Raw genomic sequence first — 115,343 nt, 5'->3', positions numbered from 1 at the left:
ACTAAAAAACCTGCTTTATCACGTGCTCCTATTAGTGCTTTTAGTTTTAGCTCATTTTTTATATCGTTTATTTTTGAGTAGTCATAGCTATCAATGTTGGTGCTTTGGATGCCTTTTGCATCAAGCTTGCTTAGTATTTGGTCAAATTTATTCAAATCGTGAAACTTGATATTATACTGTTTACTAGCCAAAAAGTCCGGATTTTTCTTTTTTTCGGTCTGATAGTTCCATGATGAGAGGCTATTAATAGTGAAGTCCCCCTTGGCAATACCGGCTTCGGCAATTGCTTTTTCTAACTGGCCTTCTAACTGGCTAATAGTAACCTTCTTTTTACCATTCAAATATTCTTTTAATGATATAGATACGTTGATAATATCTGGAGTAACCTCCTGCTCGGCAATGCCGGTAACTTCAATTTTACGGCGCAGATCTGTGGTTTGTGCAAACGCCCCAAATGTGGTGGCAACTAATGCGGCTAATAAAAATAATTTCTTCATAAGTATTAATATGTATGTATGGTGTAGAGTTAATTACGTGCCGATAGTTTAATTTGAAACATGTAATAAATATAAAATGCAACCCATAACAGGCTTGTGTGTTTTAACACGATGATAATAAAAGTAATAAGGAAATATTAAGCAGAGAAAATATTTTGATATTGGCGTTGCCTGCGGCCCGGGCTTTCCGCTCATACGCCCGCAGGCATTAGGCGCAGGCCGGTATCCCGCTGCACTCCCTAACGCGGGAATTCTCCCCCTTTGTCATGCTGAACCTCGTGAAGCATCTAATCTCCGACCTGCAATTTCGATAGGCAAAGTTTGCTAATAGATCCTTCGCTATCGCTCAGGATGACAAATTAAAAAGAAATGACGGGTGATCGACAGAATTTTTTCTTTCTCCCCTGTCGGCAAAACAGCTTCGGGCAAAAGCGGACAGAACGATGGTGGCCTTGTGCGTGGCAAGGGCATAGGAATTTTTGCAGAAGCGGGCAATGAGCGAACGCCAGTGGGGCAAAAGGTTCCAGCCCGTGGTTCCGACTGATTTGCAGGGCAAAGGCCCGGTGCGGCAAAGAAGCCTTTTTGCTGACTTGATTTTTGGTTACTTTGTATCAAGACAAAGTAACAGCCCTCCCGCGGCGATTGAGCGGGTCAATTAGTAGTCGCACACTAAGCATGAGAGATGCCGAAATAAATTCGGCATGACGGTTTGGTGGCTAAGCATATTTGCTACTTGTCCTAAAGAGATTGCTTCGTTCCTCGCAATGACGGTATGGTTGGTGGGAGGCATATAACAAAAAAAGCCCCGATAAACCGGGGCTTTGCATATTCTGTAAGAAGCATTTACTCCTCTACCATTTCACTATTAGGGCTGCTCACTTCAGGCTCTTCGTGTTTAAAGTAGCGCTTTTGATTTAGCAGTATCATTATAACACCTATTGATATAGCGGCATCGGCCAGGTTAAATACCGGGCGAAAGAAAATATATTCTTCACCACCCCATATCGGCACCCAGTTAGGAAATTGCCCTGTTAACAGCGGGAAGTAAAACATATCTACCACACGGCCATGAAATATACCGGCATAGTTGTAGATGATCCCATAAAAAGTAGAATCGATGATATTACCCAAGGCACCGGCCAGTATAAGGGCCACCATCATAACTAAACCACGGTGGTATTTGTGTTTTATAAGAAACACCAGCGCGTAGCCTATGCCACAAACAGCAACAATACGGAACAGCGTTAAGGCAAGCTTACCCAGCTCGCCACCAAGTTCCATGCCAAAGGCCATGCCATTGTTTTCGGTATAATGGAGCATGCCCCTATTGCCCAGGAAACGAATCTCTTCGCCCAGGAACATGTGTTTTCTTACCCAGAGCTTTATGATCTGGTCAACAAGGATAATAAATGCAGCAGTTAAAAAAGGTTTTGTATACGCCGCCTTCATTTATTGCTTTAATTTAGCTTCCATAGTTAACGTTGTGTGCGGTACTGCACGCAGGCGTTCTTTAGGGATCAGCTTACCGGTTTCGCGGCAAATACCGTAGGTTTTATTCTCGATACGTACCAAAGCGGCCTCTAACTGCTCAATAAATTTCTTTTGGCGGGCAGCTAACTGATTAATTTGTTCTTTCTCCAACGTCGCAGATCCGTCTTCCAGTGTTTTATAAGTACCGGCAGTATCATCTGTACCGTTCGCGTTTGGCGAACTTAATGAAGTAGCCAGTGCATTCAGCTCTTCTTTTGAGCTGCGTAATTTTTCTAATAATAGGTCCTTAAATTCTTTTAATTCTGAATCAGAATACCTTGTTTTTTCGTTTTCCATTTAACTTTTACTTATAGCAATCAAAATTTCATATTCGTCAATAACGACTTTTGCACCTTCAGTTGGCTGACTATCAAGCACAAGGGTATCGGCTAAAATTTCGGCGCAAATATAAGACAAATTGTTTTCCAATGCTTTCCATATCTCGGGGCCACAATTTACAATTACATTTATCCTGTCGGTTACTTCAAATTCTTTGTTCTTACGTTCAGTCTGAACTCGGTTTACAAACTCGCGGGCATAACCCTCCTCTTTCAGTTCGTTGGTTATCGTAACATCTAAAGCCACGGTTAGTTTTCCTAAATTTGCAACTTGCCATCCGGGAACGTCTTCCGCTATAATTTCAACATCAGAAAGCAGTATTTTGTACTTACCATCAAGCACGGGCACTTGCCCCTCGCTTTCCAGTTTTGTGATGTCTTCCTGGCCAAAACCATTAATAGCCGCTGCTACATCCTTCATATCCTTCCCAACTTTAGCACCCAGTGCTTTGAAGTTTGGTTTTATCTTTTTCTTGATAAAACCTGCGGCATCGGTAATATACTCAATGTCCTTGATATTAGTTTCAGATAGTATCAGTTCTTTAACTTTTTCAACCTGTAGTTTAAAATTTTTATCCAGTATAGGTAATAAAATTTTCCCCAACGGGCGGCGAACCGGGATCTCGATCTTTTTACGAAGCGATAATACCAGCGATGATATATCCTGTGCCATTTGCATGCGCTCTTCTAAAGCGGTATCCACTAAATCATTATGATACTCGGGATAGTAAGCCAGGTGTACCGATTCAAATTCCTCTTTACCGGTAACACTGTTCAGATCGGTATATAAACGCTCTGCAAAAAATGGTGCTATGGGCGACATTAATTTGCTGATAGTTATTAAACAAGTATAAAGCGTTTGGTAAGCCGATAGCTTATCGTCCGAATTATCTGATCGCCAGAAACGGCGGCGACTTAACCTGATATACCAGTTGCTAAAGTGCGCGTCAACAAACTCCTGTATAGCACGGGCAGCTTTGGTTGGTTCAAAATCGGCGTAATAGCCGTCAACCTCTTTGCTTAGGGTGTTTAACAGGGATATGATCCAACGGTCAAGCTCGGGGCGTTTATTAAGCGCAATCTCTGCTTCTTCGTACTTAAACTTATCTATATTGGCATAAAGCACAAAGAAAGAATAAGTGTTATACAACGTACCAAAGAACTTGCGGCGAACCTCGTCCAGGCCTTCAATATTAAATTTCAGGTTATCCCATGGCGATGCGTTGCTGATCATATACCAGCGGGCAGCATCGGCACCAAATTGCTCAATGGTTGCAAACGGATCGATACCGTTGCCTAATCGCTTAGACATTTTGTTACCGTTCTTATCCAGCACCAAACCGTTTGATACAACGTTTTTAAACGCCACACCTTTGTTGCCAACCAGTTGGTTTATCTCTTTTACTTCGTCGCTGGCTTCGCTTAGCATCACCGCTATGGCGTGCAGGGTAAAGAACCATCCACGGGTTTGGTCAACACCTTCGGCAATAAAATCTGCCGGGTAGGCAGCAGCAAATTCGTCCTTATTTTCGAAAGGGAAATGCCATTGCGCATAAGGCATGGCGCCGCTATCAAACCAAACGTCTATCAGGTCGGGCTCGCGCAGCATGCGTTTGCCGGTTGATGAGGTTAATATCACATCATCCACATATGGGCGGTGCATATCCTCCAGCTTAAAGCCTTGCGGCATTAAACCTGCATCAATAGATCTTTGGATCTCGGCATTCAGCTCTTCTATCGAGCCAATGCATTTTTCTTCGGTGCCATCTTCCTCGCGCCAGATAGGCAGCGGGGTACCCCAGTAACGTGAGCGCGAAAGGTTCCAGTCAACCAGGTTTTCTAGCCAGTTACCAAAACGGCCTGTACCGGTACTTTCGGGTTTCCAGTTGATGGTTTTATTTAGCGCAACCATTTTATCCTTAACTGCAGTGGTACGGATAAACCAGCTATCTAACGGGTAGTATAGTATCGGTTCATCTGAGCGCCACGAGTGCGGGTAGCTGTGCTCATATTTTTTAACATCGAAAGCTTTATTCTCTGTTTTTAGCTTGATAGAGATCAATACATCAGTTGGCTTAAAACCTTCTGCTGCGCGATCTGCATCAGTATAATATTCTTCTTTAACGTAACGGCTGGCAAAATCGGTAACCTCTTCTACAAAGCGGCCTTGCTTATCAACTAAAGGCACTTCTTTACCGTTCTCGTCCTTCACCATTACCGATGGCACGTTGTTTTCCTTACATGCCCTAAAGTCATCCGCACCAAAAACAGATGCGGTATGCACTATACCTGTACCATCTTCGGTGGTAACAAAATCGGCAGGGATAACACGGAAAGCATTTTTCTCCAGCTCGGCATTGGTTACGTACGGCATTAGCTGCTCGTAGTGTAGGCCAAGCAAATCGGTACCCTTAAACTCTCTTGTAAGCGTCCAGGGGATAATTTTATCGCCGCCTTTGTAATCTTCAAAAGAAGCGTTCTCGCCTTCGGCCTTAAAATATTTTTTTACCAGGTCCTTAGCCAGCACAACGCTGATTGGCTCGTAGGTATAAGGGTTAAATGTGCTCACCTGCACGTAGCTAATGCTTTCGCCAACGGCCAAAGCACAGTTTGATGGCAGGGTCCATGGGGTTGTCGTCCAGGCCAGGATAAATACATCGCTGCTTATGCCGTCAAATAAAAACGCCGAATCTTTATCGTTCTTTACTTTAAACTGGGCAACAATGGTGGTATCCTTCACCATTTTATAGGTACCCGGCTGGTTCAGCTCGTGCGAGCTAAGGCCGGTACCCGATTTTGGTGAATACGGTTGTACGGTATATCCTTTGTATAAAAGGTCTTTATTATAAAGCTGCTTCAGTATCCACCAAAGGCTTTCTATGTATTCGTTCTCGTAAGTAACATATGGGTTGTCCAGATCTACCCAATAACCCATTTTTAGGGTAAGGTCGTTCCAAACATCGGTATAGCGCATTACCTCTTTGCGGCATGCGTCGTTATATTCCTTAACGGTAATTTTTTTACCAATATCATCTTTCGTGATGCCTAAAGATTTTTCAACAGCCAGCTCAATAGGCAAGCCATGGGTATCCCAGCCGCCTTTACGTTTAACCTGATAACCTTTAAGGGTTTTATAACGGCAAAAAATATCTTTAATGCTCCGGCCCATAACATGGTGAATACCGGGCATGCCATTAGCGCTTGGCGGACCTTCATAAAAGGTGTACGGCTTGCTTGCCGGCCTGCTGCTGATACTTTTTTCAAATATGCCGTTCTGTTTCCAGAAATCGAGCACTTCTTTGCCTGTTTGCGATAGATTTAACTGCTTATATTCCTTGTACATCAATATGTTCCACCTCAATTTTTAGAGGTTGCAAAAATACGGAATTTATTATTAATTAAGTATAGTTGGGTGAATTATGACGGTATGATTTTGTTTAATTAACATGAGAGATAGTTAGATAATAGTTTTAATCTTGATTGGAAATTAAAGCATCTTTGTAAACAAACTAATAGCTAACTCAATGAAAGGACTGAATAGCTTTATTAATCTTCCAAACTTTTCAAGTGAAATTAACCGAAATCTCGGAATAACCTCATCTTTGGTGTCAATGATTAATGCCCAACAAAACTTTCAGAGACATTTACAGCCTTTTTACAATTTACAGAATCAACTCCCGAAAACATACGGGATACAAGATATGATTCGTGCCGGTGAAATGGCGGCCATTCAGGGCGTTGCAAAATCAGTTATATGGCAATCGCGATTTCAATTACCAACGGCAACCATATCAGCTTTAACTTTAATCCAAAAGCAACAAAAACAATTTTATAACCATTCTAAAAGTTTTATTCAGTTAACTCGATCACACATCGCTGCAGCCCAAATTAGCAACTTGCATATTGCCCTGAATGGAATTTCTAGTAGTATTGCTAGATCAGCCGCAACTCAACAAGATTGGGATTTAATTGATGAGTTTGAAGATATCAATCAAATTGCTATCGAATTAACAGACAATAGCAATTCTGATCAAGCATTAACTGAAGAAGAAAGCATTGCAATTGGCATGCTAATAGAAAGAATTTCAGCATTTGTAAATCGGAATAAAAAATTCGCAAAATATTCATGGAGTTTTATACAGATAATAATTGCTATCATGGCCCTGCATCAATATGCAGATTTTTTAAAACCCAAACCTCATTATGCAACAAATACAGATATAGCAAGGTTTGAACATAAAATCACTAAAGATATCCTTGATAGACTCAAAGCACAAAAAGAATTTCGAATAACAAATCATTTATGTGTAGTTAAGCTTAAACCAAAACATCAAAGTATATCCCTTGCCATTTTGCCTAAAAACTGCGACGTAGTAGTTTTGCAATTTAAGCATAAATGGGTGTATGTTAGTTTTGTCGATGCAACCGATAATAGTCCACAAACTGGTTGGGTTTTAAAAAAATATTTACGAAAGCCATAAGGAAAATAACAAAGCACACAGAGAATAAAAAACATCAAATTAAAACACCTCCGTGTTCTCTGTGTATAATAATCATTACAATCCCTATGCTCTCTGCAGTTAAAAAAACCTTTTCTATATTTGATTACAAACCCATCCATCATGAAGATCAATTCAGGATTTATAGCTATTGCCGCACTCACTACATTATTTGCCGGTTGCGCAGGTAACGAAAAAAAACAGACTACTGTAATTGCCGATACCGGCATCTCGGCAGATATTAAGCAACATATTGCCGTTTTAGCCAACGATTCGCTATTGGGCCGCAAGCCTTTTACTAAGGGTGAGGACAAAACCATTGCCTACATAGCCAGCGAGTTTAAAAAACTCGGGCTGGCCCCCGGCAACAATGGCAGTTATTTTCAGGAAGTGCCGTTGGTAGAGATCACTTCTGCTTCGCAGGATATGAATATAAGCGGCGCTGCAACGGTTGCCCTTAAACCCGGCGTTGATTTTGTTGCCGCTACCCGCCGCGAAGTAGATACTTTAAGCTTAAAGAATTCGCAGCTGGTTTTTGCAGGCTATGGTGTTGTAGCACCCGAATATAAATGGAACGATTACAAAGGCATTGATGTAAAAGGCAAAACCGTAGTTGTTTTAGTGAACGACCCGGGCTTTAAGGCCGGACAAAAACTGTTTAAAGGTGACACCATGAGCTATTACGGTCGGTGGACTTACAAATACGAAGAGGCTGCGCGACAAGGCGCCGCAGGTGTGATCATCATCCACCAAACCGAGCCTGCAAGTTATGGCTGGCAGGTAATCCAGAACAGCTTTACCGGTGCAAAATTATACCTGCAGCAAGCCGATAAACACATGAACCGCTGTATGGTGGAGGGCTGGATGAGCGAGGAAGCGGCTACTAAGCTGTTATCATCCGCAGGTATTACTGGTGATATCCGGGCGTATGCACGCAAGAAAGATTTTAAGGCTGTGGCGTTGAATAGTACTGTATCGTTAACCTTAAAGAATACGCTGAAATACTCCAAATCGCATAATGTGATAGCTATCTTAAAAGGTACTGCCCGGTCCGATGAAACTATTTTATATACCGCCCATTGGGACCACTTCGGTATAGGTAAACCCGATGCAAAAGGCGACAGCATTTATAATGGCGCGGTAGATAATGCCAGCGGCGTAGCTGCTGTTTTAGCAGTTGCCAAGAAGTTTACGCAGCAAAAAGATAAACCAAAACGTTCCATAGTTTTCCTTGCCGTAACCGCCGAGGAACAGGGTTTGTTAGGTTCGGAATATTATGCCACCCACCCTATTTACCCGTTAAATAAAACGGTTGCTAATTTAAACATCGATGCTTTATCTGACTTTGGCGAAACCAGCAACTTCTCTATCACAGGCAAAGGCCAGAACGACCTGGACGATTATGTTATCGCATTAACAAAACTTAAAGGCTGGGATGTTGTAGGCGACGAAACACCGGGCTCGGGCAGTTATTACCGATCAGACCATTTCAACTTCGCTAAGGTGGGTGTACCTGCACTTGATCTGCATAACGGTTCAAAAAGCATACAGCGTGGCGAAGAATACGGCAAGGAAAAAGCCAAAGAGTATAACGAGCAACGTTACCACCAACCATCTGACGAGTACAGCGAGGCCATGGATACTAAAGGCATGGCGCAAACAGCCAACCTGATGTACCAACTGGGCGTTAAGCTAAGCGGTGAAACTACCTTCCCCGGCTGGAAAAAAGGTTCGGAGTTTAAAGCAATAAGAGATAAAGCGATGGGGAAATAAATAATTCGATTTGCCGATGTTACCCTGACAATTTTAATAGATGACAGTAAGAGGTGTTCACGTTCACGGCCGTGAACACTCGTGAATACTATTAAAGCACTGATAATAAGGTATGTAAAAAACAGGGTACTGACAAAATATCGCCACCAAAAGTTCACCTCACAGAGTTTAAGTACCACCTCTGATATGTTAAAAGGTACGATGTCATGGTGAGCCTGTCGAACCATTTATGTGCCATGCATAGCGTTCCAGTCTTCAACAGGATCAGACTGACATACCCGTATCGGAGTGTTTATTTACACCTTATCTATCCTAACCCATTGCATACCGGCAGCTTCGGCGGCTTGTACACCGGGCTCGCCATCTTCAAACACCAGGCATTGGCTCGGGTCTACACCCAGCTGTTTGGCAGCAGCCAAAAAAGGATCGGCATAGGGTTTACCGTGAGCGGTTTCGCCGGCGCAGATTAGCACCTCAACCAAATCGCGGATGCCCAAAACCTGCAAAGTTTTTTCAACCGAGGTACGGCTCCCGCCGGATACCACCCCTATTTTAACCTTGTCAGCGTGGTTTATTAAGTGGTTCACTACGTAATCAATAGGTTGGGTTTGCTCAATATATTCGCTAAAAAACACCTTATGCTTACGGGCGGCAAAATCCACCGGGTCAAAGGTAGTATTGTAGCGTTTATTTATTTCGCCAACCACGTTCAGTATAGGTAATCCGGCAAATTCGTCTATAATGTCACCTTCTATTACATAACCATCGTCAGCCGCTACCCGGATGTAACTTTCCTTATGTGCGCCCATATTATCGGCAAGGGTGCCATCACAATCGTATAAAAACGCTTTAAAATTTCCTGATGAAAGCTTTGTTAGAGCTTTATATTTTTGAGTTGATAATTCGTAATCCATTATGGCTGCAAGTATAAATAAAGCTGCAAACATTTTTGTAATAGGCAAGTCAAACAGGTGGCTAACATTAACTTAACCTTTTTTAATATATTGCATAACCATTTATATACCCTCTTCATGAAAAAATCGATACTCTGCCTGTGCTTACTCCTGTTAGTTTTTGGCTGTAAAAAAGATAGTGTAAAACCACCGGTAATACCTCCGGTTGTAGTTACCGAGCCAGACGTTGACTTTAAAATAGAGGCGAAGAACAATACAGGAAAGGTAACTTCTGATGTAGCACTTATCCTCGATGGCACCAATTTAAAGGGTTATACCCCAACTACAGCTACCAACCATAGCTTTGTATTAACCTTTAAATTAAAGGATAATGCATCAGTTGTAAAAGTTAAAGATGTAATACAAGTTAGTGGTGTTACCGCAAATGATTTTAGCAAACCAATTACTTATAATATAACCGATAGTAAGGGCGCAAGTAAAGACTACATAGTAAGCATCTACAACTTTACCGGCATCCCTATATTTAATATTACAACATCGGGCCCGGTAGTATCAAAAGAGGATTATGTTACCGGCAGCATAAATATAAACACAAATGGCCTTTACGAACAGGAAACCAATGATATCGCCTTACAAATAAAAGGCCGTGGAAACTCAACCTGGGGCCTCCATCCCAAAAAACCTTATAGGTTAAAATTCAATTCAAAAGCTAAAGTTCTGGGATTAGCTTCGGCGAAGAACTGGGTGCTGCTGGCCAACTACTCAGATAAAACCTTAATGCGAAATTATATTGCTGACGGTATTGCGCAAAGCCTCAATGGCGATTTTACACCACACGGCATATTTGTAGAGGTAGTAATGAATGGCGAATACCTGGGCACTTACATGCTTACCGAACAGGTTGAGGTAAACGCAAATCGCGTTAATATTACCGAATTAAAACCCGGCGATAATAATGCGGCACAACTTACAGGCGGATATTTATTAGAGCTTGACCAGCGCCAGGAAGATCCGTACCGGTTTATAACAGCCGGCAAGCTGCCGTTTACCATAAAATCGCCGGAGGAACCAAGTACAGCTCAAATGGATTATATTACAGGTTACATACAGGATACCGAGAATGCCATTTTCGCGGCAAACTTTGCCGACCCTGCTAATGGTTATGCTAAGTATATTAATTCAGACTCGTTTATTAATTGGTTTTTGGTGAATGAGTTATTTAAAAACCAGGATGCCGCCAACTTTAGTAGTATGTTTTACTATAAAGACCGCGGTGGCAAACTGGGCATGGGGCCGGCCTGGGACTTTGACCTGGCCGCTGGTAATGTTAATTATAGCGATGCCGTAAACCCAACAGGCTGGTGGGTAAAAGACGGACCGTGGTTTAGTCGCCTGTTTCAGGACCCGGCTTTTGCTGCCAAGGTCAAAACCCGCTGGCAGTATCTTAAAGCAAACGGCATACCTGCCATGTATAAAAATATTGACGATACGCAGGCTTACCTAACCCTGCCTGCTAAACAGAATTTTACTAAATGGAGTATTCTTGATACTATGGTATGGCCAAACCCCAGAGCTTATGGCAGTTACCCTAACGAGGTAACACAGCTTAAAACCTGGCTTGCCCAACGGGTGGCGTGGTTAGACAGTAATTTGTAACTTTGCCGTATGAATCTTAAAATTTACGTGGTAATATTTGTTGGTGTGCTTATTATCCTGTTCGCGATATTTAGCCTGTTTGCTGTGGGTGCAGAAAATGAGCAATGGGGTAGCGTTTTAATAGGCGCTGTTGTTGGTTGCATACTCGCTATTGGTTTCCGCGCGATGAAAAAGAAAAGGCTGGCCAACAAAAAAGTTTAATAAATATTACGCCCGGCACCGCCATCAACCTGTATGGTTTGCCCGCTAATGTATGCAGCCTGCTCTGATGCCAGGAAAGTTACCAGCGCTGCCAGTTCTTCGGGTCTACCAATGCGCCCCAGTGGTATGCTTTTAGCCTTTTCCTTCATGGCTTCGTCTGTGTCAACATCTTTTGGCAGGGTGTGTTTAATTCTATCGGTAAGTATAAGGCCCGGTGCCACATTATTTACCGTGATGTTATAGGGGCCAAACTCATCGGCCATTAACTTTGCCATCCCTACTACGCCCATCCGCATAGCGGTAGATAGTACAGAATTAGCCAGCACCGATTTTACCGATCCGCTTATAATATTAATAATACGCCCACTACCCGTTTTCTGCAGATGTGGCAACACCAGTCTGCTGGTACGCGCCATGCTCAATAAGTTCAGATCAAAAGCCTTTTGCCATTGCTCGTCATCAAAATTTTCAAACTTATCAAAGGGTGGGCCGCCCGCGTTATTCAGTAAAATATCTACCCGGCCAAAGGCAGCGACAGCCTTATCTATAAATGCTGTAACCTGTGCCGCGTTGGATACATCAACCGGTATAGCTACAACATCATTACCTGTTAACTGCTTAATTTCGGCAGCGGTTTTGTTCAATGCCTCTTCATCGCGCGAGCCAATAATAACTTTCGCGCCTTCGGCAGATAATGCCACTGCGATAGCTTTGCCTAAGCCCTTGCTTGCTGCCAACACAATGGCCACCTTGTTAGTCAATTTCAGATCCATCTTAGTATAACGCTAATTTTTAATGCTTGTTGATTATATACTGTAAAGCATGTGTTACCCGTTGCTAACATAAATAAAATATCTTTGTACTAAGCTAAACAAGCTTTAGCTGCTCATTTATAATATAAACTTAAGCATGAAAAATCAGGTTGCCCGCACTTATTTATTATTGGGTATAGCTCTTATACTATTTGCATCGGCAGCACTGTTTGTACCCCCGGGTACGTATCAGGATATCTGTAATGGTGCATCGGCTGGTTTTGCGCTGGCGGGTTGTATCAGTTTTATAATGCTATTGATAGCGAACTTTAAAAAACGTTAAGCGTAATGAAAAAATTTATCCTGAGTGTTGGTTATGCGTTAAAGGGCCTTGGGTATGCCTTTACTACACAACTAAACTTTAGGATCCAGGTTTCTATCGCGCTGATAGCGATTGCGATGGGATGTTATTTTAACATAAGCACCAGCGAATGGCATTGGATAACTCTTTGCATTGCCATTGTATTGATGATGGAACTTTTTAACACAGGGATAGAAGCACTTGTAGATCTGGTATCGCCGGGCTACAATAAACTGGCAGGGCATGTAAAAGATATAAGCGCGGCAGCCGTACTAATAGTAGCCATATTTACATTGGTAACAGGTTTAATTATTTTCTTACCAAAAATTTTACTGTTATTCCATGCTGCATAAAACCCGTGGCATAGTATTTAAAACCACCGATTACAGCGAAAGCAGTGTTGTGGTACAGATTTTCACCGAGAAGTTTGGTTTGCAATCGTACATTATAAATGGGGCAAGAAAACCGAAAGCCAAAATAAGCCGTAACATGCTGCAGCCACTGCATTTGGTTGATATGGTTGTTTATCATAAAAGTAATGGGAATGTGCAGCGCATAACCGAGCTTAAGAACTCGCCCACACTGCAAACCATCCCTTATGATGTAATAAAAAGCTGCATTGCCATGTTCCTGAACGAGGTGCTGTACAAAGCCGTTAAGCAACAAACGCCTGATGAAGCCATATTTGATTTTATTTTTAATGCGATTGAGCTGCTTGACCATAAAACCCGTGGATTGGCAAACTTTCACTTGTTATTTTTAGTTCAGCTGACGCGATACCTGGGCTTTTACCCCCATGGGGGATTGATGGCAGAAGCTAATTTTTTTGATATGAAAGATGGCGTATTCAGTAATTACAAGCCTGATAGCCTCTCGTACCTGTCTCCTCCGCATACTAAGAACTTTTATACCCTGCTGCAAAGCAATTTCGGCAATATTGACGACGTTAAACTAAGCAACGATGAACGCCGCTACCTCATCAACAAACTGCTGGAATACTATGCTATGCATATTGAGGGTTTCGGTAACATCCGTTCGCACGAGGTGCTGGAAGAGGTTTTGGGGTAGGTTTAATACGCTCGTTTGGATAATATCAAACAATGCTCCCATACCAAAACATTACTATTGTTAACACAAGCCAGCCTTTGCAACTAAAACAATTTTTATATTTTAGCAACATGCCCGTTATCTATCAAAAAACACTAAAAACCAACATATTAGTAATTACATCTCTAATTTTCCTTACAGCTTGCGGCCCCAAAAAAAAGGAAAAATCTAAAATATCTTTTAAAAGCATAGAAGGCATCACCTTTTTAGAAGTGTCGCGCCTGCAAAAAAATGGACTATCGTACAACGAATATGGTTTCCATTTATCGCCAGATTGGAAGCTGCGTTTTGTATCTGACGATTCGGCTGCTTTGTATAGTCCGGTTAAAAAGCAGTATTTAAACTTTCCGCTTGCCCTGGGTACCGATTCGGTTTTTAATACCGCCCACGCTTTCTTAAAAGTGAAACACATGAGCAAGGATAGTCTGGTGTTTGAATTGCTGGAAGCCTCAGGTGACTCCATCAACCTGAATAAATCGCGCGTAACCATGCGCCTGTTTTCTGAAGATTACATCAAGAACAAATTACGTACAGATATTGCCACGCTGCAACGCCCAAGTCGTAAGGACAGTATTTATGTTAAAGGACTGGTAGATAAAGCCAATGCCGATATTAAAAAAGCGTTTGCAGCATCGCAACCAGTACAGCTGATAAGCAAAAGCCCGCAGGTTACTGTTGTAAAAAAGGTAACTAAACCCAGTTACATTGATAACAACTTTAGTACGGATGATGACTACCTTAACCCTAAATATTATATCACTATCAATAAAGCGTACAAGGACTTTGACTACATTTTTTCAGTTACTGTGGATAATAAAGGCGTAATGCATTATAACAAGCCACTGATAGGTTTTATGGGCGACCCCGATTTTGAGAAGCATTACATAAAAATGAGTACCGCTATAATGGAAAGTTACCTAAAACTTTATCTTACCACTATACCGGGGCAAACCTTAGGTATGCCGCATGCAAGTACTATATCTTTGAACGTTAAGGGTTTTGTGGCAGCCAAAAAATAAGTATACAAACCGTATTCAGATAGCCTGGGTTATTTATCTCTTTTAAACATGCGGGTAATAAAATTACCCTCTTCGCCTTTTTTCTCTTTTGGCGGGCCTATTAAAAAGGCATAATCTTTTAGCGGTTCGCAATGGTCGCAAACTATTTTAAACATGCCCAGCAAGGGCACGGCCAGTATCATACCCGGTATTCCCCAAACGGCCTCGCCTATTACAATAATAAGAATAGTAAACAGCGGGTTAATGTTGAGCCTATCGCCTACTACGAGTGGCTCCAGTACATAGGTTTGAATAAGCTGCACCAAACTATAGGTGATCAGTACACCTATCACCACTGTAATATCGCTGCTTTGCGCCAGGGCCATTAAAACGGTTATAGATGTCCCTGTAATGTTACCGGCAAAAGGTACCAGTTCCAATATGCCACACAACACCGCGAAGAACAAGGCATTGTTAACGCCAGCTATTGTAAAACCAATGCCATACATTATCCAAAGCATTACTATCATTAGGCCCAGCCCGCCCAGGTAGTTTTGGGTTACTTTGCCGGCATTATCCAAAACAGCTTCGGTTTCCTTACGGTTATCGGGCTTAAATAATTGCAGTATAAATTTTTTAAAGTGCGCCCTGTAAAAAATGAACAGGAAAGTATAAACCAAAACCAATATCGTATCAATCAAAATACCGGCCAATGAACCTATTAGCGTAGTAACCATACCCGCGGCCTTGCCCATACTGGTACCTTGCTGTTCTTTAATTATCTTTTGCTGCTCGCTATGTGATATGCCAAAATGTTGTTTTACATAATCTTTAAGGCCGGCAATTATATTATTTACCCGCTCTTCGATCTTTCCGAGATCATTTACCAGATCGCTTAATTGATACTGCAGCATAGTAACAAGCCCACCTATTACAATTAGTAAAACCACTACACTTAAAATAGAGGCAAAGCCATTACTCATGCCCTTGCTTTGCAGCCAATGGCATATTGGCAAAAGCAGCATGGATAATACAACGCCGAAAGTAAGTGGTATTAACACAGCCGAGGCTATATAAAGAATGCCAAAAACCAGTACAAAAAGCAGCAGGATACGAAGGGTTTGGTTAAGATAGGCTGTGTTCATTTAAATATCTGCTTTTTAAACCACAGAGGGGCACGGAGAGAAAAACACAAAGAGCACGGAGTTAATTTTAGCGGTATTAAACATTAACAGATATTTATAACGCTTAAAGCTCAGTGCTCTTTATGATTATCTTTATGATTTCTGTGGTAAAACTCTTATTCTGTTAGCCTAATATACGTTTCTTAATATAATCTATGGCAGAATCGGGCAATTCGTTACCGCCGGTTTGTACAACAGAGCCATCATCCTGAATAGTCAGCTCGGCTTCAATGTTATCTTCTATATGTACAATAAGCTTGTTTTGCTCTTTCTCTACCCGGCAGGATACTTCGCGGCCCGAGTAATGCATCTGAAACTCGTATTTGCCGTCTTTTTCGGCGGGGGTGGTATCTTTCTCTTCTATCATGGTTTAGTTTCTTTTTAGGTATAACACCAAAGAACGCACCAATGTTTTATAAACAAAAAAGAGAAAACTTGTGGTTTTCTCTTTTTATGTTTTTACTGACCTCATTATATTATAAAGAACAATTGGTTGGGTAGGATATATAACAATTAGTCAAATATAATATCTATATACTTAGTAGACAATATAAAAATGATATTTTTTTACTAACAACATTTATATAATTTGGCCAAATGTTAATAATTTCTACTTTTTCGACAAATATTTTGCCTTTAGTTGCTTAGCAAGGCGTAATCCACGCTGTAAAAAGCTGCCTTTCCTGTTCTTTAAGAAGTATTTTATGGCATGGTAAGCCTGTTCATTCTCTTTTAATACATCAGGATAAGATTTAATGGGTTGCTGCGCTACCTGTACGCCGTACATATGTTCGATATTGGAGTGCACGCCGGTACCATCATGCCCAATATTATGGATAAGCGAATGACTGGGATTAAGCGTAAGCCCATTTTTTAGAAAGACCGAGGCATACCAGCGTATGGCCCATGAGTTGTTTTTACGGGCTTTAAATTCCTGCATCTGCTTCCAGAAATTCATGGTGCCATCTATCGAGAAGCGTTGTATCTTTTCGGCGTCAAACTGCGCCATAAGCTTATCAATATCCGGTTCAAAGTTTTTCCAGGCGCGTGCCCAGGTTGCCCATCCCCAACTGGTGGCCGATCGGAAGAAGAATGTTTCGGGCAGGGTTTTATCCGGCAGATCAAACATATAGGCGCCAATATGCATTACCCGCTCCTCATCGGCATAACGCGTTAAAGCATCGTTAAAATATTGCAATGTATAGGGCGACGATACCAGGTCATCTTCAAATACAATTACATTGCCGTATTCGTTAACCAACCGCGTAACCCCGCTGATGATAGAATTGGCCAGGCCCATGTTTTGCTCGCGCTCAATAACTTCTACCGATTTAAAGCCTGATACCCCAGCGGCTATCTTCCTCACCTCATCAACACTTGCTTTATCTGCATCTGCTTTTGCCCCATCAGAGAAAATGAACAGGTGCGATTCGGCCGCCAGCAAATTTTTTTGCAAATAGCTAATGGTTTGGCTCGTATGCTCGGGCCGGTTATAAACAAAAAGCGCTATGGGTGCAGTAGACAATTTTGAATTATTGAATTAGTGAATTAGTGATTTATCTATCGTAGTGATAGGTTTGCAAATTTAGAATATATCTGCCTGTTTATCTGTTTTGGTGCAAAGTACCGTGTAGGCATTGGCCAGTTTCTCGTTAAACTTATCGCTTAACTTAACCAGTACGTTCTTTACAGCATATTCTGCCGCAATTTTTATTTCGGCAATAAAGCTTTTTGATTTTTTCTGATTAATAAAAGTGTTGAAGCGGGTAACCTCGGGCTCTATAATGGAAGTAAGATCTTTCTTTATTTCGAACCCTTCTGTCTGCAATAAATACCTTAAGGATGTTGGGGTATAAACATTGATATGGCCATAAGCCAGGAAATGCTTTATACGCTTATCAACGCCGGGCTTATAGTCAATGGGTACTTCTATCACAAAATTCTTGCTCACGCGCTTAATTTCGCGCAGTAGCAGGCGCTCGTGCTCTACATGTTCTAACACGTGCGACAAGATAATTAAATCGAAACTATCGTCCTCAAACGGCAGCTTATAACCATCAAACTCCTGTACCGATATTAGGTTCCTGATATCGCGCGATTTGATGTGCGCCACGCCGCTATCAGATATTTCAACAGCGTAATATTCGGGAGCGAAATTTTGGTCAGATAATAACTTTAATATACTACCATCGCCGGCCCCAACTTCAAGCACTTTTTTAAATGATTGCCCTTTGCAAACATCAATAATATGCTGCGCCTTATATTTGGCACCCAACATACGCCAGGCCTCGTCATGAGTCTTATAAAATTCGTTGTACGCGTTTTTTACGTTGCCGCTTATAATTTCTTTTGCCATATTAAATATCCAGGCAATTATCCGGTTTATAAAATACAGATGTTGATTTACGGTAGAAAAGCCCCGGCGATATACCGCTAAGCAATAAATGCTTAAAGCCTTTGCTCAGCAAAAAATCTACCCCCTCTTTATACACTTCACGTTCAGAATCATCCAGCACCACAACTCCATTAGGCGTTAAAGCTTCAACTGCCTGCTTACAGCAGTTAACCCTATCACGACCATCAACAATAATGATGTCAAATCTTTCATCCAATTTAACAGGCATACGGCAGTAATCACCATCGCGCTGCAGTTCGCAATATATCAGTTCAGAGTTATCGGGTTTATCTGTAGATTTTTCAATTTTATCAAACCATTGCTTATCATGCTCAACAGATACCACCACACCTGCATACTTGGCATAAAAGTAGGTGGAGTTGCCAGATCCAAACTCAAATACAGTATGTTCTTTGGTAAGCCTGGTTTTTATAAAGTCAATAAAAGAGTAGGTAACCCATGGTATCGGGCTGCCATTTTGATCTACGGGTGATCTGGTATCAAATGCCTTGAACCAGCCTATATCTTCCAGATACCCCTTTTTATTAAACGATAGCAATGCCCGCAAATGCGATGGGTTGGTTAGTACTTTTATGAGTGATGTAAATGTGCTCAACGCTTTATGATTTTTTGAAACAGTGAAATTAAAAATAATGATTTAAACATCATTAACCCCTGGTGCCTTGTCTTTGGTATCAATACTATAAAAAATGTAGCTACCGCATAAGCTATCAAGGTGGCGTATGCCGCACCAATAATACCGTATTTAGGTATAAAAAATATATTCAATACTATATTTACTATGGCGCCTACACCTGTACGCAGCATAGATAATTTAAAATAACCTTCGGCAATTAAATACTGCCCACTGGCACTTCCTAAAAATACGAATACCCCTGCCCAAACATGTACAGCCAATACCGGGGCGGCAGGCCAGTATGGTTTGGTATATAAAATATGATAGATAAAATTGGCCCCAAGGCTCATTATCAAAGCAATGCACACACTCAGTACTACCATTAGGTCATACATATTCTGCAATCGCTTATAATAACGCTCAATATCTGTTTTTCGGGCGTGCATTATGGCTGGAAACACAGATGTTACAATAGCCACAGGGATAAAATACCAGTTCTCGCTTAAGCTGGCCGCTGTCATATAAATACCCAGTTCGCTGGCTTTAACATACATGGGTATCATTACCTGGTCAATCTTCATATATATTGTAACCAATATTGCCGAGAAAGCAAGCGGCCACGAGTGTTTAAGCAGGTAACCTGTAATGCGCCCATCATACGTCCAGTTACGGATACGATTATCATTCTTTATGTAGAGAATAATGTATCCAGCTGCGAGTATAATAGCATCAAACAATAAGGAATAAACAAACCAGATAAGCGGCAGCTTTAAAATAATGAACACCAGCTTTACCAGGGCAGATATGACGTTGCCGGATACCTGCACATACATAATGCTTTTGCCCTGCACCTTCGACTGGAAAAAACTATCTATAATATTCACTGATTGCACCACTGAAGTAAATGCAACTATCAACACATAGCTAAAAGGGGTTTCCAGAGGTTTAGCTAACGAGAGCAGCATATAAGCCACAAAAACAATTGGGAGTGTTGTAAAACCTGCCATTAACCGCAACCAAAAAGCGGTTCCCAACAAAGTGTCTTTTCGTTCGGGATGGGTAAGCAGTTCGCGGGTAATAAACCCATCCAGCCCTAAAGCCGCTATAGCCATAGTAAAGGTAACTATTGCCATTGGATAGTTCAGTATCCCAAATTGTTCTGTACTAAGGTATCGAGATAGCAGAACACTATTAATCACAAATTTGACCACCATACTACCAACCCGGGCAATTAAAAGCCAACCCGTATTTTTAAAATACTTTTCTAAAGCCTGCTGATCAAATCCGGGGATGCTGGGTATGCGCATAGTTGTTTTGCAAATGTATCAAAAAAGAGAAAGCCCCGATAATAATCAGGGCTTTGCTAAATATTTAATATCAGGCTATGTGTTACTGATTGTGCAGCACGTTATCTTTATCCAGCCACCATGCTTTACCATCGGGCGTTACAGATATATTTGTACCGCCGGTAATATGTAAGTTATTCCAGTTGAAGGTGCCATCCCATTTATAAATATCAGGGTTACTGATGCCATCATTTTTACCTGTTATAAATACGCTGCCATCGGCGCCAATACCAATGTCTGATGCTAATATATTATCAAATGCAGACCAAAGGTAATTGCCGCCAAATACATAAATAAGGCCCGATTTATTCACCACCCATGGTGTACCATCTGGTGAAACAGCTATACGGATAGCGGCGCAATCCAACATATCTTCCCAGGCTGTACCTGTCCACCTCATAATATTATTGCCACCGGTTGGCGAAGTTTCAATCGTACCAATAGCAAACACAGCACCATTAGCGCCAATTGCAATATCAAACCCTTTACCGGGCATTTCATCCCAGCCGGAACCATTGTATTTTAATATTTTGTGAGCCTTAGTTACTACCCACGGCACGCCGGTCGGCGAAACAGCTACACGTACTGCACCACAATCCGGTAGTTTTGTAAGCGTGTTATCCACTAATTTTGAAATGCTGTAACCGCTGCTTGCAGATGTGCTATCGGTACCTATAATAAATACAGAACCATCTGCGCCAATACCAATATCTTTTCCTTCTATTACCATTGGCATAACTTTAACCAGGCAGATAGCAGTTATATTGTACTGTTTGCTTTTGGCCGTCATGGTGGTTTGGCCTTCCTTTAAAGCGACGATGATACCTTTATCGTTTATTGATGCAACGGTACTATCAGATGATGTCCAGATGATCTGCGAGGCATCATATCTCCTTGCCAATAGTTGTTTACCGCTGCCCACCTGCAGTTCCAGGTCGGTATAATTAAGTGTCATTGATTCCGGCTCCACCTCTACGTTTTTTACGCACGATGTGGCGGCAAGCATTACAAAAGAAACTAAGAGCAGTAAAATTCTTTTCATTGATTTAGGTTAATTGGTTAAATATAGTAATTATTGAACGGGTATTACCCATACAAAAAAGAGCCCCCTGTAATTAAACCGAGGGCCCCTTTTAATATTAGAAAGCTAATTGAAATTACTGGCTTTGGAATTTCTTAGCGTTAATCCTTCTTTCGTTTTCGTTAAGGAATATTTTACGCATACGGATACTTTGTGGTGTAACCTCAATGTATTCGTCGGCTTGTATGTACTCCATTGATTCTTCTAACGAGAATTTAATAGCAGGTGCAATACGCACGTTGGTATCGCTACCAGATGCACGCATGTTTGTTAACTGCTTACCTTTAGTTAAGTTAATAACCAAATCGTTATCGCGGATGTGCTCGCCTAAAACCTGTCCTTCGTAAACATCAGTTCCCGGATCAATGTGGAAACGACCACGATCCTGTAACTTATCAATTGCAAAAGCAGTGGTTTTACCGGTATCCATAGATACCAATACACCATTTAAACGGCCCGGGATTTGACCTTTCCATGGCTCGTATGCTTTAAAGCGGTGTGCCATAATAGCCTCGCCACCTGTTGCAGTTAATACGTTGTTACGTAAACCGATGATACCACGTGCAGGGATATCAAATTCTAAGTGTTGTAAATCGCCTTTAGGCTCCATTACTAACAGGTCGCCTTTGCGCTGTGTTACCAACTCAATTACTTTACCTGCAACTTCGCCCGGTACATCAACTATTAAAGTTTCAACCGGCTCACATTTAACACCATCAATTTCTTTAACAATAACCTGTGGCTGGCCTACCTGTAACTCGTATCCTTCGCGACGCATGGTCTCGATCAATACTGATAAATGGAGGATACCACGGCCGTATACTAAGTATGAATCTGGTGATTCGGTTTCAACAACCTTAAGCGCCAGGTTTTTTTCCATTTCTTTGTACAAACGGTCACGCAGGTGGCGTGATGTTACAAACTTGCCTTCTTTACCAAAAAACGGTGAAGTATTAATGGTGAAAAGCATGTTCATGGTAGGCTCGTCAATATGGATAACTTCCAATTGCTCTGGTTTTTCGAAATCGGCAATAGTATCACCAATATCAAAACCCTCGATACCTACAACCGCGCAAATATCACCGGCGCTTACAGATGTAGCTTTAACTTTGCCTAAACCTTCAAAAGTATAAAGTTCTTTTATACGTGATTTTTGAATAGTGCCATCGCGTTTTACCAACGATACCGGCATGTTTTCTTTGATAGTACCACGAGCCACACGGCCAATAGCAATACGGCCAACAAATGAAGAATAATCTAACGATGTGATCTGCATTTGTAAAGTACCTTCGTTAATAGGTGCCGGTGGAATGTTAGCTAAAATAGCATCCATCAACGGAAAAATATCTTCCGTTGGTTTTTTATAGTCGGTGCTCATCCAACCTTGTTTTGACGAACCGTAGATAACCGGGAAATCCAGTTGCTCTTCAGTAGCTTCAAGGTTAAAGAACAATTCAAAAATTTGTTCGTAAACTTCTTCCGGGCGGCAGTTTTCTTTATCTACCTTGTTTACAACCACAATTGGCTTTAAGCCTAAAGCCAAAGCTTTTTGGGTTACAAAGCGGGTTTGAGGCATAGCACCTTCAAACGCGTCACAAAGTAATAAAACGCCGTCAGCCATTTTCAATACGCGCTCTACCTCACCACCAAAATCGGCGTGACCAGGGGTATCAATAATGTTGATCTTAACATCTTTATACATTACCGAAACGTTTTTTGAAACGATGGTAATACCACGTTCACGTTCCAGGTCATTGTTATCCAGTATCAACTCACCAGTTTCCTGTCCTTCACGGAAGATAGCGCAACTGTGTAAAATTTTATCAACCAAAGTGGTTTTACCGTGGTCAACGTGTGCGATAATCGCAATATTTCTTATTTTTTGCATGCAATGCGGCCTTATAAATTTGGCGCAAAGATACGCTTAATATATGGCATTTAAAAGGGGAACCCGTATTTTACAATTAATTGATTATTACCTAATTGTTTGGTAATGTGGCAGGTGCTTAAATAAGCTGTCCTAACCGAGTATTGCTACGTATTGCCATTTTAAAGAAATGCCCCTGGCGCATCAATGCAAGCTAACCACACGCGTTATCTGCCATTTATCATTTTTTAACCGCCATATCACAATAAATTTATCGGGCTTTGATGGCGTTTCGCTTTCAGCATGGTTAATGAACTGGTGAAGGCCAATTTCCACCGCTCCGAATCCGGCTATGGGGTAAACTTCTACACTTCCCTTAACCAATACCCTGGTCACCTTACCGCAAATGTTCTTTTTAATGGCATCCAGTAGGGCTTGCTTTGAGGTCATCAGGCCACCCTTATCATGGTAAAACTCAATGCTATCGGCATAAATAGCCGCTTGCTTATCCATGTCGCAGGTGTTATAAGCGTTAAAATACACGCTATCCATATGCAGAATGGTGTTATACAACTCCACAGACTGCGGTTTGTAGGTATAAGCCTCCTTGTTTTGGGCTGATACCGTAGCCGAAACAACTATGATAACAAGTAGAGCAAAAAATGCTGATGAGATATACTTTTTCATGATCCTTATTTTAAGTACAAATTACAACACCAGTTCTGTGCCACATTACAACTGCCTAACAATCAATGTTTTGAAAAATATTCAAAACAATCATGTTCGTTAACGATACAAACTGTGTTCGCTTTCAGCACTAAGGATAGCATAATAATACTCTTACTTCCCAAACGCCCAGTTCAAAAACTTAGGCATAGCTTTACCCCATGTTTCGGTATCGTGGCTGCCGCCCAATACTTCCAGGTATTGGATATCGGCAGGGCGCTGGTAACCTTTGGCAAGCAGTTCTTTTATAACGTCGATAGTATCGTCAATAGAATCGATAATACCGTTTTTGTTACGGTCGGCGGTTTCATCTTTGGTACCGGTTTGCAGCCAAAACTTTAATTCGGGTTTGCCTATGGTATTCTTTATAACATTGTGCATTATGCGGTCGTCATTGGTATAACCCCTGGCCAGATCCTTACTCCTCCACCAAAAAGAGGCCGAGAAAGCGCCTACCTTATCAAACAACTCCGGATTGTTCCATGCAATATCCATTGCGGTTAAACCACCAAGTGAAAATCCCGCGAATGCGGTAGTTGCAAAATGTTCTATGCCGGTATGTTCAGTAATAAACGGCAATAGTTCAGTTTTAATAAACTGCGTGTAAAGGTCGGCTTTAGCGCCACGCTTTTTAAAATCGGGCTTACCGGCTACGCCGTATTCCTGTATGCGTTCTTCGCCTGCGTGTATAGCAACAACCAGTAGCGATTTCAGGCAATTACGTTCGTATAAATCCTCAAGGGTATCAACCAGTTTCAGGTTTTCCAGTTCCTGGCCGTCATTAAGCAATAGTAAATTAAAGGGCTCTGCTACTGCACCATCTTCGGGCATAAGCAAAGTGCAGACAACCTCACGTTCAAGTACCTTTGATGTAATAGTAAGTTCCTGTTCGGCTATCTTCATTTCTGTATCTGTACTGTAGTACATTGTAATAGTATTAATAAATAAAGCCGCAAAAATACCTTTATAGTTTTAGAAATTGCCTAAAACATAATTATTTGGCACGCTGTTGACATTTACATGCAAACCAGCTATCTTACCATCTTAAACACAACGTTTTGACTGAACAATATCACCGCTGGCACTCCCCTAACCTAAACCTTGATCTTGAAATGCTGGTGTTTGGCGACAGGGGGTTTCCTGTAATACTTTTCCCTACTACCAAAGGCCGCTATCACCAGAATAAAGATTTTGGGCTGATAGATAGCGTAAAATGGTTTGTGGATGAAGGCCTGGTGAAAATTTATTGTCCGGATACTATTGATGACCGTAGCTGGTATGATAAAGGCATTCAGCCTGCCGACCGTGCCCGCAATTATGCCTGGTATGATAAAATGCTGGTAGAAGAGCTTACCCCCTGGGCTATGCACGAAACCGGTGTGGGCAAAGTGGCCGTTGCAGGCTGCAGCTTTGGCGGTTACCATGCGGCAAACTTCGCGTTTAAACACCCTGAATTGGTGGCTCACCTGTTTACTATGGGCGGCGCTTTTGATATTCAAATGTTTACTGATGGGTTTTATAACGATGATATATTTTACAACAACCCGGTAGATTTTTTGCCCGGCAGTAACAAGCCCGAACTTTGGCAGATGAACATTATACTGGGTACATCAGAACATGATATGTGTAAGGACTATAATATTCGCATGTCAAACATTTTGAAGGAAAGGAACATTAACCATTGGCTGGATATCCGCCCTTTTGCTAACCACGACTGGCCTATCTGGAAGGAGATGTTCCCGCATTATTTAAGCACGATAAAATAGAATCAAGAAGTCAAGAGTCAGGAATCAAGACAAAAAAAAATAAACCCAACTACGCTATAAAACATACCATGAAAAAAATAGGCATCTTATTCGGGCAGGAAAACTCATTCCCGCAGGCATTTGTAGATAGGATCAACGAAAAGGCCGAAAAAAACATCTCTGCCGAGTTTGTACGCATTGACAAAATGATGCAGGGCCAGCCACTGGGCTACTCGGTAATTGTCGACCGCATCTCGCAGGATGTGCCCTTTTATCGCGCATCGTTAAAAAACGCGGCTATTACGGGCACAGCGGTTATCAATAACCCTTTTTGGTGGAGTGCCGACGAGAAATTTTTTAACAACGCATTAGCGGTTAAGCTGGGTGTACCGGTACCAAAAACGGCGCTGTTACCATCAAAAGATCACCCTGCAAGCACAACCGACCGATCATTCCGTAACCTCGCTTTCCCTTTAGATTGGGATGCGATATTTGATTACGTGGGTTTCCCCGCATATATGAAACCGTTTGATGGTGGCGGCTGGCGCGATGTTTACAAAATAAGCAACAAAGAAGACCTTTGGGAGAAATTCGCGGAAACCAAACAATTGGTAATGTTGCTGCAGGAAGAAATTATTTTTGACGATTACTTCCGTTGTTATTGCATCGGTGGCAAGCACGTGCGCATTATGCAGTACGAGCCACGCAACCCCCATCATTTGCGTTACGAGCATGGCAAAGCACCTGCATCTAAAAAAATGCTGGATACCATTACCAAATATGTGTTGCAACTGAACCAGTACCTGGGCTATGATTTTAACACCGTAGAGTTTGCTGTACGCGATGGTATACCTTATGCAATTGATTTTTGCAACCCCGCCCCGGATGCCGAAGTAACAAGCGTTGGCCAGGATAATTTTGAGTGGGTGGTAGAAACCGCTGCAAGTTATGCCATTGAGCGTGCCAAAGCACAAAAAGATAACAAAGACAACCTTACCTGGGGCGAATTTGTAAAAGCCGGCGCAGCAGGCAAGCCACTTATCGCCACAGCAGTAAAAGCTACTAAAGCAGATGTAAGTGCCGGCAAGGCTGACCATTCCATAACAGAAGAAGCAAAGCCTAAAAAGAAAGCGGCTACACCTAAAAAGGTGGCGAAGAATTAAAAACCAATTGTCATTTCGAACGACAGAGAGAAATCTTGTTCAAATATGTAAGTAACCGACTTTGCATTTCGAACAAGATTTCTCCTCGTACCTCGTTCGAAATGACATTTTACTTAAGGACCAATAACCCCTAACCAATTATGAACGAGTTCACCTTAGGTGTTGAAGAAGAGTTTATGGTGATTGACCCTGTTACCAGGGAACTGCAATCGCATGATCAAAAAATTGTTGACAGCGCGCAAAAGATCCATGAAGATCAGGTAAAGGCCGAAATGCATCAGGCTGTTGTGGAGGTGGGCACCCACATTTGCCGTAATACCGAAGAAGCACGTAAAGAGGTTGGCAAGCTACGCACTACAGTGGCACATTTGGCCGGTGATATTGGCTTGCGTATTGGCGCTGCCGGTACACACCCCTTCTCGCACTGGCAGCACCAACTGATAACCGACCATCCAAGATATTTTGAGATTGTAGATGAATTGCAGGAAGCCGCACGATCAAACCTTATTTTTGGTTTGCATGTACACGTGGGCATCCAGTCGCGGGATATGGCGATACACATTGCTAACCAGGCAAGGTATTTTTTACCGCACGTTTATGCGCTATCTACCAATTCACCATTTTGGGAGGGCAGAAATACGGGTTATAAATCGTTCCGGACCAAGGTATTTGATAAATTCCCGAGAACCGGGATTCCCGATTATTTTGACAGCATTGAAGATTACGACAGGTACATTAAACTGTTGGTAAAAACCAACTGTATTGATAACGCTAAAAAGATCTGGTGGGACCTACGGGTGCACCCATTCTTTGAAACCATCGAATTTCGTGTGTGCGATTGCCCTATGCTGATAGATGAAACCATGACCTTTGTGGCCCTGTTTCAATGTATTTGTGCTAAACTGTACAAATTGCGCCTAAGTAACATGAAATTCATCACCTATAATCGTGCGCTTATTAATGAAAATAAATGGCGTGCCGCACGGTATGGCATTGATGGCAAAATGATAGATTTTGGCAAGGAACTTGAAGTAAACACCCGCGCACTGATCCTGGAATTATTAGACTTTATTGACGATGTGGTGGATGACCTTGGCTGCCGCGACGATCTGCAGTATGTACACAAAATATTGGAGAACGGAACAGGCGCCGACAGGCAGCTGGCCATTTACAATCAAAACAATAACTTTGCAGATGTGGTGGATTACATTACATCGCAAACTTTAAAGGGAATATAAAGCCCCACCCAACCCCTCCCCGGAGGAGAGGGCTTTATTAAAAGAAATTTTTAACAATATAAAAAGTGAAGTCTCCCCTACCGGGGGAGATTTAGAGGGGGCTCAATGAACACAGATAAACCGGAAGTGAGAGTAGCCATATTAGACCTGTACGACGGGGTGGCTAACGAAGGGATGCGTGGTTTCCGGGATATACTGGACCGTTACAAGGTGCAACACAACCTTGATTTAAGTTACCAAGTGTTTGACGTGCGCCGCAAAGGCCAGGTACCTGATACCGGCTTTGACGTATATATATCAAGCGGTGGGCCGGGCAGTCCGCTGGATAGTGAGGGTACCGAATGGGAGAAGAAATACTTCCGCCTGATTGATAAGCTGGACGCACATAATAAGAGCGATGATCCGCAGAAAAAACATGTATTTTTTGTATGCCATTCGTTCCAGTTGATGTGCCGTAAATATGGGTTGGGCGATATTAATTTGAGGCGTTCGCCATCATTCGGGATATTACCAGTACACTTAACCGAAGCCGGCCGTAATGATGGAGTTTTTGAAAGCCTTGCTGACCCGTTTTACACTGTAGATTCGCGCAGCTGGCAGGTTATCAACCCGGATATGGATCATTTTAAAGAACTTGGTATGGAAATACTGGCATTGGAGAAAGAGCGCCCTTACGTTGACCTGCCCCGCGCTATAATGGCCATCAGGTTTAACGAATACTTTTTCGCGACGCAATTTCACCCCGAAGCAGATGCATACGGCATAAAAAACATGTTGCTGCGCGAGGATAAGAAAGACGAAGTAATAAACGAGCACGGCGAAAACAAATACAAAGAAATGCTGGAACGGCTGGATGACCCGGACAAGATAGCGCACACGCAAAAAACCATCATCCCTAATTTTTTGGATGAAGCGATTTTGAGGTATACCACTTTGTCATATTAAGAACGTTTGTCATGCTGAACGTAGTGAAGCATCTATTCGCCGCCCAGTAATGAACTTGATATATGAAACAACATAATTATTACACATATATCTTAACCAATTATAACAAAACAGTACTGTATACAGGTATCACCAATGATATTGAGAAACGCCTGTATGAATATTATTTCGGAATAAACCAGGAAAGCAGCTTTACATCCAAATACAAGTGCTTCTATTTACTGTGGTACGAAAGGCATCAATATGTTAATCATGCCATCGAACATGAAAAAGAAATTAAGGGTTGGACAAGGGCAAAAAAGATAATTTTAATAGAACAAGAAAACCCAAATTTGACTTTCTTAAATAGTGATATAATGGAATGGCCGCCAGTAAATTATCATACGGAGCAAGGTGGTACATTAATCGGCGAATAGATCCTTCGCTATCGCTCAGGATAACAAAAAGGGATGGTTAAAAAGTAAATTATGAACTCATCAGCCAGAAAAACATTTAATGAAAATTTCAGCGATGAAAAGTATGCTGATTTTTTAGTAGACCTTAACGCCGGGCTTAAAAACCCTATCGAGTTTCGCATTGCCGAAACACCTGTTTTTTTAACGGATGATTTTAGAGATAAGCTTTTACAGGCCGGCGAGGAAATAGTAGAAACTATACTTAAACCCGGGTTTAAAGAGCTAAGCGAACGTGCCATCCCCGAAAAATGGCGGGTTGCTAACGAGACCGGCCACTCGCATTTTATAGCATTGGACTTTGGGGTTTGCAAGGACAGTGCGGGTAATATTGTGCCGAAACTAATAGAGATGCAGGGCTTCCCCTCGTTATATGGATTTCAGGTACACCTGGCAGAAAACTACAGACATGCCTTCAATATTCCGGGCAACCAAACCATTTTTTTTAATGGGTTAAGCAAAAGCAGCTACTTAGAGCTGCTCAGAAAAACCATCATTGGCCCCTATCAGCCGGATGAAGTGGTGCTGATGGATGTTGATGCCCCGAATCAAAAAACCGCTGTCGATTTTTGTATAACTGAAGGTTATATCGGCATCCCCATTGTTTCACTTGCCGACCTGATACAGGAAGGCGACCAGCTGTTTTATAAAACTACCGCAGGCGAAAAGAAACGCATTCGCCGCATATACAACCGCTTAATATTTGACGAGATAGAAAGCGACCCTGAGATATTTAAAAAAGTGGTGGATATACGTCAGCCGCTTGATGTGGAATGGGTAACCCACCCAAATTGGTTCTATCGCATCAGTAAGTTTACCATGCCTTTCTTAAAAGGCGATCACATCCCTAAAACACAGTTTTTGGACGAGGTGAGCGAAATACCCGAAGACCTCCAAAACTATGTGCTTAAGCCCTTGTTCTCATTTGCCGGGCAGGGTGTAATCATTGATATTATGGATGGCGATATTGAGAAAATAACAGACCCCGAAAACTGGATACTGCAAGAAAAAGTTACTTACGAACCCGTATTGCAGTCCCCTGATGGCGGCGTGAAAATTGAGATCCGTTTGCTTTATTTATGGCCCGATGGCGATGCCAAACCGACGCTTGCCGTAAACCTTTCCAGGCTAAGCCGCGGTAAAATGATAGGTGTTAGGTATAATAAAGATTTTGACTGGGTAGGCGGTACCGTAGCATTTATGCATAAATAACTTATACTATTTTTGCACGCTGTACGTATATAAATAAAGTATTAATTTTGCGACATGAACATACAGGCAATTATTATCATTGTATTATTTATTGCAGCAGTTTTTTACGTTGGCCGTTTACTGTATAAAAGCTTGTTCTCTAAAAAAAGCTGCGGCAGCAATTGTAAATGCGGGGTTGATTTTTCTGCTATTGATGCGGTTAAACAACCCAAATAATTGCGCTGTATATTGTTGTTTATCTTGTCATTAATTTAATATTTTAAATCCCCTTCATGTCTTCTAATAAGCAGATATTTCAAGCCGATAACCCCGGCAGGTGGAACCGTTTTAAATGGCTTAGCCGATTTATATTAGTTATATTAATTGTTGGTGCTATTGCGGCTGTTATAACAGTTACCTCAACCGAGTACCCTATACTTCCTAACCTTGATCCGGCCCCAAAAAAAATATCAAAGAAAGAACTGGAGGAGCTCAAGAAATCAAAAAAATACAAAGATTTTAAAATAGAAAAGGCCGAAATAGAAGTACTGAATAAAGCAAGGCGCCTACATCAGCTTAAGCACCCCAATAATAATAACCGTATTAATGCGGGCTTTTACAAAGCCTGGGAACCGCAGGCCTATTACTCCCTTAAAGATTTTTTGCCCCGCTTGGACATGGTAGTGACCGAGGGTTTTTCCTTTTCGCCCAATGCCGATACAATTAAACTGACTATTGATACCGGCCTTATTAATCTTAACAAAAAATACAAAAAGCAGGTATTGGTAACGCTATCTAATTATGTTAATTATGATAACGTAAGGGGTGGGTATGATAGTAAAGATGTGGAACGGATCTTTAAAAGCAAAAAACTACGTACAGCATTCATTAACAGCCTTGCAGCAAAACTTCAGCATTATAACTTTAACGGCATAAATGTAGATCTGGAGGATATAAAAGATCGTAACAGCAAAGAGTATATCGCTTTCCAAAACGATCTTTACAGAATATTTCACGCCAAAAATTTACTGGTAACGCAAAACGTTCTTCCTAATGATGAGGACTACGACTTAAAGCGTTTACAACATGTTAACGACTTTTTGTTTGTAATGGCTATTGACCAGCATTACGATGGCAGTAACGCGGGCGATATATCGCACCAGCACTGGGTAGAAGAAATTCTTGACCAGGTGTGCACTACCATACCAAGCGAAAAAGTTATACTTACTGTTGCAGCGGGTGGTTATGATTGGCCCGAAGGCAGTGTGGGTACCGCTATTGGTTATCCGCAGGCTATTAGTACGGCGCAAGAAAAAGGCAGCAAAATAGTTTACGACCCGCAGTCTGCCAATTTGCATTATAATTACCTGGGAACCGATAGTCTTAACCACACGGTTTATTTTGCCGATGCTGCTACAAACTTCAATATTATCCGCATGGCAGATGATTGGGCTACGGGCGGTGTTGCCCTGTGGCGCCTTGGCGCAGAAGACCCTCGTCTATGGACATTTTTCCAAAAGAACCTTTCTATCGATTCATTAAGAAAAACTGGTATCGAATTAAAAAGACTGGATACTGTTGGTTTAAATAGCAAGATAGATTATGCCGGGGTAGGCGGCGAGGTATTGGATCTGGTAACCGTGCCACATACAGGGAAAATTAATGTGTCGCTTGATAAGTCGACCTATACAATTACCAATCAAAAATATATAGAGTTACCCACCAAGTACGTTATACGCCGTTACGGTTATAAACCCGGTAAAGTAGTTTTAACCTTTGATGACGGGCCCGACCCGGACTTTACCCCCCGGATCCTCGACATCCTTAAAAAAGAAAAGGTACCTGCTTCGTTTTTTGTAGTAGGTTCCATGGTTGAAAAAAACATCCCTCTTTTAAAAAGAATTTATGACGAGGGCTACGAAATAGGTAACCATACTTTCTTCCATCCGGATATATCTACCATTAGCCTGGATAGGGTTAATCTGGAGCTAAATTCTACCCGTAAACTCATAGAATCTATCACCGGCCGCAGTACCATATTATTCCGCCCGCCTTTTAATGCCGATGCCGAGCCGCAAACCCTGGCCGAGGTGATACCCGTGGCTGAAAGCCGCAAGCAAAGCTATATCACCATAGGCGAGTCGATTGACCCATGGGATTGGCAGCCTGGTGTAACAGCCGACAGTATTATTGCACGTACCATTCGCCAAAAAGATAACGGATCAATGATATTACTGCATGATGCCGGCGGTGATACGCGCGAAGAAACCGTTAAAGCTTTGCCGGCAATTATCCATTTCTTTAAAAAGAATGGCTACGAGTTTACCACCATTGCCGATATTTTAGATAAAACCAAAGATGACCTGATGCCCCCTGCCGAAAAAGAAAGCAATAGCTTTTGGGGTAAGTATTATGATATAGTTGTGGTAGGCTTTTTCCTGGGGAACAAGTTTATCTTCTACCTTTTCCTCTCGGCCATATTCCTGGCAATGGGGCGTATTATTTTAATTGGGATCCTGGCTTCAAGGCAATTTGCCTTAAATAAAAAGATCGACGCTGCCCCGCATCCGCAGCCTCCTGTAAGTATTATTGTGCCTGCTTATAACGAAGAAGTTACGGCTATAAAAACCATACAAAGTTTATTAAAAACCGAGTACCCCGATTTTAACATCATTTTTGTGGATGATGGGTCGAAGGATAAAACCTTCCAGGTTGTTTCTGAAGCTTATGGCCACCATCCGCTGGTAAGGGTGTTAACCAAGCCAAACGGCGGTAAAGCATCTGCCCTTAACTTTGGTATTACCCACGCCGAACACGATTATGTAGTTTGTATTGATGCCGATACCCAGCTTAAAACCGATGCCATTTATCACCTGATGGCCTACTTTACCGACGAGGAGATTGGCGCCGTTGCAGGTACAGTTAAGGTAGGTAACGAAACCAATATTATTACCAAGTGGCAGTCTATAGAGTATATCACCGCCCAAAATATGGACCGCCGCGCTTTTGATATTATCAACAGCATTACGGTGGTGCCGGGGGCTATTGGGGCTTTCCGCAAGTCGGCTATATTTAAGGCCGGGGGCTTTACCTATGATACCCTGGCCGAAGATTGCGACTTAACCATGCGCATTTTAAAGCAAGGCTACGTGATAAAGAACTGTGCGGAAGCAGTAGCTTATACAGAAGCGCCCGAATCTTTAAACATGCTGTTAAAGCAACGTTTCCGCTGGAGCTTTGGGGTTATCCAAAGTTTCTGGAAAAACCGCGACGCGCTGTTCAATAAAAAATTCAGCTATTTTGGCATGGTGGGTATGCCGAATATCCTCATCTTCCAGATCATTTTACCGCTATTTTCTCCCCTGGCAGATTTCATTATGCTGCTGGGCTTGTTTGGCGATAAGCCCGAGAAGATGCTCACCTATTATTTAGCCTTTGTAATGATCGATTTCCTGGTGGGTATACTGGCCTTCCGTATGGAGAAAGAAGATTACCGTAAGCTGGTCTATATCATTCCACAGCGTTTTATATGGCGCCAACTCATGTACTATATTCTGTTCAAATCTATCCGCAAAGCCCTAAAAGGCGAGCTGAACACCTGGGGCGTATTAAAACGGACCGGTAATGTAAAATTGAAGAGGGGTGAGTTGATTGGTGAAAGCAATGAGCCGCCTATGTAGTTTACCCATGTCATTTCGAGGGAAGCGCAGCGACGAGAAATCTTGTTCAAATGATAGGTAGCGATATTGCATAACGAACAAGATCTCTCCTCATAACTCGTTCAAGATGACAGGTCGCTTATTGGAGCCGCCGAAAGTGCAGCTACCAATCAACTAATGAACCAGTGAACTAACCAACCCGCTCTATCAAACAAACCGCATAAGCAACAACGCCTTCTTCGCGGCCAATAAAGCCCAACTGCTCGTTGGTGGTGGCTTTTATGGAGATATCCTCTTCGCTAATGCCGGCGGCTTTGGCAATGTTTATCTTCATTTCGGGGATGTGCGGGTTTATCTTGGGGGCTTCCAGGCAAATCATGGCATCAATATTACCTATCTGCCAGTTTTTCTCGGCCAGCAGGGCAACAACGTGTTGCAGCAACACCAGGCTGCTAATGCCTTTCCAGCGATCATCGGTATTAGAGAAATGGAACCCAATATCGCGCAGGTTAGCGGCACCTAAAAGGGCATCACATATAGCGTGCAGCAATACATCAGCATCTGAGTGGCCAAAGGCACCACTGGTATGTTCAAGGTTAACACCACCCAAAATAAAGGGGTGCTGTTGTTTTAACTGGTGTACATCAAAACCAAAACCTACTTTAATTTTAGCCATTATTTTTTAGAAGCATTGTTGGTACCGCCAAAGCTGGCAGACAAAGTAAAACGAAGCGTATTTGCCAAAGGGCTGTTTTGTTGACTGGCAATAAGATAGGAAAAATCAAAACCGAATATATCATACTTTAACCCAAAGCCCGCGGTTGCATAATGCCTGCCACCTTTAGCGGGGTTCTCGTAAAAATAACCTGCCCTTACCGCAAAACGATCGGCATATAAATATTCTACTCCCGGCGAAAAGCTTAATTCTTTTATTTCTTCGCTAAAGCCACCCGGTGCATCTCCAAATGAACGGAATATCCCGGCAGGTACAGATACATCATCATCACTCCCCTTTATTATGTTGCCGTCGTTATCCCTTATGGGTGGTGTTGGCACTAAAAGCTTATTAATATCAAATGCAACAGTAAACTTGCTCAGGTCATCAAGGGCCCAGGTATTGGCTACGCCAAATTTTAAATTAGCAGGTAAAAAGTAGCTTGGCCCTGTAGTGGTATAGCTTATTTTATTACCAATGTTAGATATATTGGCACCAAACGCAAATAAAGAATTATTGCCGTAAGGTTTCTTGTAATATAAAGATACACCTGCCGATACCGCATTACCGGCTTTATTTTGCTGCCCTGCACCAGATATAAATGCACCGTTGCTAAAATTTGAATAAATATAACGCATTGTTAACCCTAATGACAGGTTTTCGCCAAACTTACGGGCAAATGAAGCATCGATAGAAAACTCGGTTGGCTTATAAATGCCCTGATCGGTCTGGTTGGCATCTATCAGCTGGATAGACCCCAGGTTAAAATAACGTAACGATGCGCCAAAGGTATTCCGGTCATCTATTTTATGGGCGTAGCTTAAATATGCCAGGCTTACATCGGGCACTAAATGCCTTAACCACGGGCTGTATGATAAAGAAACGTCGTTATTATTTTCAAGGAAAGCCAGTTTTGCAGGGTTCCAGTAGTTGGCATTAACATCGGGCGATAAGGCAACGCCGGCATCCCCCATTGCTCCCGAGCGCGAGTCTGGCGAAATATTTAGAAAAGGCACAGCAGTTGGTATAGCATTTACACCGCTACCGCTAGTGGTAGTTGTGCTTTGCGCCGCAGCAAATGCAGGCAAAGCAAGTAGTAAATAGGTGTAAATGTTTTTAGTACTCAAAAACTTCATTGGTGCAATTTAGTCTTATTATTTAAAAATAATATAAATATCCAAATGATATTATCAACGTTAACATACAAGCAAGAGCATTAACATTTAAGCAATTAAGGTTTGAACCGTTAATAGTTCAGATAATTGTAACTCCACTAATGAAATGTACGTTTAAATGGGTTTAGGCTTAAACTTATTATTAAACACTTATAATTACACAATTTTATAATTGATTTTTTTTAAATTTACGTCCAAATATATTTTGCAAAATATGAAAGTACTTACTAATACTGCTTTAGCGTTGTTGGGATTAGGTGTTATGCTTAGCAGCTGTAGTAAAAAACAGCAATCGCAAAAAACAGGTTTAGCATATAACGACCGCACAAACGGTGGTTATTTACGCTTTAAACAAAGCCACCCTACCCCGGGGCCGGGCCTTGTTCCTATTGAAGGAGGTACCTTTGTTTTAGGCGGCAGTGCAGACCAGGATGTTACTTACGAATATAATAATCTGCGCCGCAGGGTAACTGTCCCTTCATTTTATATGGATGAGACCGAAGTATCAAACCAGGACTGGCTTGATTACCTGCACTGGATAAATATTACTTTCCCAACGGATAACGAATTATATTACAATGCCCTGCCGGATACACTGGTATGGCGTAAACCATTATCATACAACGAACCGTACGTAGACAACTACCTGCGCCACCCTGCATTTCAGGATTACCCGGTTGTTGGTGTTACCTGGGAACAGGCACAAGAGTACTGCTCATGGCGTACCGACCGTACCAACGAAAATATTTTACGTGAACGTGGCAACCTGGTAAGCTGGAAAGACCAGGCAAAGGGAGCTAATGGTGTCGCGGGCGCAAATAATGGCGCTATTGCAAATAATGGTGCTGCCGCCAACAACGGGGCTGCTGCTAACGGGACTGCCGCTAACGCACCTTATAATAACGACATGTACCTAAACGGCCAATACAAAGGCCCCGGAATTGACGGTAAAAAAATGATGCCGGATCTTAACCCGAATGCCGCTACTACCGGCACCGGTAAAAACGGGCGCGCGGTAAGGCCTGTACGTCTAGAGGATGGTATATTAAAACAAGGCTACCGCTTACCATCTGAAGCGGAATGGGAATATGCCGCTTTGGCACTTGCCGGTAATACCCAGTTCGAAAATATTAACGATGGCCGTGTATACCCATGGGATGGCCTTGGCGTACGTTCACCAAGCAAAAAAACACGTGGATTAATATTAGCCAACTTTAAACGTGGCGCCGGTGATAACGCGGGTGTGGCGGGTGGCTTAAATGATAAGGCTATTATTACTGCCCCTGTACGATCATACCAGCCAAATGATTTTGGTTTGTATAACATGGCGGGTAACGTTAATGAGTGGGTTGCTGATACTTATCGCCAAACATCGTTTGAAGAAGTTGATGATCTGAACCCTTTCCGTGGTAACGAGTTTACCAATAAACGCCTTGCCGACCCTACAAAGGGCCTATATGCAAAAGACAAGTATGGCCGCCCTATTAAAGACCCGGCCAGGTCTAACAAAAAATTAAAATACAGCGATATGATAGCCCAGCAACAGGCACAGGCCGCTGCTGGTAATACACAGCCGGCTGCACAACCGGCAGCTGTTAACAGCGCACAACCTGCAGCAACTACCGCAAGTGTGTTAAAAGACCCATTGGCAGGCAAAGCTTACACAAATGATTACAGGGATTACGGCGACTCGGTAAACACCAGCTTGTATGGCACCACAACTTTGGTTAATAACCACTCAAAGGTTTACAAAGGCGGTTCATGGAATGATATGTCTTACTGGTTAAACCCGGCAACCCGTCGTTTTATGGACCAGGAAGCTACAAGTGCCGAAGTTGGTTTCCGCTGCGCAATGACCATGGTTGGCGCGCCTGAAATACACCCCGAAGGTAAACCGCACCTGCCGGTTAAAAAGGCTAAAAATTTCAAAGCCAGATAAAGACCCAATCTTAACCCTATTATAAGCCGTTTCCTGAAAAGGAAGCGGCTTTTTTGTTTGCATCCGTATTGGACCCCACACGTCATTGCGAGGTACGAAGCAATCTCTTTAGGACAATTATACACCTCGCTAAAGGATTTGCTTAAAGAGATTGCTTCGTACCTCGCAATGACGCCTGTCGAGAATAAATTCACCTAACCTGTTAATATTCAGCAAAATGTTAACAAATAAATTACCACATATTAACGTTTATAAAATAGTTTATCGCTTACTTTTATAGACCTGTAAAAGCAGGTCAGATAAAATTAACCTAAAACAATTTTTATGACCTGGAGAAAATTTAGCGGTGAGGTTATCCAAACCCCCATACTTGAAGAGGTTGAAGCTGCCATTGAACGGGAAACAAACCTGGGCAATAAACTAAAAGTTTGTATTGGTACCGATTCGCAGGTGAAAGGCGCGGTTACCGATTTTGCTACTGTAATTGTTTTTATCCGCGAGCAGCGTGGGGCATTTATGTTCATTCATCAGGAACGCTCTTCGCAAAAAATGAGCATTAAAGAGCGTATGCTTTGCGAGGTGCAAAAATCAATTGATATTGCCTATAAACTTTGTGACCTGCTCGACCTGTACGATGTAGAGTTGGAAGTACATGCCGATATTAATACCAATCCCAATTTTAAAAGCAATGCCGCCCTGCACGAAGCTATGGGCTACATACTAAGCATGGGTTTCGTATTCAAAGCTAAACCCGAAGCTTTTGCAAGCTCGTGCTGTGCTAATAAAATGGTGCAGTAGTTGTTGATGAGTAGTGAATAGAGGGTGGTGAATGGTTGCCTACATTCCACAGGACGGCTGCCTGCTGCAAACTAAAAACTAAATAAGGGCGTTGCCTGCGGCCGGGCTATCCGCTCATACTGCGCAGGCCTTAACCACAGCTGTCACAGTAAGCCTGTCGAAGTGCTGGTATCCGCTCCTGTCCCTAACGTGGAAAGGCGTAAGGCTTTGTAGCCGTCAAACTTTACCAAAATCTTACTTTATATAGCCCGTACATTTATATATTTGCTTGTAAACATCACAAGCCTATGTCTCCGCTTATTGAAATTACCGACCCACGGGTATTTGATCCGTCAACCATAATAATTGATGTACGCGCCGGTGCTAACGCGCACGAGCGTTATCTGGCAGGCCATTTGCCTAATGCTATTTACGCTAATTTAGATGACGACCTGGCCGAGCACCCTGCCGACCCCGCTTTTGGCGGAAGGCACCCCTTACCATCATTACAAGATTTTGCCGCGACTTTATCACGTTGGGGCATAAAGCCCGATAGCCACATTGTAGTTTACGATGATAAAAATGGGGCGATGGGTGGTGCACGCCTTTGGTGGATGCTGCGATCGATAGGCCATACCAACGTACAGGTACTAAATGGCGGTTTAAAGGTCGCAACTGACGAAGGCCTGGAGTTAAGTACCGACGATTACAAACCAACCGCCACTGGGCCATATCCTATCCCCGAAGAATTTAGCCATACTGTAGATATTGAAGAAGTAGAAGCAGCAGCCAAAGCCGATAACAGGATAGTTATTGACGTGCGCGAAGGGCAGCGTTATCTGGGTTTTACGGAGCCGCTTGACCTGGTTGCAGGCCATATACCCGGCGCAGTAAACCTGTTTTACAGCACCAGCCTATCGCCCGAGGGTAAATTTCTTACCTCGCAGGCATTGGCAAGCCTGTATAACGAAACTATTGGCGATACAAATCCACAGGATGTGATCGTTCATTGCGGATCGGGTGTTACAGCATGCCACACCTTGCTGGGCATGGAGCATGCCGGTATTACAGGGCCAAAGCTGTATGTAGGTTCGTGGAGTGAATGGAGCAGAAGGGATTTGCCTATCGCTACAGAGGCTAACGGACTATAATTGTTGAATTGCGAGATTGTTTTATTGTTGAACTACGGCAGATAACGACTAACAATACAACCATCCAACAATATAACAATTACCAAAACAGCCTGTTACATTATCGTGAAAACATACTCTTTAAAGTTTAAGCAGAACATTCCCATTAGTTTAGATGAGGCCTGGGATTTTTTTTCTTCGCCGCTTAATTTGGCGAAGATAACCCCTGCGGATATGCGTTTTGTGGTAACATCTGATTATACCGCCGATACCAAAATGTATGCAGGGATGATCATTACCTACAAAATATCGCCCCTGCCCGGTATAAAAATGAACTGGATGACCGAGATAACCCACGTAGTGGCCAAACAGTATTTTGTGGATGAGCAGCGTTTTGGCCCATATGCATTATGGCACCATCAGCATCACTTTAAAGAGATCCCCCGCGGTGTAGAAATGACCGACATACTTCATTATGCTATCCCTTACAGTATTATAGGACGGTTAGCTAATAAGGTTTTTGTAGGTAAGAAACTTAAAGAAGTATTTGATTACAGGGTGAAGGCTATTGAGGGGTTGTTTGGGAGGATGTAGGGAACCTTTTCAATTCCCTCCCTCGGGAGGGCAGGGAGGGGTTTCGGCATAAAGCAGGGCGATTAAACCCCTCCCTGCCACTACACCTTTCCATCTCACCCCTCCCAAGGGAGGGAAATATTCTTCTACGAGTGTCCTAAGACCTACTTACAATATTTCTTCGCTTCTTCAACAGCGGCTTTAGAACCTAAAGACACGGCCTTTTTAAAATCGGCACAGGCACCTGTAACATCTTTTGTGTTGATGCGTGCTTGTCCGCGTAAATAGTAGATCTCGTCGTTATTTGGTTCCAGCTTTAGGGCGTAGTTAAAGTCGGCATTCATACGGTCGGTATTGGCCAGATAGCTTTGCGCCAGGCCACGATATGCGAAAACAACCGTGTTGTCAAGGTCAATAAATAAAACGCTGCTGTAATCGTCTACAGCGCCCTGGTAGTTCTTCATAGCCATACGTACTTTAGCTCGTATCAGATACGGCTCTTCATTGCCCTCGTTAGTCTTAATGGCTTTACTAATATCAGCTAATGCACCAGTATAATCTTTTAGATCAAGATTAGCACTGGCCCGGTTGCTGTAAGCGTCAACAGATGCGGTATCCAGCTTTAAAGCGGCATTATAATCTAAAATAGCACCATTGGCATCACCAAGGCTTTGTTTTGCCGCGCCACGCCCTACATAAAAAGTCGAGACCTTTGGATTCTTTGTGATCAGCGCATTTAGTATCGGTAAACTCTCACCATCGAAACGGGCCTTCATCATCGATCTTACCATCCGTATGTAAAAGCCGTCGTCGCTGGTGCCCGTATCTGCCATCTTTTTAAAATCGGCTAAGGCACCTACCCTATCACCGGCCTTTAAGCGGATATTGGCACGCCTTAAACGGGTCTCCACATTACCGGCCTGTATCTCTAACGATTGGGTATAGTTTTTAAGCGCTGTGGCGTAATCTTTACGATCAGTTGCTATATTGCCTAACACAACATACGAATAGTCGTTATAGGGGTTCATTTTAATGCCCAGGTTAAGGTCGGTTAATGCTGTTGCGGTATCTTTCAGTTCCAGTTTGGCCCTTGCACGGGTAATATAGGCATAGCTATTCTTAGCATCCAGCTCAATGGCTTTATCAGCGTCTTGTTTTGATTCGTCGTAATTTTTAGCGCTAAGCTTTAAATCGGCGCGATTCTGGTAGGCTTCCGAGCTTGGTTTTAAATCAATCGACTTATCAAAATCAGTCATTGCCCCTTCTCTATCATCCAGGTTATATCTCACAATGCCGTCAAACAGGTATAGTTCGGCATTATTAGGGTCTCGTTTTATAGCCTGGCCGAAATATTCCAGCGCACTTTTTTTGTCGTTATTATTGCTTAAAGCGTTGGCCAGATACCGGTACAGGTTTGGCATTTTAGGGTTAAGTGTAATCACCTTTTTATAATCGGCAATGGCCGCATTATAATTCTTTAAATTACCATATGCGTTACCGCGATAAAAGAAAGCTTCGGCATTTTTAGTGTTCATGTTGGTGGCAGCAGTATAATCTGCGATGGCACCTTTAAAATCACCTACGTTGCCCTTTGCATTGGCCCGATAAAATATCAAGTCGGCGTTTTTAGGGTCGAGGCCTGCTGCAATGTTGTAATCTTCAATAGCGCCTTCGTTATCTTTTAAATTGCTTTTGGCCACACCTCGATACTCGTAAAGCGATGGGTCTTTAGGATTCAAAGCAATAGCTTTGGTAAAATCTTCAACAGCTCCGGCGTGGTCGCCTAAACCTGCTTTTGCATTTGCCCGGTAGTGGTACATATCAGCATTTGGTGCCAGGGCAATTGCTTTGGTTATATCTGTTATGGCATCGGCAAATTTTTGCTGCGCGTTGTTTGCGTTACCGCGATAAAAATAAGCGAAGGGGTTTTTAGGGTCAAGCTCAATGGCGCGGTCATAATCCTGTATGGCCATTGGGTAATCTTTAATATCGTTATAAGCATTGGCCCGGTAAAAGTATGTCCGTCCGTTCTTGCTATCCAGCTGTATGGCTTTTGTAAAATCGGCAATGGCGGCATTATAGTTCTTTTGCCCTGCTTTTGCGTTGCCGCTTTGTATAAAAGTTTCGGCCGTTTGCGCAGCACAGCAAAAAGGTAAAAGAAAAAATATGATGAATAATCTGGCCATAAAATCTATCTGAAGGGCTTATACAAGAATGCTACGGATGCGGTGGTACCGTCGCCGGTATTGCGGCCATTTATAAAGTGCCCGCCTGTTAAGAAGGTTGAGAACCGCTTGTTAAAGGTATAGCCATAGGTTAACGAAGCCTGGTTAAACGCGAAGTTTTTATTAGTTGCCTGTATGGGCGAAAACTTCGTAAAGCTACTGGCCGAATAAAACCCGCCTACCGATACCGATACCTGGTGCCTGAATTTCCTATCCAGCGTTAAACCGAATGAGCCATTATACCTGTCCTGTATAGGCCCTTCGGAACCAAAATACTGGCGTACGCCATTCTCCAGCGTAAAATAGCAGTTTTTGCCCAACACCTTACCACTGCCTGCGAAGGCCAGTTTTAACTCGGCACCCTGCTCGCGATAACCTAAGCTTGGATTGGTGTATAGCGGGGTTACGTAGGTACCCTGTATGGTAAAATAATAGGTGTAGTTGATGTTGGCAAGGTAATAGCGTACCCCCACTTCCAGATCAGTAAGTCCCGAGCTTACGGTTTTGGAGTTATTATCCTCGTAGGTGTTTCTTACATAAGGCAGCAACCCAATCAGTGTAAACCGCCGGCTTAAGCCGTATTCGGCGTATAACGAAAACCCTAACGACTGGAACTGGCCGCCATTAGCAAACTGGTTTTTACGGCGTAAAGAGTCCCAGCTTCTATCAGCATAAAAATAACTGAATGAAGGTGAAAGCAACAACCTTTTTGGCCGTACAGGGAAGCCACCCGCATGGCTGCTGTTTGGCGCCAGCATCATAAAGCTGATGGCTATTAGTAAATACTTTAAGTAAGTTTTAATCATTCTATTTTGTTAAAATAATCCAAAATAATCGCGCATCCATCTACCCTCAAGATTTTTGTAAGCCTGTGATATCTCATGCCCAAGATCTTTAAATACCATTATACGTTTTTTGCCGGGTACAATGTTAAAGGTAGCATACTCATTTGCAGGTGGTGCATATGGGTCTAACAAACCTATCCCCATTATCATGGGGCATGTAATACCTGCTGCAAAATTCTTCCCGTCGTAATAGTTTAGGTTGCCTACCACTTTCCGGTAAGTAAGCCCGGGTTGGGTTGTAATGTATTTTTTAATATCGTTTATAGGCCAGGTTACCTCGCCATTCAGGTTATTCACATCGCACAGTATGGGGTTTTGTGCCGAGCACAGGTTCACCCTTTTATCTAAACCCGCCGTAGCCAGCGCTAAATAGCCACCCATACTCCCGCCCGATACCAATATATTATCGTGCTTAAGGTTTGGCTGCGAATAAACAAAATCTATCCCACGGATACAATCCATTATCACACCGCGCATAACATATTGGTCGCGGTCTTCTATATGGAAAAAAATAAACTCATCGCGGCGGGTATCTATTGGCCCACGACTGTTGCCCTGCCCCCGTACGTTTAAGGTTATAATGGCCAGGTCTTCATCTAAACCCGTTATAGGCATCAGGTTTACCTGGTAGCCGGGCAAACCCAGCAGCACCGAAAACTTATGATCCTTGTTTTTATTGATAGGCACCGTCATCCACCCTTTTATGGTGTAGTTATCCAGCGACTTCATTTCTATCAGGTACACCGTACGGTTATCGGTATTCATTTTTGGCATTGGGGTAACCTTAAACTGGGGTTTTACCTGCGCCAGCTCGTCTTTGGCTTTTTGCCAAAAGGCATCAAAATCTGCCGGTTTAGCATACTGCGAGCGGATCTCTTCGGGTTGGATACCAAAGGCACGGCGGGTGGTATCGTCATAATCAGATACGTTCACCATAAAATCTACCTTGTAAAAACCGGATTTAAGGGCAGGCAGGTCAAAATTGAACTTCTCGGAACCCTTCTTCCCTATTTTAGCGTTTTGCGTACCCGAACCCATCTTTTTGCCACGCTGGGTAATAATGTACGATACCGTACCTGTTTGTACAGCATCAGTAGGGTTTTTTACTTCGAAGGTATAGTTAGCCCTGCTATCGAATATGGCGTTTTTGTTGCCCGCAGTAAGTACGGTAGATATCGCCTCCTCATCATCCTGAAAGAAAGCTGCAGCCGATACCCGTTGCAGGCCTGCGGTAGTAATTAAGCAAAGTAGTATAAAAAGTATCTTAGTTGATCTGTTTAGCATAATTAGTAATTGCGGCTAAGCATTAATTGCTTCTGATTTATTTTGTGGGGTATGTACTTTGCTTTTGATCAAAAAATTCGACTTCCGGATATAATGGTTCAAAGGCTCCTCTATCAGCTTAAACAATAGGATAGATACCCCGTTGAGGATGATAAAAGCATACAACACGTTTAGGTTATCGTACTGAAATGGCGATACCCAGTCTACGCCCCATTTATCGTAAAGCGCAAAAATATCATCGTTCCATTTGTTAAAGTAGTAATGCAGAAAATCGTACATGTACCCCAGATGGATAAGGTAAAATATATACGAGCTTTTGCCCAGCAGCTCTACAAACGGGTTAGATAATATCTTTTTTAACATCGTAGTTTCCGTCAGCAATCCATAGAAAAACAATGCGATGGATGCCGCCAGCAGGTAGTTATTGGTAAAAATGCCAAACGGATGATGCAGGCCCGCAACCTCGCCTTTGGGGATGGGCAGTACGCTCATTATCCACACGCAAACAAATATGAGCCCGAAGCCCAGATAGGTAAACTTGGTTTTGTTCTGTCCGTCCAGTTTCTGCTTACGCACAATAAGCGCCAGTTGTATCCCCGCGAAAAACTCGAAACATCTGCCCAAAAAGGTGTACAGCATCAGGAAGGTAAAGTTGCCAAAGAAACCATACCAGTTAACGTGACTAAAAACCAATACCAACGTAACCCCCGCTAAGGTGATCACCACGGGCTGAATATAGAACTTGCGGTACTTTTGCGCGAAATAAAATATGAATGGTGCCGAAAAGTAAAAGCATTCCTCCACCGTTAAGCTCCAGCCCTGGGCAATGCCCGTAAACTTTAGCTGATCAAAAAAGCCCCTTACAAACGTGATATGCATCAAAAATAACCCTATGGGGTTGGCAAAGCCGTTGGTTACCTTTTGATCGTGCGTGAAATAGTAGGAAACAAATGCCCCAAGGGTAAGCAAAAAGTACATGGGGTAAATACGTGCCACCCTGTTTTTAAGGTACTGGCGAAACCAGTCGCCGGTTAACTTAAAGCTGTCAAAATATCTGAAGGCAATTAAAAAACCCGACAATACAAAGAAAATGGTAACCCCAATATGGAATTCGGTTAGAAAACGTTGCACAGCACGGGGAAAATTTTCATCAAACGCGTAGGCGTAATGCGATATAAATACCAGGAATGCCGCCAGGGCACGCACCCCTGTAAGCGCCGGAATATAATTTTGTAAAGGTTTCTGCACCGAAACTGATAGTTAATTTTTATTTCTACGGATAATTATACGCAATAGTTGTGCAAACCAAGTACCAAGAAGAAGCCCCCTCTAAATCTCCCCCGAAAGGGGAGACTTTCAAAATCTTAAAGCCCTCCCTTTCGGGGAGGGTTTGGGTGGGGCTATTAATTATAAAGCGCTTCCCTGCACTACACCGCGGCTAAGTATGCGTTGGTCAATGTAGTATTGGATCTCGCTTTTTTTGAGCCCCCAGTTTGGGGCTATGAGCAAGTCGCGGTCGCTTAGGCCGAAGAGGCGCTGGATGATGATATCCGGGCGAACCCTTGGCAGCAGCTCGCACAAAAAATCGGCGTACTCATCAATGCCGAACAGCTTGAAAGGTTCGCGTTTGTATTTAACCCCCATAACGCTGCCCTCTACAATGTGCAGGTGATGAAACTTTACAAATTTTATTTGCGCGTGGCGGTTTATCTCGTCGGCATATTTAAGCATCATATCGTGCGTTTCCCAGGGGAAACCAAATATGGTATGCACACAAACATCCAGTTTGGTATTTTCGGTAAGCTTAAGGGCTTTCAGTAACTCATCGTGACTACAGCCTCTATTGATCTGGTTCAGCGTATCGTCGTAAATGCTTTCCATGCCCATTTCCAGGTCAACGTCAAAGCGGTCGGTATAGCTTTCCAGCAGGGCAATTTTTTCGGCGTCGATGCAGTCGGGGCGGGTACCAACGCTAAGGCCCACAATATCCTCGGTGCCGTAGCTAAGGGCCTCGTCGTACATCATTTTTAGGTAATGCGTGGGCGCGTAAGTATTGGTATTGGGCTGAAAGTAAATAATAAACTTATCGGCCTTGTTACCCTTGCGGGCACGCTCCATACCCTCCATAACCTGTTGCTTAACGGTTGGCGCATTACGGCTAACGCTTGGCGTAAACGAATCTACATTGCAGTACGTACAGCCGCCATAGCCCTTGCTGCCATCACGGTTGGGGCAGGTAAAGCCACCATCAACAATCACCTTAAACACCCGGTGACCCTTGTATTTCTCTTTAAGCCAGGGCCCGTAGTTGTTATACCCCTTCTCCCACGGCGATTCTACCTGTTGTATTGTTGATTCCACTGATTGCATTGCCGCAAAGATACGGAATTTGTCCATAGTCGATAGTCCATGGTCCATGGTAGCTATTTGAATGTGTAATGACGCAATAGTTCCCCTCTTGACAGGGGTTAGGGGTGTGTTAATGAATGTGCAGATGTTTCTGTCATGGTGAGCCTGTCGAACCACATAGCCGATAGATCATTCGACCAACTACCCATGACAATTGTTAGTAAATGGCCGGAGAAGTGTTCACGTTCACGGCCGTGAACACCATCGTGAACGCATAAATAACTGATAATAAGCAGTTTTAAAAATAGGCTACTGACAAAACAACGCCACCATTAAATCCAAACCCGGCACAGGGAAACATGCAAATAATATAGTCGGTCGCGCTGCCTGACCCCGCAAAGATCTGTTATTGCACCTTCAAAGGCCACGGGATTTGATAACTCAGGATGACATTGGTGTCCTCGCTTTTTTCCACCATAAAAACGCCTTTTTTCGCCCTTTTTGGGGGCGGAGATGAGGTGGTTTCGTGGGGTGCGGCAGCACCTCTGTTAGCTACGGAAAACAGCGCCCTGTTCCACTTTTTGTAAAGTGGAACGGGAATGGAACACGCCTTTTTTCGCAATATAGGGAAAGGTACTGACGTGGATTTGTGGGTTGCGGTAGCCCCGCTATCCGCTCATACGCCCGCAGGCCTTACGCGCGGCTGTCACACTGAGCCCCGTCGAAGTGCCGGTATACGCTGCTATCGGGTTTAGGTACTTCCGTCATGCCGAATTATTTCGGCACCTCATATGCAACGTAGCCGACCTACCCCATAGGATCCTGAAACAAGTTCAGGTTGACGGCAGTTAAATAACCCACCCTGTCATTTCGAACGAGGTACGAGGAGAAATCTTTTACACGGGATAGGTAGTGGACTTGTTTAAACGCTTTTCATTAACATCCAACGTTTGCGTTGGCGGAGGTGCGTTAATAAGAAATATTACGAATCCTTGTTTGGTTTTTTAGTTTTATATTTTTCCATTAATTTCCCTTTATCTTCTTTTGAGTACCCTTTTGCTTTTATTAAGATATCACCAATCATATTCAAATATTTCAAATCTGAATCAGGGTCTTTTGAACGAATATTATAATAGTTCATAATCTTAATAAAGCTCATATCTAAAATATATTTTTTATTAGTACTCTTAATGTACTCATCTAAAACATCAAAATAATTTTGCCCCCTAACATCTGCATATAAAAAAACAGATAAAAACTTTTCGAATTCAGAAATGGTTTCATTTGATTTGTCTTCTTGAATTTTTCGGTAAAGTGTTTGGGATAATTTTTGTGTACCCATGTTATCATTCATGAGAGTTTCATGATACCAAGGTAAAAATTGCAAAATTTGAATTTGCTCTTCCTTTTCTTTTTCGGGTACAAGTTTTTTTTCAATCAATTGAGAAACAAAAATCTTATAAAATATAGCAAAATATACAGAATTATCTAAAATGTATTTTAATGAGTTAAGTTTAAGGTTTTGTTCTTCTACCTCTTCGCTATTTTTCAAGACCTTTAATGATAGTATAAAGCTTTTGGCTATTGCCTCTGGAGCTGAATCCTTGCCTTTTTTCTGAATGCCACTTTCCGCTTTTTGTGAAAGTAGTTTTGCGTCATCCATATCTATTAAATCCTCTTCCGTCGCTTTATAATCCGATACAAGACTTGTAACATCATTTTTAGGTATTTTAATTTGAGAGACAGATTGCTTAAAAAAATCATCAAGTGAATGACCTAATGCCTGAATTTTCTCTTTTGTCTCTTTAAACGCAATATTAGATCTATTCACAATTAATTTTAAAATATCTGCGTCATCACGATTTAAACCAGTAAAATAGTCGATTTCATTTATGTATTTAAGATAATTATTTTCATCCAAGACTTCTTCTTTAAATTTGGAATCGTACCCCATTTTTTTAACCAAAAAATATTCTAAGAAGCAGGTGAATCGAAAGCGAATAAAATTGTCGTCTTTAACGAAGATTCCACATTCAATTAATTCGTTTAAAATTTTCTCAACGTTATAAGAAAAATCTTTCTTTTTTAAATAGAAACTAATAAATTGAAAAACATTTGCATGTGTATCAGAATAATTTTCGCCGTCTTCTTTTAACATCTTATAGGCTATTTCTGAGAGAAGGCGAACTTTATTTTGATAGTCAAAGGTTTCTGAGAGGATTCCAGTTTTAGAGTGTTTATTTAATAATTTTTCTATAAAATTCTCAATTAATGTTGAATTGTTTATTGGTTTATAATTTTGTTGCTTCTCTATAATCCAAAGGAACATTGAAACAGTAAATGGAGTTCGAGGTAAAGAAAGAGATAAAAAGCCATTTATTAGAGTTTCAACTTTCTGGGGTTTATCGATAAGATTTTTATCTTTAAACCATTTTGTGGTGAGATCTCTTATTTGCTTAGATTGGAAATCTTTTATAGTAACTGTATTGAATTTAAATTTATCTAATGATGTATAATGCTCTGGGATTTCATTGCCATACAAAATGGTATATGTTGCAATAATTTTGAGGTTGGGAAACTCATCGGTTAAATCAAATAATTGTTTAATTTTTACTAAATCCACAAATTCATTTGAAGTCTTTAAATTATCAACCAATAATAATATAGGATGAGTTGATAATATAGCTTTAGTGGCTTCTTTTGAAACCAATAAATAATCTCGAATATTTGAAACTAAATCTGAAGCTATTTTAGAGAATTCGATATAGACGGGAATATAAGTTACATTGTTTAAAGGATTTAGACACTCGCAAATAAGTTTATCAAGCAAAATTGTTTTTCCTGATTCCTTTGTGCCAAACAATAAATAATTTTCTTTATTGTTTATAATACTAAGTATATCCTCAATTGTTTCTTCTTTATCACTATTTATAGAAGCCTTTAGTGTCAATTTTGGCTGAACAAATAATTCCATTAAACTTTTTGGAGCATCTGTATCCGTACTATATGTAAGCATATGCATATCCATTTTACAGACATGCTCTTCATTAATAGTCTTAATTAAATTTTGCCTTTCAATCTCCTTTTCAATTGCTTCTGATTTTGGTAGATCAATGGCCCAAATGCCTTCTTTCCCTAAAGATGTATTCAAATTAAATTCCGGATTTGGGAAATTATATGAGTAGAACTTTATTGACATTTTTGCGTCTAAAAAATTCAAATCAATTATTGAAAATCCATTTGAATATTTTTTAGAATCAGTATCAACATTTACAGATAATGTACCAGGCGCTATTAATGTCAATAGTTTACCTTGTGGCTCAATAACATATTTATTACTTGCGCTGTGTACATGTCCACATAGTAACATATCAAATTCGGATTGTAATAATTTTTCGCTGAGTAATTTATCAGTATCAGTTAGTTGATCGATAAAATGGTGAATAACAGCAATCTTGTAATCGCAATCTTTTATATACTTGATGCCATTAATTAATTGATCCTCGCCAATCAATAGGTTTCCTTTATCATTATCACCAAAGCATCTCCATGACGAATTAAAAGCAATTATTCCAATTTTTCTGTTATCAATTTTATATTTAAAGCCAGACTCAAAATACGAAACAACCAAGTTTTCGGAAGGTGTATATAATACATCTAAAAAGTCCTTATAAGGTACAATTCTTTTAACACCAGACATATCACCACCATTACGAATATCCCTAATGAAACTATTCACCTTGCTTGTAGATGTTAATGTGTTCAAACAGCCACTTTCTGTTATTTCCGAATCAAGGTTTCGGACAATGTCGTGGTTACCTGGACAAATAATAAATTTATCATCTCCAAGGTTTAGTTTATGACAAACCTTTCTTATAACATTATCATAAAAAGACATAAAGGCTTCTTCAGCTGATTTAAACGATCTTCCTCCTTGATCAATTAAATCACCAGAAAATACTACCAAATCAATTGGTTGATCATTGTTTAAAGTATTTAATGATTGTAAAAATGGCTCAATTGTGAATAATCCATCTTTTAATAATGTATTGTTATTAAGATGAAAGTCAGAAAAATGCAGTAATCTCATTTTAGATAATTAGCTTAGGTGGCAAGGCTATAAATATATTGTTATATTATAATTAACACAACCGTATAAATACCTGTTTTTCAATTAACTACCAGTTAACCCACACCCCTAAACCCGATAGCAGCGTATACCTCGTATAGCGGATAGCGGGGCTACCTCAACCCAAGCACCACTGCCTTTGCTTTTCTATGGTTCATTAGTTCAGTGGTTCATTAGTTTATTGGGATGCACGTCTGTGATACGGGCGAACCATTAGAGGCTTAACGGCTGCTGCCCGCTATTATAACCGGCCTCGGTGTGGGGCGGCGCAAAAGGTAACTGAAGGTGCTGCCATCTGCCTGGAAAGCGTTTACAAATACCCATCCCTGGTTGGCCATGTAGTTTAGGGCGTCGGCAAGGCTGTTAAATTTAATTTCTTTGCCGTCGGTATCGCGCAGTCGGTTGTCGCCGGTTGGGTCTTGTCCGTAATCAACTTCGAGGCTTATTTTGGTTGCGAAAAGGCCGCGTGAGGGGTTTACTACACAGTATTTTTCGGCAGGCACATAGCTGGTGTTATTGGTTAGCGCGGTGCTGTCGGTTTGTGCAAAGCTGAAGTAAGGCAGCGCAAACAGGGCGGTCAGCAAGATTAGTTTTCTCATGGTGATATGGTGTGTTTTTAGATATCGGTATGACGGGTTTGAGCCGGCAAGGTTTAATGGGGGTTTTGTAGTGATTTTGTTGCATTGTTGGGTGGTGAGGCCCTCGCTGCCTTTGCGAACGTTAGTGCCTTGTTAGGGAGTGGTTGTGCTTGCTGTTTGGCCTGTGGATGTTCATTTCTTTTCTCTCAAAAGAAACGAACCAAAGAAAAGTCGCGGCTGCGTCGTGTCGCTATTAAAGGTTCTGCTGTGGCAGGGTCTGTGCTACCGCAACACGCCAATGCCGCATCAGGTAACTAACGTTCCGTTTGTGGGGACTGGGGTGGTGGTGAAGTGGGGTGGTGAAACCCCTCCCTGCCTTCGCGCTCCTGGTTCGACAAGCTCACCATAACAGCCGCACCCCGCTAAACTTATCGAAGAGCGGGGGGCCGACAAAAAACCGGGGCCGATGGGTAAAGGCCTGTGCGGGGAAGGATTTTTTTGTCTTGATTTTTTGTTACTTTTTCATCAAGGAAAAAGTAAGAGCCTCCGCGGCTATGAGCAGACTAACGTTCATTAAAAGCACAAACCTTTTACAGTGCCCTGTTAGGAAGTGGTAGTACTTGCTGTTTGGCCTGTGGTTGTCACTTTCTTTTCTCCCAAAAGAAAGTAACCAAAGAAAAGTCGCGGCTGCGTCGTGTCGCTATTAAAGGTTGTGCTGTGGAAGGGCTTGTGCTACCCGCAACACGCCAATGCCGCATTTAGGTAGCTAACGTTCTGCTTGTGGGGGCTTGGAGTGGCGGTGAAGTTGGGCGGTGAAGTTGGGCGGTGAAACCCCTCCCTGCCTTTGTGCGCAGTGGCAGCCGCGCCCCTCCCGTGGGAGGGAATGGAACGCTAACCTTTTCGAAGAGCGCGGGGGTATTCTGAATGCGTTGGCCTGTCATAGCGGCGGGCCGGGTGTATGGCGGGAATGACGGTTTAGCTTTTTCGAGTGATGCGAGCGCAGCGAGACATCCAGAAAAAGCGTTAAGAACCGGCAGGGCGGGTGGAAGCATCGCTATGACTTGATTTTTTGCTTCTTTTGTATCAAGACAAAAGAAGGAGCCTCCGCGGCGACGAGCGGCGAAATTAATAGCGGTGCCGATACATTGCCTACTTACTGCTCGAACAAGATTTCTCCTCGTACCTCGTTCGAAATGACATGGTGGTGAGGCGGGCGACGAGCGGCGGAATTAATAGCGCACACTTAGCATGAGAGGTGCCGAAATAAATTCGGCATGACGGGTTGGTGGGAGGCATGGTGTAAAAGATTTCTCCTCGTACCCCGTTTGAAATGACATGGTGCGTATTAAAAAAATACTCCATCTTAGCTAAAAATACCCAATTGGTTACCCAGGCACTTATCTTACCATTTTTTTGGCTGTTGGCCTTCGTATTTATTACCGGCGTTGGTTTGGCCTGTATGCCTTTTGGCAAACAAAAGGGCGTGCTGGCCGGCAGCCTGTTCACCGGGTTTTGGTACGGACTTGGCATCACCATCCTGTTTTTACAAGTATGGAACTTGTTTTTACCCGTTAACAGCCTGGCGTGGTTATGCCTGTTGCCGGTGGCTGCTTATGGGGTTTGGGGCTTAAGGCATTGGCGGTCGGGCTTTGGCAAACCGGGGTTGCTTGCGGGCGTGTTGTGGGTGGTCATCTTCCTGTTCCTAATTTTAAGCAATTTGGATAACAGCTATATTTTTGATACGCTGGTTTACCATTTCTACACCATTAAGTGGCTGGGCAGTTACCCTGTAACACCGGGCATGGGCAATGTATTTACCTATTTGGGGCTTAACCAGTCGTACTTTTTATACCCAGCGTTTTTAGATGCCCTATGGGGACATTACCGCGGTGCCTGTGCTGCCAATGGCTTACTGGCTTTGGTTATATGCACCGAAATTGTGTACCGAAACGCCGCCTGCCTGCAGGGTAAACAAAAGCTGAGCTTTTATGCGCTGTTCCAACTGTTGTTTTTGCCGTTGTGTATCAACATCGGCGTGCAAAACCTAAGCAGCCCTACGCCCGATGTATTCATTAACCTACTCACCTTTAAACTCATCTCGGATATTATTGCCTGTATCGAAAGCAAAAAGATAACCTTCGGGGATATATTTTTGCTGGCCTTTTACTGCCTGCTGGGCATTGTAATGAAGTTTAGCTTTATTGGCGTTGCCCTGGGCGCCGCCGTGGTGCTGATATGGCTGCTGGTTGCAAACAAGCTTTACAAAGCGGGCAGCATATTAACAGCGCTTGCATTTGGCCTGTTTTTATTGGTGCCATGGGTGATAAGGGGCGGTATCTCCAGCGGATATATCGCTTTCCCCGTAACCATGTTCCCGCTACCGGTCGACTGGAAAATGCCCGCCAGAGAGTTGGAGCTTTTTATGGCCTATGTAAAAGGTTTTGCCCGTACCCACCTGCACGGGCAGCCAGGTATTGATGCCGCCTACACCTACACGTGGATACCCGGCTGGATAAAAAGGATGGCCACTACCTTTGGCTTTATGGTGCCGCTGCTGTTGGCGATAGGGGTTGGTATAATACTGCGCATTAAACGGATAAACGCCGCCAAACTATATTATGTACTGACACCGCTGTTTATCGCCATTGTTTTTTGGCTGGTAACCGCGCCCGATATCCGCTTCGCGGTGTTTACCTTTTGGGCGCTTGGGTTGGCGCCGCTGGCTTATCTTATTAGCAATACCAATGTTAAGTACACCAGGTTTTTCCCGGCCTTTATTTCGGTTTGCTGTTTACTTATCATCATTCGTAATTTTAATACAGATATTACCCCGCTGGGGGATGTGCGGCCTATAAAAAGCAACGTGTTTGTAACCAGATCGGGCTTAAAAATAAACGTGGTGGTAAACAGCGCCACATCTGATAACTGGGACATAGGCGACTGCACCATCCCTTGCTCGGTGCATCCCGATAGCTCGTTAACCCTGCGTGGCAGCACTATTAAGGATGGCTTTAAATTAGCGCATCCTGCTAAAAACAACGAGCCACCGGCACATTAAAAAACTATGCATGCATAGTTCTGCAAATTGATTAATTTTGTGCTTTATCAATTATCCGCCTGCATGGAAAGCATCGCTCCTTATAAATCTAAGTTCAAAATTCGCTTTGTTACCGCTGCCTCGTTATTTGACGGGCACGACGCTACCATCAACATTATGCGCCGCATTTTGCAGAGCACAGGTGCCGAGGTGATACACCTGGGCCATAACCGCAGTGTAGATGAAGTGGTGAATTGCGCTATACAGGAGGATGTGCAGGGCATTGCCCTTACCAGTTATCAGGGCGGCCACGTAGAGTATTTTAAATACATGCACGACCTGCTGGCCGAGCGTGGCGCGGGGCATATCAAGATCTTCGGCGGTGGCGGCGGGGTTTTCCTTCCGCAGGAAATTGCCGAGTTGCAGGCCTACGGCATCAGTAAGATCTACTCGCCCGATGACGGCCGCACCATGGGCTTGCAGGGTATGATAAACGACATGATGATGCAGTGCGATTTTTCGGTAGCGGAGTCGGAATTAGGTGCGGGTGCGGATAAGATAAAACAGATAGCCCGCCATATTTCGGCAGCAGAAGCAGGTAACCATACACCATTCCTCAACTCCAAATCCACGCTCCCCGATCCTCAATCCTCGCTCCACACACCCGTCCTCGGCATTACCGGCACAGGTGGCTCAGGTAAATCCAGCCTGGTAGATGAGATAGTTAGGCGCTTTTTGATGGAGACGGATAAAACCTTAGCCATTATCTCGGTTGACCCCAGTAAACGTAAAACAGGCGGTGCCTTATTGGGCGACAGGATCCGCATGAATGCCATTAATAATCCGCGGGTGTATATGCGTTCGCTGGCAACACGTCAGGCTAATTTAGCCTTAAGCGGTCACGTGCAGGAAGCTATTGATATTTGCAAAGCGGCTGGTTACGATATGGTGATCGTAGAAACATCAGGTATCGGTCAATCCGACACGATGATAACCGATTACTGCGACCTATCCCTCTACGTAATGACTCCCGAGTTTGGCGCGGCAACCCAGTTAGAGAAAATTGACATGCTGGATTTTGCCGACCTGGTAGCCCTTAATAAATTTGATAAACGAGGCGCTTTAGATGCCATACGCGATGTGCGCAAGCAATACAAGCGCAACCATATGCTTTTTGATGCCAAGGATGATGACCTGCCTGTTTACGGCACCATGGCATCGCAGTTTAACGACCCGGGCATGAACACCCTGTTTACCGCCCTCATGAAAACCGTTAAGGCGAAAACGGGGGTGGATCTGTTTGAGGGTGCGAAGAATGGGGTGCGAAGTGCGGGGGAACAAGGCGAATCGGAGAAGATCTATATTATACCTCCTGATAGGATAAGGTACCTGGCAGAGATCGCTGAAAGCAGCGTGGCCTATACCAATTGGGTGAACGAGCAGTGTAAGATTGCCCAGCAGATGTTTAATGTTAAGGGGACCATTGAAACCGTAGAGACGCAACCCCTTGCGTCTCCCGCCATGCAGGCCGCCGATGCACAGGAATTTAAGACGCGAAGTATCGCGTCTCTACAAGATATTTACACCCACCTGGAAGACCACCTGCATGCCGATTGCAAACGTCTGTTAAAGGAATGGCCCGAAACGGTTGCCAAATACAAAGCCGAAAACTTCATTTACAAAGTACGCGATAAAGAGATAAAACTGCCTTTGTACTATACCTCGCTTTCGCAACTGAAGGTGCCTAAGATCTCGTTGCCAAAATACGAGGCATGGGGCGATATTTTGCGTTGGCTGCTTACCGAAAATGTACCGGGCGAATTCCCATACGCTGCAGGTGTATTCCCGCTGAAGCGTGAGGGTGAAGATCCAACCCGCATGTTTGCCGGAGAGGGTGGTCCCGAACGGACGAACAAACGTTTCCATTATGTATCGCTTGGTCAGCCGGCGCACAGGTTGTCTACCGCGTTTGATTCGGTTACCCTTTACGGTGAAGACCCGCACGAAAGGCCGGATATCTACGGTAAAATAGGTAACTCGGGCGTAAGCATAGCCACGCTGGATGATGCCAAGAAACTGTATTCGGGGTTTGACCTTTGCCATGCCAGTACATCGGTATCCATGACCATTAACGGCCCTGCCCCTATGCTGCTGGGTTTCTTCATGAACGCCGCCATAGATCAGCAATGCGAAAAATACATCACCGAAAATAAGCTGGAACATTTGGTAGAGGCTAAGTATAAGGAGCTGTATGATGATAAGGGATTGGTGAGGCCGAGGTACCAGGGGGCCTCTCCCCAGCCCTCTCCGAAGGAGAGGGAGCAGGAAGCATTAGCGAAGGAGAAGTTTGAGACAGCTGATATTACTATCTGGGAGATTTTAAAAACTAATTCGCTTGAGCATCGCCAAAACCCCACCGAAGCAGAAAACATTCTTTGGCAATTTTTAAGAAATAAACAAACCGGTTACAAGATCAGAAGACAGCATGCCATTGACGGCTACATCGCTGATTTTGTATGTTTAAATAAAGGGTTGGTGATTGAAGTCGATGGAAAATATCACGACTTTAATAAAGAGCAGGATGAAGTAAGAACGACAGTGCTTAACTATTACGGTTTTGAAGTGATACGCTTTACAAACGAAGCAGTGATAGGCGATGTTTCGAGTGTAGTAAATAGTATTAAGTCGGTATTAGATAAGCAACCTGAAAGGAATGTGTACGCAAAGGCGTCATCAGAAAATGAACCAGAAAGGAAAGTCTCCCCTATCGGGGGAGATTTAGAGGGGGCTTCTTCACTGCCAATAGGCAACAACGGCCTCGGCTTAATGCTCCTCGGCTTAACCGGCGATCAGGTTTTACCTGCGGATGTTTACGAGAAGATCCGCACCTATGCTATTGCCACCGTGCGTGGTACCGTACAGGCCGATATTTTAAAGGAAGATCAGGCACAAAACACCTGCATCTTCAGCACCGAATTTGCCCTGCGGATGATGGGCGATATCCAGCAGTATTTTATTAATCAAAAGGTTAGGAATTTTTACTCGGTATCTATATCGGGCTACCATATTGCCGAAGCGGGCGCCAACCCTATTACGCAGTTGGCCTTTACCCTAAGCAATGGTTTTACTTATGTAGAGTATTACCTAAGCCGGGGCATGCATATCGACGATTTCGCGCCCAACCTTTCCTTCTTCTTTAGCAACGGCATCGACCCTGAATATAGCGTTATAGGCCGCGTAGCAAGGCGCATTTGGGCCAAAGCTATCAAGAACAAGTATAAGGGGAACGATCGCTCACAGAAGCTTAAATATCATATACAAACCAGCGGGCGCTCGTTGCACGCGCAGGAGATCGACTTTAACGATATCCGTACCACATTGCAGGCTTTGTATGCCATTTACGATAACTGTAATTCGTTGCACACCAACGCTTACGATGAGGCCATCACCACCCCAACCGAAGAATCGGTACGCAGGGCGATGGCTATACAGCTCATCATTAACCGTGAGCTTGGTTTGGCTAAAAACGAAAACCCTATACAAGGCGCTTTCATTATAGAAGAACTAACTGACCTGGTAGAGCAGGCTGTGCTAACCGAGTTTAAAGCTATAAACGACCGTGGCGGTGTACTGGGCGCTATGGAAACCATGTATCAGCGCAGCAAGATCCAGGAAGAATCGCTTTACTATGAAACTTTGAAACATACCGGCGAATACCCTATCATCGGCGTAAATACTTTTCTTAACAAAAAGGGGTCGCCTACCATTGTACCATCCGAAGTGATCCGTGCTACCGAGGAGGAAAAGCAGTTCCAGATAGCGGCCCTGCACCTGTTTCAGCAACGGAACGAAGAGCATGCACCTGAACTGTTGAAAGAATTGCAGCAGCGTGCCATAGCCGGCGATAACATCTTTGAGGCGCTGATGCAGGCCTGCAAGTATTGCAGCTTAGGGCAAATAAGCAACGCGCTGTATGCGGTTGGCGGGCAGTATAGAAGGAATATGTAGTAGAGACTTTTAGAGTCAAGAATCAAGAAAAACCGTCATCCTGAACTTGTTTCAGGATCTCTCGGGGCGAGTACCTGTGCATGTGAGATGCCGAAATAAATTCGGCATGACGTATTGCTAATGGCGTTACCTTCGGCCCGGGCTTTACGCTCATACTGCACAGGCATTAGCCACATGGCCGGTATCTGCTCCAACGCGAATTTGCTCTGTAGGAACATTTAATTACCTGTCCGCACTGTCCAAACTTTCCGTATACCTAAGCGGACGGACAACACTACTGTTCTCTCGGGCTTATTTCTGCCTCATCAATAAATATTTTAAACCGCGGAAACATATTACCTTCCACATTTATCGATTTTATACGGCCTATTACCTCATACACTTTGCCTTCATTGCTTTTAAATTCATCCAACGGAAAAGCTTTTTTAGGTAAAATATATTCAAAGCTGAATATCTGCGTAGCCTTTCTATTCGCGGCCGATACCATCAGGGTATCGGTTTTATCATTTACTAATTGTATGCTGTTAAATCCTTCTTTTGAAGTTATGGGGTGAGAAGCTAATACCACCCTGTGCCCAACATGAGCAGATACCTTTTTTTGTGCCTCTGCCTTTGTTACCTTTTGTTCATTCATTAGGCCGGCTTCCGAATAAATATACATATATCTTAAAACCGCCGCTTCATTCCCATCTTTATTGGCATCAGGTATCCTTTTTAAAAACTGCAATGACAGGCTGTTTGCCCCGTCCCATTGCTCAGCCGAAAGAAATCCTATTAATTTACCCCACTCTTCATCTGTTGTTATCGATTGTGCTTTCAACCCAAATGACATAGCAAACAGTAAAACAAGGGCGATAAGGTTTTTTTTCATGAGTGTAATATAGTGATGAAAAATTGCATCCCACTCTGCTTTTCCATAAATTTAAACACCAATTATGAAGAAACTGCTGCTGATATTCGCAATCGCGTTATTTACTATCCCCGCCTTTGCACAAGATGTAAAATCTATCTGTCAAAAAATAAACGAGCTTAATAACCGCGTACTTAACGGAACCATTAAACGGGCAGATGCGGCAAAGCAATTTAAAGCAGAACTGATTGAATTAAAGGCCGCCATATACAGCGCTTACTTCAACAGAAGCCAGTTAACTTTTGCAAATCAGCCCTGGGTATTCCCGCTTAAAGGTTATAAAACCAGCGCTATTGGCGGCACAAACGGCAATGGCTATAACGATAAAGGTTATAATTATTTAGATGGCAACAAACACAGCGCTCATCCCGCTCATGATATTTTCATCAATGATAAAAATCAGGACGGCATTGACGACCGCAGCCTTAAACCGGTTGATGTACTGGTCGTGTCAGATGGCATTGTGGTTTCCTGCAGCAACGATTGGGAACCTGCAAGCGCCTTAAGGGGCGGTAAATTCATTTGGGTGTACCATCCTTCGGCGGGCATATTTAGTTACTATGCCCACAATCGCGCCATATTTGTACAACCGGGCGATGAAGTAAAACAAGGCCAAAAAATTGCCGAAGTAGGTCGTACCGGGCTTAACGCCTACAAAAAACGCTCGCCAACGCATTTGCACTTTTCGGCATTCAGGATAGTAAACGGGCTGCCGGTACCTTTTAACCCTTACCAACAACTGGTTAAATCAACAAAAAAATGAAGAGTATTTTAGCATTTATATTGCTTGCATTAACGGCATTTACCCCTGCGGATAATGTACACACCCGCTTTAAACCATCAGCAGGCTATACGCATGTTGCCGTTGCACCGGGCAGCTTTGGGGCTTACCTGCAATCGTTAACGCTTAAGCCCGCGGGCACCCATACCAAAACTTACACAGGTAGTATTGCCCGCACTGATCTTTACACCGCCGCGGTTATTGATATGAGCATTGGCAGCCAGGACCTGCAACAATGTGCCGACGCCGTTATGCGCCTGCGTGCCGAGTACCTGTATCAGCAGAAAAACTATAAGGCCATAGCCTTTAACTTTACCAGCGGCTTTAAATGCGATTATATCCACTATGCCGATGGCTATCGCTACGCCAATGATCGTTGGGTGCTTAAAGGCAAAAAAGATTACAGCTACCCCAATTTTTTACGGTACATGAACCTTGTATTTTCCTACGCCGGTACGTTATCGCTCCAAAAAGAATTAAAACCGGTTACTAACCCTAACGATATTAAAGCCGGCGATGTATTTATTAAGGGCGGCTCGCCGGGCCATTGTTTTATAGTGATGGATGTTACCGAGAATAGCGCCCATAAAAAGCAGTTCCTTTTGGCGCAAAGCTTTATGCCCGCTCAAAACATACAGGTACTGGAAGATGGTTCCCCGTGGTTTAGCCTGGGTACAGTTGCCGAAGTACCCTACGGGGAACTGGTAGACGCGAAGTATCTGAAAAGATTTTAGAGTCAGGAATCAAGAGAAACCGTCATCCTGAACTTGTTTCAGGATCTCTCGGGACAAGCACCCCTGCATGTGAGGTGCCGAAATAAATTCGGCATGACGTTACGAGTTTGGTCATCCTAAACTTGTTTCAGGATCTCTCGGGACAAGTACCCTGCATGTGAAGTGCCGAAATAAATTTGCCATGATGGATTGTTAATGGCGTTACCTGCGGCCCGGGCTTTGCGCTCATACTGCGCAGGCATTAGCCACATGGCCGGTATCCGCTCCAATCCATAACGCAAAAGAGTCTTTGCTCCGCAGGAACATTTAATTACCTGTCCGCACTGTCCAAACTTCCCGTATACCTAAGCGGACGGACAAGCTAAATCCCTCCTAATTCTGCCATTAGGCCTTATTTCCTTTTTTGTGTAACATTGGTGGCGATATGCATGTCATAGCCACCATACAACCTCCACATGGCCTTAGAAATAACCAACCTTTCCAAACAATATAACGCACAAAAAACCGCCTTAAGCAATTACTCCATCACCATAAATAAGGGGATATTGGGTTTGCTTGGCCCAAACGGGGCTGGTAAATCAACCCTGATGAAGCTTATCGCCACTATCAGCAAGCCTACACAGGGTAGTTTGTTTTTAGATGGCACCGATATTGTGCAACACCCCGATGCCATACGCCGGGTATTGGGCTACCTGCCGCAGGATTTTGGTGTGTACCCCAACCTTAATGCTTACGAGTTTTTAGAATATATAGCCGCCATGAAAGGTGTCGGCGGCCCCGGCCTGCGCAAGCGTATCGATGTATTGCTGGAAGGTGTTAACCTTACCGCAGATGCCAAAAGGCCCATTGGTACCTACTCTGGTGGGATGAAACAACGCATAGGCATAGCCCAGGCCCTGCTTAACGACCCTAAAGTTTTAATTTTTGATGAACCCACTGTAGGCCTCGATCCCGAAGAGCGGATGCGGTTTAGGCAACTGATTGCCGACCTGGCGCAGGATTGCATCATCATCCTGTCATCACACATCGTATCAGATATTGAGACCATTGCCGATGAGGTTGCTATTATGCAGGGTGGCAAGCTGATCACCAAAGGTTATCAGCAGGATATTATAAAACAAGCCGATGGCCAGATCTTTGAGATATTTTTAGAGAATAACAACCTTACCGAATTTAAAAACCGGTACAAGGTAATTGACACAGCCCGCCAAAACGACCGGATAAAAACGCGCTACATTAGTAACGATGCGCATGCAGCCCCATCATCTGCCCCTGTTAAAGCTACGTTAGAGGATGCTTACTTGTTTTTAACCCAAAACAACGCCTAAGCATATGCCATACATCTACAATATTATTAAGGCAGATTACCTGCAGCGCACCCGCAGCTACTCGTTTTTAATAACGCTGGCGGTAACCGTTTACGCGGCTTACTCGTTTGTGCCGCCCGATAGCGCCGCTTATACTACTTTAAGCGCTTCGGGTTATAAGGGGGCCTATAATTCGGCCTGGGTGGGATATGTATCCGCCATCATGACTACCGTTATGTTATCCTTTTACGGCTTTTTACTGGTAAACAGCGGCATTAAAAAAGATATAGATACCGAGGTGGGATTGATCATCGCCACCACCCCTATCAGCAATTTTAAATATCTATTATGTAAACAGCTAAGTAATTACCTGGTATTGTTAACCATTGCCGGCTGTACATTCAGTATAAGTTTGATCTTGTTTTTTATCCGGGGTACGGGCTTTCCCTTTATCCTGTCAAACTTTGTTTTGCCCTATCTGTTCTTCGCGGTACCCGCGTTATTCGTAGTGGCATCGCTGGCAGTGGTAGCCGAGGTATTTTTGGGCAAACGCAGCATCCTGCAATTCATCATTTACTTTTTTTTATGCGGGATGACAATGTCCCTTATCAAAACAAAAGGCGGGGATAACCCCAGTGGTGTATTTGATCCGTTTGGGTTAAGCCTCATCACAAAAAGCATCACCAGCCAAATTAACTTGCAGTTTCACGAGAGCATTAAAGATGTATCGTTCGGCTTTATTTTTAACGGGCACCGCAAATACAAGCCCTTCGTTTGGGATGGTATCAGTTGGTCGGCAGTGTTTATATTTAGTCGTGTTTTATGGATAAGCCTTGGGTTAGCGCTTACCTATTTCTCTTCCCTGTTTTTTCACCGGTTTGATTTTAAGCAGGCCGCGGGTAAAAAGAAAATAAAGGTAATACAGCAACCGGATGCGGATAAATTAACCATCAACCCGGCAGGCATCACCCGCCAAACCATGCCGCCCCTTGTTTTTAACTACGGTATATTCCCGTTCATCAAAACAGAATTATTACTGCTGGTACGGCAAGGGAATAAATGGCTTTGGCTGCTTAATGCAGGTTTATGGATAGCCATGTTTATAGCACCCTTACCTATTGCCTATACTTATATGCTGCCTATACTGCTGTTTTTGCAGGTAACACGCTGGTCTGACCTGGTCACCAAAGAGAAAACCAATCGTGTGCATTACTTCGCTTACGCATCGTACAAACCTTTGCAACGTATGCTGCCAGCGCAAATTTTTGCCGGCATATTATTAGCTCTTGTATTAGCGCTGCCCGTACTATTGCGCAATGCCGCGGCCTTAAACGGTTATGCCATTATAAATATCGTTAACGGCTCTATCTTTATTGTTTCACTCGCTGCAACATTAGGGATATTAAGCGGTGGCAAAAAACTATTTGAGGTGATGTTTTTTATGCTCACCTACGCCATTATAAATAAGGTAGATGTGGCAGATTACCTGGGCAGTTTAACCCATAATAATGCGGGTTTATACATCCTTATTATCATTTGCATTAATGCATTTCTTTTATGCGCCGGCTTTTTAACCCGGAGTTACCAGGTAAAGCATCTTTAAAGAAAAATACAAACCGGCAGATGTGTGTAAATGTGTGGCGCATTTATACATTTTAATACCCAATTTATTGCATTAAATACTTATAAATAAGATAATTAGATAGTTTTATACTACTCTTTAATTATGAAAACTTATTATATAACGTTTTTAATGATTTTTATCGTAGCCGATACAAATGCCCAACGCCTTCAGATGATAAATTACGAGGAGCGGTCGGCACAAACACGGAGCGCCTTTTACTATTGGTCGATACCAGATTCTGTCTGTTTCACCGTTGTTAAGAATGAGCTTCAATTACTATCCGATTTTTTTTTCAAATCACCCGCATACTGGTATTTCGATAGCCTGGAAGTACTTCCAAAAGAAATGTCGCAATCCAATGTTGATATCGGCAGCATTTTCCTTGATCTTAATTCGCTAAAAGAACCGGGCGAAACAACCATCGATCATGTAAATATGGTTAATAAACTGGCTCATGAGTATGTGGAGTTAATAGTTCTTAAATACAATTTAAGCCTTACAACCGAGGAGGAGATAATTTTTACCGACTATCTGTCGGGTTATTACTTAAGCAGCAGGTTTCGTAACGCCGTCAAAAACAAAGAAAAGTGTGTATGGTTAACCACTTATTTCGATACTAATTATACAGCGGTCAATTGTAATTTACCGGCAAGCAGCAAATTAGCAATGATAAAGGGGGCCGATGACTTTTTAAGTAATTATAGAAAACGACAGCCTTTTACGCTTCATGATATTATTAGAGCGGGATTAAATGTAACAACAACTATAGATACACAATAAGGGTGTTCTTTTTTACCAAACAGTGTAATTTGTACACTTTTATGCACACAAAAGCCCTTTACTAATTTAATAAACATGCTTTGCACAAGTTTATTAAAACGGCTCCTGTAGCTAAGTATCCTATAGTTTATTACACTTTACTGTTAAAAAATATTGCACTAAGGCACGGCTATTGCCTTATATGGTTGAACTACTTGATTAATGATCATGATACACATACTTGAAAGCCTGCTCCATATATTCGTTATTTTCATGATGGTTATTTTTGTAGTAGGCTGTATTTTAGCAGTCACAGGCACGTTTGATCATTGGACAGAACGTTTCGATTTAAAACGAAGAAGGCGCCGCTTACTAAAGGCTAACAATAAAAAAGCCGACGATATAAATGCCGGCGATACTCAATATTATTCTACCGGGCCCGATGATGATTCAATAAGCCCATAATACTAAACATGCCCATAAGCACAAAGCCCTGCACACGCGGGGCTTTTTTATGCCCTAAACATCTCAATAATATTACGATATTTTTACAGCTGCCTATTACTACTATTTATATATTTAGAAAAAATAAACATATCATGAAGAAATTACTGTTTACAGTCGCCATAATTGCGCTGTCGGGTGCTGCAATAGCACAGCAAACCGCTAAACCGCCGGCATCCCCAAGTATCGCTGTAAAACCACAAGATACTTCAAAGCAACAAACGCCAAAATTATATAACCCCGCTGCCGATGCTAAGGCTGACATTGCAGCCGCTGTAAAAACGGCACAGGCACAGCATAAAAATGTTTTGCTGCAAATTGGCGGTAACTGGTGTGTTTGGTGCCTGCGCTTTAATGACCTGGTTACTAAGGATGCCGACCTTACCAAGTATCTTACCGATAACTACGTGGTATTACACGTAAACTGGAGCCCCGAGAATAAGAACGAGAAGGTACTGGCCGATCTGGGCTACCCGCAGCGTTTTGGTTTTCCAGTGTTTGTTGTGTTAGATGGCAAAGGTAACCGCCTGCATACACAAAACTCCGGCTACCTGGAAGAAGGCAAAGGCCACAGCAAAGCCAAAGTAATGGAGTTTTTTGAGGGCTGGTCGCCAAAAGCACTTGACCCTAAGACCTATGTTGAGAAGGAAAAAACGAAGTAGATTTCACCGTGCGTCATTGCGAGGTACGAAGCAATCTGCAATCTCCCGACTGGTAGGTTGTAACCATGCAAGACGGATCATAGTTCTGAGATTGCTTCGTACCTCGCAATGACGGGGCGGTAAAAAAACAAAAGAGGGCTACGCTGATGCATAACCCTCTTTTTATTTGGATCGGAAACTAATCTCCAATCACTAACCTCTAATCTCTATTACTCAATAACGCTTACTTTAAGCATATTTGTTTTACCTTTTTTAACAATTGGCACTGCTGCGGTATTAATTACCACATCGCCCGGGTTAAGCAATCCTTCAGATTTCAGGATGTTGTTTACATCGGCTATAGTTTGGTCGGTGCTTTCTGTTTTATCGTAATAGAAAGCCCTTACACCCCAAACAAGGCTTAATGCGTTTAACAGTTGCTTGCTTGATGTAAAGATGTAAGTACCTGCCTGAGGGCGGTAGCTTGATATTTCAAAAGCGGTGTAACCGGAAACGGTCATGCTTACAATACCCATTGCTTTTGTGTGCTCGGCCAGGTAAACGGCAGATCCGCAAAGCGCATCGCTTAAGTAATTTACAGAAGTAGTATCAGTGTTTTCTGCTTTTGAAGCATTGAACGGATAACCCAGGTCTTCTACGTTACGAACGATCTTAGCCATAGTTTCGATAACTATAACCGGGAACTCACCTACTGATGTTTCACCGCTTAGCATTACTGCATCGGCACCATCAAGCACAGAGTTGGCCACATCGTTCACCTCGGCACGTGTTGGGCGTGGGGTAGTTATCATTGATTCCAGCATCTGGGTAGCAACAATAACAGGTTTTGATGCATCACGGCATTTACGGGCGATCATTTTTTGCAGCAATGGCACTTCTTCCAATGGCATTTCAACACCAAGGTCGCCACGGGCAATCATCACACCATCAGTAGCGGCAATTATCTCATCAATATTATCAATAGCCTCTGGTTTTTCAACCTTGGCAATTACACGTGCAGATTTCCCACTTTCGCGGATGATGCGTTTAAGATCTATAATATCCTGACCAGTACGTACAAATGAAAGGCCTATCCAATCTACATCCCACTGTAAAGCGTATTGCAGGTTCACAAGGTCATCGGGCGTTAAGCTTGGGATAGATACTTTTGTGTTTGGCAGGTTAACACCTTTACGTGATGTTAGTATACCACCGTGCACTACCTCGCAAACTACAGTATCAAGGCGGTTGGTTTCAATAACTTTTAGCTGCAGCTTACCATCATCCAATAAAATGATCTCGTTTGCCTGTACATCCTGCGGGAAGGTTTCATAAGTAATGTAGATTTGGTTATCATCACCAATACACTCTTTTGTAGTTATATTAATACGGGTACCATTAATTAAATGGATACCGCCATCTTTTACTAAACCGATACGAATTTTAGGGCCTTGTAAATCGGCAAGGATACCTACATTGGTTTTATATTCTTCGTTTATCTCGCGAATAAGGTCAATAAATTTCTTGTGGTCTTCGGGTTTACCGTGCGAAAAATTTAAGCGGCACACATTTAAACCGGCTCTTATCATGGCTAATAAAACTTCTTTCTTAGCCGAGGCCGGGCCCATTGTGGCAACAATCTTAGTACGATTATAGTAAAATTTCATATTTTCAGGTTAAATTCAGGCAATATTAAGTATTGTGTATTATTTACACATCTAAATTTCCGCTAAAATAATAGATTTTCGCGTGATTTTATTTTTTTCGGGTCAATCTTTACCGCCGCGACAATTTCGGGGATCTTATTCAGGCCCGAAATCATGTTATCCAGGTCATCATCATCAATATAATTCTTGATCATAATAAAATAATCGGCCTCGCGCATTTCTGGCACCAAATAACCGTCAGAACCCTTATTTCCAATAAAATAAAAATCGGTTTCGGTACTTTCCCAAACGTAATGATACAGCGAAAACAGCAGCGGCGAGCCGTTTACATGGGTATCTAACGAAAGATCATCAATACGGGTAAAATTAAAATTTAAACATTTGTTTATATAGTAGCATATACGATAATCCTTTAACGATGTGGTAACCGCTATCAATATAAAATCAAGATCGATCTCAAACTTTAAAACTTTTCTGTTCAAAACCATTTTATTTAAGGCGGTAAAAATACAAAACGTAATCAGTATAATTCAAATGTGGATTATTTACATAATACTATTATAGTATAATACTGCGCTGCAAATTTGTCTATATAAACGCCGCAAGTTTATTTTTTTGCGCAAAGATGCAAAGGCGCTAAGCAGCCGGGGACACTTTTTGGCGTCTTCGCTGCTTAGCGTGACATCTCTTTAACCAAATAAATAATTACCCCTCTTTTATAAATCACCATACTTTGCTAATAATCAATTACATACATCCAATAAATGTAACTTTACTACTATAAATCCAAAATAGATATTAAACTTTAATACTTCTGTTCAAAATCATTACTTTTACGCCGGTTAAAAACCCAAATTCAAACCTTTTGTCACAATTCATTGTTCACTCAATATTGTCAAAGTTTTTAGATTTGATATTTAACATAATTTATTTTTCTTTGCACTGAATTTATTAATCATTAAACTATAAAGACTATGTCTGATATCGCTTCAAGAGTAAAAGCTATTATCGTGGAAAAACTGGGTGTTGACGAAAGTGAAGTTACACCAGAAGCAAGCTTCACCAACGATCTTGGTGCTGACTCTTTAGACACCGTGGAATTGATCATGGAGTTTGAAAAAGAATTTAACGTTGCAATTCCTGATGATCAGGCAGAAACCATTGGTACTGTTGGCCAGGCTGTTGCTTACTTAGAAAAAAACGTTAAGGCTTAATTTAAAGCTCCCTAAAACTGTTAAATGGAGTTTAAAAGAGTTGTAGTAACCGGGCTTGGAGCGCTTACTCCAATTGGTAACACTGTTCCGGAATATTGGAACAGCCTTATTAATGGGGTAAGCGGCGCTGCCTTTATCAAGAGTTTTGATGTTGAAAAATTCAAAACTAAATTTGCCTGTGAAGTAAAAGGCTTTGACGCGGATGGTTTTTTGGGCAGGAAAGATGCCCGCAAGCTCGATCCGTTTGTTCAATACGCCTTATTTTCAACAGAAGAAGCTGTTAAAGATGCCGGATTAGATTTCGAGAAACTGGATACCAGCCGCATTGGCGTTATCTGGGGATCGGGCATTGGTGGTTTAAAGACATTTTTAGACGAGGTTGTAAACTTTGCCAAAGGCGATGGTACACCTAAGTTTAATCCGTTCTTTATCCCTAAAATGATAGCTGATATTGCACCGGGCCATATATCTATTAAATATGGTTTACGCGGGCCAAACTTTACTACGGTATCCGCATGTGCTTCATCAAACAATTCGCTTATTGATGCTTTTAATTATCTGCGCCTTGGTAAAGCAAATATGTTTATCACAGGTGGATCTGAAGCTATTATAAACGAAGCAGGTATTGGCGGTTTCAACGCTATGCATGCCCTATCAACCCGTAACGATGATCCTGCAACTGCATCCCGCCCATTTGATTTGGACAGAGATGGTTTTGTAGCGGGCGAAGGCGCGGGTACAATTATTTTAGAAGAATTAGGCCACGCCATTAAACGCGGCGCCAAAATTTATGCTGAAATGGTTGGCGGTGGCATGAGTGCTGATGCTTACCACATGACTGCCCCTCACCCTGATGGTTTAGGTGCATCACTGGTAATGAAAGCTGCGTTGGAAGATGCAGGTTTAACCCCGGCCGATATCGATTACGTAAACGTTCATGGTACATCAACCCCAATTGGTGACCCGCAGGAAGTCAAAGCAATACAGGATGCCTTTGGTGAGCATGCTTATCGTATCAACATTAGTTCAACAAAATCAATGACAGGCCATTTACTTGGTGCTGCAGGTGCTGTTGAAGCTATTGCCTCTATTTTGGCATTGAAGAACGATATCATCCCACCAACGATCAACCATTTTACTGACGACCCGGCTTTTGACCCTAAAATTAACTTTACATTTAACACCGCCCAAAAACGCGTGGTAAACATAGCGCAAAGCAATGGCTTTGGTTTTGGTGGTCATAATGCTTCAGTTATATTTAAAAAGTACCAGCAATAATTTCGTTGGATGCCAATTAGCCGCTTTTATAAGCTATACCTTTCGCCAAATAGAAAATACGTTAAGGTTTTGAAAAATTTGCTCGGTTTTGTACCGGGCAATTTATCGTTATACCGGTTGGCATTTCGCCATAAATCGGTTGCGCAAAACATAAAAAAAGGCGTAAAAAACAGTAACGAACGCCTTGAGTTTTTGGGCGATGCCGTATTGGGTAGCGTAGTGGCCGAGGTGCTTTTTAAACTATACCCTTACGAGGATGAAGGCTTCTTAACCGAGCTGCGTTCAAAAATTGTGAGCAGGAACAACCTTAACCAGCTTGGCCGCAAGCTTGGTTTTGATAAACTGATAGAGTTTGATAACAAAGTATTAAATTCGGGCAGGCAGGGCTCCCTGCTTGGCGATGCCTTTGAGGCCCTTATAGGCGCCGTTTACCTGGATAAAGGTTACGATTTTACTCGTAACTTTTTGGTGAACCACATCATTAAATCGCATATTGATATCCACACGCTGGAGCAAACCGAAACAAACTTTAAGAGTAAATTAATTGAATGGTGCCAGCGCCATGGTAAAGACATTAGCTTTGATCTTATAACCAACGAAGAAGGCGAAAGCGCCAAGCTGTTTACCGTACAAGCCAGTGTTGATGGCGAAGTAATGGGCTCCGGAAAAGAATTCAGTAAAAAGAATGCCGAGAAGCTGGCTGCCGAAAAGGCCTGCGCTGCGTTGGGGATATAGGGTTTAGAGATCAGTTAACTTGTGATCAGTTATTAGTTTCTATCGTGCCAGCCTAATCACAAATTACTAACCACTAATCACTCCCCTTAATACAACTTCTGCAAAGTTGGGTGGTCGCCGTTCTTCTTAAAATATTGGTATTGAGTTTTTATTTTCTGGATCAGGTCATAATCACCCCAGGTTTTCAAGTCTTCAAAAGATGGGCGATAGTATTCCATAAACTTGCGTACTGTTGTGCTGTCATTTTCAGTTAAGCCGGTAACACGCATTATCAGGGGTTTATTGTAGCGCCTGTCAACCTCTGTTGCTTCTAACTCGCGTTTAGAGAAGGCAGCAAACCGCTTAGCTCTACCCGGCGTTTTGCCAAACAATTCATACAAGCCTGTTAAAGGAGAGGCCAGCGCAGCTAATACTGGCGGGTTACCATTGTAAAAAGTGCCTTGCTTGCGGTAATCGCCCATTATCTCGTTTAGTTCCTGTTTTTTTGTTTGGCCAACAATACGCACCTCTCCCAATTGTACTTCGGGCTGCATGTAAACTACCATGCCGTAATTACTGGCTTCCTGTTTTTGCGGTGTATAGCCCTTTTTGGTAAATAACAAAGTATCACCAACGGTAGCATTAATACTAAACCCACCCAAACCATCACTTATGGCAACGGCTTTAGTTTTCATATTGGTGATAAATACTTCTGTAAGTTTTACTGATGAGATCCTGCGGTAAATAGCCCCTTTTATAACCTTTTGCTGTGCAGAAACAAGGAAGGTAAAACAAAACAGATTAAGTAAACAGGCTATTAAAAACTTCAAGGGCATCATATTTAACGTAGCAAACTTATAAAATGTATATGGCTTAAAATGTGAAAAAATGTTAAATGCTGGTGATTAGAGTGTAGAGATTGGTGATTAGTTACGAACGTCGCAATCTCATATCTCAAATCTCACATCTCTAGTCTAAAAATATTATCTTTGCACCATGATAAAATCCATGACAGGGTATGGAATTGCCAGCTTTGACTCCGGCAAAACAAAATATACCGTTGAGATAAAATCCCTTAACAGTAAATTTCTTGAACTATCCCTGCGCTTACCAAAAATATTCTCCGAAAAAGAGTTTCAGTTACGTAACGATTGCAGTAAGCAGATAGACCGTGGTAAAGTAAACCTTTCTATTAATGTAGAACAGGCTAACTCCAACGTAAAAGCTGCCGGTATCGATCGGGAGTTACTTAAACATTACTATAATCAGCTAAAAAGCGTAAGCGATGAGCTGAACGAACCAGGTGGTAACCTGTTGCAGTTAGCCTTGGGTTTACCCGAAGTTGTTAAGTACGAAGAAGATACTGTATCTGACGATGAATGGAAACTGGTTGAAAAAACATTTCAGCAAGCTATGGCTGCGTTTCAGCAGTTCCGTAGCGATGAAGGGAACGTTTTAGAGCAGGATATTAAATACCGCATTGGCATTATCTTAAAAAACCTGGAACTGGTTGAGGTTGAAGAACCCAAACGCGTACCGGTTATCCGCGAACGGTTGAACCAGTTTTTAAGTGAAGCAGTAGGTGCCGAAAGCATTGACAAGAACCGTTTTGAGCAGGAACTGATCTATTATATAGATAAGCTTGACATTACGGAAGAAAAGATCCGCCTGAAAGCGCATTGCGAATATTTCATCGAGACATTGAAAAATGCCGATGCAAACGGTAAAAAACTCGGCTTTATTTCGCAGGAAATTGGCCGTGAAATAAACACCCTGGGCTCAAAAGCTAACGATGCCAATATGCAAAAACTGGTAGTAGGCATGAAAGAAGAGCTTGAAAAAATTAAAGAACAACTGTTAAACGTGCTATAATCATTGTGTCATTGAGTCATTAGGTCATTGTTAGGTTTGCACCACTTTGATTAATGACTCAATGACCTAATGACTCAATGATCAAATGAAAGAAGGTAAACTCATCATATTTTCGGCCCCGTCTGGAGCAGGTAAAACTACCATAGTACATCACCTGCTTAGCAAAATGCCCGAGCTGGAGTTTTCCATTTCGGCTACTACCAGGCCCGCCCGTGGCGATGAACAGCACGAAAAAGATTACTATTTCATCAGCAAAGAAGAGTTTCTTCACCGCATTGCCAAAAAGCAGTTTGTAGAGTTTGAAGAAGTTTACACAGGCACTTTCTACGGCACCTTGCGTACCGAAATTGAACGCATCTGGGCAAAAGGCAAAACCGTGATATTTGATATTGATGTGGAGGGTGGCATGCACCTTAAACGTAAGTATGAGGACCAGGCGCTTGCTATATTCGTTCAGCCACCATCATTAGAGGTTTTGATAGAAAGATTAACCGGCCGCGGTACCGATAGTGCCGAAAAACTACAGGAACGTTTTGCAAAAGCAGAAAAGGAGCTTAATTACGCCCCTCAGTTTGATATTATCCTTAAAAATTACGATCTTGAAACGGCTTGCAAAGAGGCGGAAGATTTAGTGAGAGGGTTTATCAATGCCGCCCAGCCCCCTGAAGGGGGAGTTTCAAATTCTCATTTGAAACAGGGGTACTAAACTTTTTTAACATGCCCCTTTTAGGGGTTAGGGAGTAACACATGAAGATAGGCTTACTATTCGGTTCATTTAATCCTATACACATTGGGCATTTAATAATTGCCAACTATATGGCTAACTACACCACACTTGATAAGGTGTGGCTGGTTGTATCGCCCCAAAACCCATTAAAAAAATACGGCGACCTCATAAATACATACGACAGGCTGGAGATGGCCAAGCTGGCTACAGACAACTCCACCAATATTGCCGTAAGCGATGTAGAATTAAAGCTGCCGCAGCCATCTTACACCATTGATACCCTTACCCATTTAAAAGAAAAATATTCCGAGCATGAGTTTGCCCTTATTATGGGGTCTGATAACCTGGTAACACTGCACAAATGGAAGAACTATAAGCTGATACTGCGCGATTACCAGATCTTTGTTTACCCACGCCCGGGCTATGAAAATGCCGAATTTGCATCGCACCCGTCCGTTACCATCACCATGACACCGCTGATGGAACTATCGGCAACCTTTATCCGTAAATCAATCGCCGAGAAAAAGAACGTACAATATTTTGTGCCCGATCCGGTTTTAAAGTTTATAGAGAGTAAAAGCCTTTACAGAGTTTAGCTCCCCCGCGCGTCATTGCGAGGTACGAAGCAATCTCTTTAGGATAATTATACACCTTGCATAAACGAATAGCTTAAAGAGATTGCTTCGTACCTCGCAATGACGGATGTAATTAAATCCTTTCGCCTTTTACCTATAACAACCTATCTTTGCTCCTGTGAGCGAGAAAACCATCCTTAAACTTCAGTTACCTACCGACCCGCTATGGGTTAAAAACGTGGTGGAAAGTAATATTGAAGAACTATTAACCGACCATGCTTATTGCGAGCAAAAGGCGGCTACCAATGCCATTACCCTGATCATCCAAAACCCAAACCTGAGTGATGTGGTACAGGAAATGATAGCCCTTGCCCAGGAGGAAATGGAGCACTTTAAACTGGTGCACCAGATAATGCTGAAGCGCGGTTTTGTACTTGGTAAAGAGCGCAGGGATAATTACGTGAACGAGCTTCGCAAGTTTATGATCGTTGGCGGCAGCCGCGAACAACAACTGATAGACCGGTTATTGCTTTCGGCCATGATTGAGGCCCGTAGCTGCGAGCGCTTTAAAGTACTGTCAGAAAATATTAATGATAAGGAGCTTTCTGTATTTTATCACGAGCTGATGATCAGCGAAGCTACCCATTACGCCATGTTTTTAAGGCTTGCCCGTAAACATGCAGCAGCTGTTGACGTTGATGCCCGCTGGACAGAGTTTTTAGCCTTTGAGGCGCAGGTGATACAAAATTACGGCAAAGGCGAAACCATACACGGGTAGCTCATCCATACAAAATACCCGGTTACCGATACATTGGTTATATTACAAGCTAAATAGTATTTACTTTGAAGATGCTACGCTTAAAAACCTTTTCGGTAATTATACATATTGCCTGCTGGCTGCTCTTTATGGCCTTGCCGCTGCTGTTTACAAACGGGCGCAACGGCACCTCGTCCAGCATATTTATTTTGCTTGCATCGCCTTATTACTGGTTATTCTGCTTAACCTATATCACGTTATTTTACCTGAATAGCTCCCTGCTGTTCCCCTTCTTCTTCCTGAAAAAGAGATATGTAGATTATGCTATCATTTGTATATGCTTATTGAGTGCCATATACTTTTTAAAACCGTTTGAAAACTTGTTACGCAACAGCGAAGGCTGGCGTAATAACATGGCTATGCAACAATCCCGGGGGCCGGGGCAGTTTGGCAATCCTACCAACACCCCACCCCCAAATAACGACAAACTGATGCCGCCGCGCGATAGTTTATTTAAAGGACGCAAACAGCCCCCTCCGTTTGGCCAGCGCTGGCCCGGTGGTAAACGAAAGCATTTTGATACCATCAGTCTGTTTCTTTTTTTAATGATAATGGCGCTTAGTACCGCCATAAAAACAGTACAACAATGGCAGCTTACCGAGCAACGCGCCATTAGCGCCGAAGCCGAAAAAGCAAACGCCGAGCTATCTTTTTTAAAGGCGCAGATAAATCCGCACTTTTTGTTTAACACCTTGAATAACATTTATACGCTGGCCATCACCAACAATGCCAACACCGCCGAAAGCATCATGAAATTATCAAATATTATGCGGTACGTTACCGATGATGTTACCGAAAATTTTGTAAGCCTGCAAAGCGAAGTAGATTGTGTTGTAGATTATATAGATCTGCAGCGTTTACGTTTAGGCAGTAAAACCAAAGTTAACTTTAATATTACAGGCACCATCGCGCAGCAAAAAATAGCACCCTTACTGTTCATGACCTTCGTAGAGAACGTGTTTAAATATGGCGTTAGTAAACAGCACGAAAGCGCTATAGATATTAACCTGAACATTGCAAACGATGCGATTACCTTTATGTGCATTAACCCAATATTCGATCGTAAAGAAAACATTGAACGTACCGGCATTGGCATTGCTAATACAAAAAAGCGCCTGCAGCATTTATACCCCGGCAAGCATATATTAAATATTGCTGATGATAACAATCAGTTTACCGTGGTGTTAACTTTACATACCTAATACTATGGTTTTAAAATGTGTTGCCATTGATGACGAGCCCCTGGCGTTGGAGCTGATGAGGAACTATATTGCACGCTTCTCTTTTTTGCAATTGCTGCAAACTTTTGAAGATGCCGTATCCGGTGCAGAATATTTGCGCAATAATCCGATAGACCTGCTATTTGTAGACATTAACATGCCCGATATTACCGGCATAGATCTGGTACGGTCGTTAGTTTCAAAACCAATGGTGATATTCACTACCGCTTACAAAAACTTTGCTTTTGAAGGCTTTGAGCTGGAAGCAATAGATTATCTGCTGAAACCTATCGACGTTAAACGTTTTGGCAAGGCGGTTGAAAAAGCTGTTGATTATTATCGGTACAAAACAGCTACCGCTGCCGAGAGTAAGGATGAAAGCTTGTATGTGCACTCCGAATACAGGATGGTTAAGATAAGCCTGAAGGATATTGAATACATTGAGAGCATGGAGGATTACATCAAGATCCATCTGCAATTTGACAAAACGGTACTTACGCTAATGCCCCTCAAAAGGGTGCTGGAAAAACTTCCGGAAGATAAATTTCAGCGCATCCACCGCAGCTATATAATACCGGTAAATAAGATAATCTCTATCCAAAACCGTAAAGTTAAACTGCCCGGCATTGAATTACCCATAAGCGATAGTTATATTGATTTTGCCCGCAGATGGATGAAAATGTGATGAAAAAAATCAGATAGTCGATACATCCATCCCATTTACCGATACTCCATTCCTTGCGCCCCTTCTTCCGCCTACATTTACATTAATTATTATATACCCCTACTAATTATTGCATAATGGAACGCAAAAACTTTCTCAGAACGTTTGTATTGGCTGCGGCAACAGGCCCCATGCTAATGGATGCTTGTAAAAAAGATTCGGTAAGCACCAGTTCATCAACAGGTGAAACAACAGCTGCTGATACTAATGCCAGCAGCAGCGCCTGCCGTGTAACCCCTATCGAAGTAGAAGGCCCTTATCCGTACCCCGGCGGCGAAATTAAAAACCCGCTAAACAGAATAGACATTACCAGTGGGCAAACCGGCGTACCATTAACACTTAACTTATTAGTGGTAAACACCAACGACAATTGTAATGTGGTTGCAAACGCCCGTGTTGATATCTGGCATTGCAATAAAGATGGCTACTACTCGGGCTATTCGGGTCAGCAAGGGCAGTTGGGCAGCAAAAGCTATATTGGCGAAACCTGGCTGCGCGGCTATCAAACTACCGATGCACAAGGTGCTTTAACATTTAACACTATTTACCCGGGCTGGTATGGCGGCAGGGCAACTCACATACACTTTGAGGTTTTTGTAAATAATGCACTAAAAAAACCGCCCAATTTGGTTTTCCTGAAACCATATCAGATGCAGTGCATAATAACTATGGTGTAGGGCCAAATACAACCCGAAATGCCCAAGACGGTATTTTAGGAAACTCGGCTACCGATCTGGCTAACGAAACACCGTCTTTAACCGGCAGCATAGCAGCTGGTTATATTGGCACATATACTTTTGGTATCGCATTATAATATTATGGGCCGGTTAACGCCGGCTTTTTGCTTATTCATTACCCCCCTATCATTATGTCAAAGGCAATTATAAAACTTACTTACAAACAGGTTATCGATGCTTCATCAACCACCGATTTTGAAAAGAACGTACTGTTTGCTTCCTACCAGGAGTTCTTGCTAAAATCGCAGGCATACAACCCCGGCAACAGGTTAAAAACGTTCAGCGAAATGAAAAATAATGACGGCCGGTCAAACTCGCTGCATTATAAACTGAGCTTTGCTATTGGGTATTTTATAGAAACATTAAAAAACAAGATCCCTGTTTTAACTGATAACCTTGGTAACAGCATCACTTTTGAAGCGCCAAAATTTGAACTGATAGAATCGGATACAACAACAATAGCCGAGCATAAGGTAGCCCTTAATTACATTACCGGCGAACTTACGCTGCTAAATACAATAGGCGAATATTTAGTTTTGACAGCCGGTAATGGCGAAGAAACTTTCACCGTGAAAATGCAGGATGGCTTATCTATCAGCAGTTACCAGGAAATAAATAGCGTTACGGCACTAAACAATCATGACGTTTTTAGTCAGCTAAAAGTAGCTAAGTAATTACTTATTAAACCCCACAACATTGCGCATGTAATTGTTCATCATTTCAATATCCACAGTATCATTAATGTAACCGATGTGCATATCCGGGCGTATGATGAGGGCTTTGCGCATACCTGGTTTTACCTCAAAAGCGTCAAAAACATCCCAGTTGGTGTTTGATGGCGGCAGGTGGAAAAAATTGATGGCGCCCTGGTAATCCTGCGTTATCCACTTGGCCAGGGTAAACAGGTAATCTTCTTTAATATCGCCAAGGGTAATAAGCGTAAAACCGGGCTTGCTGCACCAGGTTTGTATGTCTGTTTTTGTCTTTTTCTTCTCGTCAAATATCTCCATGTATGGCAGGCGGTCGCCGACTTTTATATGGGTGGCATGAGCATGACCTAATTGCAGGTTAATTTTGCTATCGCGATAGTTGATACTTGTTTGCGATACGCGTTTAAAGAAGAATCTGCGCAGCTTCTCGTTCTTCCACACCAAATTTAACGCCTTAGGCATAATATAACGTTTCAACAGCCCGCTAAACCAATTGCGTGAAGTGATCAGGTTAAAAATGCGGTCGGTAGTGTTAAGCAAGTCTTTAGCCACCGGCATGCGTTCTGCGGCATAACTGGTAAGGATGGTTTCTTTTATTTGTCGGTTTATTACCGCGGCCAGTTTCCAGCCCAGGTTATAAGCATCCTGTAAACCGGTGTTCATGCCCTGTCCGCCAACCGGCGAATGGATGTGCGCGGCATCGCCAATTAAAAAACAGCGGCCGTCGCTAAACTTTTCGGCCATGCGGTGGTGCAGTTTATAAATAGTGAACCAGTTAACCTGTTCAATATCTAAGGCTGATGCAGTTGTGGCCTGCAGATCGGGCAGTACATCTTCAATATTCAAGTCTTCCTTGTTTTCCAGCCCATCGGGCAAACTGGCAACAATACGGAATGATCGCTCCTCGGGCATGGGAAAAAAACCTGCGAAGCCATTTTTTGCCATGAACAGGTTTACCACCTCACCGTTCATACTGCTGGCCAGCTTCACATCCGCCAGGAAAAATTTATGCTGATAGGTATCGCCCGAAAACGGGATAGCAGATTGCTTACGTACCACGCTATGCGCTCCATCGGCACCAACAACATAATTACAGGTAAGGTTATGGGTGGTATCGCCGTTTTGCAGGGTAACTTCAACATTATCCTTATTTTGCTTAAGGCTGATGAGCGAAGTTCCCCAATATACGGGGCAACAAGCCTGGGTCAGGTAGTCGAGTAATAGGCGCTCGTTTTTGCTTTGCTGATACAGGAGGATAAAAGGGAACAGCGTTTCGGTATCGCCTATGTCCTTTAAAGAGAGGGTGGCCAATTCTTCGCCGCCCATATTAAAAGATAAGCCCCCTGCCTGCTTACCCTCGTTAATAATTTTATCAATAACCCCCAGTTGCCGGTAAATCTCGAGCGAGCGGGCCTGTACGGCCAATGCTTTTGATTGATTGGTTGGCCCAGGCTTAATATCAATAATAATAGGTTGCACCCCATTTCGCAGTAGTTGCGCGGCCATCATTAAACCGGATGGCCCGGCGCCAACTATCAGTACGCTGGTATGTTGCGGCGGGGTTATCATCTAAAAACAATTATTGATTTAGTGAATTATTGATTTTTATGCCTTTGTCTGTCCCATTGGATTATTTATGAATGAAATATAAGAAATATAGCCGGGCGCTTACGCAGATCTGGCACTTGTTTTAACCATTCTCCTATAGTCATTGTTTTAATAAATTCTGTAGGTGCGGTAATATCACAGGCAATGCATAGCCGGGTGTTTGGTTTGCAACTTCTCAAAATCTCCTGTAGCATGCTATCATTACGGAAAGGTGTTTCGATGAATAGCTGCGTTTGCTTGTTCTTCTCGGCCAGGCTTTCCAGTTCTTTGATGCTTTTGCTGCGTTCCAGTTTATCAATAGGCAGGTAACCATGAAAGGTAAAGCTTTGTCCATTAAACCCCGATGCCATCAGCGCCAGCAAAATAGAGCTCGGGCCAACCAGGGGCACAACCTTTATACCTTTACGGTGCGCCTCTGCTACGATATCCGCGCCGGGGTCTGCAATGCCGGGGCAGCCTGCTTCGCTCATCAGGCCAACATCTTTCCCTACAACCAATCCTTTAAAAAACTCTTTAAGGCCGGCATCGCGGTTATGTTTGCCATAATCGTGTATCACCAGCTCGCTTTGCGGGGTTTTTAAACCAGCCAACTTTAAAAAACGGCGGGCGGTTTTTTCGTTCTCTACAATGTATTCTTTTACGCTGTTAATGGTATCTACCAAATAGGGCGTAAAAGATTGGGCCGCGGCCTCGTCTGCAAGGGGTACAGGTATTAAAAAGAGGGTTCCGTAAGCCATGGTAATGTTTTATGTATTATACAAAAAGAGACGCGAGGTATTGCGTCTCTACAGTTTTAATTACTTCAGTTTTGCAAGCGCTTCGCGGATGCGTGGTATCATTTGTTGGATATCTTCCAGTGTACTTGCCCCTACCGATGCCCTGAACCAGGTAATTTCTTCGCCGGTACCAAAAGCAGAGAACGGCACAAAGGCTACACCCGCTTCTTTTATCAGAAAGAAGTTTACATCTGCCGAGTCATTCAGCACCTTACCGTCTGGTGTGGTTTTGCCAATGTAATCAACCTTAACAGTTAAGTAAATAGCGCCCATTGGTTCAATGGAATCAACGCTGAAACCTTCGGCTTTTAAAGCCTGAAAGCCCTCGTGCAGGGTGCTTAGGCTGGCTTGTATATTGCCCTTTAGTTTATCAAGGTAAGCGTTAACATAGCCATCGTTTTTCAGGTATTCGGCCATGGCAACCTGCTCTGCCTTTGGCGACCATGCGCCCATGTGGCCAACAATGGCTTTCATGTTATTGATGATGAATGCCGGACCAAAACCCCAGCCCACACGTACGCCTGTAGCGGCAAAACATTTAGAGCCGCCATCAATAAACACAGTGTAATCTTTTAGCTCGGGGCGTAAAGTTACCGGGTCAAAGTGCCTATGTTCGCCAAAGGTTAATTGCGAATAAATTTGATCGTACAGTAAGTACAATGGTTTTTCGCCGGCACTGCGGCTTTTGTTTTCAGCAATAACCAGGTCGCAAATTTCTTCCAGGTCTTTTTTATCGAACATGGTGCCGGTTGGGTTCAATGGCGAGCATAATGCCAGCATGGTAGCACCCTTTAAATGCGGGCGGATCTCATCTGCCGTAGGCATAAAGTTGTGTTCGGCGCTGGTTTCTACCAAAATGGCTTCGGCGCTTGTTAAATCACAATAGTGATTATTGTTCCATGACGGTGTAGGGAAAACCACCTTATCGCCCGGATCAACCAGTGCCAGGTAAGCAGAATATATCAGCGGGCGCGAACCACCGGAAATTAAGATCTGGTTGGAAGCATACTCTAAACCCATCCTGCTTTTCAGAAAAGCCGATACACTTTCGCGCAGGCTAAGCATACCATCGGCAGGCGGATAATTTGTTTGGTTATGGTTATAGGCATCAATAATGCCCTCTTTAAGTTCAGTTGGGATGGGATAAATATCAGCATCAAAATCACCAATGGTTAAGTTAGCTATGTTTTGTCCCTGTTTCTTTAATTCGTTTATTTCGCCGGCTATTTTGATAATTTCTGAACCGTGCAAATTTTGCGCTAATACTGATACTTTCATTTATAGATTAATTACAGGGGGCAAAGATAGGGTTATTGAGGGGAAAGAAGAAGAGCCTAACCTAAATCCTCTCCAAAGGAGAGGACTTTGAAACAAGCAAGACATTCTCCTTCCTCTCCTTTGGAGAGGGCCGGGGGTGAGGCCAACAAAAAGGCGAAAGATCTTACAACCCTTCGCCTTTTATATTTGTCCTTTAGTATTTATTACAAGTATGCTTTTCTTAGCCTGATGATACGGGCCCAGTGCATCATTTTCATGATAGGATAAACCGGATCGATCTCGAACCATTTAGCACCAAAATTGGCGCTGTTTGGGCGTTTGTGGTGATTGTTCTGGAACAATTCGCCAAGCATAAAAAAATCGAAAGGGGTTGTATTTTTTGATTTATCGTTATTATCAAAATTGGAGTAACCATACTTGTGGCCGCACCAGTTTACAATGGCGCCATGTAAGGGGCCCATAATAAAATGAATAGGGATAAGTAGGTACATCCACCATTCTGTAGCAAATTCTACATAAAAAGCGATGTATAACAAACCGAAGATGATACGTGATACGATAGAAGAACCTACATAATCTAAAAACTTCCACTCGGGATAGTTGCCTTTAAAGCGTTCTTCGGGTTCTTTCAGTTTTTTCTCATGTTTGCGATAGCTAATAGCGGTATAATACATCATCTGAAACACATCTGTAAAGAAGTGCGGAGAGTGAGGATCTTTTTCGGTATCGCTGTAGGCATGGTGCTCGCGGTGCATTATTGCATAAGCACGCGGGTTTAAATATGATGAACCTTGAAATACATAGGTCATGATATGAAAAGTACGTTCAAAAAATTTATTGGTGGTAAACATTTTATGAGAAGCGTATCTGTGCAGAAAGAAAGTTTGGAAGAACAAGGACAAAAACCAATGCCCAAGGAAGAAAATTAATATGATCACAAAATTGAATTTAACGTGGATGTATTATTTATAATGATTACAAATATACGATTAAAACGCCACACAGGATTTAAAATTACTGTTAACAAATGTCATTATTACTAAAAAGCCGCTTTAGTTTACACTGAGCGGCTTTTAAAAAAGAAATTATTTCAGGCTTATACCTGGCTATCTCGTAAGGCTTTGATCGTATCATGCCCTTCGATAATAACTTGTTGCTGTTGTGCAATAAGCTGACTATGTTGGGCAGTTAAGCCATTAATGTCAGACAAAGCCGACTGGTATGCCTTTTTAATAGCATCCTCGCCGCGTTCGCATTCTTCTAAAATACTTTCCCTGTCGTGGCCACTAAAAGTAGCTTTAACATCCAGCCATGCGCGGTGTATGGTACCACTTGCAGTATTACCTGTTTCAACCTCGCCACCTGATTGGGCAACTGCTGCACTTAGTTCCTGTACATTGCGGCGGCTATCGTTTGCAAATTTGTCAAACACAGCTACAAGGTCGCTATCGCTTTCACCTAATTCTTTCGACGCCCTGTCAAAGCCATCTATCCTGTCGTTGTTAATTTCAATCAGGTCATTTAAAACTTCAATTGATTTTTCTGTGGTAGTTTCCATAGTAGTTTTTATTAGAATTTTATTTACTACTACCAATGCAACCACCATGCCAGTATTAATTTTTAATTAAAAAAATTACAGAATATTATTAACAAGCGGGGATAGCTTTAACTGTATAGCAGCATCTACTTTAATAGTTAGCCACTACTTTTAAACATAAACAAGCCCATTACGCAAATGCGTAATGGGCTTGCCATGTAAGTATCCAATAAAAGGTATTTCTTATACAGTAATTTATTTTATGTCAGCACTTATCAACTCTGATTTATTAAGCTGGATACCATTAAAGCTTGTATATAGAGCAATTAAACCAACACCTTTTGCTATGTAAAACTCTACGGAAGCTATGGTTTTAAATCCGCCGTTTTCTTTAGCCTGGGTTTCTATCTTGGTATGAATAACATTGCTATAAGCTTTACCAAGTATGGTTTTGTTTATGCCTTTTTCTACAACTGTAGTTTTTAATTGTGCTTCGGCATCCTCTACTTCAACCGGAGTAACTGATGAGTAACCTGCCGCTTTTGTTTCATCCAGGTAATCAAACTCAACAAATTCGCCTTCCTGCATACCGCGGCTAGTGTAAATACCATTGTTAAAGCCTATATAACCCTCTTCGGCTTCGCCGCTTGTAACAGAATTTAACAAATGGAAGGTTTTGCCACCTAATACTTTTACTGTGGCTGTCATGGTGTTAACTGTAGTATCAACTACACCATGTACGCCCGGTATACCTATATCTACGGTTGTTTCGTTGCGATATGACCATGTAGAATTTGCAGTGAATGGCTGGTAATCGCCCGAGCCGCCTGGTGCGCCTTTCTCTTTTGTACAGGCACTAAAAATTGAAATAATCGCGATTAAGGTTAAGATGTTCTTTTTCATTCTATAAGGTTTAGCAGGCTTTACGCCTTTTTTAATTGTGATGACAGTAATGTTTAACTCGTAATATACCTATACTTTCAAACATTACACTCATTGACGGCTATATTGTTACAGGTGTTACACTATGAAGTAGATTTTTTTTAAGAAAACAAAAAAAGACCGCCTTTTGGGGCGGTCCTTCTTAGTTAAAGTTAGTTAGTTGTTGCTATGCTTTTTCGTTTTTAGCAGATTGGTTGATAGTACCTTCGGCAACCTGGGTAAGCAATTCATCAGTTTGTTTTTCTTCCTGCAATGTTGCATCCAGTAACTCAACAGCTTCGGTGTAGCCTAATACACCTGCCAAGGTTTTAAGGGTGCCGTATGATGCAATTTCATAATGCTCTACTTTTTGGCAGGCAGAAATGATACCGGCATCGCGGGTAATACTGCCATCTTCGGTGCTTTCAACAATCTCTTCCGATTCTTTGATCAACCCAGCCATAGCTTCACATTTTTTTGCAACAGCTTTTTCGCCTATCGATTCAAAAACCGACTCCAAACGGGTAATTTGATTTTCGGTTTGCCCGATGTGTGTTTCAATCGCGCCCCGTAATTCTTCCGTGGTGGCTTTTTTAGACAGTTTAGCCAAAGCTTTGGTCAAATGTTTTTCGGCCCAGTAAATGTCCTTTAGTTCGTCGATAAATAATTCGTTTAATGCAGATTCCTCAGCAACCTCTGTGGTTTCGGGTGCTTTTTTCGTTTTAGTAGTTGCCATAGTAATAGATATTTAATTTTTGTGTATAGTAAACAACACCACTAAGGGTTACAAGTTTTACATATTTAGAAATATATTTACCTATAAAAATATTATGCACCTTTTTTAGTCTTTAAACTTTCCATTAACTGGTCATAAAGATCATTGCTTTTGGTTTTATGTGGTTTAAGCTTTTTAATAGTAGGCCGTTTGCCTTTCGCTTTCGCTTTAATGATCTTTAGCAGTTCATCATTGTACTCGTCTTTAAATTTCGAAACATCAAAATCTTCGGCGTATTGGTTTATCAGGGCAAGGCCTACGTCCAACTCCTTTTTGCTAATGTTTACATCATCAGCAATATTTAATTCGCTGGTATCGCGTATCTCCTGCCCAAAACGTATGCGGGTTACCACCAGCACATTATCAACCGGGTGCACAATACACAAGCTTTCGGTACTGCGCAATACAAAACGGGCAAGCCCCGCCTTCCCTGATTTTTTAAGGGCCTGCAGCAATAGCGCGTAGGCCTTATTGTTTTTGGTATCGGGCTCGGTATAATAGGATGTTTCGTAAAACATGGGGTTAACGTCGCCAATATCTACAAAGCTTTCAATCTCTATCACCTTGCTTTTTTCTGGAGCGGCGGCTTCAAAATCGGCTTCCTCAACTATTATGTAGTCGTCATCCATTTTATAGCCTTTTACAATTTTATCGTAAGGCACCTCTTTGTGTGTTTTCTCGTTTACACGCTGGTAGCGTATCCGTTCGTGGTCGCGGGCATCCAGCATATCCAAATCAAGTGTGCTGGTTTGTACTGCCGAATATAATTTAACAGGTATACTTACCAACCCAAAACCAAGCGAGCCTTTCCAGATAGATCTCATAACAAAACAATTTAATCAGATTATTATAACCCTTAAAAAAGCGAACGGTTTTAAAATGAGAATATTAACTGTTTTTGAGATGTGGTTTTCTCCAGATGATAAGCCGCCAGGCAAGTTCGGCAGTTAACAAAGTGCAAATAGCGAATATTGCGGCTTGTATAGATTTTGGTGTGGATGAAAACGCCCCTGCTAACGCGATGAAATAAACACCAAACGGCAGTATCATTATTGCGCATAAACCGGCTACATTCAGCGGGATCTTGAAAGGCCGTTTTACATTGGGCGAGGTAATGCGGAGTTTTATAAGTGATATATACTCTAACGATAAGCCTGCACCATAAACGGTAACATCAATAATAAGCAGCTCGGCAAATGGCCATAATATCATAAAGCTTACTACTATTGAGCAAATAATGATAGATACATAAGGCGTTTGAAAACGCGAATGCAGTACATTTAACTTTTTTGGTAACAGCCCATCCCCTGCCATGGCTTTTGGCACACGTGATACAGACAACAGTACCGCCGCATAGATCCCCAATGAACTTGCCATACCGCCCATAGCTAATATAGCACCCAGCCAATGGCCGCCCACTAATTCGCCCAGCGCAGGGAAACCACTTTCCAGAAACGTATTATGATCAATGCCCGATTGCTGCGCTACCATTATGCCAAAAAAGTAAATTACCATTACCAAAGCAAAAGCGGTAAAGGTAGATACTAAATAAGAGCGTGTGGGTTTTTCTACCTCTTCGGCATAGGTGGTAATGTTATCCCAGCCCAGGCAGTTCCACATAACGGTATACAACGCCATGCCGATGGAAGAGAACGGCAGTCCATGTAAGGTTTGTGATGGGACGCTGATAATGCCGCTATGCTGATAAATAACCAGCACTATTAATATAACAAGGGGCGATAGTACCGCCGCGCCTAAAAACAAAGCCGTGCGCCCCACCGGCACAATACCCAAAATGTTTAACCCTGCCGATAGCCATACAATAACCAGGCAAACGGGTATGCGGTAGTCCTCTATCCCCGGAAAAAAGAACGAGGCATAGGTAACAAACAGTACGGGGTAAATAGCCAGATCAACAAAAGTATATATCCACGTCCACCAGCCTTCATAGAAACCCCAGCGGGTACCCAGTGCGTGCTTTACCCATTTGTAATAACCGCCGGTTACGGGCATCATACTGTTCAGTTCCAACACCGTAAAAATGGCGGGTACATCCCACAGCAGCGGGGTTACAAGTAATATTAAAAATGCAGCATGCTCGCCAGCATAGCTAAGCAAAGGCTCCAGTCCGTAGGGGCCACCCGAAACCGTAAAAAAAACGAGTGCAATAAGCTGGAAGGATTTAATCTTTCGGGTTAAAACGGGTTGAGGCATGGGGCATAAAAATATTATTTTTTATGTTTTAATTCCTCCCGGTCACCGCATATATTTTACAATTTACCCGTATTGTTTAATGGCTATACTAAAACCGCACCGCCATCAACAATAATACTTTGCCCTGTACCATACTGTTGTTTTATCAGATAAGTAAAGGCCAGTGCAATATCATCAGCCTCACCCACGCGTTTCAGCAATAAGGCATCGCCTGTGTTTTTATAAAGGGCTTCCCTATCAGCATCGCTCAAACTATCCCATAGGTTGGTTTTTACTACACCCGGCACTACGCAGTTAACGCGGATGGGTGCCAGTTCAACAGCCATTGCCCTTACAAAACCTTCCATAGCGCTGCAAATGCTGGTAGCCACACTCCAGCCACTGCCCGGCCTTGCCCCCGCTACACCACTGGTTAACGAAATTGAACCACCTTTATTAATATGAGTTGCCGCGTATTTAACGGCCGCGAAAGCGCTCCAAAAACGCAGGTTAAAAAACTGACGGGCCTTCTCTATATCAGTTTCGGCAATAACATTTAGATTAAGGTTTTCACCTGCGGTATATACCAAATGGTCGAAACTGCCGGTCTTCTCAAAAAAGTTTTTGATGTTATGTTCCCGGTTCAGGTCTACCGCGAAACCTGTGCTGCCTTGTGGCAGTTCTTCTAACGCTTTATTTATACGTTGCTGATTGCTTGATACAATAACAATATCGGCACCTTCTGCTCCTGCTAACTTTGCTGTTGCTAAACCAAGGCCTGCGCTACCACCTAATATAATTACCCTTTTGCCTGCTAAAGGCTTTGATTGATTGTCCATAATATTAAATATCTTATGGTACAAATTTCGGGCGTGCGGCTCCGCATCCACTTACCAAATGGTAAAAACGAAAATGGGCAGCTAAAATATTTTACTTAGTGTTTTTACGGATACGGCTTAACGATTGCGGTGTAATGCCCAGGTAACCAGCAATATCTTTCAGCGGGACACGCCGTACGATATCCGGCTGCTGTTGCATAAAAAGATGGTAGCGGGTTTCAGAGTCCTCGCCCAGGTAGGCATTCCTGATCTTTATCTTATCCATCAGCTTTTGTTGGGTAATTTGATCTATCAGTTCTTTTAGTCCGGGTATTTGCTGGTATAGCGCCAGTAGTTTGGTTTTGGTGATGACCAGCACTTCTGTATCGCAGGCAGCCTGGATGCCTTCATCGGCAGGCATTTCATTATTAAAGCTGTACAGGATCGTACAAAACGAATCTTCTTTTAGAAAGAAATGGGTTAGCTCCACACCTTTTTTGTTGGTTACCATAATACGCAATACCCCGTTGCAAATGAAGAAGAGTTCGCGACAGATATGACCGTCTTTGAATAGTGGGTCTCCCTCTTTATAAAACCGCGGTTCAAAGGCATCATTGATCAGTTCCTGTTCCTGCTGATTAAGAAACCTGTGTTGCTGCAAGAAAGTGATTAACCTGTTGGGCATGATAGCAAAGATAGGGGAATGTTATCGAATAGATTAGTCTGAGGTTGCAATGTAATGAACGAGCGGTGGCCTGACAGAAAAGCGGGCCAAAAGGTAAAGGCCTGTGGGGAGAAGCTTTTTTCTGTCTTGATTTTTTGCTTCTTTTGTATCAAGACAAAAGAAGGAGCCCCCGCGGCGGCGAGCGGGCTAACGTTCGTTTAAAACACTAACCTATCGCCTACGTACTGCTCGAACAAGATTTCTCCTCGTACCTCATTCGAAATGACATGATGGCAACGCATCGTCAGGAGATTGCTTCGTACCCCGCAAAGACGTCAGAGAGGATAAGGCTAATCAAAAGTGTTCTTATTACACATCCGTTTCCACACATCCGTAAAATTTTTGCACATTTGCAACTCAGCATTTTACATCCCAAAATGGATCAGTATTTTATAATAGATTTCGACAGCACCTTTACACAGGTAGAAGCTTTAGACGAGTTAGCACGCATCTCATTAAAAAATCACCCTGACAGGGAAGCTATCTATAAACAGATAGAAGACCTTACTAATGCTTCAATGGAGGGCCGGTTGTCGTTCACTGATAGTCTGGAGCAACGTGTAAAACTGCTTTGCGCTAACCGCGACCACTTGAAAATGCTGATCACCCATTTAAAGAAAAAGGTGTCTACATCGTTTTCCCGCAATACCATATTTTTTAAGAACCATCAGGATAAGGTGCTTATTGTGTCAGGTGGCTTCAAGGAATTCATCACTCCGGTTGTAACCGAATATCACATAAAAAAGGAAAATATCTACGCCAATACTTTTGTGTTTGACGAAGAGGGCAACATTATAGGTTACGATCGCGAAAACCCGTTATCGCAAGAGGGTGGCAAAGTGAAACTTTTAAAAGAGCTAAACCTGCCGGGCGAGATTTTTGGTATTGGCGATGGTTACTCCGATTTCCAATTGAAGGAATCGGGCATGATCAAAAAATTCTTTGCTTTTACTGAAAACATTGAGCGTAAATCTGTAGCCGAAAAGGCCGACCATATTACGCCCAGCTTTGACGAGTTTTTGTACATCAATAAACTGCCAAGAGCAATATCATACCCTAAAAACCGCATAAAATGCCTTATTGTAGGTAATATAGACGATGAAGCTTTGGCACAGATGAAACGCGAGGGCTATAACCTGCGCCATCGCGATAGCATAGAAAAAGAATATTTAGACGAGGCCGGTGTGTTGTTTTGCGATGAGGCAAACCTGCCAAAACCCGAGCAACTGGAAAACGCCGGGCGCCTAAAAGTAATAGGTTGTTTCGGCCGCGTGAGCCGTAAACTGGCCGAGGCTGCCTGCGAAAAGGGTATCATTATTTTTGACGACCCTAAGGCAAACCCCCGCAATAATGATTTTATCCCCCGCAGGGTAATTGCTTTTATGAACGAGGGAAAAACGCATATGAGCTGTAACTTCCCCGATCTGCAGCCACCACGTATTAATAATGCGCACCGCCTGATCCATATCCACAAAAATGTACCCGGTATACTGGCTCAAATAAACGAGGTATTTGCTGAGCACAATATTAATATTGTTGGAGAGTTTTTGGTGACCAACCCACAAATTGGTTACGTAATTACCGATGTTAATACCGGTTATGATACCCAGGTACTAAACCAGCTAAAAGCTATTGAGCAAACCATAAAATTTAGGTTGCTTTACTAAAAAGCTTGTTGCTATAGTGCTTTTACATTGTAGCCTTCACCACAATGTAGGGTGATAGTGCTTTGCTATCAACAGGAATAACTTTAGTGAATACTTTTCCGGCAACCCAAATAGCTTTAACAATGGCTTTTGACAATGCTTTTTGTTCTGATTTATTTTCCAGCCATACGGTGAATTTGCCGTGGTAGTAGGCTTCAATATCTTTTAATCCAAGCGCTTTACAACTATCTTTTAGCAGGTCGAGATCCATACTACTGATGTTGTGCTTGTCGTAGTTCTCTTTATCAAAATTCTTTTGTACCCAACCATTAACGCTTTTAAAATTGGGCAGAGTAATAAACAGGGTACCGCCCGGTTTTAAAAATTTAAGGTGTTCGTTGATGATGAATTTAGTATCGTTAAAATGCTCTATCAGCCCAAAAGAAAGTACCATATCAAACTTCTCGGCAGGCTCATAAGTGAATAGGTCAGCTTCAATGATGTTGATGTCGCCGGGTTGCAGGTCGTTTGCGGCAAGCAGTTTGTTTACCAGTTCGGGGTGAATAAAATAATCGAGCAGGGTAGTTTTTAGGTGCTGATACTTTTTAAGATAAATAGAATAATACCCGGGGAAGCCACCCAGCTCAATAGCGTTCTTCACGCCTTTATCGGCAATTATTTTAGCCAGTATATCACCAAAAACATAATTGGGCTTCAGTTTAAATATAAGCCCCTTACGCGATTCCCAAAACGATTTCCAGAAGGAACGGTCGGTTAAATTATTCTCCATTAAATATTTTCAATACGGGTTACCGCTTCAGTTTTATTATCCAGTACGCGTGCCGGGTTGCCCACCGCAATACTATTATCAGGTATATCTTTTATTACCACCGCGCCTGCACCAATAATTACGTTATTGCCAATAGTTACATCGCCAATAATGCAAACGTTAGCACCAACATCAACATTATTACCCAAACGCGGGCATTTGGTAAATGTACCATCTGCCAGTTTTTTATGACCAATGGTAACGCTGTTGCGCAGCACGCAATTTTCGCCTATGATAGCCCCCTGGTTTACCACCAATGCCTGTCCATGATAGATAATAAGACCTTTGCCGGCGGTAAGTTTGCGGGGAAGCTCGATACCTAAATTCCATTCCACAAAAAGGCGGTAAAATACCAGGTGCCAGCAAAAAAGTATCTTTAACAGCATGTGCCGGTTAACAATTTGTACCGACCGGAATAAAAACAGAACCAATCGCCCTTTTATATTGCCCTGGTTGGCGCTCCAATCCTGGAATAAATAAGCGAAAAAGTTCATCTTGTGCTGTGTGGTTTTGCTGTTAAACTTCATTTTGATATTAATGAAGTATTCAAAAGTAAAATTTTTAATTTTAGTATCATTATACTTGCTGATAAATGATCTTTGCAGAATGAAGGTTGCACTCATAAACACATCCGACTCGGGCGGTGGCGCTGCCGAAGCCTGCATGCGCCTGTTAAAAGCACTGCAACTACAAGCTGTAGATGTAACCATGCTGGTGCAGCATAAAAAACGGTCCGAAGACGCTGTTTATAGTATAGAACAAAACATTTTCGGTAAGCTGCGGTCAAAGATCAATTTTCTTTGGGAACGATTGACCTTTATGTTTTTTTATGAGCGGGATAAATCTGTACGGTTCGCTTTTTCAACAGCAAACGCGGGTACCGATATCAGCAGATCAAAAGTAATTAAGGAGGCAGATATCATTCATCTGCATTGGACCAATTCGGGATTCTTATCTATCCATGATCTTAAGAAGCTGATGGCCCTTAACAAACCCATTGTTTGGACCTTGCACGATATGTGGGCTTTTACGGGTGGCTGCCATTACGCGGGACCATGTAATCACTTTAAAAACCAGTGCGGCAACTGCTATTTTCTGCACGCCCCCGAAGATGATGACCTATCGCATGACGGTTGGTTACGTAAAAAGGATATGCTTTCTATAGCTAAAAACTTATCTATTGTAACCTGCAGCCATTGGCTGGGCGAGGTTGCCATGAAAAGCACCTTGCTTAAAGGCTTTATTATTCAGGCTATCCCCAACCCTATTGATACGCAATTATTTTCTCCGAAGGATAAAGCAGCGGCAAGGGCAAAATGGAAGATCAATCCATCAGCAAAAATTATTTTATTTGGTGCTGCTAATATCAACGACAGGCGCAAAGGCATTAGCTTTTTGGTGGAAGCCCTACAGTTTCTAAAAAATGAGCCCACACCAGATATACCTATAGAAATAGTAATATTTGGTAAGAATAAACACTTTAATACCTCGGCATTGCCTTATCCGGTGCATCAGTTAAATACCATTAGTTCGCCAGCTGACTTAGCCGAAATATACAGCATGGCTGATGTTTTTGTATCGCCATCAATTGAGGATAATCTACCCAATATGATCATGGAAGCCATGAGCTGCGGAACACCTGTAGTAGCTTTTGATACCGGCGGCATCCCCGATCTGATAGACCATCAGGTGAACGGTTACCTGGCCGAATTTAAGTCGGCTGTTGATTTGGCGGCAGGTATTAATGATGTTTTAAACCTTGGCCATGGGGATAAATATTCTTCCGCTGCGCGATACAAGGTTAAGCGAATGTTTAATAACGAGAAGGTAGCCGGGCAATACATTTCCCTGTACCAGTCCATTTTAACCTCTGCCGGCGCATGAAACCCGTTCTGTCTGTAATAACCATCGTATATAACAATGCCCGGGATATTGAACGCACGCTGCTTTCGGTATTGAATCAAACTTACGATGCTATTGAATACATTGTGGTAGATGGTGCATCAAACGATGGTACGCTGGAAATTATTAAGCGATATGAAAGTCGCATAGCAAAACTCATCAGCGAAAAAGATAAAGGCATATACGATGCCATGAACAAAGGCCTGGCCCTTGCAACCGGCGATTATGTAATATTCATGAACTCGGGAGATGAGTTTTACGCGCCTGATACGGTTGCCAAAGTTTTTGCTACCGCACCCGATGCCGATATTTATTACGGCGAAACCGAGATGGTGAACGACGAACGCGAAAGCCTTGGCCAGCGCCGCCACATAGCGCCTGCAAAATTTAATTGGCGCAGCTTTAAATACGGTATGAGCGTAAGCCACCAGGCTATCTATATCAAACGATCGCTCGTTGAACCTTACGACCCCAAATACCAGCTTAGTGCAGATATCGACTGGATCATCCGCGCAGCAAAAAAAGCTAAAAAGATTGTTAAAGTGGATGGGTATTTGGCCAAATACCTGGTTGGCGGTATGTCTAAGGCCAAGCATAAACAGAGTTTGTTAGAACGCTTTGATATTATGAAACGCCATTATGGGTTGATACCAACGATACTAAACCATGCGGTAATAGCTTTTAACCTGGGCTGGTACTGGTTGTTGAATAAAAGGACGAACGATTAGATGCTGAGGAAGCGCCTCCCCGCGCGTCATTGCGAGGTACGAAGCAATCTCTTTAGGACATTTATACACCTTGCATAAGGGAATAGCTTAAAGAGATTGCTTCGTACCTCGCAATGACGGGATCGGCATAAAAAAAGAGCGATAAGTATTAACCCATCGCTCTTTTCATATCAAGATAAATCCTTAAGCTTTTTTAGCTTCAGGTTTTTTCCTTTTAAACTCGGCATAGCCTGCACCGCCTAAGGCCAGCACAAGCAATATCGAACCTGCTAACGAGATACTCTCGCCGGCGTAGTATGATGTTGGGTGGAATATAAACTCAACCTTGTGGTTACCTAATGGTATGGTTGCCGCACGCAATAAATAATCGGCACGATAGTAGGGTTGTTCAACGCCATCTATGTACATTTTCCAGCCTTTATCATAATAGATCTCAGAGAACACGGCTACCTGGTTTGATGTTGAACCGGTTTGGTAAGTCAGGTGATCGGGCTGATAACTGGTTAGCTCAATTGTACCATTTACAGTAGCGCCTAAAGGTTTTGCCTCTACAATACTTTTGTACTTCTGGTCTATCATCACTTCGTCCTTAGGCGAAAAGCTGCTGATAGCCTGCATTTCCTGATCGGCATCTTTTACATACTTAATGCTTTGCACAAACCATGCATGGCCGCATGCTGTTGAATTTGCATGCATACTTGCAGTTCCTGTTTTTGGATCGGCAGTGATAATGTATTTGGTATTTAGCATATCCAATACATCCTGGTTTGTGCTTTTGGTAAACTGATTTTCTACCAATTCATCAAAACGCCTTAACCTGGCCGAATGGAAACCGCCTACCGTTTTAAAGAAGTAAGAAGAGCGTGAATCATGGAAAGGATCAGGAAGGCTCATATCCATTACCCTAAAATCAGGGTCTTTATCACGCATAATAAATTCATCTACCTCACGTGGTGTGTAAGCACGGCCCATGTCTTCTTTCGGGATAAAATTCTCATCCTTCAAGTAACGTTTGTCAATGCTCCACATATCAACCAATATGATGCCCATAAATGCAAGCGCGGCAAAGGTTGTGCTTATTTTTTGTTTGATAACTATCCATAACAAACCAAAGGCTAACGCTATAAATATCAGCGTGCGTATGGCGTCCGCTCTTTCTAACGACTCGCGATCCTGTACCAAAGCATTGGCAACTGAATTTGCCATCCCGCTATCTCCCCTAAACGCTTGTGTAAGGCCTGATATTAAGGTTTGATGCTCGGTTGATTTAAAGGTAAGGAACAGGCCTGGCAAGGCAATCATTACCAGTGTTATGCCACCTGTAATGTAAAACGCCAGTTTAGCCTTGTTAAAAATATATGGTTTATCGCGGTTAATAAACACTTCGTTAAGTGCCAGGAAACCCAGTATAGGGAAACACAACGATGCAATTACTAACGTAGATTCAACCGCGCGGAACTTGTTGTATAGCGGGAAATAGTTAAAGAACAGATCGGAAAGGAAAGGCAGGTTCTTGCCAAATGACAGGAACACACTTAGCAATACTGCTGAAAGTAACCACCATTTAATCCTGTTCTTAACAATGAATAAGCCTAAAACAAAAAGGAAAAACACAATGGCACCAAAATACCACGGGCCGGATGTGCTTGGTTTATTACCCCAATAAGTAGGCAGCTGGCTGGCAAACTGTTGTGCCTGCGCAGCGTCTATCCCTTTGTCTGTTAATATTTTTGCAACCTTTGAATCTTCAGCTGCCTGGCCGCCACTGGCACCGCCGTAAGCATTAGGGATAAAGAAGGTAAAACATTCGGTTACGCTTTGGCTCCAGTTGTAAGCATATTCCTTATCAAGGCCGGTGCTTGCCGCACCTGTTTCACTTTTTAAGTTCGGTTTACCACGAATGGTGTAATGGCTGTACTCATAGGTCGTCCATAACGATCCTGCGTTTACAATTACTGCCAGGATAGTCGCGGCAGATAAATAAGCTATTGATTTTAAAAAAGGTTTTGTCTGGTTTGCCTTTATAGCATGGTAAAGCTCGATACATACCAATATAATGATAGCCAGTAGCAGGTAAAAGGTCATCTGCACGTGGTTTGACCGTATTTCCATCGCCAGGAAAAATGCTGTTAATGCACCGCCTGTAATGTACTGGCCCCTAAGCGTCATAATTATACCGGCTACTATCGGCGCAAAAAACGCTATGGCATACGCCTGGTTGGCGTGCCCTGCATCAATATAAATAAAGTTGTAGGAAGAAAAAGCGAAGGCCACAGCTCCGGCTGCTGCCAGCCAATTGTTCAGTTTTAATGTACAGAATAAAAGGTAAGCGCCAAAAAGATACAGCAATACAGTATCAACCGGGTTAGGGAAAACTGTTTTTAAAACATCAATTACGTGAGTAGTAATATTGGAACCGTATTTAGCCCATATCTGGTAACTGGGCATACCGCCAAACATTTGGTTTGTCCATAATGGTGCTTTGCCGGTAGCGGCTTTAACGTCCATTATCTCTTTTTGCATGGCCTGGGCCTGCAAAACATCACCCTGGTACAAAATCTTGCCCTGCATAATAGGGTTAAAGAAGTAGGCAAATGTTAGTACGAAAAAAATTGCAGCAACAATAAGATGCCCACTATTCCGCTTGATCCAGTTATTCATTTAAACTCTTTTAGGGATAATATTTATAATGTTCAAAAATAGAAATTTGAATGAGATTAGAAACGATAAGTTTTATAAGATATTTTTTAGCAGTTATGGGGTTGATTGCTAAAATAATAGAACAGGAATACCATAAGCAAAATGCTGATTACGTACACAATAATGCTTAACATATTATACTCTTCGCGGTTGCGGCGAATGTTGTAAACATTATAAAGCGCAAGTATGCCAATAGCTATCCAAAAAAAGTTATTAATGGTACTGCAGCCCGTAAATAGCTGGATTAATATCGCCAGCACAATACAATTGGTGAGTATTAAAAGCACCGATGGCGGTGTATTGTTGTGACCGCGTCTGCGTTTATATAGCCCTTCGGGTAGCATTGGTTTATTTTATTTCTTCGTAATCTACAAATTCCCCTTCAGAATCAGGCACCGAACTTTTTGCGTCAGGTTTATAGTCCACACGGATGCGGCCATCTGGCCTTGGTTGTTGCTGTTGCTGGTAGTTTTGCTGCTGTTGGCGTGCCTGCTCTTGTGCTTTACTTATTACGCTATTAAATAGCATAGGCAAGAAAATACGCACCAGGCTGCGTATGATATATAACGAACAAATGGTTATGATCAAAAAACGTATTAGACCCATCTGGTTTTAATTTAGCTTACAAATATAAGTATATAACGGAAAAAATGTTTCAATTTATATAATGTGCAAATATGCAGATGTGCAAGTGTGCAGATGAAGCTCATTTGCACATCTGTAATCTGCACATCTACGAAAACTTCTCTTCCATCATTTTTTCCAGCGCAAACATTTCATCACGCAGCTTGGCGGCCAGCAGGAAATCCATATTTTTTGCTGCCGCGACCATATCCTTGCGGGTACTTTCGATAGATTTTTTCAAATCCGGCTTGGTCATGTACTGCACAATAGGATCAGCGGCAAGGCTAACCATATCGGTTTCCACATATGCTTGCTGCACCCCTCCTTTAAAGTCGACCACAGAAGTTTGCTCCATAATTTCCTCACGGGATTTACCAACCGTTCTTGGCGTTATGCCATGTTCGGTATTATATTTTATCTGCAATTCGCGGCGACGGTTGGTTTCGTCCATCGTTATCTGCATCGAATCGGTAATCTTGTCGGCATACATAATAACCCTGCCCCTGTCGTTACGGGCAGCACGACCAATAGTTTGTATCAGCGATCGCTCCGACCGCAGAAAGCCTTCTTTATCAGCATCCAAAATAGCCACTAATGATACCTCAGGCAGATCCAGCCCCTCGCGCAGCAAGTTGATCCCTATCAGCACATCAAACTCACCAAGGCGTAGGCCACGCAGTATTTCTACACGTTGCAGGGTTTTTACTTCCGAGTGAATGTAGCGGCACTTAATGCCCAGCCTATCCATGTACTTAGCCAGTTCTTCGGCCATGCGTTTGGTTAAGGTAGTTACCAGTATGCGGTCGCCCATTTTTATGGTTTTGTCAACCTCGTCCAACAGATCATCTACCTGGTTTATTACCGGGCGCACATCTATGATAGGGTCAAGCAAGCCGGTAGGGCGTATCACCTGCTCCACCACCACACCGCCAGATTTTTCCAGTTCGAAATCGGCAGGGGTCGCGCTCACATAAATAGTTTGGGGTGCCAGCCGCTCAAACTCCTGAAAGTTTAAAGGCCTGTTATCCATCGCCGCGGGCAAACGGAAACCATAATCAACTAACGAGATCTTTCTCGACCTATCACCACCGTACATAGCCCTTATCTGCGGCACAGTAACGTGGCTTTCGTCAATCACCATCAGGTAATCATCCGGGAAATAATCCAGTAGGCAGAAGGGGCGCATACCCGGCTGTCTGCCATCAAAAAAACGTGAGTAATTTTCAATACCGCTGCAATAGCCCAACTCGCGGATCATCTCCAGATCGTAATTAACCCTTTCTTCCAGTCGCTTGGCTTCAATAAAGCGGCCATCATCTATAAATTGTTTCTTACGCGTTTCCAGTTCTTCCTGTATGGCCCAAACAGATTGCTGGAAGCGCTCGCGCGGGGCAACGTACAAGTTGGCGGGGTAGACCACCATATGGGTCATTTTCTCAATGGTTTTGCCGGTGGTAATATCAAAGGTGCTTAGCTCTTCAATATCATCCCCAAAAAAGCTGATCCGGTAAGCATAATCCATATAAGCCGGGAAAATATCCACGGTATCGCCCTTCACCCTAAAAGTTCCGCGTTTAAAATCGGCGGTGGTGCGGGCGTATAATATCTCTACCAGTCGGTGTAAAAAAGCATTTCTGCTGATGCGGGTACCTACCGCGAATTTAAATACCGAATTGGCAAAATCCTCGGGGTTACCCATACCGTAGATGCAGGATATAGACGATACAACGATCACATCCCTCCTGCCGCTCATTAATGCCGACGTAGTGCGTAAACGTAGTTTTTCAATCTCCTCGTTTATCTGCAGATCTTTTTCTATATAGGTATTTGACGAGGGGATGAAGGCCTCGGGCTGGTAATAATCGTAATAGGATACAAAGTAGTTTACCGCGTTATCGGGGAAAAACTGCTTAAACTCGCCATACAGCTGTGCCGCCAGTGTTTTGTTGTGGCTTAATATGAGTGTTGGCTTTTGGGTTTGCTCAATTACGTTGGCAATACTAAACGTTTTACCCGAGCCGGTTACCCCCAACAGGGTTTGAAAAGGGTCGCCATTGTTTACACCTTCTACCAGTTGCCTGATGGCTTCGGGCTGGTCGCCGGTGGGTACGTATTGGGAAGTTATTTTAAAATCCATGTATAATGTAAAAATACAAATAATCCTGCATTAGGGTTTACAGATCAAAGTAAACCAACAATAATGACAACAGTATGTCAACAATAGTTTATACCGATCTTTATATTTAATTACAACAGACGCACCTGATTTATGTTCGGCCCGGATTGAGGCACCACAATTAGAAAATAACTATTTTGAAGACCTTAAGCGCTGTGCCCGGGCAAAAAAACTTTGTTCGCTAATTTGTTCTTCTACTTCGGCAATAGCTTTCATGAGATTATTTTTGGTATTAGCAAGTTCGGCAGCAGCGCCCTTCATAATTTCCCAAACGGGTTTCATTTGTTCAACCAGCGCGTGGCCCTTAGTAGTTAGTTGAATGAGCCGTTTGCGCTCATCGGCCTTGTCTTTTTTAGAACGGATGAGTTTTTCTTTCTCCAACTCTTTAAGCAGGCTAATGGTAGATGGATGGGTGTATCCTATTTCGTTGGCAATTTCAACCACGCTTAAAACAGGCTTAAAGTGCAGGGTGTAAATAACAGGGAACCATTTGGGTTCAAAGTCGATATTGTTTGCTTTGTAAATAAGCACGCCATCCTTACGAAGCGTATCGGCAAGGCGTTGCAGCCTTGTGGAAATCGCTAAAATTCCCGATTCGTCAATAACGTTCATTTGTTGCCCTGGCTAATTGCCCAAATATAACTCATAAAAAATATTATCGGCCCCCATCAGTGGGAATGATTTGGGTAGTTCTGTTTTGTTCAGTTGGGTAAATCCATTTTTTTCGTAAAAACGATGGGCCGCCTTCAGCATATCAACGGTACCTAAATATATAGCGTTTATCTCGTTTTGTTTGCAATAAGCTATCAACGTATCTAACAATAATTGCGCTATCCCCAACTCTTTGCCACGGTATTCTTTACGCACAAACATTTTGCGCAAAGCGCCGGCATTATCGCCTATTGCAATGATGGCAATGGTACCAACCAACTCACCGTTATGAAAAGCGCCCCAGAAATTGCCGCCTGTTTGGTGGTAATTGGTTTCAATATCCAACAGGTCGGGCTGCCCTTCAAGCGTTACAGGGACGTTAAATTCTATTTGCTGTATAGGGAGGATTATGTCGATAATTTCTTTACAATGGCTATTGTTTAAAGCATTTATCTGTGTTATAATATTCATAATACTTTTATTTATGTACAAATCTACGTAGTTAGCTACATATAATCAAGATAAATTTTATTCATCAATAATTTGGCTCTTAGGTTAAAAATAAAATAGCCTGTTTTTTACTTAAAAACTTTAATTTTAAGAATGATTTTCATCCTCAACAAAACCGACACTATTGCCAACCAGTTTTTGGCCGAACTGCGCGATGTGAACGCGCAGCAGGATAAGTTCCGTTTTCGTAAGAACCAGGAAAGGCTGGGCGAAATATTGGCCTACGAAATAAGCAAGACCCTAAAATACGACATGACCGATGTGCAAACCCCCTTGGGTATTGCCAATGTAAATTTACCCGCCGACCAGCCCGTTATTGCCACCATACTGCGGGCCGGCCTGCCCTTTCACCAGGGCTTTATTAATTTTTTCGACCGTTCTGCAAGCACATTTGCAACCGCTTGCCGTAACGTTAAAAAAAGTGGGGCATTCACCATTCAGGTAGATCATATATCAACCCCAAACCTGGAGGGTAAAACTTTAATTATGTGCGATACCATGCTGGCCACCGGGCAAAGCGTGGTTTGTGTTTGTAAAGAGATTATGGCGCAATACAACCTTAAAGCCCTGCACATAGCCGCCGTTATTTCCAGTACCGAAGGCATTGCCCATGTGCGCGCCAACCTGCCAAAAGCACAGATATGGACCTGCGCCGTTGATGACGAAATGACCAGCAAAGCTTACATCGTGCCGGGTTTAGGCGATGCGGGAGATCTGGCGTTTGGGGAGAAGGTGTAAGTAATTTACGATGGACGATTTTAGATTTACGATTTGAAATATGATAACTTTGGACAAACTTGTGAGAACATGGCTCAATCTAAAATCGTAAATCGTACATCTAAAATTTACAAACACATTTTCTTCGACCTTGACCACACCATTTGGGATTTTGATAAAAACGCCGAAGAAACCCTGCACGAGCTTTACGGCACTTATAAGCTAAAGGACATTGGCCTGCCCTCTGCCGACCTCTTCATAGAGACTTATACCCGCCATAACCACCGCCTTTGGGCACAGTATCACCTGGGCCAGATAACTAAAGACGAGTTGCGCGAGGAACGTTTTAAATCGACCTTTATTGAACTTGGGGTAGAGCCCGACCTGATGCCTGCCGATTTTGAAGATGCCTATGTAAACCTTGGCCCTACCAAAACAAACCTGTTCCCGCATGCACATGAAACGCTGGCTTATTTGCAAAGCAAATATATCCTGCATCTGATCTCGAATGGGTTTAAAGAATCTACCGAGATGAAAGTAGCGGGTACTAACCTTGCACCATACTTTCAAAATATTATTATATCAGAGGTAGTGGGCGTTAACAAACCCGACCCTGCTATTTTTAGGCATGCTATTGAACTGGCCGGGGCAACCATTGCCGAAAGTTTGATGATAGGCGACAGTATTGAGGCAGATATCCGCGGTGCTATGGGGGTGGGTATGGATGCCATCTATTTTAACCCCTTCAACCTGGAAAAACCCGCCGATGTACCCGTACAGGTTACTCATTTAAAAGAGCTAATTTTATTACTGTAAGGTGAATTAACTTTAATCATAATAGCCCTGTCTAAATATTATAACTGAGTCCGGCATCGCTGCATCCGTTTCAGGATCATCATTCGTACTGATTCCTATGCCAAACTTGTTTGAAGTAAAACCATTATATTCCACAATTAGGTCGGTATCAAGTTCCTTAAACGTTTCTACAAGTTTCTGAAATGGCTCTGATAACAAATCTATTTCATTGAAAATTGGCTTAGGCTCAAAAAACTCAAATGCGTTTATTCGGTCGTTTTTATCATAATAAACAAATAGGGCGCTATTTTTAAAATAGTCGTAATAATCTTTATAGGATCCAAACTCTTTTATACCTGTTTCAAATTCTTCATTTAATAATGCCCTTACTTTATTCCTATCATTTGTAAATGATAAATTGCCAACTGATTTATAAGGGTGTACTAACATTTTGCTAATATAAGAGTTAACTTTACTACTATGAACATTGCCAAAGAGCGCCGTGCCATTGATGCCGCATTAGATAGCTACCGGGAACAACTGGATACCCTTACCGATGCATTGTTTAATGAAACACCGCCAATGGGTGGCTGGTCGTGCTCCGAGGTTTATGATCATATCCTTAAGGCCAGTCTGGGTTCAAGCATAGCTTTGGAGCGTTGTACACATAATAATTGCCCGCCAACCAAAAAGGGCATGGGTTTTTGGGGCTATTATTTAATGCTTACCGGGAAATTTCCGCCGGGTAAAGCAACGGTACCGGATGCGGTTGCCGAAAAATTGGCACCCAAAAAAATTGATAAGGAAGAAGCCAAAAACCTGCTGATAAAAACCCGCAAACGCATTGAAGGCATTACCGGATTAATAAACGATGCCAAAGAAAATTCGCGCTGGCAGCACCCGCGTTTGGGTATGTTAAATGCCACCCAATGGTTCAAATTTATACGGGTGCATTTAGAACATCATTTAAAGCAATTGGAGCGTATCAAAAGCAATTTTGCAAAGTGATAGTATAGAAGTGTTCACGTTCACTGGCGTGAACACCTGTTAAAATTCACAATCTACTCATAATCAAATAGTTAATTTTCATGGCACTGACAAAACACTGCCACCACTTTTGTGGAATGTGTAAAGTGGTTTAAATATGCGTCCAACGTTTTAAACGCAAAGGAACTTTCATACGTTTTTCATATAATATTGGTAACTTACATTACAAACAGGCAAATTACGGCCTGAATAACCGCTTTCAAATTTATTTTAGATGGTTAAGTAACCTTTTACATTTAACATAGTCTTAACAGTATAATAATTTGATAATCGGATATTTGTAAAAATAAGGAAAGATGAATTTTGAATTTGCTTACTTGTTTGTAATAGGATTGCTGGTATTGCTTGGTGCATTCTATCTAAGCCCTTACGAACTAAAGGTTAATGACGACGACGACGAGGAATAACACTCGTTGCCAGCTTACCGGCGTAATTAAAAAACGGCTAACTTTTTAGCCTATCAATTTTAATGGCAAAACGCGAAGTAGATATAGTTATCATATCTGATGTCCATTTAGGCACTTATGGCTGCCACGCCAAAGAACTCCTCAAATATCTTAAAAGCATAAAGCCAAAAATGCTTATCCTTAACGGGGATATCATTGATATTTGGCAATTCAGCAAATCGTACTGGCCCGAAACACACATGAAAGTGGTGCGCCGCATTTTAAAGTTTGTTACCGAAGGTGTACCCGTTTACTACCTTACCGGCAACCACGACGAGATGCTGCGTAAATTCACCGATTTTAACCTGGGCACTTTCCAACTGCTGGATAAGATAGTATTAAATATCGACGGTAAAAAAGCCTGGATCTTTCATGGTGATGTGTTCGATGTTACCATGCAGCACTCTAAATGGCTGGCCAAACTGGGTGCCGTTGGGTACGATACACTCATATTGATCAATAGCCTTACAAATTGGTTCCTAACCGCGATGGGCCGCGAAAAAATGAGCTTTTCGCAAAAAATAAAGGCCAAGTTTAAGGATGCGGTAAAATTTATTAACCAATTTGAGCAAACCGCTGCCGACCTGGCCGTAGAGAAAGCATACACCTACGTTATTTGCGGACACATCCATCACGCCGAAATAAGGGAGATCCAATCAACCGAACAAACCGGCTCGGTACTTTACCTAAACAGCGGCGACTGGGTAGAAAGCCTTACCTCGCTGGAGTATCACAACCAGGAGTGGAAGGTTTTCAAATATCTTGCTGATGATTTTAAGCAGGACAACGATGAAGACGATATAACCGATGCCGAAGACCTTGACGCCAAACTGGATGTACGCAGCCTGCTGGAAAGATTTAAACAAGAAGCGCATTAATCTCGGATAAATCACCATCTTAATCTCTTGAACATCAATTGCGCCTTGGTATCTTGCGCGAAAAAATGGCGGTAAATACAAATTACCTCCATTTCATCATTTAATAATCTTGTATACACATTTCTTTACTAAATTGCCCACAATTCTATTCTATGAAAATATTGTTCGGTATACAGGGTACAGGGAATGGTCACATTAGTCGTGCCCGAGAGATTGTGCCCCTTTTGCAGCAATATGGCAATGTAGACCTGCTGGTAAGCGGTACCGAAGCTGAGGTGAGTTTATCGCAGCCGCTTAAATATCGTTTCCATGGTTTTAGTTTTGTTTTCGGTAAAAACGGCGGGGTTGATAACTGGGCTACTTTCAAAATAATGGACCTGCGCCAGCTGTGGAAGGATATGCACAGCATCCCGCTAAACCAATACGACCTTATAATTAACGATTTTGAACCGGTTAGCGCCTGGGCATGCAGGCTACAAAAAGTGCCGTCGGTATCGTTAAGTCACCAATGCTCATTTGTTTCGCAAAAAACACCCCGCCCCAAAAAATGGAACTATGCCGAGTGGTTGTTTAAATATTACTCGCCCACCACGCATCATATTGGTTTCCACTTTGAGCGTTATGACGATTTTATCCATACTCCGGTTATCCGCAGCGATATCCGTAAGATGGTAACCAGCAACCTGGGCCATTACACGGTGTACCTGCCCGCCTATAGCGATAAAACACTTATCAAACATTTAAAAGGCACTAACGCCGAGTGGCAGATCTTTAGTAAACGTACAAAAATCGCTTATCAGGACGGCAACGTTAACGTGTTCCCGATAAACAACGAGGCCTTTAACACCAGTTTGGCAAGCTGCGCCGGCCTGCTTACCGGTGGTGGCTTTGAAGGCCCTGCCGAGGCATTATTCCTGGGCAAAAAGGTACTGATGATCCCCATGCGTGGACAATACGAGCAGCAATGCAATGCCCTGTCTGCATCAAAGCTCGGGGTTGAGGTAGTGCATACCATTAATCATGATTTTGTATCGCGCATAAACAATTGGCTGGCCGATGATCACCGTATCATCGTAGATTTCCCGGATGAGACCGCGCGGATAGTAGATAGTATGGTAAAGAAATACGCGAGGTAATATCTGCGAACCCCTCCCTACCCTCCCAAGGGAGGGAATTGATGCAAATGTCCAACACTCTAAATTTTTGTGCTAATTTTGCAGCCATTAGCCAACCTGTATGATCAGTATTTTCAAGGTATTTAATCCGCTTAATGTTTTATGGCTGGCCATTTTAATGTTCATACTGCGCATTGGTTATATAGCACACGTACCAGATAAGCTCGAATTTACTTTTGTTGAACCCTTTGCCCGTTTACTTGTACCGGTATCATACGAGTATGCTTTTTCGCCCACAGCAAATGTTTTTTGGGCGGGGGTATTGGTGCTTGCCCAGGCATTGCTGCTTAATTATCTGGTTAATCATTTTAATTTATTGGGCAGGCCTACCTTTTTACCATCGTTGATGTATGTGACGTTAACTGCCCTGTTCGCGCCGTTTATGGTACTAAGCGCACCGCTCATCTGCAATTTTCTGGTGATATGGATGCTGTTTAAACTATTCAGCTTTTATAAAAGCGACGATGCCAAATCAACCGCTTACGATGTGGGGATGATCGTAGCTATTGGCTCTATCATCTACCTCCCCTATATATTTCTGTTCTTATCCATCTGGATAGCGTTGATCGTATTTAAGCCTTTTAACTGGCGCGAGTGGGTATCAGGTATATTGGGTTATCTTACCATCTTCTTCTTTTTCGCGGTTTTCTATTATCTCAATAACAGGCTGGGCGGCTTTTCTCACATCTGGGCGCCATTGGGTTCAAAATTTCCAAACCGTATAAATATTAACTATTATAATTACCTGGTGCTGATACCTGTACTGCTTATTTTAGTGCTTTACTTTTTTAAACTGCAGCAAAACTACTACAAAAGCTACGTGCAGGTACGCAAATCGTTCCAGCTTTTATTTGTCATATTTTTAATTGGCAGTTTATCATTTTACATTAAAGCCGAGTTTAACCTTAACCACTTTTTGTTGTGTGCTGTGCCTGCAGCGGTGTTTTTTTCCTATTATTTTATAAACGCCAACGTTAAATGGATGTACGAAAGTTTGTATTTATTGCTGCTTATCAGCATCATATATTTTCAGTTTAACACTTTTTAACTTTTACATTCGTTCAAATTTCATAGGTTATATTAGTTTTGTAGCATGAAATTCGGTGTAGTAATATTTCCAGGCTCCAATTGTGATGAAGATATCATCCACGTTCTTGAAAATGTAATGGGCCAGCAGGTAGTGCGGTTGTGGCATAAAGACCATGATTTGCAGGGTGCTGAGTTTATTGTATTGCCAGGCGGCTTTTCTTTTGGCGATTACCTTCGCTCGGGCGCAATTGCCCGCTTCTCGCCCATTATGCAAGAGGTTATCCAGTTTGCAGCAAAGGGCGGTAAAGTTTTAGGCATTTGCAATGGTTTCCAGATACTGACAGAAGCAGGCCTTTTGCCGGGCGCATTGTTGCATAACAAAAACCGCAAGTTTATTTGCCGCAACATTCACATGAAAGCGCAAACCAACAACTCGCTGGTTACCCAGTTTATTGATCAGCAGCGCGCGTTAAAAATTCCTTTGGCCCATGGCGAGGGTAATTATTTTGCTGACGCTGATGTATTAAAGGCCCTTAATGATAACGACCAGGTGTTGTTCCGCTATTGCGATGAGTTTGGTAACGTAACCGACGAAAGCAACCCTAACGGATCTATTGAAAACATTGCGGGTGTAACTAATGCTAACCGTAACGTGTTTGGCTTTATGCCACACCCCGAGCGTGCATCTGAAAGCCTTGTAGGTAACGAGGATGGCCTTGCCATTTTCGAATCAATATTGTCACTGGCTAAAGCCTGATGCTAAACCTGGTTATTGATATTGGCAATACTTTTACTAAAGTCGCTGTTTTTGAAAACGATGACCTGTTGAAAGTAGAGCAATATGAACAAACCGGCAGCAAGGATATAGATAGCTTTTTAAGCATTTATAAAATTAACAGGGTAATAACGTCATCTGTAAAAACAGAAAAACAACCCTGGCAAATTTTGCTGGAAAATAAGTTTCCGGTTATATATTTTAACAGCAGCATAACAGCAGGCATAAATAATCATTACAAAACACCCAACACACTTGGTGCCGATAGGCTGGCAGCTGTAATTGGGGCAAATTATTTATATCCGGGTACAAATAATATAATTATAAGCGGTGGCACCTGCATTACTTATGACTTTATTGATGCCGGCGCAAATTATTTTGGCGGCAGTATATCACCGGGATTAAATATGCGTTATAAAGCCGTTAACCATTATACCGCCGCACTGCCTTTAATACAGGCCGATAAAAACTTTAACGCAGCGTATGGTACTGATACCGTTTCTGCAATAAAATCGGGAGTGCAAAACGGGATAAGATACGAGCTGGAAGGCTTTATAAATGAGTATATAAAAACACAAAAAGGGTACAATATTATACTAAGCGGGGGCGACAGTATTTTTTTTGATACTCTATTGAAAAATAGCATCTTTGCCCCCTATATTAAAATTGAGCCTTACCTGGTTCTAAAAGGATTAAACGCAGCTATACAAAAGCATAATGATTAGATATATAAGGTTCGTAATAATACTGTTCTTATTTACTGCAACGGCACTTGGCGTAAAAGCGCAATCTACTGCAACTACCAGTTCCCCATATTCGCGTTATGGTATAGGTGATATTAACCCTATGCTACTGCCACAAAACAGTGCTATGGGTGGTATTGGTGTGGCAACCAACCGTATCAATGGTTTCTTTTCTATCAACCCGCTAAACCCTGCATCAAACGCGGCCCTTGGTTTAACTGTTATTGATATTGGCTTATACGGCAATTTCAACACACTTGAAAAATCGGGCCAAACATCACAAAGCAACGCCAACTTCAGGCTTAGCCATATTGCATTTGGCATACCGGTATCAAAACGCTCGGCAATTACGTTCGGCTTAATGCCTTACAGCGAATTGGGTTACAATTACAAACAAATAAGCCCTAATTTCGGCACAGGCCTGCCGTCAGACACAAGTGCTGTAAACTACCTTTACAGCGGCGATGGCGGTTTATCAAGGGTATTTTTAGGCTATGGTTTTGGGATAGGGAGCCACTTATCAATTGGTGGTAGCATATCTTATATATTTGGTAACCTTAAGGAAACACAATCAACAGAAGTACCTTCCCTGCCTGCTGTATTAAACTCCCGAATTGAAGAAAGTAATAGCATTAATGGTTTCAATTACGATTACGGTATTCAATACTCTGTAGATTTTTCTCAACGGAAACACTTAACTTTTGGTTATTCTGCATCGGCAAATACAAAACTAAATACATCAAACAGTTACATTGTTAGCAGCTATTACAGAAACTCTAATGGCGATGAAGGCGTTGCTACTGATAGTATTATAAACAATCAGCAACCATCTGCTAAAATACAATTACCAATGATCAACCGTTTCGGAATAGCCTTCCAAAACGATGGAAAATTTTTGATAGGTGCCGATTATACCATGAGCAATTGGTCAAAACTAACTGTTGCCGGTACTAATAAAGGGCTTCGCGATAGCAAAACCTTCAATGTTGGCGGTCAGTTCACCCCTAATATCAATTCATTATCAAACTATTTTGCATCGGTTGATTATCGTTTAGGCTTTATCTACGATCAAACTTACCTAAACGTAAATAATACAGATATTAAAAGATACGCGGCCACATTTGGTGTTGGCTTACCTTTAAGGGCTAATAATACCAGCTTTTACAAAGTAAATATAGGCGCCGAAGTAGGCAGGCGCGGAACTCTGGTTAACAGCCTGGTTAAAGAGAATTATGTTAACATACGCTTATCATTCACGCTTAACGATAAGTGGTTCCAGAAATACAGGTTTGATTAACATTGTAAAATGCAAAACAGGCTAAAACAACTGTGCATTTATTTACCGGCTGTTTTAACAGCCCTGTTTTTAAGCGCCTGTGAAAATGATTTAAATAAGGTAAAGGCAATAGCCGCTGCTGATGCCACCAAACCTATACAGCGTACAACCGGTGTAACCGTTACCTACAGCGATTCGGGGTTTGTAAAAGCGCAGATCTTTTCCCCGTTGCTTATAGAATACGCTACCAAAAAAGATCCCTACAAAATTATGCCTAAGGGCGTAAAAGTTATTTCATATACCCACGATTTAAAAGAAGACGGCAATATTATTGCCGATACAGGGTATTACTACGACCAGAAGCAACTTGTCATATTTCGCAAAAATGTTGTAGCAACAAAACCCGATGGTACGGTTTACCGCTCCGAAGAGTTGGTATGGGACCAGGCTAAACGGCAAGTGTATTCAAACAAAAAGGTAGTAATGACAAAAGTTGGCGGCGACGAAATGACCGGCACCAGCTTTGTAAGCGATGATAAATTTAAAAATCCGGTGTTTCAAAATTCTACCGCTATTATTCACGTAGATGATAATCTTACACATTAATGACTAAATTTAATTACGCAAAATTTTGTGTTATAGAATTTTAGTAAAAATTGTATCTTGCGCCTCTTTTTGAGAAATATAAAATATATATAGTTATATGGGCATAATGGGTTATTTGCGGGAGCGAATGGGAAAAATTCTCGCAGGAGTTATTGGTTTAGCGCTTTTCGCGTTCATTGCAAGCGAAGTGGTGCAATCGGGTGGTGCGTTTTTCAGAGGCGATGCTAACAACATTGGCGAGGTAAATGGCGAGAAAATTGCGTATGTTGATTTCAACCAAAGATTAGAGCAAAGCACACAGCAGTTTAAACAACAGTCTGGACAAAGCATTACGCCTCAAATTACTAATTACATACAGGAAACTACCTGGAACCAGTATTTAACAGAACTACTGTTAAATAAAGAAATTAACAAACTTGGTATTGTTGTAGGTACTGACGAAAGCCAGGCTATGATAAGCGGCAGTAACCCCGACCCGCAGGTACAACGCCAATTTGCCGGGCAGGACGGCCAGTTTGATAAAAACAAACTTAACCAGTTTTTAAGCTACCTGCAATCTCCAAAAGTTGAGAAAGCACAGATAGACGCCTGGGGAGATTTTGTTAAACAACTAATAGCGGCTAAAAAACAGCAAAAATACATGGCGTTGGTAACTAACGGCCTATATGTAAACTCGCTTGATGCACAGGATGATTATCTTGCTAAAAACAAATTAGCAAACTTTAAATATACAGTGCTTGATTACGCTTCAATACCTGATGCCAACATCAAATTAACTGATGATGATTATAGCACTTACTATAACGAGCATAAATCTGAATTTAAAAATCAACAGGAGTTACGCAGCTTTGAGTATATAAGCTTTAATGCTGCCCCTTCAAAAGAAGATACCTTAGCTGTAAAAGCACAGGTTGATAAATTAGTAGCTGCTTTTAAAGCAACCCCTAACGATTCACTTTTTGTGCAGATCAACTCTGAAACAAAGGCACAAATTGTTTACCAGAAAAAAGGACAGTTAGAGCCTAAACTGGATTCGGTTATGTTTGCTGCAGATAAAGGTTTTATGTATGGCCCTTACTTATCAAATGGCAGTTATAAAATAGCTAAACTGATTGATTCAAGAGTTGGTCCTGATTCTGTAAAAGCAAGAAGCATTATATTAAACCCGGCTACTGCAGGCGGCGTTGATAAAGCTATTGCCAAAGCCGATTCACTTAAGAAATTAATTGAAGGCGGTAAATCATTTGCCGATCTGGCTAAAACCTTCTCGGTAGATAAAGCATCAGGCGATAAAGGTGGTGACATGGGCACATTGGGCCGAGGCACATTACCTCCTGCGTTTGAAGATGCTATATTTAATGGCAAAACAGGCGATATTAAAATCGTAAACGCTCAGTTTGGTGTAGCCCTTGTACAGATAGAAGAGCAAAAAGGCTCATCAAAGGTTGTTAAAGTTGCCGTAGTTGATAAACCATTGGCACCAAGCAGCAAAACACAAGCAACGGTTTACAGCAAAGCGCAGTCATTCTTAAGCTCATTAACAAACGAAAACTTTGATGCTCAGGCTAAAAAAGCAGGCTTACCTATTAAAAATGCCGAAGATGTAAATGCTACAGCGGCAAGCGTATTAGGTTTAGATAATGCACGTGAAATTGTAAAATGGGCATTCAAATCAGAAAAAGGAACTTTCTCTGATCAGGTATTTACTGTTGGCGACCAATATGTAGTTGCACGTGTATCTGCCATAAAACCTAAAGGCATTTTACCTTTAGATGTAGTAAAAAAACAAATTGAGCCTATGGTTCGCATACAGGTTAAAGGCAAACAGCTTGCAGCTAAATTACAAGCCGCTTTAAACGGTGCAACAAGCATTGATCAGGTTGCTCAAAAGGCGGGCAGCAAAGTTGTTCCGTTACAAAACATTGTATTTGCTAATCCGGTAATCCCAGGTTCACAAGCAGAGTATAAAGTTATAGGTACTGTATTTGGTTCACAGCCAAATAAACTGTCGAAACCGGTTCAGGGCCAGCAAGGTGTTTATGTATTTACATTAGATAGCTTTACTAACCCGGCACAGCTTACAAACAATGTTAGAGAGAAAGAGCAAATAGGCCAGGCGTTGTTACAACGCTCTCAAGGCACTGTGCTTGACGCCCTGAAAGATAAGGCGAATGTAAAAGATAACAGAGCTAAGTTCTTGTAAGGAAAATTTAAAGTAATTTTGTATCCGGCACCAACGTTATAGTTGATGCCGGATTTTTTATTTAACACAACATGGAAATACAGGAAAATATAATAAATAAAGTTGCACAAAGCGGACTGGTTACTTTAGACCCTGCCCAATTTTATGCCCCGGGCGAGCGCGTGGTTTATGATATTAAAGATAACCTGTTCCATGGCCTTATGCTGCGCGAAAAAGATTTCCGCGAATTTGTTAAAACACATGATTGGGCACAATACCAGGACAAAAACGTAGCCATTACCTGTACAGCCGATGCCATTGTACCCGCCTGGGCATATATGTTATTGGCTAACCGTTTGGCACCATACGCCCGCCAGGTTGTTTTTGGCGATGCCGATGTGTTAGAAACCGTATTGTTTGTAAAAGAAGTGGCCGCCCTTGATGTTGAACAATATCGTGACCAGCGCGTGGTGATAAAAGGATGCGGCGATGTGCCTGTCCCTGTATCGGCTTATGTGGAGTTAACACAGCGGCTTACCCCGGTTGCAAAAAGCCTTATGTTTGGCGAGCCATGCTCAACTGTGCCTATTTATAAACGCAAAGATTAAACCGTACTGTGGTAATTGCGTCTATACCAAACACATGAGGAAATATTATTTAGCTCTTTTAATGCTTACCTGTTTTGCAGGCGCATTTAGCCAGGAAGTAACCAAAACAAACGAGGTTGCTTTTCAAGCTGGCGAACAAATAACATATAAATTAAAGTACGGTATTTTTACCGCGGCCGAGGCTGTTATTAAGGTAGAGAATAGTCCGGTTAAGTTTGATAACCACCCTGTACTACATATTTATGCCGATGCCCGCACTGCCGGCACATTCAACCTGCTTTTTAAAGTGCGCAATAAGTACGAAACATTTATTGACCCGCAAACGCTGATGCCTTATTATTATTCCGAGCAAAGGCAGGAATCAAAATACAGACATAGCGATAAGGTTACTTTTGACCACAATGCAGGTGTAATTACTGCTGATAAAGGTAAATTCCCGTTCAAAGGCAATGTGTTCGACTTTTTATCGGCTTATTACTTTGCGCGTAACATTGATGTATCAAAGCTAAAAATTGGCGATAAGCTAAGTATGCGTTACTTTCTGGAGGATGGCATACACACACTTACCATTACTTTTATAGGCCGCGAAAAGGTGAAATGCGGGTTGGGAACTTTTAATTGTTTAAAGTTTAACCCCACTATTATTCCGGGGCGTATATTTAGAAAAAACAGTATGCTATATTTGTGGATCACCGACGATAAGAACCGCATCCCCGTTAAAGCACATGTAGAACTGATAGTTGGTAGCTTGGTAATGGACCTGACGCAGGCCAGCGGACTTAAATATCCGCTAAACCCCATTAAAAAATAATTAGATGATTGAAGTAGGAAATGTTTTACTGCACGAAGATGTTATAAAAAACAACTTTGTTTGCAATTTAAACAAATGCAAAGGCGCTTGCTGCCTTGAAGGTGATTCGGGTGCGCCCTTAAACCACGATGAGTTAAATATACTGGACGAGATATACCCCAAGGTTAAACCATACATGACCGCTAAGGGCATTGCCACTATTGAAGAGGTTGGCACCTATGTAACCGATTTTGAAGGCGACTACACCACCCCATGCGTTGAGGTGAACAAAGAGTGCGCTTATGTAATATGGGAAGGCGGCATTACCAAATGCGCTATAGAAAAAGCATATGAAGAAGGCGCCGTTAACTGGCAAAAACCTATATCATGCCACTTATATCCCATCCGCATAACGGCATACCCCGAGTTTGATGTTTTAAATTACGACCGATGGAGCATTTGTAGTCCTGCATGTTCTTTTGGCGATGAACTACAGGTAAAGGTACACGAATTTTTAAAAGGACCCCTTATTCGCAAATATGGCGAAGAATGGTACCGCGAGCTGGAAGATACCGTTGCCGGCATCTAAAACAAGCAAGCCCGATACAAGCTTTTACAATTAATTTAAATAATATTGCATTTTATAATATTTGTTAATGAAAAAGGCTTTAATAACGGGCATAACTGGCCAGGACGGCGCATATTTAGCTGAGTTTTTACTGAAAAAAGGATACGAAGTACATGGCATTAAACGCCGGGCGTCATCTTTTAATACAGACAGGATAGACCATTTGTACCACGACCCGCATGAAAGCGGCGTTAAATTACATCTGCACTACGGCGATCTTACTGATGCTATGAATTTAACCCGGCTTATCCAGGAGATACAGCCGGATGAAATATATAACCTTGGCGCCCAAAGCCATGTTAAGGTAAGTTTTGATTCGCCCGAGTATACCGCTAATACCGATGGTATTGGTGTACTACGCATACTGGAAGCTATCAGGCTATTAGGCCTTACCAAAAAAACACGTTTATACCAGGCATCTACATCAGAACTTTATGGTTTGGTGCAGCATGTCCCGCAAAGCGAAACCACCCCTTTTTACCCGCGATCGCCCTATGCGGTAGCCAAGCTTTACGGCTACTGGATCATTGTGAACTATCGCGAAGCATATCAAATGTATGCCTGCAACGGTATATTGTTTAACCATGAAAGCCCCATACGCGGCGAAACTTTTGTTACCCGTAAAATTACCCGCGCCGTTGCCAAGATCAGCTTAGGCCTGCAGGATTGCCTGTACGTAGGCAATTTATCCGCTCAGCGCGATTGGGGCCATGCAAAG

At 42.4% G+C, this 115,343-nt stretch carries 108 protein-coding genes (1 of these 108 running past the window's edge); 59 read left to right on the top strand and 49 right to left on the bottom strand.

Translation table 11 applies throughout. The features are described from left to right. The 4 genes from NPE20_RS18280 to ileS all read right to left on the bottom strand — a co-directional run. Positions 1–497: the 5' portion of an SIMPL domain-containing protein gene (locus tag NPE20_RS18280; RefSeq protein ID WP_256540137.1), read on the bottom strand. It extends 190 nt beyond the left edge of the window; only the first 497 of its 687 coding nucleotides appear in the window; it begins with the start codon at positions 495–497; its stop codon lies beyond the left edge, outside the window. A gap of 843 nt (positions 498–1,340) precedes the next feature. Beyond that, a complete protein-coding gene (locus NPE20_RS18275; RefSeq protein WP_256540136.1) occupies positions 1,341–1,946 on the bottom strand; it encodes a lipoprotein signal peptidase in 606 nt (201 codons plus the stop codon). Then, positions 1,947–2,324 (bottom strand): TraR/DksA family transcriptional regulator, encoded by a 378-nt coding sequence (locus NPE20_RS18270; RefSeq protein WP_067055645.1) that lies wholly within the window; start codon positions 2,322–2,324, stop codon positions 1,947–1,949. Next, positions 2,325–5,708, bottom strand: coding sequence for an isoleucine--tRNA ligase (gene ileS / locus NPE20_RS18265; protein ID WP_256540135.1), 3,384 nt, complete (start codon positions 5,706–5,708; stop codon positions 2,325–2,327). It lies immediately after the preceding gene. 181 nt (positions 5,709–5,889) lie between these two features. Here ileS and NPE20_RS18260 point away from each other — a divergent pair, with 181 nt between their 5' ends. Then, positions 5,890–6,846: a hypothetical protein gene (locus NPE20_RS18260; RefSeq protein ID WP_256540134.1), complete on the top strand. Its 957-nt coding sequence runs from the start codon at positions 5,890–5,892 to the stop codon at positions 6,844–6,846. Between the two features lie 141 nt (positions 6,847–6,987). Then, entirely contained in the window at positions 6,988–8,637 is a 1,650-nt protein-coding gene (locus tag NPE20_RS18255) for a M28 family metallopeptidase (protein WP_256540133.1), read from the top strand. A 296-nt stretch (positions 8,638–8,933) separates the two neighbouring features. Here the strand turns inward: NPE20_RS18255 and NPE20_RS18250 are convergent, their stop codons facing one another. After that, positions 8,934–9,584 carry an HAD family hydrolase gene (locus NPE20_RS18250; RefSeq protein WP_256540132.1) on the bottom strand — a complete coding sequence of 217 codons (651 nt, stop codon included), beginning with the start codon at positions 9,582–9,584 and terminating at the stop codon, positions 8,934–8,936. A gap of 84 nt (positions 9,585–9,668) precedes the next feature. On the opposite strand from NPE20_RS18250, the gene NPE20_RS18245 reads away from it, so the two are divergent. Next, positions 9,669–11,207 carry a CotH kinase family protein gene (locus tag NPE20_RS18245; RefSeq protein WP_256540131.1) on the top strand — a complete coding sequence of 513 codons (1,539 nt, stop codon included), beginning with the start codon at positions 9,669–9,671 and terminating at the stop codon, positions 11,205–11,207. A 9-nt stretch (positions 11,208–11,216) separates the two neighbouring features. Beyond that, the gene (locus NPE20_RS18240; RefSeq protein ID WP_256540130.1) at positions 11,217–11,408 is read left to right on the top strand and encodes a hypothetical protein; all 192 of its coding nucleotides are present in this window, start codon (positions 11,217–11,219) and stop codon (positions 11,406–11,408) included. Here the strand turns inward: NPE20_RS18240 and NPE20_RS18235 are convergent. Continuing rightward, positions 11,405–12,181, bottom strand: coding sequence for an SDR family oxidoreductase (locus NPE20_RS18235; protein WP_256540129.1), 777 nt, complete (start codon positions 12,179–12,181; stop codon positions 11,405–11,407). The genes NPE20_RS18240 and NPE20_RS18235 overlap by 4 nt on opposite strands. Positions 12,182–12,317: 136 nt before the next feature. On the opposite strand from NPE20_RS18235, the gene NPE20_RS18230 reads away from it, so the two are divergent. The 4 genes from NPE20_RS18230 (at position 12,318) to NPE20_RS18215 (ending at position 14,647) form a co-directional block, all read left to right on the top strand. Next, positions 12,318–12,503 (top strand): hypothetical protein, encoded by a 186-nt coding sequence (locus NPE20_RS18230; protein ID WP_256540128.1) that lies wholly within the window; start codon positions 12,318–12,320, stop codon positions 12,501–12,503. 5 nt (positions 12,504–12,508) lie between these two features. Continuing rightward, entirely contained in the window at positions 12,509–12,874 is a 366-nt protein-coding gene (locus tag NPE20_RS18225) for a diacylglycerol kinase family protein (protein WP_256540127.1), read from the top strand. Further along, entirely contained in the window at positions 12,864–13,589 is a 726-nt protein-coding gene (gene recO / locus NPE20_RS18220; protein ID WP_256540126.1) for a DNA repair protein RecO, read from the top strand. Before NPE20_RS18225 ends, recO begins: the two co-directional genes overlap by 11 nt. Positions 13,590–13,699: 110 nt before the next feature. Next, entirely contained in the window at positions 13,700–14,647 is a 948-nt protein-coding gene (locus tag NPE20_RS18215; protein ID WP_256540125.1) for a hypothetical protein, read from the top strand. A 29-nt stretch (positions 14,648–14,676) separates the two neighbouring features. Here the strand turns inward: NPE20_RS18215 and NPE20_RS18210 are convergent, their stop codons facing one another. From NPE20_RS18210 to NPE20_RS18165, 10 genes are all read right to left on the bottom strand, one after another. Continuing rightward, entirely contained in the window at positions 14,677–15,771 is a 1,095-nt protein-coding gene (locus NPE20_RS18210) for an AI-2E family transporter (RefSeq protein WP_256540124.1), read from the bottom strand. Between the two features lie 163 nt (positions 15,772–15,934). Continuing rightward, complete coding sequence (locus NPE20_RS18205; protein ID WP_256540123.1) at positions 15,935–16,177, bottom strand: hypothetical protein; 243 nt, start codon at positions 16,175–16,177, stop codon at positions 15,935–15,937. A gap of 243 nt (positions 16,178–16,420) precedes the next feature. Beyond that, a complete protein-coding gene (locus NPE20_RS18200) occupies positions 16,421–17,335 on the bottom strand; it encodes a glycosyltransferase (RefSeq protein ID WP_256540122.1) in 915 nt (304 codons plus the stop codon). Between the two features lie 60 nt (positions 17,336–17,395). Further along, positions 17,396–18,166 carry a class I SAM-dependent methyltransferase gene (locus tag NPE20_RS18195; protein ID WP_256540121.1) on the bottom strand — a complete coding sequence of 257 codons (771 nt, stop codon included), beginning with the start codon at positions 18,164–18,166 and terminating at the stop codon, positions 17,396–17,398. Position 18,167: 1 nt separating this feature from the next. After that, positions 18,168–18,821 (bottom strand): O-methyltransferase, encoded by a 654-nt coding sequence (locus NPE20_RS18190; protein ID WP_256540120.1) that lies wholly within the window; start codon positions 18,819–18,821, stop codon positions 18,168–18,170. Next, a complete protein-coding gene (locus tag NPE20_RS18185) occupies positions 18,818–20,149 on the bottom strand; it encodes a flippase (RefSeq protein ID WP_256540119.1) in 1,332 nt (443 codons plus the stop codon). The genes NPE20_RS18190 and NPE20_RS18185 overlap by 4 nt, the downstream gene beginning before the upstream one ends. A gap of 82 nt (positions 20,150–20,231) precedes the next feature. Then, entirely contained in the window at positions 20,232–21,230 is a 999-nt protein-coding gene (locus tag NPE20_RS18180) for a tectonin domain-containing protein (protein ID WP_256540118.1), read from the bottom strand. 115 nt (positions 21,231–21,345) lie between these two features. Then, positions 21,346–23,157 carry a translational GTPase TypA gene (gene typA, locus NPE20_RS18175; RefSeq protein ID WP_256540117.1) on the bottom strand — a complete coding sequence of 604 codons (1,812 nt, stop codon included), beginning with the start codon at positions 23,155–23,157 and terminating at the stop codon, positions 21,346–21,348. A 183-nt stretch (positions 23,158–23,340) separates the two neighbouring features. After that, a complete protein-coding gene (locus tag NPE20_RS18170; RefSeq protein ID WP_256540116.1) occupies positions 23,341–23,823 on the bottom strand; it encodes a nuclear transport factor 2 family protein in 483 nt (160 codons plus the stop codon). 153 nt (positions 23,824–23,976) lie between these two features. After that, positions 23,977–24,789 (bottom strand): alpha/beta hydrolase, encoded by an 813-nt coding sequence (locus tag NPE20_RS18165; RefSeq protein WP_256540115.1) that lies wholly within the window; start codon positions 24,787–24,789, stop codon positions 23,977–23,979. A gap of 131 nt (positions 24,790–24,920) precedes the next feature. Here NPE20_RS18165 and NPE20_RS18160 point away from each other — a divergent pair, with 131 nt between their 5' ends. The 8 genes from NPE20_RS18160 (at position 24,921) to NPE20_RS18125 (ending at position 34,276) form a co-directional block, all read left to right on the top strand. Then, positions 24,921–25,628: an alpha/beta fold hydrolase gene (locus tag NPE20_RS18160; RefSeq protein WP_256540114.1), complete on the top strand. Its 708-nt coding sequence runs from the start codon at positions 24,921–24,923 to the stop codon at positions 25,626–25,628. A 68-nt stretch (positions 25,629–25,696) separates the two neighbouring features. Further along, on the top strand, positions 25,697–26,770 hold the full coding sequence (locus NPE20_RS18155) for an ATP-grasp domain-containing protein (protein WP_256540113.1): 1,074 nt from the start codon (positions 25,697–25,699) through the stop codon (positions 26,768–26,770). A 140-nt stretch (positions 26,771–26,910) separates the two neighbouring features. Next, positions 26,911–28,008 (top strand): carboxylate-amine ligase, encoded by a 1,098-nt coding sequence (locus tag NPE20_RS18150; protein ID WP_256540112.1) that lies wholly within the window; start codon positions 26,911–26,913, stop codon positions 28,006–28,008. 105 nt (positions 28,009–28,113) lie between these two features. Then, positions 28,114–28,953, top strand: coding sequence for a type 1 glutamine amidotransferase (locus tag NPE20_RS18145; protein WP_256540111.1), 840 nt, complete (start codon positions 28,114–28,116; stop codon positions 28,951–28,953). 62 nt (positions 28,954–29,015) lie between these two features. Next, positions 29,016–29,369 carry a GIY-YIG nuclease family protein gene (locus NPE20_RS18140; RefSeq protein WP_256540110.1) on the top strand — a complete coding sequence of 118 codons (354 nt, stop codon included), beginning with the start codon at positions 29,016–29,018 and terminating at the stop codon, positions 29,367–29,369. 51 nt (positions 29,370–29,420) lie between these two features. Next, the gene (locus NPE20_RS18135; protein ID WP_256540109.1) at positions 29,421–30,617 is read left to right on the top strand and encodes a hypothetical protein; all 1,197 of its coding nucleotides are present in this window, start codon (positions 29,421–29,423) and stop codon (positions 30,615–30,617) included. Positions 30,618–30,671: 54 nt separating this feature from the next. Next, positions 30,672–30,833 (top strand): FeoB-associated Cys-rich membrane protein, encoded by a 162-nt coding sequence (locus NPE20_RS18130; protein ID WP_256540108.1) that lies wholly within the window; start codon positions 30,672–30,674, stop codon positions 30,831–30,833. 56 nt (positions 30,834–30,889) lie between these two features. Further along, entirely contained in the window at positions 30,890–34,276 is a 3,387-nt protein-coding gene (locus tag NPE20_RS18125) for a trifunctional glycoside hydrolase family 18/polysaccharide deacetylase/glycosyltransferase family 2 protein (RefSeq protein ID WP_256540107.1), read from the top strand. Between the two features lie 169 nt (positions 34,277–34,445). On the opposite strand, the gene ispF is transcribed toward NPE20_RS18125, so the two are convergent. Both ispF and porV read right to left on the bottom strand, forming a co-directional pair. Next, positions 34,446–34,931, bottom strand: a complete 486-nt coding sequence (gene ispF, locus NPE20_RS18120) for a 2-C-methyl-D-erythritol 2,4-cyclodiphosphate synthase (RefSeq protein ID WP_256540106.1) — start codon at positions 34,929–34,931, stop codon at positions 34,446–34,448. Next, on the bottom strand, positions 34,931–36,106 hold the full coding sequence (porV, locus tag NPE20_RS18115) for a type IX secretion system outer membrane channel protein PorV (protein ID WP_256540105.1): 1,176 nt from the start codon (positions 36,104–36,106) through the stop codon (positions 34,931–34,933). The genes ispF and porV overlap by 1 nt, the downstream gene beginning before the upstream one ends. A 253-nt stretch (positions 36,107–36,359) precedes the next feature. On the opposite strand from porV, the gene NPE20_RS18110 reads away from it, so the two are divergent. The 4 genes from NPE20_RS18110 to NPE20_RS18095 all read left to right on the top strand — a co-directional run bounded on the left by NPE20_RS18110 (position 36,360) and on the right by NPE20_RS18095 (position 40,585). Further along, positions 36,360–38,084, top strand: a complete 1,725-nt coding sequence (locus tag NPE20_RS18110) for an SUMF1/EgtB/PvdO family nonheme iron enzyme (protein WP_256540104.1) — start codon at positions 36,360–36,362, stop codon at positions 38,082–38,084. A gap of 324 nt (positions 38,085–38,408) precedes the next feature. After that, positions 38,409–38,882: a ribonuclease H-like YkuK family protein gene (locus NPE20_RS18105; RefSeq protein WP_256540103.1), complete on the top strand. Its 474-nt coding sequence runs from the start codon at positions 38,409–38,411 to the stop codon at positions 38,880–38,882. Between the two features lie 287 nt (positions 38,883–39,169). Next, complete coding sequence (locus NPE20_RS18100) at positions 39,170–40,012, top strand: sulfurtransferase (RefSeq protein WP_256540102.1); 843 nt, start codon at positions 39,170–39,172, stop codon at positions 40,010–40,012. A 105-nt stretch (positions 40,013–40,117) separates the two neighbouring features. Beyond that, on the top strand, positions 40,118–40,585 hold the full coding sequence (locus NPE20_RS18095) for an SRPBCC family protein (protein WP_256540101.1): 468 nt from the start codon (positions 40,118–40,120) through the stop codon (positions 40,583–40,585). A 143-nt stretch (positions 40,586–40,728) separates the two neighbouring features. On the opposite strand, the gene NPE20_RS18090 is transcribed toward NPE20_RS18095, so the two are convergent. The 7 genes from NPE20_RS18090 to NPE20_RS18060 all read right to left on the bottom strand — a co-directional run bounded on the left by NPE20_RS18090 (position 40,729) and on the right by NPE20_RS18060 (position 51,995). Next, positions 40,729–42,750 (bottom strand): tetratricopeptide repeat protein, encoded by a 2,022-nt coding sequence (locus tag NPE20_RS18090; RefSeq protein WP_256540100.1) that lies wholly within the window; start codon positions 42,748–42,750, stop codon positions 40,729–40,731. A gap of 5 nt (positions 42,751–42,755) precedes the next feature. After that, a complete protein-coding gene (locus tag NPE20_RS18085; RefSeq protein WP_256540099.1) occupies positions 42,756–43,595 on the bottom strand; it encodes a hypothetical protein in 840 nt (279 codons plus the stop codon). Between the two features lie 9 nt (positions 43,596–43,604). Beyond that, positions 43,605–44,918 carry an acetylxylan esterase gene (locus NPE20_RS18080; RefSeq protein ID WP_256540098.1) on the bottom strand — a complete coding sequence of 438 codons (1,314 nt, stop codon included), beginning with the start codon at positions 44,916–44,918 and terminating at the stop codon, positions 43,605–43,607. A 15-nt stretch (positions 44,919–44,933) separates the two neighbouring features. After that, complete coding sequence (locus tag NPE20_RS18075) at positions 44,934–46,166, bottom strand: acyltransferase family protein (protein ID WP_256540097.1); 1,233 nt, start codon at positions 46,164–46,166, stop codon at positions 44,934–44,936. A gap of 159 nt (positions 46,167–46,325) precedes the next feature. After that, positions 46,326–47,288, bottom strand: coding sequence for a tRNA modification radical SAM protein MnmL/YtqA (gene mnmL, locus NPE20_RS18070; protein WP_256540096.1), 963 nt, complete (start codon positions 47,286–47,288; stop codon positions 46,326–46,328). A 961-nt stretch (positions 47,289–48,249) separates the two neighbouring features. Continuing rightward, positions 48,250–51,357 (bottom strand): metallophosphoesterase, encoded by a 3,108-nt coding sequence (locus NPE20_RS18065; protein ID WP_256540095.1) that lies wholly within the window; start codon positions 51,355–51,357, stop codon positions 48,250–48,252. 260 nt (positions 51,358–51,617) lie between these two features. Further along, complete coding sequence (locus NPE20_RS18060; RefSeq protein ID WP_256540094.1) at positions 51,618–51,995, bottom strand: hypothetical protein; 378 nt, start codon at positions 51,993–51,995, stop codon at positions 51,618–51,620. Positions 51,996–53,304: 1,309 nt separating this feature from the next. On the opposite strand from NPE20_RS18060, the gene NPE20_RS18055 reads away from it, so the two are divergent. After that, positions 53,305–55,032 carry an LIC_10190 family membrane protein gene (locus NPE20_RS18055; RefSeq protein WP_256540093.1) on the top strand — a complete coding sequence of 576 codons (1,728 nt, stop codon included), beginning with the start codon at positions 53,305–53,307 and terminating at the stop codon, positions 55,030–55,032. Between the two features lie 63 nt (positions 55,033–55,095). Continuing rightward, the gene (locus NPE20_RS18050) at positions 55,096–59,019 is read left to right on the top strand and encodes a methylmalonyl-CoA mutase family protein (RefSeq protein ID WP_256540092.1); all 3,924 of its coding nucleotides are present in this window, start codon (positions 55,096–55,098) and stop codon (positions 59,017–59,019) included. A 274-nt stretch (positions 59,020–59,293) separates the two neighbouring features. Here NPE20_RS18050 and NPE20_RS18045 read toward each other — a convergent pair whose 3' ends face one another. After that, positions 59,294–59,890 (bottom strand): hypothetical protein, encoded by a 597-nt coding sequence (locus tag NPE20_RS18045; protein WP_256540091.1) that lies wholly within the window; start codon positions 59,888–59,890, stop codon positions 59,294–59,296. A gap of 64 nt (positions 59,891–59,954) precedes the next feature. On the opposite strand from NPE20_RS18045, the gene NPE20_RS18040 reads away from it, so the two are divergent. The 7 genes from NPE20_RS18040 to NPE20_RS18010 all read left to right on the top strand — a co-directional run bounded on the left by NPE20_RS18040 (position 59,955) and on the right by NPE20_RS18010 (position 66,300). Continuing rightward, complete coding sequence (locus NPE20_RS18040; RefSeq protein WP_256540090.1) at positions 59,955–60,692, top strand: M23 family metallopeptidase; 738 nt, start codon at positions 59,955–59,957, stop codon at positions 60,690–60,692. Next, positions 60,689–61,444 (top strand): DUF4846 domain-containing protein, encoded by a 756-nt coding sequence (locus tag NPE20_RS18035; protein ID WP_256540089.1) that lies wholly within the window; start codon positions 60,689–60,691, stop codon positions 61,442–61,444. Before NPE20_RS18040 ends, NPE20_RS18035 begins: the two co-directional genes overlap by 4 nt. Positions 61,445–61,899: 455 nt before the next feature. Beyond that, a complete protein-coding gene (locus NPE20_RS18030; RefSeq protein WP_256540088.1) occupies positions 61,900–62,772 on the top strand; it encodes an ABC transporter ATP-binding protein in 873 nt (290 codons plus the stop codon). A gap of 4 nt (positions 62,773–62,776) precedes the next feature. After that, positions 62,777–64,354 carry a hypothetical protein gene (locus NPE20_RS18025; RefSeq protein WP_256540087.1) on the top strand — a complete coding sequence of 526 codons (1,578 nt, stop codon included), beginning with the start codon at positions 62,777–62,779 and terminating at the stop codon, positions 64,352–64,354. A 150-nt stretch (positions 64,355–64,504) separates the two neighbouring features. Further along, entirely contained in the window at positions 64,505–65,155 is a 651-nt protein-coding gene (locus NPE20_RS18020; RefSeq protein WP_256540086.1) for a hypothetical protein, read from the top strand. 207 nt (positions 65,156–65,362) lie between these two features. Continuing rightward, positions 65,363–65,599, top strand: a complete 237-nt coding sequence (locus NPE20_RS18015) for a hypothetical protein (RefSeq protein ID WP_256540085.1) — start codon at positions 65,363–65,365, stop codon at positions 65,597–65,599. Positions 65,600–65,733: 134 nt separating this feature from the next. Beyond that, a complete protein-coding gene (locus NPE20_RS18010) occupies positions 65,734–66,300 on the top strand; it encodes a thioredoxin family protein (protein ID WP_256540084.1) in 567 nt (188 codons plus the stop codon). Positions 66,301–66,509: 209 nt separating this feature from the next. Here NPE20_RS18010 and pyk read toward each other — a convergent pair whose 3' ends face one another. Next, the gene (pyk, locus tag NPE20_RS18005; protein ID WP_256540083.1) at positions 66,510–67,946 is read right to left on the bottom strand and encodes a pyruvate kinase; all 1,437 of its coding nucleotides are present in this window, start codon (positions 67,944–67,946) and stop codon (positions 66,510–66,512) included. Positions 67,947–68,008: 62 nt separating this feature from the next. Then, the gene (locus tag NPE20_RS18000) at positions 68,009–68,434 is read right to left on the bottom strand and encodes an IPExxxVDY family protein (protein WP_256540082.1); all 426 of its coding nucleotides are present in this window, start codon (positions 68,432–68,434) and stop codon (positions 68,009–68,011) included. A gap of 486 nt (positions 68,435–68,920) precedes the next feature. Between NPE20_RS18000 and NPE20_RS17995 the strand changes: the two genes are divergently transcribed. From NPE20_RS17995 to rnc, 3 genes are read left to right on the top strand one after another with little or no spacing between them, the layout of a single operon-like run. Beyond that, positions 68,921–69,160, top strand: a complete 240-nt coding sequence (locus NPE20_RS17995) for an acyl carrier protein (protein WP_067058906.1) — start codon at positions 68,921–68,923, stop codon at positions 69,158–69,160. A 24-nt stretch (positions 69,161–69,184) separates the two neighbouring features. After that, on the top strand, positions 69,185–70,438 hold the full coding sequence (gene fabF, locus NPE20_RS17990) for a beta-ketoacyl-ACP synthase II (protein WP_256540081.1): 1,254 nt from the start codon (positions 69,185–69,187) through the stop codon (positions 70,436–70,438). 9 nt (positions 70,439–70,447) lie between these two features. After that, positions 70,448–71,173: a ribonuclease III gene (gene rnc / locus NPE20_RS17985; RefSeq protein WP_256540080.1), complete on the top strand. Its 726-nt coding sequence runs from the start codon at positions 70,448–70,450 to the stop codon at positions 71,171–71,173. Between the two features lie 86 nt (positions 71,174–71,259). On the opposite strand, the gene NPE20_RS17980 is transcribed toward rnc, so the two are convergent. Further along, the gene (locus tag NPE20_RS17980; protein ID WP_256540079.1) at positions 71,260–71,982 is read right to left on the bottom strand and encodes a hypothetical protein; all 723 of its coding nucleotides are present in this window, start codon (positions 71,980–71,982) and stop codon (positions 71,260–71,262) included. 166 nt (positions 71,983–72,148) lie between these two features. Here NPE20_RS17980 and NPE20_RS17975 point away from each other — a divergent pair, with 166 nt between their 5' ends. The 9 genes from NPE20_RS17975 (at position 72,149) to NPE20_RS17935 (ending at position 78,498) form a co-directional block, all read left to right on the top strand. Next, complete coding sequence (locus tag NPE20_RS17975) at positions 72,149–73,024, top strand: YicC/YloC family endoribonuclease (RefSeq protein WP_256540078.1); 876 nt, start codon at positions 72,149–72,151, stop codon at positions 73,022–73,024. A gap of 85 nt (positions 73,025–73,109) precedes the next feature. Further along, positions 73,110–73,730 carry a guanylate kinase gene (gene gmk, locus NPE20_RS17970; RefSeq protein WP_256540077.1) on the top strand — a complete coding sequence of 207 codons (621 nt, stop codon included), beginning with the start codon at positions 73,110–73,112 and terminating at the stop codon, positions 73,728–73,730. 41 nt (positions 73,731–73,771) lie between these two features. Next, on the top strand, positions 73,772–74,347 hold the full coding sequence (gene nadD / locus NPE20_RS17965; protein ID WP_256540076.1) for a nicotinate (nicotinamide) nucleotide adenylyltransferase: 576 nt from the start codon (positions 73,772–73,774) through the stop codon (positions 74,345–74,347). Positions 74,348–74,504: 157 nt separating this feature from the next. Beyond that, positions 74,505–75,104 (top strand): MiaE family protein, encoded by a 600-nt coding sequence (locus NPE20_RS17960; RefSeq protein ID WP_256540075.1) that lies wholly within the window; start codon positions 74,505–74,507, stop codon positions 75,102–75,104. 71 nt (positions 75,105–75,175) lie between these two features. Beyond that, positions 75,176–76,345, top strand: coding sequence for a sensor histidine kinase (locus tag NPE20_RS17955; RefSeq protein WP_256540074.1), 1,170 nt, complete (start codon positions 75,176–75,178; stop codon positions 76,343–76,345). A 4-nt stretch (positions 76,346–76,349) separates the two neighbouring features. Next, positions 76,350–77,048, top strand: coding sequence for a LytR/AlgR family response regulator transcription factor (locus NPE20_RS17950; RefSeq protein WP_256540073.1), 699 nt, complete (start codon positions 76,350–76,352; stop codon positions 77,046–77,048). A gap of 116 nt (positions 77,049–77,164) precedes the next feature. Then, complete coding sequence (locus NPE20_RS17945; RefSeq protein WP_256540072.1) at positions 77,165–77,764, top strand: dioxygenase family protein; 600 nt, start codon at positions 77,165–77,167, stop codon at positions 77,762–77,764. Beyond that, on the top strand, positions 77,743–77,901 hold the full coding sequence (locus NPE20_RS17940; protein ID WP_256540071.1) for a hypothetical protein: 159 nt from the start codon (positions 77,743–77,745) through the stop codon (positions 77,899–77,901). Before NPE20_RS17945 ends, NPE20_RS17940 begins: the two co-directional genes overlap by 22 nt. A gap of 54 nt (positions 77,902–77,955) precedes the next feature. Further along, the gene (locus NPE20_RS17935; protein ID WP_256540070.1) at positions 77,956–78,498 is read left to right on the top strand and encodes a hypothetical protein; all 543 of its coding nucleotides are present in this window, start codon (positions 77,956–77,958) and stop codon (positions 78,496–78,498) included. Here NPE20_RS17935 and NPE20_RS17930 read toward each other — a convergent pair whose 3' ends face one another. From NPE20_RS17930 to NPE20_RS17880, 11 genes are all read right to left on the bottom strand, one after another. After that, positions 78,499–80,103 (bottom strand): FAD-dependent oxidoreductase, encoded by a 1,605-nt coding sequence (locus NPE20_RS17930; protein ID WP_256540069.1) that lies wholly within the window; start codon positions 80,101–80,103, stop codon positions 78,499–78,501. 65 nt (positions 80,104–80,168) lie between these two features. Continuing rightward, positions 80,169–80,879 (bottom strand): SAM-dependent methyltransferase, encoded by a 711-nt coding sequence (locus NPE20_RS17925; protein WP_256540068.1) that lies wholly within the window; start codon positions 80,877–80,879, stop codon positions 80,169–80,171. A 60-nt stretch (positions 80,880–80,939) separates the two neighbouring features. Further along, a complete protein-coding gene (locus tag NPE20_RS17920) occupies positions 80,940–82,196 on the bottom strand; it encodes a pyridoxal phosphate-dependent aminotransferase (protein ID WP_256540067.1) in 1,257 nt (418 codons plus the stop codon). A gap of 203 nt (positions 82,197–82,399) precedes the next feature. Next, positions 82,400–83,134: an acyl-CoA desaturase gene (locus NPE20_RS17915; protein WP_256540066.1), complete on the bottom strand. Its 735-nt coding sequence runs from the start codon at positions 83,132–83,134 to the stop codon at positions 82,400–82,402. A gap of 158 nt (positions 83,135–83,292) precedes the next feature. Beyond that, positions 83,293–83,754 (bottom strand): ferritin-like domain-containing protein, encoded by a 462-nt coding sequence (locus tag NPE20_RS17910; RefSeq protein ID WP_256540065.1) that lies wholly within the window; start codon positions 83,752–83,754, stop codon positions 83,293–83,295. 234 nt (positions 83,755–83,988) lie between these two features. Further along, positions 83,989–84,636 carry a hypothetical protein gene (locus NPE20_RS17905; protein WP_256540064.1) on the bottom strand — a complete coding sequence of 216 codons (648 nt, stop codon included), beginning with the start codon at positions 84,634–84,636 and terminating at the stop codon, positions 83,989–83,991. A 205-nt stretch (positions 84,637–84,841) separates the two neighbouring features. Then, positions 84,842–85,390: a YciE/YciF ferroxidase family protein gene (locus NPE20_RS17900; RefSeq protein ID WP_256540063.1), complete on the bottom strand. Its 549-nt coding sequence runs from the start codon at positions 85,388–85,390 to the stop codon at positions 84,842–84,844. Between the two features lie 92 nt (positions 85,391–85,482). After that, a complete protein-coding gene (gene ku, locus NPE20_RS17895) occupies positions 85,483–86,253 on the bottom strand; it encodes a non-homologous end joining protein Ku (RefSeq protein ID WP_256540062.1) in 771 nt (256 codons plus the stop codon). 64 nt (positions 86,254–86,317) lie between these two features. Then, positions 86,318–87,643, bottom strand: a complete 1,326-nt coding sequence (locus NPE20_RS17890) for an APC family permease (protein WP_256540061.1) — start codon at positions 87,641–87,643, stop codon at positions 86,318–86,320. 83 nt (positions 87,644–87,726) lie between these two features. After that, positions 87,727–88,461, bottom strand: coding sequence for an SDR family oxidoreductase (locus tag NPE20_RS17885; RefSeq protein WP_256540060.1), 735 nt, complete (start codon positions 88,459–88,461; stop codon positions 87,727–87,729). 91 nt (positions 88,462–88,552) lie between these two features. Beyond that, entirely contained in the window at positions 88,553–89,125 is a 573-nt protein-coding gene (locus NPE20_RS17880) for a Crp/Fnr family transcriptional regulator (RefSeq protein ID WP_256540059.1), read from the bottom strand. Positions 89,126–89,541: 416 nt separating this feature from the next. Between NPE20_RS17880 and NPE20_RS17875 the strand changes: the two genes are divergently transcribed. Further along, complete coding sequence (locus NPE20_RS17875; RefSeq protein ID WP_256540058.1) at positions 89,542–90,831, top strand: HAD-IB family phosphatase; 1,290 nt, start codon at positions 89,542–89,544, stop codon at positions 90,829–90,831. A gap of 22 nt (positions 90,832–90,853) precedes the next feature. Here NPE20_RS17875 and NPE20_RS17870 read toward each other — a convergent pair whose 3' ends face one another. Beyond that, positions 90,854–91,600: a class I SAM-dependent methyltransferase gene (locus NPE20_RS17870; RefSeq protein ID WP_256540057.1), complete on the bottom strand. Its 747-nt coding sequence runs from the start codon at positions 91,598–91,600 to the stop codon at positions 90,854–90,856. Further along, entirely contained in the window at positions 91,600–92,166 is a 567-nt protein-coding gene (locus tag NPE20_RS17865; protein ID WP_256540056.1) for a serine acetyltransferase, read from the bottom strand. The genes NPE20_RS17870 and NPE20_RS17865 overlap by 1 nt, the downstream gene beginning before the upstream one ends. Before the next feature lie 79 nt (positions 92,167–92,245). Between NPE20_RS17865 and NPE20_RS17860 the strand changes: the two genes are divergently transcribed. After that, on the top strand, positions 92,246–93,523 hold the full coding sequence (locus tag NPE20_RS17860) for a glycosyltransferase family 4 protein (RefSeq protein ID WP_256540055.1): 1,278 nt from the start codon (positions 92,246–92,248) through the stop codon (positions 93,521–93,523). Then, a complete protein-coding gene (locus tag NPE20_RS17855) occupies positions 93,520–94,269 on the top strand; it encodes a glycosyltransferase family 2 protein (RefSeq protein ID WP_256540054.1) in 750 nt (249 codons plus the stop codon). The genes NPE20_RS17860 and NPE20_RS17855 overlap by 4 nt, the downstream gene beginning before the upstream one ends. Before the next feature lie 183 nt (positions 94,270–94,452). On the opposite strand, the gene NPE20_RS17850 is transcribed toward NPE20_RS17855, so the two are convergent. The 6 genes from NPE20_RS17850 to NPE20_RS17825 all read right to left on the bottom strand — a co-directional run bounded on the left by NPE20_RS17850 (position 94,453) and on the right by NPE20_RS17825 (position 100,891). Further along, positions 94,453–96,930 (bottom strand): YfhO family protein, encoded by a 2,478-nt coding sequence (locus tag NPE20_RS17850; protein ID WP_256540053.1) that lies wholly within the window; start codon positions 96,928–96,930, stop codon positions 94,453–94,455. Positions 96,931–97,016: 86 nt separating this feature from the next. Then, entirely contained in the window at positions 97,017–97,313 is a 297-nt protein-coding gene (locus NPE20_RS17845) for a hypothetical protein (RefSeq protein ID WP_256540052.1), read from the bottom strand. A 4-nt stretch (positions 97,314–97,317) separates the two neighbouring features. Further along, the gene (locus NPE20_RS17840; RefSeq protein WP_256540051.1) at positions 97,318–97,575 is read right to left on the bottom strand and encodes a DUF4834 family protein; all 258 of its coding nucleotides are present in this window, start codon (positions 97,573–97,575) and stop codon (positions 97,318–97,320) included. Between the two features lie 127 nt (positions 97,576–97,702). Further along, positions 97,703–99,730 carry an excinuclease ABC subunit UvrB gene (uvrB, locus tag NPE20_RS17835; protein WP_256540050.1) on the bottom strand — a complete coding sequence of 676 codons (2,028 nt, stop codon included), beginning with the start codon at positions 99,728–99,730 and terminating at the stop codon, positions 97,703–97,705. 171 nt (positions 99,731–99,901) lie between these two features. Beyond that, entirely contained in the window at positions 99,902–100,381 is a 480-nt protein-coding gene (locus tag NPE20_RS17830) for a MarR family transcriptional regulator (protein ID WP_256540049.1), read from the bottom strand. A gap of 12 nt (positions 100,382–100,393) precedes the next feature. After that, entirely contained in the window at positions 100,394–100,891 is a 498-nt protein-coding gene (locus NPE20_RS17825; protein ID WP_256540048.1) for a GNAT family N-acetyltransferase, read from the bottom strand. 132 nt (positions 100,892–101,023) lie between these two features. On the opposite strand from NPE20_RS17825, the gene upp reads away from it, so the two are divergent. After that, positions 101,024–101,668 carry a uracil phosphoribosyltransferase gene (gene upp, locus NPE20_RS17820; RefSeq protein ID WP_256540047.1) on the top strand — a complete coding sequence of 215 codons (645 nt, stop codon included), beginning with the start codon at positions 101,024–101,026 and terminating at the stop codon, positions 101,666–101,668. A gap of 69 nt (positions 101,669–101,737) precedes the next feature. Continuing rightward, positions 101,738–102,463, top strand: coding sequence for a YjjG family noncanonical pyrimidine nucleotidase (locus NPE20_RS17815; protein WP_256540046.1), 726 nt, complete (start codon positions 101,738–101,740; stop codon positions 102,461–102,463). A 12-nt stretch (positions 102,464–102,475) separates the two neighbouring features. Here the strand turns inward: NPE20_RS17815 and NPE20_RS17810 are convergent, their stop codons facing one another. Continuing rightward, entirely contained in the window at positions 102,476–102,892 is a 417-nt protein-coding gene (locus NPE20_RS17810) for a hypothetical protein (protein ID WP_256540045.1), read from the bottom strand. A 30-nt stretch (positions 102,893–102,922) separates the two neighbouring features. Here NPE20_RS17810 and NPE20_RS17805 point away from each other — a divergent pair, with 30 nt between their 5' ends. The 13 genes from NPE20_RS17805 to gmd form a co-directional block, all read left to right on the top strand. After that, complete coding sequence (locus NPE20_RS17805; protein ID WP_256540044.1) at positions 102,923–103,450, top strand: DinB family protein; 528 nt, start codon at positions 102,923–102,925, stop codon at positions 103,448–103,450. Between the two features lie 508 nt (positions 103,451–103,958). Beyond that, positions 103,959–104,813 (top strand): UDP-2,3-diacylglucosamine diphosphatase, encoded by an 855-nt coding sequence (locus NPE20_RS17800; RefSeq protein WP_256540043.1) that lies wholly within the window; start codon positions 103,959–103,961, stop codon positions 104,811–104,813. A 152-nt stretch (positions 104,814–104,965) separates the two neighbouring features. Next, positions 104,966–105,949 carry a glycosyltransferase family protein gene (locus tag NPE20_RS17795; protein WP_256540042.1) on the top strand — a complete coding sequence of 328 codons (984 nt, stop codon included), beginning with the start codon at positions 104,966–104,968 and terminating at the stop codon, positions 105,947–105,949. Positions 105,950–106,049: 100 nt separating this feature from the next. Further along, a complete protein-coding gene (locus NPE20_RS17790; protein ID WP_256540041.1) occupies positions 106,050–107,036 on the top strand; it encodes a DUF6427 family protein in 987 nt (328 codons plus the stop codon). A gap of 45 nt (positions 107,037–107,081) precedes the next feature. Continuing rightward, complete coding sequence (gene purQ, locus NPE20_RS17785) at positions 107,082–107,774, top strand: phosphoribosylformylglycinamidine synthase subunit PurQ (protein WP_256540040.1); 693 nt, start codon at positions 107,082–107,084, stop codon at positions 107,772–107,774. Then, positions 107,774–108,517 carry a type III pantothenate kinase gene (locus tag NPE20_RS17780; protein ID WP_256540039.1) on the top strand — a complete coding sequence of 248 codons (744 nt, stop codon included), beginning with the start codon at positions 107,774–107,776 and terminating at the stop codon, positions 108,515–108,517. The genes purQ and NPE20_RS17780 overlap by 1 nt, the downstream gene beginning before the upstream one ends. After that, complete coding sequence (gene bamG, locus NPE20_RS17775; RefSeq protein WP_256540038.1) at positions 108,510–109,832, top strand: BamG family beta-barrel-assembly machinery protein; 1,323 nt, start codon at positions 108,510–108,512, stop codon at positions 109,830–109,832. Before NPE20_RS17780 ends, bamG begins: the two co-directional genes overlap by 8 nt. Positions 109,833–109,841: 9 nt before the next feature. Continuing rightward, positions 109,842–110,417, top strand: a complete 576-nt coding sequence (gene lptC, locus NPE20_RS17770) for an LPS export ABC transporter periplasmic protein LptC (RefSeq protein WP_256540037.1) — start codon at positions 109,842–109,844, stop codon at positions 110,415–110,417. A gap of 97 nt (positions 110,418–110,514) precedes the next feature. After that, the gene (locus NPE20_RS17765; protein WP_256540036.1) at positions 110,515–112,620 is read left to right on the top strand and encodes a peptidylprolyl isomerase; all 2,106 of its coding nucleotides are present in this window, start codon (positions 110,515–110,517) and stop codon (positions 112,618–112,620) included. 71 nt (positions 112,621–112,691) lie between these two features. After that, on the top strand, positions 112,692–113,207 hold the full coding sequence (locus NPE20_RS17760) for a DUF2480 family protein (RefSeq protein WP_256540035.1): 516 nt from the start codon (positions 112,692–112,694) through the stop codon (positions 113,205–113,207). 34 nt (positions 113,208–113,241) lie between these two features. Beyond that, positions 113,242–114,018 carry a DUF3108 domain-containing protein gene (locus tag NPE20_RS17755; RefSeq protein ID WP_256540034.1) on the top strand — a complete coding sequence of 259 codons (777 nt, stop codon included), beginning with the start codon at positions 113,242–113,244 and terminating at the stop codon, positions 114,016–114,018. A 4-nt stretch (positions 114,019–114,022) separates the two neighbouring features. Continuing rightward, the gene (locus NPE20_RS17750; RefSeq protein WP_256540033.1) at positions 114,023–114,586 is read left to right on the top strand and encodes a DUF3109 family protein; all 564 of its coding nucleotides are present in this window, start codon (positions 114,023–114,025) and stop codon (positions 114,584–114,586) included. A 67-nt stretch (positions 114,587–114,653) separates the two neighbouring features. After that, a partial coding sequence (gene gmd, locus NPE20_RS17745) for a GDP-mannose 4,6-dehydratase (RefSeq protein WP_256536534.1) occupies positions 114,654–115,343 on the top strand: 690 nt, incomplete at its 3' end.

It is taken from the genome of Mucilaginibacter aquariorum, from assembly GCF_024498135.1.
Lineage (GTDB): Bacteria > Bacteroidota > Bacteroidia > Sphingobacteriales > Sphingobacteriaceae > Mucilaginibacter > Mucilaginibacter aquariorum.
Note: the sequence above shows the minus strand (reverse complement) of the source record. Positions and strands in the feature narration are given on the sequence as shown.

Bases quoted from the DNA above. Each gene is read 5' to 3' on its own strand.
- NPE20_RS18275 (WP_256540136.1), bottom strand. From the start codon at position 1,946: ATGAAGGCGGCGTATACAAAACCTTTTTTAACTGCTGCATTTATTATC.
- NPE20_RS18270 (WP_067055645.1), bottom strand. From the start codon at position 2,324: ATGGAAAACGAAAAAACAAGGTATTCTGATTCAGAATTAAAAGAATTT.
- ileS (WP_256540135.1), bottom strand. From the start codon at position 5,708: ATGTACAAGGAATATAAGCAGTTAAATCTATCGCAAACAGGCAAAGAA.
- NPE20_RS18260 (WP_256540134.1), top strand. From the start codon at position 5,890: ATGAAAGGACTGAATAGCTTTATTAATCTTCCAAACTTTTCAAGTGAA.
- NPE20_RS18255 (WP_256540133.1), top strand. From the start codon at position 6,988: ATGAAGATCAATTCAGGATTTATAGCTATTGCCGCACTCACTACATTA.
- NPE20_RS18250 (WP_256540132.1), bottom strand. From the start codon at position 9,584: ATGTTTGCAGCTTTATTTATACTTGCAGCCATAATGGATTACGAATTA.
- NPE20_RS18245 (WP_256540131.1), top strand. From the start codon at position 9,669: ATGAAAAAATCGATACTCTGCCTGTGCTTACTCCTGTTAGTTTTTGGC.
- NPE20_RS18240 (WP_256540130.1), top strand. From the start codon at position 11,217: ATGAATCTTAAAATTTACGTGGTAATATTTGTTGGTGTGCTTATTATC.
- NPE20_RS18235 (WP_256540129.1), bottom strand. From the start codon at position 12,181: ATGGATCTGAAATTGACTAACAAGGTGGCCATTGTGTTGGCAGCAAGC.
- NPE20_RS18230 (WP_256540128.1), top strand. From the start codon at position 12,318: ATGAAAAATCAGGTTGCCCGCACTTATTTATTATTGGGTATAGCTCTT.
- NPE20_RS18225 (WP_256540127.1), top strand. From the start codon at position 12,509: ATGAAAAAATTTATCCTGAGTGTTGGTTATGCGTTAAAGGGCCTTGGG.
- recO (WP_256540126.1), top strand. From the start codon at position 12,864: ATGCTGCATAAAACCCGTGGCATAGTATTTAAAACCACCGATTACAGC.
- NPE20_RS18215 (WP_256540125.1), top strand. From the start codon at position 13,700: ATGCCCGTTATCTATCAAAAAACACTAAAAACCAACATATTAGTAATT.
- NPE20_RS18210 (WP_256540124.1), bottom strand. From the start codon at position 15,771: ATGAACACAGCCTATCTTAACCAAACCCTTCGTATCCTGCTGCTTTTT.
- NPE20_RS18205 (WP_256540123.1), bottom strand. From the start codon at position 16,177: ATGATAGAAGAGAAAGATACCACCCCCGCCGAAAAAGACGGCAAATAC.
- NPE20_RS18195 (WP_256540121.1), bottom strand. From the start codon at position 18,166: ATGGCAAAAGAAATTATAAGCGGCAACGTAAAAAACGCGTACAACGAA.
- NPE20_RS18185 (WP_256540119.1), bottom strand. From the start codon at position 20,149: ATGCGCATACCCAGCATCCCCGGATTTGATCAGCAGGCTTTAGAAAAG.
- NPE20_RS18180 (WP_256540118.1), bottom strand. From the start codon at position 21,230: ATGAAAAGAATTTTACTGCTCTTAGTTTCTTTTGTAATGCTTGCCGCC.
- typA (WP_256540117.1), bottom strand. From the start codon at position 23,157: ATGCAAAAAATAAGAAATATTGCGATTATCGCACACGTTGACCACGGT.
- NPE20_RS18170 (WP_256540116.1), bottom strand. From the start codon at position 23,823: ATGAAAAAGTATATCTCATCAGCATTTTTTGCTCTACTTGTTATCATA.
- NPE20_RS18165 (WP_256540115.1), bottom strand. From the start codon at position 24,789: ATGTACTACAGTACAGATACAGAAATGAAGATAGCCGAACAGGAACTT.
- NPE20_RS18155 (WP_256540113.1), top strand. From the start codon at position 25,697: ATGAAAAAAATAGGCATCTTATTCGGGCAGGAAAACTCATTCCCGCAG.
- NPE20_RS18150 (WP_256540112.1), top strand. From the start codon at position 26,911: ATGAACGAGTTCACCTTAGGTGTTGAAGAAGAGTTTATGGTGATTGAC.
- NPE20_RS18145 (WP_256540111.1), top strand. From the start codon at position 28,114: ATGAACACAGATAAACCGGAAGTGAGAGTAGCCATATTAGACCTGTAC.
- NPE20_RS18140 (WP_256540110.1), top strand. From the start codon at position 29,016: ATGAAACAACATAATTATTACACATATATCTTAACCAATTATAACAAA.
- NPE20_RS18135 (WP_256540109.1), top strand. From the start codon at position 29,421: ATGAACTCATCAGCCAGAAAAACATTTAATGAAAATTTCAGCGATGAA.
- NPE20_RS18130 (WP_256540108.1), top strand. From the start codon at position 30,672: ATGAACATACAGGCAATTATTATCATTGTATTATTTATTGCAGCAGTT.
- NPE20_RS18125 (WP_256540107.1), top strand. From the start codon at position 30,890: ATGTCTTCTAATAAGCAGATATTTCAAGCCGATAACCCCGGCAGGTGG.
- ispF (WP_256540106.1), bottom strand. From the start codon at position 34,931: ATGGCTAAAATTAAAGTAGGTTTTGGTTTTGATGTACACCAGTTAAAA.
- porV (WP_256540105.1), bottom strand. From the start codon at position 36,106: ATGAAGTTTTTGAGTACTAAAAACATTTACACCTATTTACTACTTGCT.
- NPE20_RS18110 (WP_256540104.1), top strand. From the start codon at position 36,360: ATGAAAGTACTTACTAATACTGCTTTAGCGTTGTTGGGATTAGGTGTT.
- NPE20_RS18105 (WP_256540103.1), top strand. From the start codon at position 38,409: ATGACCTGGAGAAAATTTAGCGGTGAGGTTATCCAAACCCCCATACTT.
- NPE20_RS18100 (WP_256540102.1), top strand. From the start codon at position 39,170: ATGTCTCCGCTTATTGAAATTACCGACCCACGGGTATTTGATCCGTCA.
- NPE20_RS18090 (WP_256540100.1), bottom strand. From the start codon at position 42,750: ATGGCCAGATTATTCATCATATTTTTTCTTTTACCTTTTTGCTGTGCT.
- NPE20_RS18085 (WP_256540099.1), bottom strand. From the start codon at position 43,595: ATGATTAAAACTTACTTAAAGTATTTACTAATAGCCATCAGCTTTATG.
- NPE20_RS18080 (WP_256540098.1), bottom strand. From the start codon at position 44,918: ATGCTAAACAGATCAACTAAGATACTTTTTATACTACTTTGCTTAATT.
- mnmL (WP_256540096.1), bottom strand. From the start codon at position 47,288: ATGCAATCAGTGGAATCAACAATACAACAGGTAGAATCGCCGTGGGAG.
- NPE20_RS18065 (WP_256540095.1), bottom strand. From the start codon at position 51,357: ATGAGATTACTGCATTTTTCTGACTTTCATCTTAATAACAATACATTA.
- NPE20_RS18060 (WP_256540094.1), bottom strand. From the start codon at position 51,995: ATGAGAAAACTAATCTTGCTGACCGCCCTGTTTGCGCTGCCTTACTTC.
- NPE20_RS18055 (WP_256540093.1), top strand. From the start codon at position 53,305: ATGACATGGTGCGTATTAAAAAAATACTCCATCTTAGCTAAAAATACC.
- NPE20_RS18050 (WP_256540092.1), top strand. From the start codon at position 55,096: ATGGAAAGCATCGCTCCTTATAAATCTAAGTTCAAAATTCGCTTTGTT.
- NPE20_RS18045 (WP_256540091.1), bottom strand. From the start codon at position 59,890: ATGAAAAAAAACCTTATCGCCCTTGTTTTACTGTTTGCTATGTCATTT.
- NPE20_RS18040 (WP_256540090.1), top strand. From the start codon at position 59,955: ATGAAGAAACTGCTGCTGATATTCGCAATCGCGTTATTTACTATCCCC.
- NPE20_RS18035 (WP_256540089.1), top strand. From the start codon at position 60,689: ATGAAGAGTATTTTAGCATTTATATTGCTTGCATTAACGGCATTTACC.
- NPE20_RS18030 (WP_256540088.1), top strand. From the start codon at position 61,900: ATGGCCTTAGAAATAACCAACCTTTCCAAACAATATAACGCACAAAAA.
- NPE20_RS18025 (WP_256540087.1), top strand. From the start codon at position 62,777: ATGCCATACATCTACAATATTATTAAGGCAGATTACCTGCAGCGCACC.
- NPE20_RS18020 (WP_256540086.1), top strand. From the start codon at position 64,505: ATGATTTTTATCGTAGCCGATACAAATGCCCAACGCCTTCAGATGATA.
- NPE20_RS18015 (WP_256540085.1), top strand. From the start codon at position 65,363: ATGATACACATACTTGAAAGCCTGCTCCATATATTCGTTATTTTCATG.
- NPE20_RS18010 (WP_256540084.1), top strand. From the start codon at position 65,734: ATGAAGAAATTACTGTTTACAGTCGCCATAATTGCGCTGTCGGGTGCT.
- pyk (WP_256540083.1), bottom strand. From the start codon at position 67,946: ATGAAATTTTACTATAATCGTACTAAGATTGTTGCCACAATGGGCCCG.
- NPE20_RS18000 (WP_256540082.1), bottom strand. From the start codon at position 68,434: ATGGTTTTGAACAGAAAAGTTTTAAAGTTTGAGATCGATCTTGATTTT.
- NPE20_RS17995 (WP_067058906.1), top strand. From the start codon at position 68,921: ATGTCTGATATCGCTTCAAGAGTAAAAGCTATTATCGTGGAAAAACTG.
- fabF (WP_256540081.1), top strand. From the start codon at position 69,185: ATGGAGTTTAAAAGAGTTGTAGTAACCGGGCTTGGAGCGCTTACTCCA.
- rnc (WP_256540080.1), top strand. From the start codon at position 70,448: ATGCCAATTAGCCGCTTTTATAAGCTATACCTTTCGCCAAATAGAAAA.
- NPE20_RS17975 (WP_256540078.1), top strand. From the start codon at position 72,149: ATGATAAAATCCATGACAGGGTATGGAATTGCCAGCTTTGACTCCGGC.
- gmk (WP_256540077.1), top strand. From the start codon at position 73,110: ATGAAAGAAGGTAAACTCATCATATTTTCGGCCCCGTCTGGAGCAGGT.
- nadD (WP_256540076.1), top strand. From the start codon at position 73,772: ATGAAGATAGGCTTACTATTCGGTTCATTTAATCCTATACACATTGGG.
- NPE20_RS17955 (WP_256540074.1), top strand. From the start codon at position 75,176: ATGCTACGCTTAAAAACCTTTTCGGTAATTATACATATTGCCTGCTGG.
- NPE20_RS17950 (WP_256540073.1), top strand. From the start codon at position 76,350: ATGGTTTTAAAATGTGTTGCCATTGATGACGAGCCCCTGGCGTTGGAG.
- NPE20_RS17945 (WP_256540072.1), top strand. From the start codon at position 77,165: ATGGAACGCAAAAACTTTCTCAGAACGTTTGTATTGGCTGCGGCAACA.
- NPE20_RS17935 (WP_256540070.1), top strand. From the start codon at position 77,956: ATGTCAAAGGCAATTATAAAACTTACTTACAAACAGGTTATCGATGCT.
- NPE20_RS17930 (WP_256540069.1), bottom strand. From the start codon at position 80,103: ATGATAACCCCGCCGCAACATACCAGCGTACTGATAGTTGGCGCCGGG.
- NPE20_RS17925 (WP_256540068.1), bottom strand. From the start codon at position 80,879: ATGGCTTACGGAACCCTCTTTTTAATACCTGTACCCCTTGCAGACGAG.
- NPE20_RS17920 (WP_256540067.1), bottom strand. From the start codon at position 82,196: ATGAAAGTATCAGTATTAGCGCAAAATTTGCACGGTTCAGAAATTATC.
- NPE20_RS17910 (WP_256540065.1), bottom strand. From the start codon at position 83,754: ATGGAAACTACCACAGAAAAATCAATTGAAGTTTTAAATGACCTGATT.
- NPE20_RS17905 (WP_256540064.1), bottom strand. From the start codon at position 84,636: ATGAAAAAGAACATCTTAACCTTAATCGCGATTATTTCAATTTTTAGT.
- NPE20_RS17900 (WP_256540063.1), bottom strand. From the start codon at position 85,390: ATGGCAACTACTAAAACGAAAAAAGCACCCGAAACCACAGAGGTTGCT.
- ku (WP_256540062.1), bottom strand. From the start codon at position 86,253: ATGAGATCTATCTGGAAAGGCTCGCTTGGTTTTGGGTTGGTAAGTATA.
- NPE20_RS17890 (WP_256540061.1), bottom strand. From the start codon at position 87,643: ATGCCTCAACCCGTTTTAACCCGAAAGATTAAATCCTTCCAGCTTATT.
- NPE20_RS17885 (WP_256540060.1), bottom strand. From the start codon at position 88,461: ATGGACAATCAATCAAAGCCTTTAGCAGGCAAAAGGGTAATTATATTA.
- NPE20_RS17880 (WP_256540059.1), bottom strand. From the start codon at position 89,125: ATGCCCAACAGGTTAATCACTTTCTTGCAGCAACACAGGTTTCTTAAT.
- NPE20_RS17875 (WP_256540058.1), top strand. From the start codon at position 89,542: ATGGATCAGTATTTTATAATAGATTTCGACAGCACCTTTACACAGGTA.
- NPE20_RS17870 (WP_256540057.1), bottom strand. From the start codon at position 91,600: ATGGAGAATAATTTAACCGACCGTTCCTTCTGGAAATCGTTTTGGGAA.
- NPE20_RS17865 (WP_256540056.1), bottom strand. From the start codon at position 92,166: ATGAAGTTTAACAGCAAAACCACACAGCACAAGATGAACTTTTTCGCT.
- NPE20_RS17860 (WP_256540055.1), top strand. From the start codon at position 92,246: ATGAAGGTTGCACTCATAAACACATCCGACTCGGGCGGTGGCGCTGCC.
- NPE20_RS17855 (WP_256540054.1), top strand. From the start codon at position 93,520: ATGAAACCCGTTCTGTCTGTAATAACCATCGTATATAACAATGCCCGG.
- NPE20_RS17850 (WP_256540053.1), bottom strand. From the start codon at position 96,930: ATGAATAACTGGATCAAGCGGAATAGTGGGCATCTTATTGTTGCTGCA.
- NPE20_RS17845 (WP_256540052.1), bottom strand. From the start codon at position 97,313: ATGCTACCCGAAGGGCTATATAAACGCAGACGCGGTCACAACAATACA.
- NPE20_RS17840 (WP_256540051.1), bottom strand. From the start codon at position 97,575: ATGGGTCTAATACGTTTTTTGATCATAACCATTTGTTCGTTATATATC.
- uvrB (WP_256540050.1), bottom strand. From the start codon at position 99,730: ATGGATTTTAAAATAACTTCCCAATACGTACCCACCGGCGACCAGCCC.
- NPE20_RS17830 (WP_256540049.1), bottom strand. From the start codon at position 100,381: ATGAACGTTATTGACGAATCGGGAATTTTAGCGATTTCCACAAGGCTG.
- NPE20_RS17825 (WP_256540048.1), bottom strand. From the start codon at position 100,891: ATGAATATTATAACACAGATAAATGCTTTAAACAATAGCCATTGTAAA.
- upp (WP_256540047.1), top strand. From the start codon at position 101,024: ATGATTTTCATCCTCAACAAAACCGACACTATTGCCAACCAGTTTTTG.
- NPE20_RS17815 (WP_256540046.1), top strand. From the start codon at position 101,738: ATGGCTCAATCTAAAATCGTAAATCGTACATCTAAAATTTACAAACAC.
- NPE20_RS17810 (WP_256540045.1), bottom strand. From the start codon at position 102,892: ATGTTAGTACACCCTTATAAATCAGTTGGCAATTTATCATTTACAAAT.
- NPE20_RS17805 (WP_256540044.1), top strand. From the start codon at position 102,923: ATGAACATTGCCAAAGAGCGCCGTGCCATTGATGCCGCATTAGATAGC.
- NPE20_RS17800 (WP_256540043.1), top strand. From the start codon at position 103,959: ATGGCAAAACGCGAAGTAGATATAGTTATCATATCTGATGTCCATTTA.
- NPE20_RS17795 (WP_256540042.1), top strand. From the start codon at position 104,966: ATGAAAATATTGTTCGGTATACAGGGTACAGGGAATGGTCACATTAGT.
- NPE20_RS17790 (WP_256540041.1), top strand. From the start codon at position 106,050: ATGATCAGTATTTTCAAGGTATTTAATCCGCTTAATGTTTTATGGCTG.
- purQ (WP_256540040.1), top strand. From the start codon at position 107,082: ATGAAATTCGGTGTAGTAATATTTCCAGGCTCCAATTGTGATGAAGAT.
- NPE20_RS17780 (WP_256540039.1), top strand. From the start codon at position 107,774: ATGCTAAACCTGGTTATTGATATTGGCAATACTTTTACTAAAGTCGCT.
- bamG (WP_256540038.1), top strand. From the start codon at position 108,510: ATGATTAGATATATAAGGTTCGTAATAATACTGTTCTTATTTACTGCA.
- lptC (WP_256540037.1), top strand. From the start codon at position 109,842: ATGCAAAACAGGCTAAAACAACTGTGCATTTATTTACCGGCTGTTTTA.
- NPE20_RS17765 (WP_256540036.1), top strand. From the start codon at position 110,515: ATGGGCATAATGGGTTATTTGCGGGAGCGAATGGGAAAAATTCTCGCA.
- NPE20_RS17760 (WP_256540035.1), top strand. From the start codon at position 112,692: ATGGAAATACAGGAAAATATAATAAATAAAGTTGCACAAAGCGGACTG.
- NPE20_RS17755 (WP_256540034.1), top strand. From the start codon at position 113,242: ATGAGGAAATATTATTTAGCTCTTTTAATGCTTACCTGTTTTGCAGGC.
- NPE20_RS17750 (WP_256540033.1), top strand. From the start codon at position 114,023: ATGATTGAAGTAGGAAATGTTTTACTGCACGAAGATGTTATAAAAAAC.